Origin of the sequence: Streptomyces sp. NPDC006314, from assembly GCF_040613075.1 — a bacterium.
Classification (GTDB): Bacteria; Actinomycetota; Actinomycetes; order Streptomycetales; family Streptomycetaceae; genus Streptomyces.
Map to the genome: position 1 here is coordinate 284,183 of NZ_JBEXRL010000001.1, position 112,267 is coordinate 396,449.

Annotated in this window: 100 protein-coding genes, 2 tRNA genes and 2 pseudogenes (1 of these 104 only partly in view); 45 read left to right on the forward strand and 59 right to left on the reverse strand. The window is 71.1% G+C overall.

Features of this window, described 5'->3' with window-relative positions; all coding sequences use genetic code 11:
• Nucleotides 1-119: 119 nt before the first annotated feature.
• Both ABZ079_RS01265 and ABZ079_RS01270 read left to right on the forward strand, forming a co-directional pair.
• On the forward strand, nt 120-878 hold the full coding sequence (locus tag ABZ079_RS01265; RefSeq protein ID WP_356937287.1) for an IclR family transcriptional regulator C-terminal domain-containing protein: 759 nt from the start codon (nt 120-122) through the stop codon (nt 876-878).
• An 86-nt stretch (nt 879-964) separates the two neighbouring features.
• A tRNA-Lys gene (locus ABZ079_RS01270) sits at nt 965-1,038 on the forward strand.
• 142 nt (nt 1,039-1,180) lie between these two features.
• Here the strand turns inward: ABZ079_RS01270 and ABZ079_RS01275 are convergent.
• From ABZ079_RS01275 to ABZ079_RS01295, 5 genes are all read right to left on the reverse strand, one after another.
• Nucleotides 1,181-1,645: a DUF3592 domain-containing protein gene (locus ABZ079_RS01275; RefSeq protein ID WP_356937288.1), complete on the reverse strand. Its 465-nt coding sequence runs from the start codon at nt 1,643-1,645 to the stop codon at nt 1,181-1,183.
• A gap of 94 nt (nt 1,646-1,739) precedes the next feature.
• Nucleotides 1,740-2,171 (reverse strand): DUF3592 domain-containing protein, encoded by a 432-nt coding sequence (locus tag ABZ079_RS01280; RefSeq protein WP_356937289.1) that lies wholly within the window; start codon nt 2,169-2,171, stop codon nt 1,740-1,742.
• A 98-nt stretch (nt 2,172-2,269) separates the two neighbouring features.
• Complete coding sequence (locus tag ABZ079_RS01285; protein ID WP_356937290.1) at nt 2,270-2,875, reverse strand: lytic polysaccharide monooxygenase; 606 nt, start codon at nt 2,873-2,875, stop codon at nt 2,270-2,272.
• A gap of 114 nt (nt 2,876-2,989) precedes the next feature.
• Nucleotides 2,990-4,123 carry an SPFH domain-containing protein gene (locus ABZ079_RS01290; protein ID WP_356937291.1) on the reverse strand — a complete coding sequence of 378 codons (1,134 nt, stop codon included), beginning with the start codon at nt 4,121-4,123 and terminating at the stop codon, nt 2,990-2,992.
• A gap of 84 nt (nt 4,124-4,207) precedes the next feature.
• Nucleotides 4,208-5,506: a peptidoglycan-binding protein gene (locus tag ABZ079_RS01295; RefSeq protein ID WP_356937292.1), complete on the reverse strand. Its 1,299-nt coding sequence runs from the start codon at nt 5,504-5,506 to the stop codon at nt 4,208-4,210.
• 185 nt (nt 5,507-5,691) lie between these two features.
• Between ABZ079_RS01295 and ABZ079_RS01300 the strand changes: the two genes are divergently transcribed.
• The 4 genes from ABZ079_RS01300 (at nt 5,692) to ABZ079_RS01315 (ending at nt 10,860) form a co-directional block, all read left to right on the forward strand.
• Nucleotides 5,692-5,765, forward strand: a tRNA-Lys gene (locus tag ABZ079_RS01300).
• 102 nt (nt 5,766-5,867) lie between these two features.
• The gene (locus tag ABZ079_RS01305) at nt 5,868-6,590 is read left to right on the forward strand and encodes a FadR/GntR family transcriptional regulator (protein ID WP_356937293.1); all 723 of its coding nucleotides are present in this window, start codon (nt 5,868-5,870) and stop codon (nt 6,588-6,590) included.
• A gap of 314 nt (nt 6,591-6,904) precedes the next feature.
• Nucleotides 6,905-8,926, forward strand: coding sequence for a glycosyltransferase family 2 protein (locus ABZ079_RS01310; RefSeq protein ID WP_356937294.1), 2,022 nt, complete (start codon nt 6,905-6,907; stop codon nt 8,924-8,926).
• On the forward strand, nt 8,923-10,860 hold the full coding sequence (locus ABZ079_RS01315; RefSeq protein WP_356937295.1) for a galactose oxidase-like domain-containing protein: 1,938 nt from the start codon (nt 8,923-8,925) through the stop codon (nt 10,858-10,860). The genes ABZ079_RS01310 and ABZ079_RS01315 overlap by 4 nt, the downstream gene beginning before the upstream one ends.
• Before the next feature lie 200 nt (nt 10,861-11,060).
• Here the strand turns inward: ABZ079_RS01315 and ABZ079_RS01320 are convergent, their stop codons facing one another.
• From ABZ079_RS01320 to ABZ079_RS01345, 6 genes are all read right to left on the reverse strand, one after another.
• Nucleotides 11,061-12,086: a glycoside hydrolase family 6 protein gene (locus tag ABZ079_RS01320; RefSeq protein ID WP_356937296.1), complete on the reverse strand. Its 1,026-nt coding sequence runs from the start codon at nt 12,084-12,086 to the stop codon at nt 11,061-11,063.
• An 89-nt stretch (nt 12,087-12,175) separates the two neighbouring features.
• A complete protein-coding gene (locus ABZ079_RS01325) occupies nt 12,176-12,850 on the reverse strand; it encodes a class F sortase (RefSeq protein WP_356937297.1) in 675 nt (224 codons plus the stop codon).
• Nucleotides 12,851-12,858: 8 nt separating this feature from the next.
• Nucleotides 12,859-13,407 carry a hypothetical protein gene (locus ABZ079_RS01330; RefSeq protein WP_356937298.1) on the reverse strand — a complete coding sequence of 183 codons (549 nt, stop codon included), beginning with the start codon at nt 13,405-13,407 and terminating at the stop codon, nt 12,859-12,861.
• 120 nt (nt 13,408-13,527) lie between these two features.
• Nucleotides 13,528-14,307 carry an HAD-IIA family hydrolase gene (locus ABZ079_RS01335; RefSeq protein ID WP_356937299.1) on the reverse strand — a complete coding sequence of 260 codons (780 nt, stop codon included), beginning with the start codon at nt 14,305-14,307 and terminating at the stop codon, nt 13,528-13,530.
• A 195-nt stretch (nt 14,308-14,502) separates the two neighbouring features.
• Entirely contained in the window at nt 14,503-15,465 is a 963-nt protein-coding gene (locus ABZ079_RS01340; RefSeq protein WP_356937300.1) for a hypothetical protein, read from the reverse strand.
• Nucleotides 15,466-15,538: 73 nt separating this feature from the next.
• Nucleotides 15,539-16,855, reverse strand: coding sequence for an ROK family transcriptional regulator (locus ABZ079_RS01345; protein WP_356937643.1), 1,317 nt, complete (start codon nt 16,853-16,855; stop codon nt 15,539-15,541).
• 47 nt (nt 16,856-16,902) lie between these two features.
• On the opposite strand from ABZ079_RS01345, the gene ABZ079_RS01350 reads away from it, so the two are divergent.
• The 3 genes from ABZ079_RS01350 (at nt 16,903) to ABZ079_RS01360 (ending at nt 19,450) form a co-directional block, all read left to right on the forward strand.
• Nucleotides 16,903-17,976 (forward strand): Gfo/Idh/MocA family oxidoreductase, encoded by a 1,074-nt coding sequence (locus ABZ079_RS01350; protein WP_356937301.1) that lies wholly within the window; start codon nt 16,903-16,905, stop codon nt 17,974-17,976.
• The gene (locus ABZ079_RS01355; RefSeq protein WP_356937302.1) at nt 17,976-18,476 is read left to right on the forward strand and encodes a heme-degrading domain-containing protein; all 501 of its coding nucleotides are present in this window, start codon (nt 17,976-17,978) and stop codon (nt 18,474-18,476) included. Before ABZ079_RS01350 ends, ABZ079_RS01355 begins: the two co-directional genes overlap by 1 nt.
• 89 nt (nt 18,477-18,565) lie before the next feature.
• Nucleotides 18,566-19,450 carry an LLM class F420-dependent oxidoreductase gene (locus ABZ079_RS01360; RefSeq protein ID WP_356937303.1) on the forward strand — a complete coding sequence of 295 codons (885 nt, stop codon included), beginning with the start codon at nt 18,566-18,568 and terminating at the stop codon, nt 19,448-19,450.
• Nucleotides 19,451-19,525: 75 nt separating this feature from the next.
• Here ABZ079_RS01360 and ABZ079_RS01365 read toward each other — a convergent pair whose 3' ends face one another.
• From ABZ079_RS01365 to ABZ079_RS01375, 3 genes are all read right to left on the reverse strand, one after another.
• The gene (locus tag ABZ079_RS01365) at nt 19,526-20,383 is read right to left on the reverse strand and encodes a fumarylacetoacetate hydrolase family protein (protein WP_356937304.1); all 858 of its coding nucleotides are present in this window, start codon (nt 20,381-20,383) and stop codon (nt 19,526-19,528) included.
• A 128-nt stretch (nt 20,384-20,511) separates the two neighbouring features.
• The gene (yidC, locus tag ABZ079_RS01370; protein WP_356937305.1) at nt 20,512-21,225 is read right to left on the reverse strand and encodes a membrane protein insertase YidC; all 714 of its coding nucleotides are present in this window, start codon (nt 21,223-21,225) and stop codon (nt 20,512-20,514) included.
• Between the two features lie 96 nt (nt 21,226-21,321).
• A complete protein-coding gene (locus ABZ079_RS01375; protein ID WP_356937644.1) occupies nt 21,322-21,618 on the reverse strand; it encodes a DUF6412 domain-containing protein in 297 nt (98 codons plus the stop codon).
• A gap of 139 nt (nt 21,619-21,757) precedes the next feature.
• Here ABZ079_RS01375 and ABZ079_RS01380 point away from each other — a divergent pair, with 139 nt between their 5' ends.
• Nucleotides 21,758-22,591 carry a serine hydrolase domain-containing protein gene (locus tag ABZ079_RS01380; RefSeq protein ID WP_356937306.1) on the forward strand — a complete coding sequence of 278 codons (834 nt, stop codon included), beginning with the start codon at nt 21,758-21,760 and terminating at the stop codon, nt 22,589-22,591.
• A 66-nt stretch (nt 22,592-22,657) separates the two neighbouring features.
• Here ABZ079_RS01380 and ABZ079_RS01385 read toward each other — a convergent pair.
• A pseudogene (locus tag ABZ079_RS01385) lies at nt 22,658-22,868 on the reverse strand (transcriptional regulator); the annotation flags it as partial.
• A gap of 222 nt (nt 22,869-23,090) precedes the next feature.
• Here ABZ079_RS01385 and ABZ079_RS01390 point away from each other — a divergent pair.
• Entirely contained in the window at nt 23,091-24,008 is a 918-nt protein-coding gene (locus ABZ079_RS01390; RefSeq protein ID WP_356937661.1) for a hypothetical protein, read from the forward strand.
• On the opposite strand, the gene ABZ079_RS01395 is transcribed toward ABZ079_RS01390, so the two are convergent.
• Complete coding sequence (locus tag ABZ079_RS01395) at nt 23,986-25,029, reverse strand: NAD(P)-dependent alcohol dehydrogenase (protein WP_356937307.1); 1,044 nt, start codon at nt 25,027-25,029, stop codon at nt 23,986-23,988. The genes ABZ079_RS01390 and ABZ079_RS01395 overlap by 23 nt on opposite strands.
• A gap of 176 nt (nt 25,030-25,205) precedes the next feature.
• On the opposite strand from ABZ079_RS01395, the gene ABZ079_RS01400 reads away from it, so the two are divergent.
• Nucleotides 25,206-26,117, forward strand: a complete 912-nt coding sequence (locus tag ABZ079_RS01400; protein ID WP_356937308.1) for a helix-turn-helix transcriptional regulator — start codon at nt 25,206-25,208, stop codon at nt 26,115-26,117.
• A 7-nt stretch (nt 26,118-26,124) separates the two neighbouring features.
• Here ABZ079_RS01400 and ABZ079_RS01405 read toward each other — a convergent pair whose 3' ends face one another.
• From ABZ079_RS01405 to ABZ079_RS01420, 4 genes are all read right to left on the reverse strand, one after another.
• A complete protein-coding gene (locus ABZ079_RS01405) occupies nt 26,125-26,895 on the reverse strand; it encodes an antibiotic biosynthesis monooxygenase (protein ID WP_356937309.1) in 771 nt (256 codons plus the stop codon).
• 82 nt (nt 26,896-26,977) lie between these two features.
• Nucleotides 26,978-30,277 (reverse strand): S8 family serine peptidase, encoded by a 3,300-nt coding sequence (locus ABZ079_RS01410; RefSeq protein WP_356937310.1) that lies wholly within the window; start codon nt 30,275-30,277, stop codon nt 26,978-26,980.
• Between the two features lie 360 nt (nt 30,278-30,637).
• Nucleotides 30,638-31,885, reverse strand: coding sequence for an Ig-like domain-containing protein (locus ABZ079_RS01415; protein ID WP_356937311.1), 1,248 nt, complete (start codon nt 31,883-31,885; stop codon nt 30,638-30,640).
• A gap of 217 nt (nt 31,886-32,102) precedes the next feature.
• Entirely contained in the window at nt 32,103-32,447 is a 345-nt protein-coding gene (locus tag ABZ079_RS01420; protein WP_356937312.1) for a hypothetical protein, read from the reverse strand.
• 109 nt (nt 32,448-32,556) lie between these two features.
• On the opposite strand from ABZ079_RS01420, the gene ABZ079_RS01425 reads away from it, so the two are divergent.
• Together ABZ079_RS01425 and ABZ079_RS01430 are read left to right on the forward strand one after the other, a co-directional pair.
• On the forward strand, nt 32,557-32,895 hold the full coding sequence (locus ABZ079_RS01425) for a hypothetical protein (protein ID WP_356937313.1): 339 nt from the start codon (nt 32,557-32,559) through the stop codon (nt 32,893-32,895).
• Nucleotides 32,896-32,937: 42 nt separating this feature from the next.
• Complete coding sequence (locus ABZ079_RS01430) at nt 32,938-33,726, forward strand: hypothetical protein (protein ID WP_356937314.1); 789 nt, start codon at nt 32,938-32,940, stop codon at nt 33,724-33,726.
• A gap of 61 nt (nt 33,727-33,787) precedes the next feature.
• On the opposite strand, the gene hutH is transcribed toward ABZ079_RS01430, so the two are convergent.
• The 3 genes from hutH to ABZ079_RS01445 form a co-directional block, all read right to left on the reverse strand.
• Nucleotides 33,788-35,326 carry a histidine ammonia-lyase gene (hutH, locus tag ABZ079_RS01435; protein WP_356937645.1) on the reverse strand — a complete coding sequence of 513 codons (1,539 nt, stop codon included), beginning with the start codon at nt 35,324-35,326 and terminating at the stop codon, nt 33,788-33,790.
• A gap of 88 nt (nt 35,327-35,414) precedes the next feature.
• Nucleotides 35,415-36,557 carry a GGDEF domain-containing protein gene (locus ABZ079_RS01440; RefSeq protein ID WP_356937315.1) on the reverse strand — a complete coding sequence of 381 codons (1,143 nt, stop codon included), beginning with the start codon at nt 36,555-36,557 and terminating at the stop codon, nt 35,415-35,417.
• Between the two features lie 216 nt (nt 36,558-36,773).
• Complete coding sequence (locus ABZ079_RS01445) at nt 36,774-37,568, reverse strand: enoyl-CoA hydratase-related protein (RefSeq protein ID WP_356937316.1); 795 nt, start codon at nt 37,566-37,568, stop codon at nt 36,774-36,776.
• A 190-nt stretch (nt 37,569-37,758) separates the two neighbouring features.
• On the opposite strand from ABZ079_RS01445, the gene ABZ079_RS01450 reads away from it, so the two are divergent.
• On the forward strand, nt 37,759-38,391 hold the full coding sequence (locus ABZ079_RS01450) for a hypothetical protein (RefSeq protein WP_356937317.1): 633 nt from the start codon (nt 37,759-37,761) through the stop codon (nt 38,389-38,391).
• Between the two features lie 43 nt (nt 38,392-38,434).
• Here the strand turns inward: ABZ079_RS01450 and ABZ079_RS01455 are convergent, their stop codons facing one another.
• Together ABZ079_RS01455 and ABZ079_RS01460 are read right to left on the reverse strand one after the other, a co-directional pair.
• Nucleotides 38,435-39,580, reverse strand: coding sequence for an adenylate/guanylate cyclase domain-containing protein (locus tag ABZ079_RS01455; protein ID WP_356937318.1), 1,146 nt, complete (start codon nt 39,578-39,580; stop codon nt 38,435-38,437).
• A gap of 360 nt (nt 39,581-39,940) precedes the next feature.
• Nucleotides 39,941-40,807, reverse strand: coding sequence for a biotin--[acetyl-CoA-carboxylase] ligase (locus ABZ079_RS01460; RefSeq protein ID WP_356937319.1), 867 nt, complete (start codon nt 40,805-40,807; stop codon nt 39,941-39,943).
• Between the two features lie 110 nt (nt 40,808-40,917).
• Between ABZ079_RS01460 and ABZ079_RS01465 the strand changes: the two genes are divergently transcribed.
• The 4 genes from ABZ079_RS01465 (at nt 40,918) to ABZ079_RS01480 (ending at nt 43,681) form a co-directional block, all read left to right on the forward strand.
• Nucleotides 40,918-42,531, forward strand: a complete 1,614-nt coding sequence (locus ABZ079_RS01465) for an acyl-CoA carboxylase subunit beta (RefSeq protein ID WP_356937320.1) — start codon at nt 40,918-40,920, stop codon at nt 42,529-42,531.
• Between the two features lie 26 nt (nt 42,532-42,557).
• A complete protein-coding gene (locus ABZ079_RS01470; protein WP_356937321.1) occupies nt 42,558-42,767 on the forward strand; it encodes an acyl-CoA carboxylase epsilon subunit in 210 nt (69 codons plus the stop codon).
• A gap of 135 nt (nt 42,768-42,902) precedes the next feature.
• Entirely contained in the window at nt 42,903-43,031 is a 129-nt protein-coding gene (locus ABZ079_RS01475; RefSeq protein WP_356937322.1) for a hypothetical protein, read from the forward strand.
• Between the two features lie 32 nt (nt 43,032-43,063).
• The gene (locus tag ABZ079_RS01480) at nt 43,064-43,681 is read left to right on the forward strand and encodes a nucleoside triphosphate pyrophosphatase (protein ID WP_356937323.1); all 618 of its coding nucleotides are present in this window, start codon (nt 43,064-43,066) and stop codon (nt 43,679-43,681) included.
• On the opposite strand, the gene ABZ079_RS01485 is transcribed toward ABZ079_RS01480, so the two are convergent.
• Nucleotides 43,653-44,237 (reverse strand): hypothetical protein, encoded by a 585-nt coding sequence (locus tag ABZ079_RS01485; protein ID WP_356937324.1) that lies wholly within the window; start codon nt 44,235-44,237, stop codon nt 43,653-43,655. The genes ABZ079_RS01480 and ABZ079_RS01485 overlap by 29 nt on opposite strands.
• 364 nt (nt 44,238-44,601) lie before the next feature.
• Here ABZ079_RS01485 and ABZ079_RS01490 point away from each other — a divergent pair, with 364 nt between their 5' ends.
• Nucleotides 44,602-46,377 carry a biotin carboxylase N-terminal domain-containing protein gene (locus tag ABZ079_RS01490; protein ID WP_356937325.1) on the forward strand — a complete coding sequence of 592 codons (1,776 nt, stop codon included), beginning with the start codon at nt 44,602-44,604 and terminating at the stop codon, nt 46,375-46,377.
• A gap of 208 nt (nt 46,378-46,585) precedes the next feature.
• Here ABZ079_RS01490 and ABZ079_RS01495 read toward each other — a convergent pair whose 3' ends face one another.
• Together ABZ079_RS01495 and ABZ079_RS01500 are read right to left on the reverse strand one after the other, a co-directional pair.
• Nucleotides 46,586-47,509, reverse strand: a complete 924-nt coding sequence (locus tag ABZ079_RS01495) for a DeoR/GlpR family DNA-binding transcription regulator (protein WP_356937646.1) — start codon at nt 47,507-47,509, stop codon at nt 46,586-46,588.
• Nucleotides 47,510-47,696: 187 nt separating this feature from the next.
• A complete protein-coding gene (locus tag ABZ079_RS01500) occupies nt 47,697-49,145 on the reverse strand; it encodes an NAD(P)H-quinone dehydrogenase (protein WP_356937326.1) in 1,449 nt (482 codons plus the stop codon).
• A gap of 96 nt (nt 49,146-49,241) precedes the next feature.
• On the opposite strand from ABZ079_RS01500, the gene ABZ079_RS01505 reads away from it, so the two are divergent.
• From ABZ079_RS01505 to ABZ079_RS01515, 3 genes are all read left to right on the forward strand, one after another.
• Nucleotides 49,242-49,679: a gamma-glutamylcyclotransferase gene (locus ABZ079_RS01505; RefSeq protein ID WP_356937327.1), complete on the forward strand. Its 438-nt coding sequence runs from the start codon at nt 49,242-49,244 to the stop codon at nt 49,677-49,679.
• Between the two features lie 136 nt (nt 49,680-49,815).
• Nucleotides 49,816-50,640, forward strand: coding sequence for a purine-nucleoside phosphorylase (locus tag ABZ079_RS01510; protein ID WP_356937328.1), 825 nt, complete (start codon nt 49,816-49,818; stop codon nt 50,638-50,640).
• A gap of 292 nt (nt 50,641-50,932) precedes the next feature.
• Entirely contained in the window at nt 50,933-52,600 is a 1,668-nt protein-coding gene (locus tag ABZ079_RS01515) for a phospho-sugar mutase (RefSeq protein WP_356937329.1), read from the forward strand.
• Nucleotides 52,601-52,656: 56 nt separating this feature from the next.
• Here ABZ079_RS01515 and ABZ079_RS01520 read toward each other — a convergent pair whose 3' ends face one another.
• The 3 genes from ABZ079_RS01520 to ABZ079_RS01530 form a co-directional block, all read right to left on the reverse strand.
• Complete coding sequence (locus ABZ079_RS01520) at nt 52,657-52,860, reverse strand: hypothetical protein (protein WP_356937330.1); 204 nt, start codon at nt 52,858-52,860, stop codon at nt 52,657-52,659.
• A gap of 61 nt (nt 52,861-52,921) precedes the next feature.
• Nucleotides 52,922-53,299 (reverse strand): hypothetical protein, encoded by a 378-nt coding sequence (locus ABZ079_RS01525; protein WP_356937331.1) that lies wholly within the window; start codon nt 53,297-53,299, stop codon nt 52,922-52,924.
• 71 nt (nt 53,300-53,370) lie between these two features.
• On the reverse strand, nt 53,371-54,072 hold the full coding sequence (locus tag ABZ079_RS01530) for a PH domain-containing protein (protein ID WP_356937332.1): 702 nt from the start codon (nt 54,070-54,072) through the stop codon (nt 53,371-53,373).
• Between the two features lie 224 nt (nt 54,073-54,296).
• Between ABZ079_RS01530 and deoC the strand changes: the two genes are divergently transcribed.
• Genes deoC through ABZ079_RS01545 form a run of 3 tightly spaced genes read left to right on the forward strand, consistent with a single transcriptional unit; the run spans nt 54,297 to nt 57,590 of the window.
• On the forward strand, nt 54,297-55,256 hold the full coding sequence (gene deoC / locus ABZ079_RS01535) for a deoxyribose-phosphate aldolase (RefSeq protein ID WP_356937647.1): 960 nt from the start codon (nt 54,297-54,299) through the stop codon (nt 55,254-55,256).
• 5 nt (nt 55,257-55,261) lie between these two features.
• The gene (locus ABZ079_RS01540) at nt 55,262-56,698 is read left to right on the forward strand and encodes an aldehyde dehydrogenase family protein (protein ID WP_356937333.1); all 1,437 of its coding nucleotides are present in this window, start codon (nt 55,262-55,264) and stop codon (nt 56,696-56,698) included.
• Nucleotides 56,691-57,590 (forward strand): aldehyde dehydrogenase family protein, encoded by a 900-nt coding sequence (locus ABZ079_RS01545; protein WP_356937334.1) that lies wholly within the window; start codon nt 56,691-56,693, stop codon nt 57,588-57,590. Before ABZ079_RS01540 ends, ABZ079_RS01545 begins: the two co-directional genes overlap by 8 nt.
• A 116-nt stretch (nt 57,591-57,706) precedes the next feature.
• Here ABZ079_RS01545 and ABZ079_RS01550 read toward each other — a convergent pair whose 3' ends face one another.
• Nucleotides 57,707-58,102 carry a hypothetical protein gene (locus ABZ079_RS01550; RefSeq protein WP_356937335.1) on the reverse strand — a complete coding sequence of 132 codons (396 nt, stop codon included), beginning with the start codon at nt 58,100-58,102 and terminating at the stop codon, nt 57,707-57,709.
• Between the two features lie 125 nt (nt 58,103-58,227).
• Here ABZ079_RS01550 and ABZ079_RS01555 point away from each other — a divergent pair, with 125 nt between their 5' ends.
• A complete protein-coding gene (locus ABZ079_RS01555) occupies nt 58,228-58,863 on the forward strand; it encodes a uridine kinase (protein ID WP_356937336.1) in 636 nt (211 codons plus the stop codon).
• Between the two features lie 146 nt (nt 58,864-59,009).
• On the opposite strand, the gene ABZ079_RS01560 is transcribed toward ABZ079_RS01555, so the two are convergent.
• On the reverse strand, nt 59,010-59,786 hold the full coding sequence (locus tag ABZ079_RS01560; RefSeq protein WP_356937337.1) for a SigE family RNA polymerase sigma factor: 777 nt from the start codon (nt 59,784-59,786) through the stop codon (nt 59,010-59,012).
• Nucleotides 59,787-60,029: 243 nt separating this feature from the next.
• Between ABZ079_RS01560 and afsQ1 the strand changes: the two genes are divergently transcribed.
• The 5 genes from afsQ1 to ABZ079_RS01585 all read left to right on the forward strand — a co-directional run bounded on the left by afsQ1 (nt 60,030) and on the right by ABZ079_RS01585 (nt 64,027).
• Nucleotides 60,030-60,707, forward strand: coding sequence for a two-component system response regulator AfsQ1 (gene afsQ1, locus ABZ079_RS01565; protein WP_356937338.1), 678 nt, complete (start codon nt 60,030-60,032; stop codon nt 60,705-60,707).
• The gene (locus ABZ079_RS01570; RefSeq protein ID WP_356937339.1) at nt 60,704-62,314 is read left to right on the forward strand and encodes a HAMP domain-containing sensor histidine kinase; all 1,611 of its coding nucleotides are present in this window, start codon (nt 60,704-60,706) and stop codon (nt 62,312-62,314) included. The genes afsQ1 and ABZ079_RS01570 overlap by 4 nt, the downstream gene beginning before the upstream one ends.
• Entirely contained in the window at nt 62,311-62,913 is a 603-nt protein-coding gene (locus tag ABZ079_RS01575; RefSeq protein ID WP_356937340.1) for a hypothetical protein, read from the forward strand. The genes ABZ079_RS01570 and ABZ079_RS01575 overlap by 4 nt, the downstream gene beginning before the upstream one ends.
• 240 nt (nt 62,914-63,153) lie before the next feature.
• A complete protein-coding gene (locus tag ABZ079_RS01580; RefSeq protein ID WP_356937341.1) occupies nt 63,154-63,714 on the forward strand; it encodes a VanZ family protein in 561 nt (186 codons plus the stop codon).
• 112 nt (nt 63,715-63,826) lie between these two features.
• Entirely contained in the window at nt 63,827-64,027 is a 201-nt protein-coding gene (locus ABZ079_RS01585; protein WP_356937342.1) for a PspC domain-containing protein, read from the forward strand.
• Nucleotides 64,028-64,081: 54 nt separating this feature from the next.
• On the opposite strand, the gene ABZ079_RS01590 is transcribed toward ABZ079_RS01585, so the two are convergent.
• Nucleotides 64,082-65,269 (reverse strand): adenosine deaminase, encoded by a 1,188-nt coding sequence (locus ABZ079_RS01590; RefSeq protein ID WP_356937343.1) that lies wholly within the window; start codon nt 65,267-65,269, stop codon nt 64,082-64,084.
• A 133-nt stretch (nt 65,270-65,402) separates the two neighbouring features.
• Here ABZ079_RS01590 and ABZ079_RS01595 point away from each other — a divergent pair, with 133 nt between their 5' ends.
• Entirely contained in the window at nt 65,403-66,164 is a 762-nt protein-coding gene (locus ABZ079_RS01595) for a prolyl oligopeptidase family serine peptidase (protein WP_356937344.1), read from the forward strand.
• Between the two features lie 87 nt (nt 66,165-66,251).
• Here the strand turns inward: ABZ079_RS01595 and ABZ079_RS01600 are convergent, their stop codons facing one another.
• Complete coding sequence (locus tag ABZ079_RS01600; RefSeq protein ID WP_356937345.1) at nt 66,252-67,214, reverse strand: LysR substrate-binding domain-containing protein; 963 nt, start codon at nt 67,212-67,214, stop codon at nt 66,252-66,254.
• Between the two features lie 63 nt (nt 67,215-67,277).
• Here ABZ079_RS01600 and ABZ079_RS01605 point away from each other — a divergent pair, with 63 nt between their 5' ends.
• Together ABZ079_RS01605 and ABZ079_RS01610 are read left to right on the forward strand one after the other, a co-directional pair.
• The gene (locus tag ABZ079_RS01605) at nt 67,278-68,567 is read left to right on the forward strand and encodes an MFS transporter (RefSeq protein ID WP_356937346.1); all 1,290 of its coding nucleotides are present in this window, start codon (nt 67,278-67,280) and stop codon (nt 68,565-68,567) included.
• A 169-nt stretch (nt 68,568-68,736) separates the two neighbouring features.
• A complete protein-coding gene (locus ABZ079_RS01610; protein ID WP_356937347.1) occupies nt 68,737-69,750 on the forward strand; it encodes a sigma-70 family RNA polymerase sigma factor in 1,014 nt (337 codons plus the stop codon).
• Here the strand turns inward: ABZ079_RS01610 and ABZ079_RS01615 are convergent.
• Entirely contained in the window at nt 69,634-69,987 is a 354-nt protein-coding gene (locus tag ABZ079_RS01615) for an STAS domain-containing protein (RefSeq protein ID WP_356937348.1), read from the reverse strand. The genes ABZ079_RS01610 and ABZ079_RS01615 overlap by 117 nt on opposite strands.
• 179 nt (nt 69,988-70,166) lie before the next feature.
• On the opposite strand from ABZ079_RS01615, the gene ABZ079_RS01620 reads away from it, so the two are divergent.
• On the forward strand, nt 70,167-71,087 hold the full coding sequence (locus ABZ079_RS01620) for an AEC family transporter (protein WP_356937349.1): 921 nt from the start codon (nt 70,167-70,169) through the stop codon (nt 71,085-71,087).
• A gap of 182 nt (nt 71,088-71,269) precedes the next feature.
• Here ABZ079_RS01620 and ABZ079_RS01625 read toward each other — a convergent pair whose 3' ends face one another.
• The 7 genes from ABZ079_RS01625 to ABZ079_RS01655 all read right to left on the reverse strand — a co-directional run bounded on the left by ABZ079_RS01625 (nt 71,270) and on the right by ABZ079_RS01655 (nt 79,734).
• Complete coding sequence (locus ABZ079_RS01625; protein ID WP_356937350.1) at nt 71,270-72,553, reverse strand: thymidine phosphorylase; 1,284 nt, start codon at nt 72,551-72,553, stop codon at nt 71,270-71,272.
• A 72-nt stretch (nt 72,554-72,625) separates the two neighbouring features.
• Complete coding sequence (locus ABZ079_RS01630; protein ID WP_356937351.1) at nt 72,626-73,030, reverse strand: cytidine deaminase; 405 nt, start codon at nt 73,028-73,030, stop codon at nt 72,626-72,628.
• On the reverse strand, nt 73,027-74,313 hold the full coding sequence (locus ABZ079_RS01635) for an ABC transporter permease (RefSeq protein WP_356937352.1): 1,287 nt from the start codon (nt 74,311-74,313) through the stop codon (nt 73,027-73,029). Before ABZ079_RS01635 ends, ABZ079_RS01630 begins: the two co-directional genes overlap by 4 nt.
• On the reverse strand, nt 74,313-75,440 hold the full coding sequence (locus ABZ079_RS01640; RefSeq protein ID WP_356937353.1) for an ABC transporter permease: 1,128 nt from the start codon (nt 75,438-75,440) through the stop codon (nt 74,313-74,315). Before ABZ079_RS01640 ends, ABZ079_RS01635 begins: the two co-directional genes overlap by 1 nt.
• Nucleotides 75,437-76,963, reverse strand: a complete 1,527-nt coding sequence (locus ABZ079_RS01645; RefSeq protein ID WP_356937648.1) for an ABC transporter ATP-binding protein — start codon at nt 76,961-76,963, stop codon at nt 75,437-75,439. Before ABZ079_RS01645 ends, ABZ079_RS01640 begins: the two co-directional genes overlap by 4 nt.
• A gap of 198 nt (nt 76,964-77,161) precedes the next feature.
• Entirely contained in the window at nt 77,162-78,220 is a 1,059-nt protein-coding gene (locus ABZ079_RS01650; RefSeq protein ID WP_356937354.1) for a BMP family ABC transporter substrate-binding protein, read from the reverse strand.
• A gap of 278 nt (nt 78,221-78,498) precedes the next feature.
• Entirely contained in the window at nt 78,499-79,734 is a 1,236-nt protein-coding gene (locus tag ABZ079_RS01655; RefSeq protein WP_356937355.1) for a M20 family metallopeptidase, read from the reverse strand.
• 234 nt (nt 79,735-79,968) lie between these two features.
• On the opposite strand from ABZ079_RS01655, the gene ABZ079_RS01660 reads away from it, so the two are divergent.
• Nucleotides 79,969-80,622 carry a class I SAM-dependent methyltransferase gene (locus ABZ079_RS01660; RefSeq protein ID WP_356937356.1) on the forward strand — a complete coding sequence of 218 codons (654 nt, stop codon included), beginning with the start codon at nt 79,969-79,971 and terminating at the stop codon, nt 80,620-80,622.
• 91 nt (nt 80,623-80,713) lie between these two features.
• On the opposite strand, the gene ABZ079_RS01665 is transcribed toward ABZ079_RS01660, so the two are convergent.
• From ABZ079_RS01665 to ABZ079_RS01680, 4 genes are read right to left on the reverse strand one after another with little or no spacing between them, the layout of a single operon-like run.
• Nucleotides 80,714-81,862 (reverse strand): hypothetical protein, encoded by a 1,149-nt coding sequence (locus tag ABZ079_RS01665; protein ID WP_356937357.1) that lies wholly within the window; start codon nt 81,860-81,862, stop codon nt 80,714-80,716.
• A 35-nt stretch (nt 81,863-81,897) separates the two neighbouring features.
• Entirely contained in the window at nt 81,898-82,836 is a 939-nt protein-coding gene (locus ABZ079_RS01670; RefSeq protein WP_356937358.1) for an N-acetylneuraminate synthase family protein, read from the reverse strand.
• Nucleotides 82,837-82,848: 12 nt separating this feature from the next.
• Nucleotides 82,849-84,078, reverse strand: coding sequence for an acylneuraminate cytidylyltransferase (locus ABZ079_RS01675; protein WP_356937359.1), 1,230 nt, complete (start codon nt 84,076-84,078; stop codon nt 82,849-82,851).
• 23 nt (nt 84,079-84,101) lie between these two features.
• The gene (locus ABZ079_RS01680) at nt 84,102-85,439 is read right to left on the reverse strand and encodes a DUF6716 putative glycosyltransferase (protein ID WP_356937360.1); all 1,338 of its coding nucleotides are present in this window, start codon (nt 85,437-85,439) and stop codon (nt 84,102-84,104) included.
• 198 nt (nt 85,440-85,637) lie between these two features.
• Here ABZ079_RS01680 and ABZ079_RS01685 point away from each other — a divergent pair, with 198 nt between their 5' ends.
• From ABZ079_RS01685 to ABZ079_RS01695, 3 genes are all read left to right on the forward strand, one after another.
• Nucleotides 85,638-86,615 carry a glycosyltransferase family 2 protein gene (locus ABZ079_RS01685; RefSeq protein ID WP_356937361.1) on the forward strand — a complete coding sequence of 326 codons (978 nt, stop codon included), beginning with the start codon at nt 85,638-85,640 and terminating at the stop codon, nt 86,613-86,615.
• Nucleotides 86,612-87,946 (forward strand): polysialyltransferase family glycosyltransferase, encoded by a 1,335-nt coding sequence (locus ABZ079_RS01690; protein ID WP_356937362.1) that lies wholly within the window; start codon nt 86,612-86,614, stop codon nt 87,944-87,946. Before ABZ079_RS01685 ends, ABZ079_RS01690 begins: the two co-directional genes overlap by 4 nt.
• Before the next feature lie 335 nt (nt 87,947-88,281).
• Nucleotides 88,282-89,454, forward strand: a complete 1,173-nt coding sequence (locus ABZ079_RS01695) for an acyltransferase (protein ID WP_356937363.1) — start codon at nt 88,282-88,284, stop codon at nt 89,452-89,454.
• A 279-nt stretch (nt 89,455-89,733) separates the two neighbouring features.
• Here ABZ079_RS01695 and ABZ079_RS01700 read toward each other — a convergent pair whose 3' ends face one another.
• The gene (locus tag ABZ079_RS01700) at nt 89,734-90,384 is read right to left on the reverse strand and encodes a TetR/AcrR family transcriptional regulator C-terminal domain-containing protein (RefSeq protein WP_356937364.1); all 651 of its coding nucleotides are present in this window, start codon (nt 90,382-90,384) and stop codon (nt 89,734-89,736) included.
• A gap of 67 nt (nt 90,385-90,451) precedes the next feature.
• Between ABZ079_RS01700 and ABZ079_RS01705 the strand changes: the two genes are divergently transcribed.
• Entirely contained in the window at nt 90,452-91,828 is a 1,377-nt protein-coding gene (locus tag ABZ079_RS01705; RefSeq protein WP_356937365.1) for an FAD-dependent monooxygenase, read from the forward strand.
• Between the two features lie 392 nt (nt 91,829-92,220).
• On the opposite strand, the gene ABZ079_RS01710 is transcribed toward ABZ079_RS01705, so the two are convergent.
• Both ABZ079_RS01710 and ABZ079_RS01715 read right to left on the reverse strand, forming a co-directional pair.
• Nucleotides 92,221-92,583 carry a hypothetical protein gene (locus ABZ079_RS01710; protein ID WP_356937367.1) on the reverse strand — a complete coding sequence of 121 codons (363 nt, stop codon included), beginning with the start codon at nt 92,581-92,583 and terminating at the stop codon, nt 92,221-92,223.
• Nucleotides 92,580-93,830: a helix-turn-helix domain-containing protein gene (locus tag ABZ079_RS01715; RefSeq protein WP_356937369.1), complete on the reverse strand. Its 1,251-nt coding sequence runs from the start codon at nt 93,828-93,830 to the stop codon at nt 92,580-92,582. Before ABZ079_RS01715 ends, ABZ079_RS01710 begins: the two co-directional genes overlap by 4 nt.
• Nucleotides 93,831-93,993: 163 nt before the next feature.
• On the opposite strand from ABZ079_RS01715, the gene ABZ079_RS01720 reads away from it, so the two are divergent.
• The 3 genes from ABZ079_RS01720 to ABZ079_RS01730 all read left to right on the forward strand — a co-directional run bounded on the left by ABZ079_RS01720 (nt 93,994) and on the right by ABZ079_RS01730 (nt 95,546).
• Nucleotides 93,994-94,371, forward strand: a complete 378-nt coding sequence (locus ABZ079_RS01720) for a hypothetical protein (protein WP_356937370.1) — start codon at nt 93,994-93,996, stop codon at nt 94,369-94,371.
• Nucleotides 94,372-94,736: 365 nt separating this feature from the next.
• On the forward strand, nt 94,737-94,967 hold the full coding sequence (locus ABZ079_RS01725; RefSeq protein ID WP_356937371.1) for a DUF397 domain-containing protein: 231 nt from the start codon (nt 94,737-94,739) through the stop codon (nt 94,965-94,967).
• A 78-nt stretch (nt 94,968-95,045) separates the two neighbouring features.
• The gene (locus ABZ079_RS01730; RefSeq protein WP_356937372.1) at nt 95,046-95,546 is read left to right on the forward strand and encodes a hypothetical protein; all 501 of its coding nucleotides are present in this window, start codon (nt 95,046-95,048) and stop codon (nt 95,544-95,546) included.
• A 32-nt stretch (nt 95,547-95,578) separates the two neighbouring features.
• Here the strand turns inward: ABZ079_RS01730 and ABZ079_RS01735 are convergent.
• Both ABZ079_RS01735 and ABZ079_RS01740 read right to left on the reverse strand, forming a co-directional pair.
• Nucleotides 95,579-95,770: pseudogene (locus tag ABZ079_RS01735) on the reverse strand (LysE family transporter); the annotation flags it as partial.
• A 48-nt stretch (nt 95,771-95,818) separates the two neighbouring features.
• Entirely contained in the window at nt 95,819-97,399 is a 1,581-nt protein-coding gene (locus tag ABZ079_RS01740; protein ID WP_356937373.1) for a methylmalonyl-CoA mutase family protein, read from the reverse strand.
• 80 nt (nt 97,400-97,479) lie between these two features.
• Between ABZ079_RS01740 and ABZ079_RS01745 the strand changes: the two genes are divergently transcribed.
• The gene (locus ABZ079_RS01745) at nt 97,480-98,298 is read left to right on the forward strand and encodes a L,D-transpeptidase family protein (protein ID WP_356937374.1); all 819 of its coding nucleotides are present in this window, start codon (nt 97,480-97,482) and stop codon (nt 98,296-98,298) included.
• Nucleotides 98,299-98,530: 232 nt separating this feature from the next.
• On the opposite strand, the gene ABZ079_RS01750 is transcribed toward ABZ079_RS01745, so the two are convergent.
• The 7 genes from ABZ079_RS01750 to ABZ079_RS01780 form a co-directional block, all read right to left on the reverse strand.
• Nucleotides 98,531-99,670: a hypothetical protein gene (locus tag ABZ079_RS01750; protein WP_356937375.1), complete on the reverse strand. Its 1,140-nt coding sequence runs from the start codon at nt 99,668-99,670 to the stop codon at nt 98,531-98,533.
• Nucleotides 99,670-100,332, reverse strand: coding sequence for an RNA polymerase sigma factor (locus tag ABZ079_RS01755; protein WP_356937376.1), 663 nt, complete (start codon nt 100,330-100,332; stop codon nt 99,670-99,672). Before ABZ079_RS01755 ends, ABZ079_RS01750 begins: the two co-directional genes overlap by 1 nt.
• Nucleotides 100,333-100,610: 278 nt before the next feature.
• A complete protein-coding gene (locus ABZ079_RS01760; protein WP_356937377.1) occupies nt 100,611-101,462 on the reverse strand; it encodes a hypothetical protein in 852 nt (283 codons plus the stop codon).
• Between the two features lie 121 nt (nt 101,463-101,583).
• Nucleotides 101,584-102,216 (reverse strand): RNA polymerase sigma factor, encoded by a 633-nt coding sequence (locus tag ABZ079_RS01765; RefSeq protein WP_356937379.1) that lies wholly within the window; start codon nt 102,214-102,216, stop codon nt 101,584-101,586.
• Nucleotides 102,217-102,376: 160 nt separating this feature from the next.
• Complete coding sequence (locus ABZ079_RS01770) at nt 102,377-102,808, reverse strand: hypothetical protein (RefSeq protein WP_356937380.1); 432 nt, start codon at nt 102,806-102,808, stop codon at nt 102,377-102,379.
• Between the two features lie 191 nt (nt 102,809-102,999).
• Nucleotides 103,000-103,551, reverse strand: coding sequence for an SMI1/KNR4 family protein (locus ABZ079_RS01775; protein ID WP_356937381.1), 552 nt, complete (start codon nt 103,549-103,551; stop codon nt 103,000-103,002).
• Nucleotides 103,552-103,665: 114 nt separating this feature from the next.
• Nucleotides 103,666-112,267 carry the 3' portion of a DNRLRE domain-containing protein gene (locus ABZ079_RS01780; protein WP_356937649.1) on the reverse strand. It continues 134 nt past the right edge of the window, so the window shows 8,602 of its 8,736 coding nt (coding positions 135-8,736); the start codon falls outside the window, past its right edge; it ends in the stop codon at nt 103,666-103,668.

Consider the following 112,267-nt stretch of genomic DNA (forward strand, 5'->3'; position numbering starts at 1 on the left):
GGGAACACATCTCGCGAACCCCCTCTCCCTCACGGGCCCTTGGCGGCTATCGTGAAGACGATCCGCCGACCGGATTCGCGGCTTCGCGGCCCACAGAGCGAGCGCAGGGGGAAAACACCGTGGCGCTGATGCACGAGCCGACCGCCCCTAACCACTCCGCCCAGGACGCCCTGCGCGTACTGGAGAGCGTGGCGCGCCACTCCGCCGGCGTCACCGACACCGAGCTGGCCCGCAGCACCGGCCTCGGCTCCGAACGGCTCACCGCCCTGCTGCGCATGCTGCGCCGCGAGGGCTACGTCGAGCAGATCACCGACGGGGCGTACGTCACCGGCGACACCCTGCGCCGCCTCACCTCGGCGCACGACCACGAGCGAGCCCTGCGCGACCAGCTCCAGCACACTCTGGACCGGCTGCGGGACTCGGTCGGCGCGGCCGTCTACATGAGCCGGTACGTCGACGGCGAGGTGAAGGTCACCCAGTACGCCGCCGGGCCCACCACCCCGGCGGTCAACGAGTGGGTCGACTTCCGCTACTCCGCCCACGCCACGGCCGTCGGCAAGAGCCTGCTGACCCAGCTGGACCACAACGCCCGCCGCGACCACCTCTCCCGGCACAAGATGGCCCGTCTCACCTCGCGCACCATCACCAGCGACAAGCTGCTGCTGTCCCGCCTGGAGTCCCAGCCGCCGACGGTGCCGGTCCTCGACCTCCAGGAGTACGCCGTCGGCACGGTCTGCGCGGCCGTCCCGATCACGGCGGGCTCGGCCGTCGGCTGCCTCGCACTGTCTCTTCCGGTGGAGCACGCCCACCGGCTGAAGCGGGCGGCGGAGACCCTCAACCGCAATGCGGCACCGGTGCTGCTCTCGCTGACGATCTGAGGCCACCCGGGTGGTCACGAGCACCCCTGAGGACCAGGTAGTATTTTCTTCGTCGCCGACCGCGGAGCGCGGAAGGCGAGGGTCATGCGCCGCTAGCTCAGTTGGTTAGAGCAGCTGACTCTTAATCAGCGGGTCCGGGGTTCGAGTCCCTGGCGGCGCACAATGATGATGGCGAGCCACGTCCGTACGAAACGCGGACCTGGCTCGCCATCTCTGTTGTGGCGCGGCACCGCGTGCGGTGGCGGCCTCGCCCCGTCCCCCGGGGCGGCGCCCTTCGGCGTCCTCGGCCGTCCTCCCCGGGGCTACGGCATCAGGCCGCCCGACTCCGAGAAGATCATGTGAGCCACGGCGATGAAGCCGACGCAGAACGTGACGACCACCCCGAGGAAGGTCAGCCCGAAGCCGGTGGTGAAGGCGAGCCTGCCGCGGGAGGGCGGGAGCGCGGTGGCCCGCTGGGGCTGCTCCGGGAGGTACCGCACGGTGACGAGGTCCCCCTCGAGGACGGTCGTGGGACCGTCCTCCTCCTCGAAGCGGACCGTGCGTCCCTCGCGGGTGGCGAACTCGTAGACGTGGTGCACGGTGGTCCGCACGGACGTGTCCCCGCCGCCCCCGCTGGTCGTGGTGAACATCCGCAGGCACCGCGCCTCGGCCGTCAGGCCGTGCGCCCATGTCCTGCTGAGCCGCCGGGCACGGCGGACCAGCAGATACGCGGCGAACCCACAGCCCGTGATCATCAGGGTGGGTATGGCGTAGAAGAACAGCTCCATGAGGGCCCCCGAGGTCGTATCCCGGCCTCGCTCGGCCGGTGTGCGAGGAACGTACCCGGCCGGCGGGGTGGCGTGTCTCAAGGGAAGCTCAGTATCAGTATCGGGACAGTTCGATCCACTCGTGCACGAGGAAGATCGCGCAGGCCGCGAGAAGCACCAGCCAGACGACCGTGCTCGCCATGTCCTTGCCGGGCTGTGGCTCGGAGGCGGTGGCCTTGTCGGGCTCGTGCCGGGCGTAGTGGACGAGGACCTGCTGGCCCTCGGCGCGGTCGTGCGGACCGCCGCTCTCCTTGAAGCGGACGACACGGCCGTCGTGGGTGGTGAAGTCGTACTCGTGCCACTGCACCCGGCGGGCCACGTTGTTGACCAGCTGGGTGGTGCACCAGGCCCGCACGACCCGCGCCTGCGCGGTCAGCCCGCTCTGCCAGGCCGCGCGCCGCTGCCGCGTCCGGCGCACCAGTGCCACCGCGGACCAGATGGCGAAGCCGAGCAGCCCCAGCATGGACAGGTTGAACAAGGCGTCCACGGTGCGCGTACCCCCGTACGTCGGTTGCCGGACTCACGTGCGCCGGGAACCGGAGACCTCCGGCGCCGGCGCACGCGGGACCCTACCCGAACGGGGGTTCAGAACGTGACGTCGGAGCAGGCGTAGAACGCGTTGCCCGTGTCGGCGATCGTCCACACCGCGAGGATGACGTGGTGCCCGCTCAGGCCGGACGGCAGGGTGCCGCTGTGGCTGAGCGTGGCCGGCGGGCGCTGCCCGTTGTACGGCACCGTCAGGAACGGGGTGAGGTTGAGGTCCGAGCGGGCGAGGGCGTGGTTCTGGTTCCAGCCCGGCCTGGTGACGTAGTACTTGAAGTCCGTCGTGGCGTGCATGGCCGTGAACTGCCACCGGAACGTGTACGACTGACCGCCCGTCACCCTGGTGGTGGGCCAGGCGCCGCCGGACGGCGTCTTCGGCGAGCTGAGCTGGGCGAACTGGCTCAGTCCGCCGTTGCAGAGCTGGCCGTCGGCGGGTCCGGCGGCCGGGAAGCCCTTGGGGCCCTCGACGCTCTGCGGCTCCCACTGGATCGAGCCGCAGTTCGTCACGGTGCCGTTCTGGCAGAGCTTCTGCCTGCTGATGGGGAGGTCGGTGTAGCCGTGCCCGCTGGCGCCGCCGGTGGAGAGCGCGAAGGCTCCGGCGGTCACCGCACCCAGCACGACTGCGGACAACTTGGTCTTGGTGCGCATGCTGCCGCTCCTGGAGAACGTGGGGAGTTCAGTGAGCTGTGCAGAGAGTAGGTCTAGACCAAGTCTCAGATTATGGGCTTGCGTTGAACATGTCCATACCAATCGGGGGGACGGCTACACCGGCTCCCCGCGCCCCGAGCAGAACGCCACCGTCAGATCACGGACCAGCACCTTGCGCTCGTAGTCGTCCAGTTCGACGAGCCCGCGCATGGTCAGCCGGGTCACCGTGTCCTCCACCGAGTCCACCACCGATGTGAGCATGCTGGACCGCTGCCGGGCGTCCAGCGCGGCGATCCGGCGCCGGTGCATCGCGGCGGCGACCTCGGGGGCGTACTCCACCCGGACCGGCTGCACCGAGAACACCTCCACACCGATCCCCGCGGCCTCCGTCGCCACCAGCCGGGTCAGCGCGTCACCGGCCGCCGTCACCCCGCCCCGCGTCCCGCCCGCCGGCTCCACCGGCACCCGGGCCAGTGCCGCCTCCACGCACTCGCGCAGGTACGTCTCGTGGTCATCGACGCCGAGCATGGCCCGCGCGGTGTCCCGCACCCGCCACACCACCAGCACGACCACCCGCAGCGCCATGCCATCGGGGTCCGTCGCGGTCATCACCCCGCTGCGCCAGTGCCGCAGCCGTACGTCCACCCGGCGGCGCAGCGCGAGCGGGTTCACCCACAGCAGCCCGGTGCGCCGGACCGTGCCCCGGTACCGGCCGAACAGGCCGAGCACCCAGGCCCGCCCGGTCCGCCCGCGGGTCAGCCCACCGAAGCCGGCCACGCCGAGCGTCCCGGCCCCGGCGTACGCCGCCCACTGCGCAGGACCGAGGCCGGCACCCGCGTACGCCGGCAGGCGCAACGCCTCCGCCGCGAGCGGCGGGAGCAGCCCCGCCCACCAGGTGGCGGCCAGGCAACCGGTGAGCCCGCAGGCGCCGGCAAGCAGCCCGGCCACCCCCGGAAGCACCCGCGCCGGGCGCTCCACCAGCTCCGGGTCGGCCTGCGGGAGGGGCCGTCTGCGCACGGGTGTCGGGCGCTCGAGGCGGGGCTGCTCACCGGTGCCCTGCCGGCGGCCCACCACGGCCGGCTTGAGCGGCACCTTCATCGGGTCGAGGTCGTCACGGAAGAGAAGATGGACGGGGATCTCGGTGGTCGCCTCGTTCTGGATCAACCGGACCGGACGGGTGCCCGCGGGCGCGGTGCCCTCCGGTTGCCCCTCGGATCCGGGTGGTGTGTGTGACGTGGTCGTACTCATGCGTGCCTCCAGCCTCCGCGCCAGATGCGTCATGAACAGGGGATGGGATGCAGAGGGGCCGCCGGCCCGGGTGATCGGGGCCGGCTAGGCGAACAGCCGCCGCCAGGTCTCCGGTCCCGGGTAGCCGTCCGCAGCGCCGCCCCGCCAGCCCTGGGTGCGCTGAAAGGCCTCCACGGCGCGCCGGTCCGCTTCGCCCCAGTGCGGACCCGGACCGATGGCATAGAACCTGCCGAACCCTTTCCTCGCCAGCTGGACACCCAGCTGGGTGACGTAGTCGTTGGCCGCCCCGGGACGGAAGAAGTTCCGGCCGGGATAGCCGGGCACCCCGTGCGAGGCGGGCCGGCCAGGACCGGACGCGCCCGGGGTGAGGTCCTTGCCCCTGCCCGTGACGAGCAGCTCCCAGGTGCGCGGGCCGGGCAGCCCGTCGGCGTCCGCGCCCGTCCAGCCCTGGGCCAGCTGGAACGCCTGGGTCGCGCGCCGGTCCGGCGCGCCCCAGAGCGGTCCCGGACCCCGGGCGTAGTACGAGCGGGCGCCCCTGGCGATCAGCATCCGGCCGAGCAGGGTGACGTACTTGTTGTCGGCGCCGGGGCCGAAGTAGGCCGCGCCCGGGAAGAGCGCCGGCGCCTCGCCCCGGGCCGCTTGCGCGCCCGCCGTGCCGGCGGTCACGCCCTTGTAGCGGTAGGGGACGTATCTGTCGGTGTGGCTCCAGTAGGGGTAGGGGGTGGTCTGGCGGCGGGTGCGCGGGGGCGTCTGCTCGTAGGCCGTGTAGTAGGTGTGCGTGTGGTCCGTCCAGCCACCGAAGATCACCACGTGTGAGCCGCTCTCGGGGTTGTCCGGATTGTGGTTGAGCAGGATGTCGCCGGGCTGCAGCTCCTCCTTGGTGATCTTCACCCCGAACGCGCCGAGGCTGCCGGTCCACTCGTTGCCCGGCAGACCCCAGGCCATGGAGACATAGCCCGAGCAGTCCTGCCGGTATCCGTCGGACCAGTAGTCGGTCGTGCTGTACGGCACCCGCGCGGCCACCCAGGCCTTGGCCCGGTTGATGATCTTGGCCCGGGTGGTGGCGGGGATCGGTGCCGTGCCGGGCTGGGCGGGCTTGCCCGCCGGGCCGTGCAGCGGGGCCTTGACGCCCTGGGGGGTGGCGGGCTCGCCGTCCCCGGGCACGGCCTCGCGGTGCGGCGAGTGGCCGGCGGTGAGGGCCGCGGCCGGGGGAGCCGCGCCGAGGGCCGCGGACGCGGCGGCCACGACCACGACCCCGCAAGCGGCCGGATGGCCGTCGAGGCGGCGGGGCGACAGGCGGGGGCTCACCCGCCGCCAGTGGACGCAGCCGGGGCAGCCGCAGTCGCTCGCGGGGTCGAATTCCTCGAACACCGGAGCGGTCATGCGATCTGCCTCACATTCGGGGTGGATTTGTCCGCGTGTGTGCACGTTGATCAGTTTCCCAACTGTCATCGGCGCGCGCATGTTGACGGTCCGAATGATGTACGCGGCCCCCCTGGGGGCCGCCGCGCCACCAGCGGGTGGGCAGGAGCACCCTTCCAGGTCAGGTAGAGTTCTCTCGTCAGCAGGCGCCGCTAGCTCAGTTGGTTAGAGCAGCTGACTCTTAATCAGCGGGTCCGGGGTTCGAGTCCCTGGCGGCGCACCGACCGGAAGGCCCCTCGCGGAAGCGGGGGGCCTTCCGCATGCCCGGGATCCCCCCGGCCGGAACCCGCCCCTCCCCCCGTTGGCCGGATACGCTCTCGCCATGGCAGCCCGGGACCTCCAGGAGCGGATCAAGAAGCTGATCGTCGACCGGCGGCTGCCCTCGGGTGCCCCGCTGCCGACCGAGCCCGAGCTGATGGAGCTCCTCGGGGCCAGCCGGAACTCGGTACGGGAGGCGCTGAAGGCGCTGCAGGCGATGGGGATCGTGGAGATCCGGCACGGCTTCGGGACCTACGTCGGCTCCATGTCGTTCGCACCGCTGATCGAGGGCCTGGCCTTCCGCACCGTCGCGGGGCACTACCGCGGCGAGGACTCCCTGCTGCAGCTGCTGGAGCTGCGCGAGGCCGTGGAGACCGGACTGGTGTCACGGCTGGCCGGCCGGCTGCCGGAGGCGGACCTCGTTGAACTGAACGGGCTCGTGGACCGTATGGAACAGGAGGCCGCGCAAGGAGCCGGCCTCGCCGCGACCGACCGCGCCTTTCACGCCACCCTCTACCGGGGGCTGGACAACGTGCTGCTGAGCGAGGTGCTGGAGGCGTTCTGGGACGCCTTCCACCGGGTACAGCGGGACCTGGTGGACTCGCCGCAGGACCCGCGGGTCACCTGCCGCCAGCACCGGGAGATCCTGGATGCGGTCCGGTCCGGTGATTCCCTGCGGGCGGAGGAGGCCATAAGAGACCACTTCGGCGACATCCGCACCCGCCTCTCCCCCACCGGCGCACCCCGGCCTCCCGAGCCCCACACGCGCCACAATGAACGGGTTTGACCGGTAAAGATCGCGTTTCGTGTCTTGCGATCATGCTGGACACCGTAGAACCCTGGTTGTCCTTACCACCGCCGCTTGGCGGCAGTTGGGGGGAAGAAAACGGTTGCTCACCGGCGGGGAGGGGGGTCCCGTTCACGAACCGATGCCGAGGGGGGCATCATGCAACCGGAAGGTCGTCGTCCCGTGTCTATAGGGTGGGCAAGACGTGGTGACTGCGACCCAGCACTTACTCCGCACGTGTGGGCCAAGGGGAGCCGGCCGAGCGGGAAGGACCGACGAAACACGCGGTGACCTGCGTGTGGGGGGAATGACTCATGACGTCGACGCCGCCGGGCGCCGCACCGGGCCACGCTCACGACGACCCGTCACAGACCACACAGCTCAGGGCGGTCAGCCACCGGACGGGCCAGTTCCGCCGGATCAAGAAGAGCCTGCCGAGATACGACTACGAGCACTACAGCCGGCTCGCGGGCCCGCTCACCCAGCCGGACCCGGCCAAGCCGTACAAGGTGCAGTACCGGTCGCTGCTCTCGCAGGAACCGCACCGAATACGCGCCGCGCTCATGCTGGGCGCGGCCCCGGTCCTCTCGCTGGTGCTGCTGTTCTGGCTGCTGCAGCCGGAGCACTGGACCGAACGGGACTACCCGGCCTATGACTTCCTGCCGGCGCTGGACATCGTCATGCTCGTCTCGATCGGCCTGATCGAGTTCTTCCGCTGCATGAACGTGCTGTCCAACGCGCACGCCACGCTCGTCGCCCGCGACCCGGTGCCGGTGGTACCCGAGACCGGCACCCGCGTCGCCTTCCTCACCTCCTTCGTGCCCGGCAAGGAGCCGCTGGAGATGGTGACGAAGACCCTGGAGGCGGCCGTGAAGCTGCGCCACCGGGGCCTGATGCACGTGTGGCTGCTGGACGAGGGTGACGACCCGGCCGTCAAGGAGGTCTGCGCCCGGCTCGGCGTGCACCACTTCTCCCGCAAGGGCGTCGCCAAGTGGAACCAGGTCAAGGGCCCGCACCGCGCCAAGACCAAGCACGGCAACTACAACGCCTGGCTGGAGGCGCACGGCGACGACTACGACTTCTTCGCCTCGGTCGACACCGACCACGTGCCGCTGCCCAACTACCTGGAGCGGATGCTCGGTTACTTCCGTGACCCGGACGTCGGTTTCGTCATCGGCCCGCAGGTCTACGGCAACTACGACACGTTCGTCACCAAGGCCGCCGAGTCCCAGCAGTTCCTCTTCCACGCCCTGATCCAGCGCGCCGGCAACCGTTACGGCGCCCCGATGTTCGTGGGCACCTCGAACGCCGTGCGGATCAGGGCGCTCAAGCAGATCGGTGGCCTGTACGACTCGATCACCGAGGACATGGCCACCGGGTTCGAGATGCACCGGGCGACGAACCCGGCCACCGGCCGCAAGTGGACGTCGGTGTACACCCCGGACGTGCTCGCGGTCGGCGAGGGCCCCGCCGCATGGACGGACTTCTTCACCCAGCAGATGCGCTGGTCGCGGGGTACGTACGAGACGATCCTCAAGCAGTACTGGAAGGGCTTCTTCAGCCTGCCGCCGGGCAAGCTCTTCAACTACACGATGATGATCATCTTCTACCCGATGTCCGCCCTCAACTGGATCCTCGCGGCACTGAGTTGCGCGCTCTTCCTGGGCCTCGGCGCATCGGGTGTGAACATCGACCCGACCGTGTGGCTGATGCTCTACGGCAACGCCTCGGCGCTGCAGATCGGCCTGTACGTCTGGAACCGGCGGCACAACGTCTCCCCGCACGAGCCGGAGGGCTCCGGCGGTGTGGCCGGCATGGTGATGTCGGCCCTGTCCGCGCCCCTCTACGCGAAGGCGCTGATCGACTCCCTGCTGCGCCGCAAGAGCAAGTTCGTGGTCACCCCGAAGGGCGATTCGGCGAGCCCGGACACCTGGTTCGCCACCTTCAGGTACCACTGGTACTTCATCGTGATCTTCGGCGCGTCCGTCACCGCCGGCTTCGTCTTCGGCCACTCCCACCCGGCGATGGTGACCTGGGCCTCGTTCGCCATGCTCATCACGGCGTTCCCGCTCTTCGTCTGGCGCCACGAGATGCGGCAGGCGAAGAAGAAGAAGAAGGCCCGGCACGCGGCGGGTGGGAGTGCGCCCGCGCCGGCCCCGGTGGTGGCCGAACCGCAGGACGCGGCGCCCGCGCAGTACACGGCCCGGGCGCCGCACGTGCCGCAGCAGCGGCCGAGCCGGGCCGCCTCGCACGGTGGGCCGGCCGGCGGCCCGGACGGGGAGAACGAGCAGACCATGCAAATCGCCCTTGGTGGACTTGGGGGACGTAAGGAATGAAGGACCAGGCCGGCCGCCGTCGTGCCCGTCGCCTCGCGATAGGCACGGCGGTGGTCATCGCGCTGGCCGGGATGAACGGGCCGTGGCTCTACCGCTTCGGCACCGAGCACTACCACCAGTACAAGATCAACAAGCCCGAGTACAAGGCCGCGAACGGCCACTGGGACATCATCGAGTTCCCCGAGGAGTACCGCCAGGACACCATCCACGCGGCGCTCCTGCACACCGGCAAGGTGCTGCTGGTCGCGGGTTCGGGCAACAACCAGGACAACTTCGACGCGAAGAGGTTCGACACCCGGATCTGGGATCCGGTCAAGGGCACGATCAAGAAGATCCCCACACCCAGCGACCTGTTCTGCACCGGCCATACCCAGCTGGCCAACGGCAATCTGCTGATCGCGGGCGGCACCAAGCGGTACGAGAAGCTCAAGGGTGACGTCACCAAGGCCGGCGGCCTGATGATCGTCCACAACGAGAACCCGGACAAGCCGATCACGCTGCCCGCGGGCACGAAGTTCACCGGCAAGGGCAACGGCAAGACGTTCGTGTCCAAGGACCCCGTGCTCGTCCCGCGCGCGAAGAAGCTCTTCGACCCGAAGACCGGCGCGTTCCTGCGCAACGACCCGGGCCTGGGCCGGATCTACGTCGAGGCGCAGGCGAGCGGCACCAAGCACGAGACGGGTACGCAGGACAACTACCGCGTCCAGGGCCTGACCGGCGTCGACGCCCGCAACACCTACGGCATCGCGCAGAAGCTCGCCCTCGACAAGAAGGACTTCCAGGGCATCCGGGACGCCTACGAGTTCGATCCGGTCGCCGAGCGGTACATCAAGGTCGACCCGATGAACGAGGCCCGCTGGTACCCGACGCTCACGACCCTGTCGGACGGCAAGATCCTCAGCGTCTCCGGGCTGGACGACATCGGGCAGCTGGTGCCGGGCAAGAACGAGATCTTCGACCCCAAGACCAAGAAGTGGACGTACACGAAGAAGGACCGGCAGTTCCCGACGTACCCGGCGCTGTTCCTGATGCAGAACGGGAAGATCTTCTACTCCGGTTCCAACGCGGGATACGGGCCGGACGACGTGGGCCGGGAGCCGGGTGTCTGGGACGTCGACACCAACAAGTTCACCAAGCTGCCGGGGCTCAGCGACGCCAACATGATGGAAACGTCCGGGACGGTGCTGTTGCCTCCGGCCCAGGACGAGAAGTTCATGGTGATCGGTGGCGGCGGCGTCGGTGAGTCGAAGCTGTCGAGCAAGAAGACGCGGCTGATCGATCTGAAGGCCAAGAACCCCACGTTCGTGGACGGCCCCGAGCTGGAGAAGGGGACGCGGTATCCGCAGTCCTCCATCCTGCCGGATGACACCGTGATGGTCTCGGGCGGCTCGGAGGACTACCGGGGGCGCGGCGCCTCCAACATCCTGCAGGCGCGGTTGTACCACCCGGACAGCAACAGCTTCACGCAGGTCGCCGATCCGCTGGTGGGACGGAACTACCACTCCGGGTCGATCCTGCTCCCGGACGGGCGGGTGATGTTCTTCGGGTCCGACTCGCTGTATGCGGACAAGGCGAACACGAAACCGGGGAAGTTCGAGCAGCGGATCGAGATCTACACGCCGCCGTATCTGTACCGGGACTCCCGTCCGACGCTCAGCGGCGGTCCGCAGACGATCGCCCGGGGTGCCTCGGGGACGTTCACCTCGAAACACGCGGCCAGTATCAAGAAGGTGCGGTTGATCCGGCCGAGTGCCTCGACGCATGTGACGGATGTGGATCAGCGGTCCATCGCCATGGACTTCAAGACGTCCGGCGACAAGATCACGGTGACCGTGCCGAAGAACCGGACTCTGGTGCAGTCCGGCTGGTACATGCTGTTCGTCGATGACGACCAGGGGACGCCGTCGAAGGCGCAGTGGGTGAAGGTGCCCTAGTTCGGGTACGCAGGCGGCCCGGCACCGGGGAGGGCCCTCACCTGGCTGCTCGTAAGCCTGGCCGGCAGGCGCTGCGTCCGCCGGGCCGGGGGTGAGGGCGGCCCCGCCGGGCCGATGCGGACGCCCTCAGCGGGCAGCGGGTTCGTGGACTGTGCCCCCGTCGGGAACGACACCGATCCCGACGGGGGCACCGGCATTGGTCACTTGCTCGCCTCGGCCAGCGCGAGCGCGTAACCCGCCCACCACTGACCGGCCTTCGGCCCGCCCTTGCACTGCCCGTCGGACTCGCCCGGCCTCTTCACCCACAGGTAGGCGTCCACCAGCGGGTCCGCGGTCTTCGTCGTCGGTGTCTCTCCCAGGGCCCGGCCGGGCGGGTTGCACCAGCGCTGGCCCGGGTCGCCGCCCGTGTAGGGGCCGTTGCCGTTACGGCTCGTGTCGATGACGAAGTGCTTGCCGCCCACCTTCGCCGACAGCTGCTTGCCGTAGGCGATGGAGTCCCGGGTGGAGTAGAAGTTGGAGACGTTGACGGAGAAGCCGTCGGCCCGGTCGACGCCGGCCCATCGGAGGGGCTCGAAGATCTGGTCGGGGTGGCCCCAGCCGGCGTTTCCGGCGTCCAGGTAGACCTTGGTGTTCTTCAGGGACTTCAGCTTGGCGATAGCGCCCTTGAGGAGGTCGTAGCGCTCCTCGTGGAACTCGTCCGGCGTGCAGCCGTCCACGAGGTGCAGGACGGCGTCGGGCTCGAGGACGACCATGGCGGAGCGGTCGCCGATGCCCCGGGCGACCCCGTCGATCCAGTCGCGGTAGGCGTTGCCGTCGGCGGCACCGCCCTGCGAGTACTGGCCGCAGTCGCGGCGCGGGATGTTGTAGAGGACGAGCAGGGCCGTGCGGTCGGACTTCTCGGCGGCCTCGGTGAAGCCGCGGGCCTCCTTCTCCGGGTTCTCCGGGCCGATCCACTCCCCCACCGGCTGCTCGGCGATCTTCCGGATCTGCTCGACCTCCGCCTTCTTGCCGGCCTTCGCGTAGGCGGCGACCTGGCGGGCCGCGTTGCCCTCCGGGTTGACCCAGAACGGGTCGACGGACTTGGGCTGCTGGGTGATCCGCGCAGCCGGGTCCGGGTCCTCGTCCCCGCCTCCGGAGGAGCACCCGGCGACCAGGAGCGCCGCCCCCAGCACCACCGCGGCCGCCCGTGTCCGTGCCGAAGACCGGCTCCCCCTGCTGTCGTACATGCGATTCCCCCTGGGCGCGCACTGGTCCGGGTGCCAATCCTGGCATATCCGCGGTGGCCGTCACGAGGCCGCACGGGCGCGGGCGGGGGTCAGCGGCCGGTGCCGGTGAGATACGCGGAGACCACCACGTTCGCCGAGTAGGTGCGGGTGGCGCGGTCGAAGGTGCCGCCGCAGGTGATCAGGCGGAGTTCGGCGCGGCCCGGCACGTGGGGGCCGTAGGCCCGCCCGGCGTCGAAGCCGTCGCGGGGCAGGACGCGGACGTCGTCGATGGTGAACACGGCGATCCTGCCGTCCGAGCGGACCACCCGGACCGTCTGGCCGGGCTCGAGGGTGCTGAGCTTGTAGAAGACGGCGGGCCGGGTCTCGGTGTCGACATGGCCGACCATCAGGGCCGCCCCGGCGGCCCCGGGCGGGGTACCGGAGCCGTACCAGCCGACCACGCCCGGCTGGTCGAAGGGCGGCGGGTCGACGGCGCCCCGGGCGTCCAGGCCGCGGGCCACCACCGGTGCCTGAACACCTAGCCGGGGGATGTCGATGCGCTGGGGCCGCGCCTCGTTCAGCGGTTGCGCCGGGCGCGGCAGCCGGGCGGGATCGGCGGGGCGGCCGATGGCGAACACGTCACCCGTGGTGGGTCCGTCCGGGCTCCGCGGTACGTCGGCGGTCACGCCGCGCCCCCACAGCCACAGCCCGAGCAGCAGGACCGCCCAGGCCAGGCCGGTGATGAGCCGCCCGGTGCCGGTGGTGCGCTCGCGGTCGTCGGTCATGGCGGGCGTCAGCGCCTGCCACGGCTCCGGCGGGCGCGGATCCCGACGGCGACCGCGGCGATGCCCGCGAGCGCCAGGCCGGTCACCGCCTGGAGGGTACCGGGGCCTGACCCGCTGGTGGCCACCGTGGCGAAGTGTGCGGCGCCACCACCGCCCGCGTCGACCGGGGCGACGGGCGAGACGAAGTCGTAGGGCGGCCGAACGGGCTGCTCGGACCGCCCGGCCCCCCGGTCCACGACCGTGACGCTGCCGGTGATCACCCGGTCGGAGCAGGTGATCCGCACGTCGTAGGCGCCCGGATCGAGGGAGGAGCGGACCCGGGTCTCGCCGGCCAGGGTGCCCTGGCCGCCGGTCAGGGGGGCGTCGGCGATGAAGGCGGCCGAGGCGGCGGTGCCCCGCGCGCCGGTGCAGCCGGTGACCCGCAGGGTGACGTCGGTCCCCGGCGCCGGGGAGGCGGGGGTCACGGTGACCGAGCCGCCGTCCGCCGCGTGGGCCGGCGGGGTGAGTGCGGCCACGGCGAGGATCGCGGTGCAGAGAGTGAGGCGTAGTGAGCCCATCGTGAACCTCCAGTACGAGGAGGTTCCCCCCGCCGGAGCGCCCCCGCATCTTCGGGGGCCGCTCTCCTGCTCCGAACGGGTGATGCCGGGTTCTGGGCGGGCGGGCCCGGCCCGATGGGCTCAGACGAGGTCGACCAGGTCCGCGATGGAGTCGACGACCTGCGAGGGCCGGAAGGGGTAGCGGTCGACGTCCTTCGGCTGCGTGACGCCGCTGAGCACCAGGAAGGTGCGCATCCCGGCCTCCAGTCCCGCGAGCACGTCGGTGTCCATGCGGTCGCCGATCATCGCGGAGGTCTCGGAGTGGGCCCCGATCGCGTTCAGCCCGGCCCGCATCATCAGCGGGTTCGGCTTGCCGACGAAGTACGGCTTCTTGCCCGTGGCGGCGGTGATCAGGGCCGCGACGGAGCCGGTGGCGGGCAGGTCGCCCTCGGTGGAGGGGCCGACGTTGTCGGGGTTGGTGGCGATGAACCGGGCGCCGCCGTTGATCAGGCGGACCGCCTTGGTCAGGGCCTCGAAGGAGTAGGTGCGGGTCTCCCCCAGGATCACGAAGTCGGGCTCGTGGTCGGTGAGGATGTAGCCGATGTCGTGCAGCGCGGTGGTCAGGCCCGCCTCGCCGATGACGTACGCACTGCCACCGGGCCGCTGGTCGTCCAGGAACTGGGCGGTGGCCAGGGCGGAGGTCCAGATGTTGTCCACCGGCACGTCCAGACCCATGCGGCGCAGCCGCGCGTGCAGGTCGCGGGCTGTGTAGATGGAATTGTTGGTGAGCACCAGGAAGGGCCGGCCGGACTCGCGCAGCTTCTTCAGGAAGGCGTCGGCGCCCGGGATCGGCACGCCCTCGTGGATCAGGACACCGTCCATGTCGGTGAGCCATGACTCTATGGGCTTGCGGTCTGCCATGTCGTGCGTCTCCTGGCGGGTGTGCGGTCGAGAAGCGGGGGCGCCGGAACCACGGCGTACCGACGCCCCCAGCCTAATCAGAGTGACCTGAACTCGACCCCGGGTGTTCGGAGGTCGGACCGCTCAGCCTCCGGTGGCGGACTTCCCGTCCTCGACGCACAGGGTGGACGCCTTGTCCTACGACGGTCCCGCGCCTCAGCGGCGTCTGCGGACCAGCAGGAACGCGCCGCCGCCCACCGCGAGCAGGGCGGTGACGGCCATGAGCCGGTCGTGAGCCGGTTCGCGGCCGGTACGCGCCAGTTCGCGGGCCTGTTCCCCGGCGTTCTGCGCCCCCTGGGCGACGGCTGGGAAGGAGGCCGAGGGGTCCGGGGTGGCGGTGCCGGGCGTGGCCCGCGGACTGCCGGACGGGGTGCTCTGCGTCCCGTCCGCGTCGGGCGGCGGGGTGCTCTGCGTCCCGTCCACGCCTGGCGTCCCGTCCACGCCTGGCGTCCCACTCACGCCTGGCGTCCCACTCACGCCTGGCGTGCCCTCCACGCCGGGCGTCCCATCCACGCCTGGCGTGCCCTCCACGCCTGGCGTCTCCTCCGGGCCCGGTCCGTCCTCGGCGATCCCGAACCGGTAGGCGTTGGACTCCCCGACCCAGTCGCCGTCCCGGCCCCTGCGCTGGACGACGGCGGCGTTCGCCGTGACCTGGTCGGGTACGGCGTCGGAGGTGAGGGCGAGCCTGACCTTGACGCTGACGGTCCTGCCGGGGGGCACGGTGAACCCGTCGAACCCGGCCCCGTCGAGCACGCCGACCAGTTCCTGCTCGTCGGTGCTCTCGAACGCCACGGGGCGGGTGCGGGGCCCGTCGTAGAACTCCAGCTGCGGCTGGCCCGGCCTCAGCGTGCGCTTGTCGTCGACGAGGATGACGACCGGGTGGATGTCGGTGCAGGTGCGGCGGGTGGTGTTGGTCAGGTCGATGTACCAGGTGCCGAAGCCGCCGCCCGCTTCGTAGGAGCCGGGCCCGCCGTGAATGCGGGTGGCCAGCGGGAAGCCGCGGTCGCCGGATCCTCCCGTGCACGAGGAGGTCGCGTCCGCGTGGGCGGCGGCCGACGACACGGGAACGAGAACGGCGGCTGCGGCCAGGCAGAGGGGCAGGGACGAGCACAGTCGCATGAACACATGACCATGCCGGGCCGGACATGGGAGCAGGCACCGCCACTCCGTGCGCGGCGGGAAGTCCGCTCGATCAGCCGACCGGTCGAGGGCCGCAGACGCGCTGGGCCGGGGAGGCCGTCATGTCGCGCTTCGCCTCGGCGTCCGCGGTGTCCTCGGACTCCGCCCGCCCGAACAACGGCGCCAGCAGCAACTGCGCGGCGCCCTCCGCCACCACCCGCTCACCTCCGGGAGCCACCCGCACCGGAACCCGCCCGCCGGGCACCCCCTCCCGCCGCGCCCGAGCGGCCAGCAGCCCGGCCACCCCGTTCACGTAGATCTCCGGGGCCGCGGCAACCGTCCGCCCCCCGAGCAGCACCAGATCGATGTCCAGCAGCCCCACCAGGTTCCCGGCCGCCACCCCCAGCACCCGCGCGGCCTCCCGCACCTCACCCCGCTCCACGGCCCCCAGGCACAGCACCTCCACGCACCCCCGGTTCCCGCACTCACACGCCGGCCCGTCCAGTTGCAGCACCTGGTGCCCGAACTCCCCGGCCCCGGTCCGGGTCCCGCGGTGCACGCTCCCGCCGATCACCAGCCCGGCTCCCAGGCCCGTACCGAGATGCAGATACGCGAAGGACCCGCCCTCCCCCTCCTCGCCCGCGACCGCCAGCCCGAGAGCGGCGGCGTTCGTGTCCTTGTCCACCACGACCGGCACCCCCAACCGCTCCGCGAGCGCGTTCCGCAGGGGAAACCCGTCCCACTCGGGAAAGCCGGTGACCCGGTGCAGTACCCCCCGCACATGGTCCAGCGGCCCCGGAAGCGCGATCCCCACGCCCAGCAGCGACCGGACACCGGCAAGACCCCTACCATCGCCGGGCCCGCCGGCCGACCCGTCACCCTCGGGCCCATCCGCGGCGGGGTGATCCGTGGCCGATCCCCGGTCGGCGGCCGCTTCCAGGCCGTTCCGCACCAGCCCCTCGACCGTCCTGGTCACCACCCCGAGCACGGCCTCCGCCCCCGCGCCCAGGTCCAGCTCCGCGCGTCGCTCCCCCACCACGGCGCCGTCCAGATCGACGAGGACCGCCCGCAGCTCGTCCCGGTCCAGGTGCACCCCCACCGCGTGCCCCGCCTCCGGCACCAGCCGCAGCACGGTCCGGGGCTTGCCCCCGGTGGACGCCCGCCGCCCGGCCTCCGCCGCGAGGCCCTCCTCCCGCAGCCGCGCGGTGATCTTGCTGACGGCCTGCGGGGTCAGCCCGGTGCGCTCGGCCAGCTCAAGACGGCTGATCCCCTCTGCCCCGGCGGCCCGCAGCAGCCCGAGCACCAACGCGGTGTTGTGACTGCGCAGCGCGCCCAGGTTCGCTCCAGCCTGCCCGCCGCTCCTCGTCCTCGTCCTGTTCACGCCACCCATTGTGCCCACCGCTTGCACTTTGGCAACAGCGTTGCGAAAGTAGGGGCATGACTGCTGCGCCCCTCCGCGTCGGCCTGATCGGCTACGGCCTCGCAGGCTCCGTCTTCCACGCCCCGTTGATCGCCGCCACCGAGGGCCTCACCCTGGACACCGTGGCCACCTCCGACCCGGACCGGCGGCGGCAGGCCCGCGCCGAGTTCCCGGACGTACGGCTCGCCGCCGCCCCCGAGGAGCTGTTCGACCGCGCGGACGAGCTGGACCTGGTGGTGATCGCCTCCCCGAACAAGACACACGTGCCGCTGGCCACGGCCGCCCTCCTGGCCGGCCTGCCGGTGGTCGTGGACAAGCCGGTCGCCGGCACCGCGGCCGAGGCCCGCGACCTCGCCGCCCTCGCCGACGAGCGCGGTCTGCTCCTCTCGGTCTTCCAGAACCGCCGCTGGGACAACGACTTCCTGACCCTCGGCAAGCTACTCGCGGACGGCGCGCTCGGCGACGCCTGGCGCTTCGAGTCCCGCTTCGAACGCTGGCGCCCCCGGCCCAAGGGCGGCTGGCGCGAGTCCGGCGACCCGGCGGAGATCGGAGGTCTGCTCTACGACCTCGGCAGCCATGTCGTCGACCAGGCGCTGGTCCTCTTCGGTCCGGTCACCGAGGTGTACGCCGAGACGGACGTCCGCCGCCCCGGCGCCGAGACCGACGACGACACCTTCATCGCGCTCACCCACGCGAACGGCGTGCGGTCCCACCTCTACGTCTCCGCGACGACCGCCCAGCTCGGCCCGCGTTTCCGGGTGCTGGGCTCGCGCGCGGGCTATGTGAAGTACGGCCTGGACCCCCAGGAGGCGGCCCTGCGCGAGGGCGGCCGCCCCGGCACCACCGGAGACTGGGGCGTGGAGGACGAGGTCCTCTGGGGTCGTGTCGGTTCCGGCGAGTCCCCGGTGAGCGGCGGCGGCACCCCCGTCCCGACCCTGCCGGGCGACTACCCCGCCTACTACGCGGCCGTCGCCCGCGCCCTGACCGGCGCCGGCCCCAACCCGGTGACCGCGCTGGAGGCGGCCGCCGCCCTCGACGTACTGGAAGCGGCCCGTAAGTCGGCCCGAGACAAGGTGACGGTGACCCTCTGATGCCCCACCCGCAGATCACCCCGAAGTTCACCCCGGAGATCACCCCGAGCGTGGAGGAGCTGGAGGCGCAGGAACGCCGCCTGGTCTTCCGGCAGTTCACCCACGACGACGCGTGGGCCCTCGGATCCCTGCTGGTGGAGCTGGCCCGGGAGCGCCAGGCTCCGGTCGCCATCGACATCCACCGTGCCGGCCAGCAGCTCTTCCACGCGGCTCTGCCGGGCTCCACCCCGGACAACGACGCCTGGATCGCCCGCAAGCGCCGGGTGGTTGAGCGCTACGGCACCTCCTCCTACCTGGTCGGCGCCCGCTTCCGCGCCAAGGGCACGACGTTCGAGGACTCCTCCCGCCTCGACCCCGACACCTACGCGGCGCACGGCGGCTCGTTCCCGATCAGCGTCGAGAACGTGGGCGTCATCGGCTCGGTGACGGTTTCGGGCCTGCCGCAGCTCCAGGACCACCGGTTCGTGGTGGAGGCGCTGGAGCGGTTCCTGGGCGAGTAGCCGGCCGACAGGATTACCGCGGGGTTCCCGCCGGTTGGGACTGACGTGCACGACGATCACGGCACTGCACCCACGGAAGAAGGAACGCGATGAGCGCATCGACCGGCAGCCCGGGCCCGGCCAAGGAGACGGTGGGCCGGTACGGCATCTGGAGCGTGGGGCTCCGCTCGGAGGACCCGGCCCGGCGCGGCGAGATCGCGGAGGCCGCCGCGGAACTGGAACAGCTGGGGTACGGCGCCGTCTGGCTGGGCGGCAGTAGCGCCGCCCGGCACGCCGTACCGCTCCTCGAAGCGACGTCACGGCTCACCGTCGGCACCAGCATCCAGAGCATCTGGCAGTACGAGGCCGGGGAGAGCGCGGCGGCCTTCGCCGAGCTGGAGGTGGCCCACCCCGGCCGCTTCCTGCTCGGCCTCGGCGTGAGCCACGCCAAGCTCGCCGAGCAGTACCGCCGCCCGTACTCGGCCCTGGTCGCCTACCTCGACGAGCTGGACAAGGCGGGGGTCCCCGCCGGACGCCGGGTCCTGGCCGCACTCGGGCCCAGGACCCTGGAGCTGTCGCGTGAGCGGGCGGCCGGCGCCATCCCGTACCTGGTCACACCCGAGCACACGGCCCAGGCCCGTGAGATCCTCGGCGAACAGCCCCTGCTGGCACCGGAGTTCGGGGTCGTGCTGGAATCGGATCCGTCCCGCGCCCGCGCGCTGGCCCGGGACCACCTCGCCCTCTACCTTTCGCTTCCCAACTACACCGACAGCTTCCTTCGTCTCGGCTTCACCGAGGAGGACCTGTCCGCCGGCGGCAGCGATCGCCTGGTCGACGCGCTGTACGCGTGGGGCAGGGAGGACAGGATCCGGGACCGCGTCACCGCTTTCCACGAGGCGGGCGCGGACCACGTGGCGATCCAGGTGGTGGACGGCGGCTCGCGGGACGCCCTGCCCCGTGAGGCCTGGGGAAGGCTCGCGTCCCTGCTGGCGTGACACCCCGCCTCGTCTGTCCCTTCCACGCAAGGTGCCGGTCCGTCGGCGTATCCGGCGGACCGCTTGCCGTGGCGGTCAGGCGTCCTTCAGCTCCTGCCGCTGCCGACCGAGCCCCGCGATCTCCAACTCGACCACATCCCCGGCCCGCAGATACGGCTTCGGCTCGGGCCGCCCCATCGCCACCCCCGCTGGGGTACCGGTGTTGATGACGTCCCCGGGATACAGCGTCATGAACTGGCTGACGTACCGCACCACTTCCCCCACCGGGAAGATCTGCTCGGCCGTCGTCCCGTCCTGCTTCAACTCCCCGTTGACCCACAGCTCCAGGGAGAGCCCCTGCGGGTCCGGTACCTCGTCGGCCGTCACCAGCCACGGCCCCAGCGGATTGAACGTCTCGCAGTTCTTGCCCTTGTCCCAGGTCCCGCCCCGCTCGATCTGGAACTCACGCTCGGAGACGTCGTGCGCGACGGCGTACCCGGCGACATGCGCGAGCCCCTCCTCGGCCGACTCCAGACAGCGGGCCGTCCGCCCGATGACGACGGCGAGTTCGACCTCCCAGTCGGTCTTCACCGAGCCGCGGGGCACCAGTACGGTGTCGTTCGGCCCGACGACCGTGTCCGGCGCCTTGAGGAAGACGACCGGCTCGGCAGGCGGTTCGGCGCCCGTCTCGCGGGCGTGGTCGTGGTAGTTGAGCCCGATGCACACGATCTTGCCGATACGGCCGACCGGCGGCCCGATCCGCAGCCCCGCCGCGTCCAGCGCGGGCAGCTCGCCGGCCTCGGCGGCGGTCCGTACCCGCCCGAGCGCGGAGTCGTCGGCGAGGAGCGCGCCGTCGATGTCGTCCACGAGGCCCGACAGGTCGCGCAGGGTCCCGTCGGCGTCGAGCAGCGCGGGCCGCTCCGCCCCTGCCGTGCCGACTCGCAGCAGCTTCATGGTCACCATCTCCCTCGATCACGGGGTGCCCGACCGATGGGTGCAGCCATCGGAGGACTGGCCGATCCTCCAATCCCGTGGTCCAGTCCGCAAGACCGTGTTCATGTAGTGGACCGTAACCGCCGCCCCTACCGGTCCAGGGCGGCACGCTCCAGCACACTCCACGTCGTGCTGGTGACGATGTACAGCGCCGCGGCGAGCGGTACGACGGCGACGGTGACGAGCGTGAGGAAGGAGAGGAACGGCATGACCTGGTTGACCGCGCCGAGCCCGGGCAGCTGCTCTCCCTCGGCCGCGACGGTGACGGGGTTCGTCCGCCCCATCCGCTTCGTGCGCCGGTAGTTGAAGGTGGCGACGGCCGCGGTGAGGGCGAAGAGCCCGAGGTAGACGAGCCCGGCCGGCCCGAACACCCCGCCGTCGGCGAGCGCGTCGGCCCACCGGCCGTCGAGCGGTGCCGCGAAGAGCCGGTGGGTGAGCAGTCCGTTGCCCGCGCCGCCGCCGGAGAACAGGTGGTAGAGGAGGAAGAAGGCGGGCAGCTGGAGCAGGCCGGGCAGACAGCCGGACAGCGGTGACACCTTCTCCTCGGCGTGCAGTTCCAGCACCGCCTCCCGCAGCCGCCCGGGGTCCTTGGCGTGCTTCGCGCTCAGTTCGGCGATCCTCGGCTGGAGCGCCGCACGGGCCCGCTGGCCGCGGACGGCGGCCCGGGACAAAGGGTGGACGAGGAGTCGTACGAGCGCGGTGAACAGGACGATCGCGGCGGCGGCCGCGGAGGCGTGGAAGAACGGTGTCAGCAGGTCGGCGAGTTGCTCGACCAGGTGGGCGAAAACGGAGAAGACGGACATGGGTGAGCCCTCCGGGGGTCTCGTCGTGCCGGAAGCGAAGGAGAGATCGGCATGACGACCCGCGCGGGGTACGTGCGGTGTGCGGGGAGACGTGCCCTACGCGGCGGTCGCCGGAAGGGCGTGTCCGGGAGCCCTGGGCCGTCGCCGGCCGGGGGCGTCGGGATCGCGCTGCGGCAGGAAGGCGGTACGCCGGGCCCGGTCGCGCAGGGCCGTACGCACCCGGGTGGGCGGCACGGCGGGCGCGGTGCGCGCGGCCAGCAGGACGCAGGCGGCGAGCGCGGATCCGGCCGCGGCGGTCGCGGCGAGTGCCACGGTCGTGGTGAGGATGCCGGTGTCGAGCAGGAAGACCGGCAGGAGCAGGAGCAGCAGCGGCGCGAGATGGCGGGAGCACATGAGCCTGCGGATCACCGCTCTCCCTCCCACTGCGTCAACTGCCGATAGCTGTTTGCCTTTTATACCTGATCGGCGAGAACGTACACCTGAGCGGCGCTCCCTTTCCGCCGTCATCCGTCCGTCCCGCCGGAGGTCCCCTGTGCACCGCGTCCCCACCTGTGTCCTGCGCGACGCGGCTCCGCCCCGGATCGGCGACGGCCACGCCGTCGACCGCTTCGTCGAGATCGGTTCCTTCACCAAAGTGCTCACCGGCACCGTGCTCATGCGGCTGGCCGCCGCGGGCGTCCTGGAGGTCGACGACCCCGTGGAGCGCTGGCTGCCCGCGGCTCCCGGCACGGGAATCACCCTGCGGCACCTGGCCGAGCACACCTCCGGCCTCCCGCGGCTGCCTCCCGGGACCACGCGGCGGGATCCGTACGCCGCCTTCGACCGTCCCGCGCTGCACCGGCTGCTCGGCCGGCTGGACGGACTTCCGGTGCGTCCGCCGGGGCACGAGGAGGAGTACTCCAACCTCGGCTACGCCGTGCTCGGCGAGGCGCTGGCGGGCGCGGCCGGCGCGTCGTACGAGGAACTGGTCACCGAGCACGTGCTGCGGCCGCTGGACGTCCATGAGGTGAGCGCACGGCCGGCCGCGGCCCGCCGGCTGCTCGCCCCGGGGCTCTTCCGGCGGCCCCGCAAGCCCTGGACCATGACCGGGGCGATCCTTCCGGCGGGCGGCCTGTGGGCGACCCCGCGCGCGGTCGCCGACCTGCTCGTCCGGCTGGTCGTCGAGCGCCGGCTGGGCGATCCCGCGCCCTCGTGGCGCACGGCCGGGGCGCTGCACTGGCACAACGGTGCGACCCGCCACGCCTCGCTCTTCGCCGGCGCCATGGCGGACGGCAGATGGGTGGTCGTCCACCGGCTCAACGGCGATCCGGAGCAGACGGATCAGAACGGTGTCGACGTCCTCGTCGGCACCGGCTCGCCGTCGTGAGACTCCCCGCGCCCACCGCCGGCGCCGAGGTGATCACGCCACGCCGGCCGGCCGGCCCCGAGGTGATCAGACCGCTTCCGCCTCGAGCGGTTCCAGCAGCCGTTTCGGCTTGAGCAGCGCCCTGCTGACCGGGTCCGCCGCGTCCGGATCGAGCCCGGTCCCCGGCTCCATGAGGACGTCCGCGACGGGTACGACGACTCGGCAGGCGGGGCATTCGATCGTACGGCCCGAGTTCCGTGCCGCAGTCCAGGTGACGGAAGCGGCGCAGCCGGGTCTCGGCGCATCGCCCTGCTGGTGTCGGCGGTCCTGGCGGCGGTGGGAGCGGTGAGCGTGCTGGTGCTGCGTGAGCGCGGCCGGTGAGCCGCTGATCGGCCGGGTCCCCCGGGGGCCGGCTGGCTCCGCCCCAGCCGGGGCCGGTCGCGCGCCGGATGAATTCCGGCGACGGCGCCGCCCGCAGCCCCGTGGACTCGCGCCTCTCGAGGCAAAAGGGGAGCCGGGGATGAGCGGTCACACGTTTCTGATCGGCGGCGGCTGGGACACCGCCGAGGTGTACGAGCCGTTCCTGCGAGCGGCCGGAGCGGACGGACCACCGCGCATCGGATGCCTGGCCGTCGACGAGGGGGACGGGGCCGTGCGGTTCGAGCGCTACGCGGCGGCGCTGCGCACGACGGGGCCGTGCACGCCCGTGCCGCTGCCCGTGCCGCTCGGCGGGCGGTTCGAGGCGGAGGCCGCGTTGGCCGGGGTCGACGGGCTGCTGGTGTGCGATGGGCTGACGCCCGCCTACCAGGAAGCCCTCACCGGATGTCTCGACCGGCTGCCGGGACTGCTGGCCGCGCGCGGTGTGCCGTACGCCGGATTCTCCGCCGGTGCCGCCCTCGCCGCGCGGCGGGCCGTGGTCGGCGGGTGGCTGGTGGACGGGGTGCCGGTGTGCCCGGATGAGACCGGGGAGGATCTGGCGGAGGTCGAGGTGCGGGCGGGGCTCGGGCTCCTGCCGTTCGCGGTGGACGTCCACGCGGCGCAGTGGGGGACGCTGACGCCGGCTGGTGGCCGTGATCGGGCGGGGTGCGGCGCCGTACGGCGTCGCCGTGGACGAGAACACGCTGCTGCACGTGGTGGGCGCCGAGGCCCGGGTGCCGGGGGCCGGGGGCCGGGCGGGCCCATGTCGTACGGCCCGGCGGGGACGGGGGCGTGTCCGTGCGGGCGTACGGCGCCGGGGAGGGCTTCCGCCTCGCACCGGACCGAACGCCCGAGCGTCCCGAGGGGACGCGGGGGCCGTGTCCGATGTGCGGCTGCCGCCGCGTGGGGCGGTCAGCCGCTGACGACCCACACCGGGGGACGGCGCGCAGCTCGCGGTGCTCTCCGCACCCCGCACCGTCCGTTCCCGCCGGCCGGAGTCAGATGGTGGCCGTGTCGATGACGAAGCGGTAGCGGACGTCGCTCGCCTGCACCCGCTCGTACGCCTCGTTGATCTGCTCGGCGCCGATCAGCTCGATCTGCGCGCCCAGGCCGTGCTCGGCGCAGAAGTCCAGCATCTCCTGGGTCTCGGCGATGCCGCCGATGCCTGAGCTGCTGACGCTGCGGCGGTTGCCGAACAGCGACTGGAGCTCGATCTGCACCGGCTCCTCGGGGAGGCCGACGTTCACCATGGTGCCGTCCGTGCGCAGCAGGGACAGGAACGCGGCGAAGTCGAGCGGGGCCGAGACGGTGTTGAGGATCAGGTCGAAGGTGCCCGCCAGGTCCTCGAAGGTCTGCGGGTCGCTGGTGGCGTAGTAGTGATCGGCACCGAGCCTGAGGCCGTCGTCCTTCTTACGCAGGGACTGGGAGAGCACGGTGACCTCGGCGCCCAGCGCGTGCGCGATCTTGACGCCCATGTGGCCGAGACCGCCGAGACCGACCACGGCGACCTTCTTGCCGGGGCCGGCGTTCCAGTGCTTCAGCGGGGAGTACGTGGTGATGCCCGCGCAGAGCAGCGGCGCGGCCACGTCCAGCGACAGGCCGTCGGGGATACGGACGACGTAGTTCTCGTCGACGACGATCTTCTCCGAGTAACCGCCGTAGGTGGGCTCGCCGTCCTTGCCGACGGCGTTGTACGTCCAGATGGTGCCGCCCGTGGAGCAGTACTGCTCCAGGCCGGCCGCGCAGTTGTCACACTCACGACAGGAGTCGACCATGCAGCCGACACCCACCCGGTCACCTGCGGCGAACTTCGTCACACCGGGGCCGACCTCGGAGACGACACCCGCGATCTCGTGGCCGGGGACCATCGGGAAGATGCCGGGGCGCCAGCCGTCCTGGGCCTGGTGGATGTCGGAGTGGCAGATACCGACGAACTTGATGTCGATCAGGACGTCGAAGTCGCCGACCGCGCGCCGCTCGATGGTGGTCCGCTCCAGCGGGGCCTTCGGCGCGGGCGCGGCGTACGCAGCAACAGTGGTCATGCCGGGGTTCTCCTAGCAGGGCAGGGGTCCTCATGCCCGGCTGCCTTCCGGCCGGGCACGTCTTCCAGCCTGCCGCCGATTCGGTGCGCCACCCAGCCCACGCTTGTGCGTACGACCGCTGTGCCTACCACTGGCGGGGTCAGGCTCCGGTGACTACGACCATGAATACTGGACGTATGGAACGCAGGGACGAACAGCCGCAGGTGGCAGCCGCGCCCGGCGGGCCCCTGGACCGGCGGGCCGAGTTGAGCGAGTTCCTGCGCAGCCGGCGGGCCCGGCTGAAGCCGGAGGACGTGGGTCTGCCGGACTTCGGACGGCACCGCCGGGTGCCGGGGCTGCGCCGCGAGGAGCTGGCGCAGCTGGCCGGGGTGTCGGTGGCGTACTACACCCGCCTCGAACAGGGCAACGGACGGAACGTCTCGGCGGAGGTGCTGGACTCGATCGCCCGCGCCCTGCGGCTGACGAACGCCGAGCACGCCCACCTCACCCACCTGGCCAAACCGAAGTCGCACAAGAAGAAGCCGGCGGCGCGGCAGCAGCAGGTCCGCTCCTCCCTGTGCCGGCTGCTGGACACGATGGACGGGGTACCGGCGTACATCGTCGGCCGCCGCGCCGAGATCCTCGCCTGGAACCGCATGGCGGCGGCCGTCTTCGGCGACTGGGCGGAGCTCCCGGCCACCGAGCGCAACTGGGCGCGCCTGGTGTTCCTGCGTCCCGAGTACCGCGATCTGTTCATCGACTGGGAGCAGAAGGCGATCGACATCGTCTGTGCCCTGCGCATGGACGCGGGCTGCTACCCGGACGACCCGCGTCTGTCGGCGCTGGTGGGAGAACTCTCCGTGAAGAGCGAGGAGTTCCGCCGCCTGTGGGCCACCCATGACGTCAGGGAGAAGAGCCATGGCGTCAAGCGGCTGCACCACCCCCTGGTGGGCGACCTCTCCCTGAACTTCGAGTCCTTCCGCCTCGCGGACGACTCGGACGTGTCACTGGTGGCGTACCACGCGGAGCCGGGTTCCACGTCGGCGGAGTCCCTGCGCCTGCTGGCCAGCTGGGGCACGGATGCGACCAGGGCCGTACCGTCGGCCTGACCGCGCGTCATCCCCGGTACGGCGGCATCGCTCCCCACGTCCACTTCGGCACGGGCTGCTCGGCGGGCGGTTCGGCGTCCGGACCGGAGAAGTACACGGCCAGCCGTGTCCCCCACTCCACGTAGGCCAGGAACGCCGAGCGGAACTCCGCGTCCGTCGGCAGGCCCGCCTCGTCGGCGGCGTCCTGGATGAGGTTCACCCACCGGCGGCGCTGGGCCTCGCTGATGTTGCGGCCGGCATGTTTGGCGACCATGTGCCCGTGCCCGCCCTGGGTCTCGGAGTAGCGGGCCGGCCCGCCGAAGACCTCGCCCAGCCAGAGGGCGACGTGCTGGGCGTGCTCGGGAGGCAGTCCGGCGAAGAGCGGGGCGAGGAGGTCGTCCTTGACCACCTTGTCGTAGAAGATCTCCGTCAGCCGGGAGAAGGCCGCGGCGCTGCCCGCCCACTCGTGAAGGGTCGGCACCGCCGCACCCGTGCCCTGCACGGACGTCGGCTGGTAGTGGCGCATCTCCTCGATGTTCTCCACGTACGGCCGTATCTCCGCGAGGAACGGCGCAAACAGTTCCGACCTGCGAAAGCCCTCCAGGTGGTCGGCCGTCGACGTCCAGGTGATCCGCAGGACGAAGAACGCGGGGTCCTCCTCGCAGCGGGCCAGCTCGAAGTCGACGCACTGCGGGGACGCGGCCAGCTGGGCTGCCGCTCGGGTGTAGGCGGCCAGGAACTGAGCCGACTGCTGCTCGGGAATTCGGTAACGGATGTACTCGACCGTGTGAGCCGTCATGGGTGCACACAAGCACGAACGGCCCGCCGGAAGCTTCTGCTCCGGCGGGCCGTTCGCTCACGGCCTACTCAGGTACGGTGGCTCACTTGCCGTAGTACGCGTTGTAGATCTTGATCTCCGACGTGTTGCCCTTCTTGTCGGTGATCTTGGCGCGGAAGGAGATGGACTTGCCCTTCGCGGGGTTCTTCACGGTGATCTTGCCGCCGCGGACGTCGGCCTTCTTCCACGTCTTGCCGTCGTAGGAGACGTAGACGGCGAGGGACTTCAGGTTGCCGCCCGCGGCCGAACCCTCGACGGTGACCGGGAAGGTGACCGTCTTGCCGGCGGCGACACGGCTGTCCAGGCCGGTGGTGGCGCCGAAGTGCAGGGCGGAGGCCGGGAGCTGGGCGAAGTCGCTCGACGGCTTCTTCGACCGGAAGGTCCAGGTCGCGTCGACCCGGGAGGAGGCCTGGGAGACCTTGGCCGACCGCTTGACCGAGGTGGTCAGCCTGTAGGCCGCGTCACCGGCCGGGACCTTGAAGGTCTGCGCGCCGAACAGCGGGTCGTTGTGGGAGCCGACCTTGGTGCCGTTGCGGTACAGGGTCGTGTTCACCGAGGTGAAATCCGAGTACCCGGTGTGCTTGGCCGAGTCGGCGAACAGCGGCAGCGAACCGAAGATCTCGTTGCCGTCCCGGAAGAGGCCGAAGTCCTTGGAGACGTGCGGGCCGAAGACCGCGGTGTTGACCGTCTTCGTGTAGGTCTTGCCGGCCTTGAAGGAGAACTGGCCCAGGGCGTAGGCGGCGTCGGAGACCGGGAAGCCGTCCGGGTCGAATCCGCCGTTCTGCTCGAACTCCAGCTGCCAGCTCACACCGCCCTTGGCGGACAGGTGCAGGGTGCGGGTGCCGGGCAGCTTCTGGTTGATGCCGATGGAGGAGGCACTGGAGCTGCCGGGCAGCCAGCCGACGGCGTTGACCGAGCCGGTCTTGCCGCCGGCGGCGGCACCGAGCCGGGCCTTGACCGTGGCCAGGTCGCTCGCCTTGTAGTGCTTGGTGTAACCGGTGGCGAGCCGCTTGACCGGGCCGCCTGAGGTGACGTCGTACTCCTCGTTCGTGCCCTTGGTCCAGTGGCCGTCCCACTGCTGGTACAGCGTCCCGGCGGGCGGCGCCGCACCCAGGTGGGCGGTACGGAAGTTCTTGTACGAGTCCAGGAACCAGCCGTAGCCGTACTGGCCGTTGCCGAGGGTGACCTCATACTCCGGCGAGGCGAACTGCGAGGTCAGGCCCGAGGCCGGGACGGTGATGTCCACCGGCTTGGCCTTGCGCGCGTCGATCGTGATCGTCTGCTTCTTGGCGACGGTCAGCTTCGGCTGGGCGATCCAGTCGATGCCCTTGGCGGCGTTCTCCGGGTCACCGTAGATGGAGGTGTTGAGGATGTACGTGCCCTTGGGTGCCCGTACCTTCACCGTGCCGGACTTGTCGTACGGGTTCAGCCAGACGCCGTTGGCCAGGCCGGCCACACCGGTGACGTCGGCGCCGTAGTACGGGGCCGGCTTGCCGTCACGGCCGATGAACTTCAGCGTGAGGTCGTACGACTCCACCTCGCGCTGGACCGCGGCGGCCGTACGGATCGTCTGACCGCCGCCCGTCGCCGTCACGTAGGCGGAGTAGGCGCCGTCGACGGTGCCGCCGAGCTTGGTGTTGACGGTGAAGCCGACCGAGGCCTTGCCGTGCGCCGGGACGGTCAGCCTGGTCGCGGCGAGCTTGAAGAAGCCCGACGGGGCCGCCGCGCCCTTGGGGTTGGTGGCGGTGCCGGCCAGGGCGAGCGTGACGTCCTTGTCACCGAGGTTGCGGTACGTCAGCTTCTTGGTGACCGGCTTGTCGTCGGTGTGCGGCCACTGCTGCACCCCGAAGCTCACCGACACCGGCTCCGCGATCACGGACTGCTTGATCGCCTTGTTGACCTGGATCCGGCCCGAACCCTGCTCGAACGGCGTGTACTTGCCGCCCTTGGTGGAGCCGGTCAGGGCACCCTTCAGCTCGGCGTAGCTCCAGTCGGGGTGCTCCTGCTTCAGGATCGCGGCGGCTCCCGCGACATGCGGGGTGGCCATCGAGGTGCCGGAGATGGTCAGGTAGCCCTCGGGCTTCTCGCCGACCTCCTGGTCGATGACGCTGCCCTTGGCCGCGGCGGCGGTGATGTCCACGCCGGGCGCGGTGACGTCCGGCTTGATGGCGCCGTCACCTGCGCGCGGGCCGGTGGAGGAGAAGTCCGCCAGCTTGTCCTTCTTGTCGACGGCGCCGACGGTGAGCGCGGCGTCCGCGCTGCCCGGCGAGCCGATCGACTGGGGGCCCTCGTTGCCCGCGGCGATCGCGAACAGGACGCCCTTCTCGGCGGAGAGCTTGTTGACCTCGGCCTCGAGCGGGTCGACCTCGGGCGTGTCGTAGCCGCCGAGGCTCAGGTTGATGACGGCGGCGCCCTGTGAGGCCGCCCACTCCATGCCGGCGAGGATCCCGGAGTCGTCACCGGATCCGGTGTCGTCCAGGACCTTGCCGTTGAGGATTTTGGCGTCCGGAGCGACACCCTTGTACTTGCCGCCCGACTTGGCGCCGGTGCCCGCCACGATGGAGGCGACGTGCGTGCCGTGACCGAAGTGGTCGGTGGCGTCGGCGGCGGTGGTGAAGTTCCTGGCCTCGATCACCTGGTCCTTGAGGTCCGGGTGGGTGGCGTCCACACCCGTGTCCAGGACGGCGACCTTCACACCCTTGCCGGTGTAGCCGGCGGCCCACGCGGTCGGGGCGCCGATCTGCGGCACGGACTTGTCGAGGGCGGCCTTGCGGACGCCGTCGAGCCAGACGTGGGCGATACCGGAGGCGGTGCTGTCGCCGTTGGTGACCGCGTCCCACAACTCGGCGGTGTCCTCGACCGGGGTCTGCACGGCGTCCGCGTTGAGCGCCTTCAGGCTGCGGCGCAGGGTGCCCGCGTCCCGGACGTCGGCCTTCGCGGACGCGGCGGAGCCGTTGTAGCCGACGATGACCTTCAGGCCGTTCTTCTGGGCCTTGCGGGTGGCGGCCTTGTTCAGCTCGGTGATGTCGAACAGGCGCTGGTCCAGCTTGCCGGAGGCGACCAGGCGGGCCGCGTCGGCGGGGATGACCAGCGTGTGTCCGCCGGCCTTGCGGACCTGGAAGGGTATGTGCTCGCGCCCCTTGCCCCGCTCCAGGCCGACGACCCGGCCCTTGGCGTCGAGGGCGACCCGGTCACCGGTGATGAGGGTGACCTGGTGCTTGGCGGTGAGCGCGGAGGCAGCGGCCGTGGCGTGTGCGGGTTTCGCCGACGCCGGGCTGGTCATTCCCGCTGCGAGGGCGACGGCTGCGGCCGTCGCCACGCCGGCCGCAGCTGCTCTTTTCACTTGTCTGCGCAAGTTCTCCCCCTGGAGATGAGGTACCGGGTGAATTCCCCGTTCACCCGGCCGGGGGCAGCTTCGTACGTGTGCACGTCAACCCCCCGGGTCACGCAGTATGCCGGGGGGCGATCGGGCGGCTCAATAGAGGAGAGGACAGTAAGAAAGCGCGTCCGGGAACTGTTACGCGGTAGCCCGAACACCGTTACAGAACCGCGAAGTCCCCGGTGTCCGGGCGGTGTTATACGCCGTCAGGCACCGGCGTTCGCCTTCACCGTGATCCTGCCCTCGCGGATGGCACGGCTCGCCCTCGTGAACGCCGATGCCGCCCCCTGAGGGCGGCATCGGAAGGCTGTGGAGGGGGCGGCGTCAGATCGCCGAACCGGCCTTCCACTGCGCCCAGTCCATGTTCCAGCCGTTGAGGCCGTTGTCCGGGGAGACGGTCTTGTCACCGGTGTGCTGGACGACCACGACGTCACCGAGGAGGGAGTGGTCGTACACCCACGCGGCCGGTGTGCTCGGGTCCTTCGCACCCTTGGTGTCGGGCAGGCCCACGCAGCCGTGGCTGGTGTTGACGCTGCCGAAGATGGACTTCGCGCCCCAGTAGTTGCCGTGCAGGAAGGTGCCGGAGCCGGTGAGGCGGATGGCGTGCGGCACGTCCTTGATGTCGTACTCGCCCTTGCCGTCGTCGTCGGTGAAGCCCACGGTCGCGCCGTTCATGCGCGTCTGCTTGAACTTCTCGGACATCACCATGATGCCCTCGTACGTCTTGTTCTCCGGCGAACCGGCGGAGATCGGGATGGTCTTGACGACCTTGCCGTCCTGCGTGACCTTCATCTGCTTGGTCTTCGCGTCGACGTAGGAAACCTGGTTGCGGCCGATGCGGAAGGTGATCGTCTTCTGCTGCACGCCGTAGACGCCGTTCGCGCCCTCGACACCGTCGAGCGCCAGCTTCAGTGTGACGCTGGAGTTCTCCTTCCAGTACGTCTCCGGCCGGAAGTCGATGCGGTTGGCGTTGAACCAGTGGCCCACGACCTCCTGGCCACTGCTGGAGGTGACCGTGATGCCCTTCTGGACGGCGGCCTTGTTGGTGATCGCCTTGTCGAAGTTGATCGAGACGGGCATGCCCACGCCGACGGTGGTGCCGTTGTCCGGCGTGAAGTTGCCTATGAAGCTGTTGGCCGGGGAGACCGTGGTGAAGGAGGCGTTCTCGTGGGCGACGCGCCCGTCGGAGTCCTTCGCCTCCGCGGCGAGCTTGTAGGTGGTCGACCGCTCCAGCTGGACGCTGGGCTTCCAGCTGGTCCTGTCGGCGGACAGCGCGCCGGCCACGGCCTTGCCGTCGGCGGTGGTCATGGACACGCTGGTGAGAGTGCCCTTGGCGACCTTGACTGCGGCCGAGTTGTTGATGGAGGCGTTGTTGGAGCCGTCCTTGGGCGTGATAGTGATCTGCGCCTCGGACGACTTCTCGGCCGCGGCCTCGTCGGCCTTGGCCTGCGAGGCGTCGCCACCGTCGGACGCCCGGGCGTCATCGCCGCCGGAACAGCCCGTGAGCACCAGCACACTACCGAGCAGTGCGGACGCGACCGTCAGGCCCCTGCGCCGCTTACTGTCCGTCATCACACGCTTCTCCATCGTTGCCGAATTCGCCGAGCCCGAGAGTCCTCATGAGAACTGTCAACGCTACGGCCGATCCATCCCGTTCCACATTGTTCGCAGGTGTGGGCCACACCACGTCCCGCCGAGGCGGGGTGGCGGCGAAGTCTCCGTACGCCCCCTGAGACGACAAAACCCCGGACGGCGGTTGCCGTCCGGGGTCATGGGTGCCCCGGAACGCTCAGCCGATGCCGCCCTCTTCGTCGTCGCCCTCCTCATCATCCTCGTCCAGGTCCCAGTCGGGCGAGTCAGGGTCATAGGTGATCCGTTCGCTGGACCAGGACGCCTGCTGGAGTTCCACCCCGGGCACCTCGCTGACCAGGTCGAACGGGTCCACGAGGTAGGCGAGGGCCTCCGCGGTGTCTTCCGTCACAGCACCCTCGGCCTGGGTCCGCTCCTCCTGCGGCAGCTCCCGATCGGCGGCGAGCCGGCGCAGCGCCGCCTTGGTCACCTGGTCCTCGTCCTCCACCTCCAGGAGGATCTCCACACGAAGCCGTACATAACGTGATGTCTCTTCAGCGCTCATGGCGGGAGCGTACGACCGAAACCTCCCGTGACTTTCCCGTGACCCGCGTCTTTCACTAACATCGCCCCACACGGCCAATTCGCCAGCGCCACAAGGGGATCGATATTCCGTGTCATCCGCTCGCCGTCCGCTGCTGACCGCCACCGCCGCGGGCACCCTGCTCTGCGCCTTGTGGTTCGTCCCGTCCGCAAACGCGTCGCAGGACTCCCCGGCGAGAGAGTCGACGGCGAAGTCCGTCACGGCGTACTCCACGACACACGTCACCCAGCAGGCCAGGGCGGTGTCGGCGGCGGCCGCCGAGAGCGCGCGGGAGGCGGCGGACGACGCCGAACTCGCCGACACCGGGAGCCCCGACACCACGCCGTACGTCGTGGGCGGGACCCTCTTCCTCGGCCTGGGCGCCGGTTTCGTGGTGTATTCGGTGCGCCGCGAACGCCTGGGCTTTTGAATTTTCTTGACGAATCTTCGGCAGCGCACACATAGTTCGCGCATGAAGAGATCATCGGGCGTGCGGCTGTGCGCCACCGCAGCTGTGAGCGCGCTGTCGCTCGCCCTTGTCACGGGCTGTTCCGACGGGGGGTCGAAGGACTCTGGGGACGGCGGGGGCGCGGACGGGAAGCCGGCCGCGAAGGCGCTCAGCGCCGCCGAGTTGAAGAATCTGATCGTCGCCGAGGGCGAGGTGCCCGGCTACAAGGTCGGGGCCGTGCCGGCCAGCCGAGCCAAGCCGATCACGCCGGACGGGGTGGCGTGCGGGCCGCTGGCCCGCGTCATGTCCGGCCTCCCGCCGGCCGCGGCGGCGGCGCAGACGGACCGTCTGGTCACGGAGAACCAGAAGAAGGACCCCACGGACAAGGCGACGTCCCTGGACGACATGGCCGACGGCAAGTTCGAGGACGCCATCAACAAGTCGATGGACCGGGACGTCACCACGGTCTCCCTGTCCTCCTACGACGGGGACGGCGCCGCGAAGGCCCTCAAGGCGGTCTCCGACGCGGTGAAGGCCTGCGGGGACGGCTTCTCCGGCGAGCAGGCGGGGACCAAGATGAAGTTCACCAAGGTCGCGGAGGAGAAGTCCTCGGGCACGGGGGACGAGTCGGTGGCGTTCGCGGCGACGAGCGACATGGAGGACGGGGACACGGCGCCCGTGTACGCCGAGGTCGTCCGGCACGGGAACACCGTGGCGTCGTACTTCACGATGAACATCGGCGCGATGATGACCAAGAAGACCTACGCGGTGTCGCCGGAGGTCGTCAAGGCGCAGTCGGCCAAGCTGAAGTGACGTAGCGACACACTGCGAGGAGGGGCCCTGTCGGACGACAGGGCCCCTCCTCGCTCGGTCCCTACTGCAGCGGCCCGGTGACCGTCTCCACGGCCGCCACCAGCTCTCCGCCCCGCACGAACGCGTCGGCGGCGGCCAGGTCGGGCGCCAGGAACCGGTCCGGACCGGGACCCTGCACGCCGGCGGCCCGTACGGCCTCGATGACGGCCTGTGAGGCGGGCGCCGGGGTGAGGCCCTCGCGCAGCTCGATGGCGCGGGTGGCCGCGTACAGCTCGACGGCGATGATCCGGGTGAGGTTGTCCACGGCGGTGCGCAGCTTGCGCGCGGCCGACCAGCCCATGGACACGTGGTCCTCCTGCATGGCGGAGGACGGGATGGAGTCCGCGGACGCCGGTACGGCGAGCCGCTTCAGCTCGCTGACCAGCGCGGCCTGCGTGTACTGGGCGATCATCAGGCCGGAGTCGACGCCGGCGTCGTCGGCGAGGAACGGCGGCAGACCGTGGCTGCGGTTCTTGTCCAGCAGCCGGTCGGTGCGGCGCTCGGCGATGGAGCCGAGGTCGGCGGCGGCGATGGCGAGGAAGTCCAGGACGTAGGCGACCGGGGCGCCGTGGAAGTTGCCGTTGGACTCCACACGTCCGTCGGGCAGCACGACGGGGTTGTCGACGGCGGAGGCCAGCTCCCGCTCGGCGACGAGGCGGGCGTGCGCCAGGGTGTCGCGTCCGGCACCGGCGACCTGCGGGGCGCAGCGCACCGAGTAGGCGTCCTGGACGCGGGGCGCGTCGCCCTGGTGGTGCCCGGTGAGGCCGGAGCCCTTGAGCACGGCGAGCATGTTGGCTGCGGAGGCGCCCTGGCCCGGGTGCGGGCGGATGGCGTGCAGCTCGGGCGCGAGTACCTTGTCCGTGCCGAGCAGCGCCTCCAGGCTGAGGGCGGCGGTGACGTCGGCGGACTTGTAGAGGGTGTCGAGGTCGGCGAGAGCCATGATCAGCATGCCGAGCATGCCGTCCGTGCCGTTGAGGAGGGCCAGGCCCTCCTTCTCGCGCAGCTCGACGGGCTGGATCCCGTGCTCGGCGAGCAGCTCACCGGCGGGCCGTACGACCCCGTCGGGCCCCTCCGCGTCGCCCTCGCCCATGAGCGTGAGGGCGCAGTGGGACAGCGGGGCCAGGTCGCCGGAGCAGCCGAGGGAGCCGTACTCGTGCACGACCGGGGTGATCCCGGCGTTCAGCACGTCGGCCATGGTCTGCGCGACCTCGGGCCGGACGCCGGTGTGGCCGGAGCAGACGGTCTTCAGGCGCAGGAACATCAGGGCCCGGACGACCTCGCGCTCCACCCGCGGGCCCATGCCGGCGGCGTGCGAGCGGACGATGTTGCGCTGCAGCTGGGCGCGCAGTTCCTGGCTGATGTGCCGGGTCGCCAGGGCTCCGAAGCCGGTGGAGACGCCGTAGACCGGCTCCGGCTTGGCCGCCAGCGCGTCCACGATCTCCCGGGCCGCCGCGAGGGCCGCCACCGCCTCCGCCGACAGCTCGATGCGGGCACCGCCGCGCGCCACGGCGAGAACGTCGGACGCCGAGACACCGGACGTCCCCACCACCACAGTGTGCATATCCATATTCAGGAGCGTACGCATTGAATGCGGTGATGTCACTAGTGGGATGCGGGGGTGACCCTTACCGTCCGGTGTGGGCTTCGCCTCAGGGGCGGCGCCCCCGGAAACGGCGACGCTCGGCACGCGAGGGCGGCGGTTCGTCGGCCAGCCGCACGACGGGATCGTCCGGCCCCTCCCGGCCCGCCACCACCGGCCGGTCCGCGCGCAGCGCCTTGGCCCGGTACTGCGCCGCATCCGCCAGCCGGAACAGCCGCCGGGCGTCCCGCACCGGCCCGATCGGGTCCTCGGTCGAGGCGATGCCGCACGCGACCCCCTCCCCCAGCTCCAGTACCGCCGCCCTGCGGCACAGTTCGTCCGCGGCCTTCACCACGTCGTCGGCGGGCGGGCCGACCGCGAGCAGACAGAACTCGTCCCCGCCCAGCCGCGCGGCCAGCACCCCCGGCACCATCGCCCCGCACAGCGAGAGCACCGAGCCGAACCGCTCCAGGAGACGGTCGCCGGCGGCGTGCCCGCGGGTGTCGTTGACCCGCTTGAGCCCGTTCAGATCACAGACGACGAGGCTGACGACCACGCCCTCCGTACGGTGCCGCTCGACGGCCTCCTCCAGGCACACGTCCACGGCACGGCGGTTGGCGAGTCCGGTGAGGGCGTCGGTGTACGCGAGCCGGCGGGCCTCCTCCAGGCGTTCGGTCTGCGCTATCCCGGCGGCGACGACAGCGGCCAGCACGGTGGCGAAGTCGGCGTCGGCCCGCCCGAACAGGGGCTCCCCGACCGCACGGGCGACGTACAGCTCGCCCCAGGCCCTGCCGTGCAGCACGACGGGGGCGACGACGCAGCAGCCACGGCCCCTGCGGCGAAGGGCGGCGACACGCTGATGGAAGTAACCGGGGGTGCCCGCGGCCGCCCCCTCGGCGGTCTCCACCCAGGCGTTGGGGCCCCTGCCGCCCGCCCACCGCTCGTGCAGGAACTCGGTGATCTCCGGGAACTGGTGCACCGGGTAGGCCTCGGCGTTCGGGAACTCCTCCTCGTCCGGCGCCCTGTCCCCCACGTTCACGAGGACCCGCAACCGGCCCAGCTCCCGTTCCCACACCGACAGTGCCGCGAAGCTGCCGTCCAGCGCCCGGCAGGCACCGAGCGCGGCGGCCTGCCACGACTCCCGCGGAGTGCGCGCCGCCGCCATCCCCTGCGCCAGCGCCACGACGGCAACGAGCCGCTTGTCCTCGCCCATCACTCCAGGTTAGGGAGGAACGGGATGATTCGGGACATCGGTGCGGCGATCAGGTGGACCGGGGGCCGCACCGTGAAACCTGCGGACCGTCGTCCGGTGCCTGGACCGCGCCGCGAAACCAGTGACCGTCGCCGAGTGCGGGGGCACGGAGGCCGGCCGCGCGGCTCCCCACGCCCCTGCGGAGCCGCAGCACAGGGCAACCGGAAAGCTCCTTTGCTACTCCCCCGGCCACTCCGGCTTGCGCTTCTCGTTGAACGCCGCCACCCCCTCCGCCCGGTCCCCCGAGAACGCCACCGACCGCCACGCCGCGTCCTCCACCTCGAGCCCGGCCCGCAGATCCAACCCGTGCCCCAGCCGCAGCGCCCGCTTGGCGGCACGCAGGCCGACCGGCGAGTTCGCCGCGATCCGGGCACCCAGAGCCAGCGCCTCCTCGCGGTCCCGGCCGTCCTCCACCACCTGGTCCACCAAGCCCAGCCCGGCCGCCTCCGCGGCCTCCACCCGCCGCGCCGAGAAGATCAGCTCGGCCGCCCGTGCCGCCCCGACCCGCCGCGGCAGCAACTGCGTACCGCCACCACCCGGGATCACGCCCACCGACACCTCCGGCAGCCCCACCACGGCCGTGCGGTCGGCCACGATCAGGTCACAGGCCAGCGCCAGCTCGAACCCACCCCCCAGCGCGAAGCCGTGCACCGCCGCGATCGTCGGCATCGGCAGCTCCAGCACCCCGGTGTACGCCCCCCGCGTCACCGGCCGCTGCCGTACGAGGTCCGCGTCCGTGAAGGAGTTCCGCTCCTTCAGGTCGGCCCCGACACAGAACGCCCGCTCGTGGGAGGAGGTCAGTACGACCACCCGCGCGTCCCGGTCGCCGGCCAGCGCCGTGCACGCACCCGCGAGCGAGCGGGCCATCTCCGTCGAGACGGCGTTCATGGCCTTGGGCCGGTCCAGCACCAGCTCCGCCACCTGCCCGTGCCGCCGCACCAGCACGAACTCCCCGAACCGCTCCTCGCTCATGACACCCTCCGGTTAACGCGGGTTAACTCACTGTCGGCCCGATCATCGCAGTCGTACCCCGTCCCGTGAAGCCCAGGGGGCTACGCCCGTTCGAGTGACATCCCGGCCGTCTCACCCCGCCCCGCCCACAGGAGCGCATAGCGTGCGCTCCGCCCCGGCGGGCCCGGGGCGCGCGGCGGGGAGGGAACCCATGACACCGATACGTGCACAGTCCCGTACGGAACAGGAGAGCGAGCCGGACGGACCGGTCGGTGGCGGTGCGTCCGGCGGACGGCACGGGCGCCACCGCAAGCCCCGCCCCCGCATGGTGCTGCTCGCCGCCGGCGGCCTCGCCCTGGCCGCGGGGGTCCTCAGCCTGATCCGCGTCGCCCCGGAATCCGGGGTCGGCGCCCCGGGCACGGCGGAGGCCGAGCCGTGGCCCGACCCCGGCGATGGCGCCACGGACCACTCGGCGAACACCGCCGCCCCCGTCGCCGCCGAGCCCACCAGGCTGCCCTCGGCGACCTCCGCCATGGGTGGCGGAAGCCTCGCACCGGCGAACACCGGGATCCCGGCCCCCGCCGCCCCGGGCACCCCCGCGGCACCGTCCGACGACACCTCCGTCCCGACCACCATCCCGACCGGCGCCCCGTCCACACCGGGCGGCACCACATCGCGGCCCTCGGCGACGCCGTCCGTCCCGCGCCGCGCCCCGGCGACTCCCACGCCCACGCCGACCCCGACCCCGACGCCGAGCCACAGCACGGCGAAGCCCGATCCGGGCGAGGTGTGCCTCCCCGTGATCGTCCTGTGCGTCGACGTATCCGGCGCCCGCGACCGGTAGGACCAGCCGGACGAGCCAGGACCGACCGTCCCGCAGGGGGAAGCTAGAGCCGGCCGTCCCGGCGCGTGAGCAGCCATGGTTCGACCACGCCGAGCCCACGCACCGGGCGCTGCCACATCGGCTGGAGCGCGAAGCGGTACGTCGGTGGTTCTTCGCCCTCCTTCTCGGCGGCCGCCGCGGCCTCGGCCGCCTCCGCCTCGGAGGCGGGCGCCTCCCCGGTGCGGATCAGCTCCTCCGCGAAGGCGCTGTCCACCAGCACGGCGTCACGGGGGGCTATCGAGGTGAGCCGGGACGCCAGGTTCACCGTCGTACCGAACACATCGCCCATACGAGTGGTCACCGTGCCGAACGCCATGCCGACCCGCAGCTCCGGCATCGTCTCGTCGTTCGCCAGCGTCTCGACCAGCCGCAGCGCGATGTCCGCGGCCGTACCGGCGTCGTCCGCCGCGTACAGCACCTCGTCGCCGAGGGTCTTGATGAGCCGGCCGCCGCGCGCGGCCACCAGGTCGGCGGCGGTCGTCTCGAAGGCCTCGACCAGCTCGCCGAGTTCCTCCTCCTCCATGCGGCGGGTCAGCCGGGTGAAGCCGACGAGGTCGGCGAAGCCGACGGCGAGCCGCCGGTCGACCATCTCCTCGTCGTCACCGGTCTGCACGACCCGGCCGGCGGAGGCGGCGAGCTGGCGGCGCCAGACGTAGACGAGGAACTCCTCCAGCTCGGGCAGGAGCAGCTCGACGATCGGGTACGTCACCTCGGTGCGGGTCATCCCCGGCTCGGGGGGCTCGGTCAGGCCCTCCAGGAAGGAGTCGATCTGCCACTCCGCCAACCGGGCGGTGGTCTGCCCGGTGGACCGGGCCACCTGCACCGCCATGGCCTCGCTGAGCAGCCCCGCCTCCACCAGGCCGGCCAGGCGGCGCAGGGCGAGTACGTCGGCCTCGGTGAGGGCCTTGGCCTGGCCTATGTCGGCGAACCCCATGGCCCGCCAGAACCGCGAGGCCAGTTCCATGGAGACACCGGCGCTGCGGGCCGCCTGGAAAGGGGTGTAGCGGCGCTCGGCGCCCAGGATGAGCTGTTCGAGACGCAGGGCCAGCGGGTCCTCGCCGGGGTCGGCGGCGTAGGCGTCCCCCCGTTCGAGGGGAGGGTCCACCCGGCCGTCCGCGCCCGCGCCGGAGCCGGTGTCGTCGACGGTCACGCCTGCTGCCCTTCCGATCTGCCGCGGTCAGGTATCGACCGGCCTCAACTCTACGGCAGGTGTGCGCCAGCTCACTCCGTCGGGTTCGGCCGGGGGGTGCCGGCTCGGCACCGGTCAGGTGACCCGGCGTTTCTCCGGCGGTGCTTGATCGCCGTGCACAGCTGCGAGTCCATCGTCGCTGGTCGCGCGGTTCCCCGCGCCCCCAGGGAGCCGCGGTCGCCGCACCCGCACGGGACGCCGGGGCTGCGGGCGGTCGTGCCGCCGCCCGTCCCCGAGCAGAGGCGGCACCTCGCCGGCGCGGGCGGGCCGGAACCGCCTCCGGCCGGCCGCGGCACAGGGCACCAGGCCGACGTCGTACCCCTACGCCGGCCGCACGTGCACGATGTCCCCCGCCCCCACCGGCTCCCGCACCCCCTCCTCCGTGGCGATGACCAGCCGGCCGTCCCCGTCCAGGGCGACCGCCTCGCCCACGATCGACCGCTCTCCCGGCAGCTCCGCCCGCACCATCCGTCCGAGCGTCGCGCAGCCCGCCGCGTACGTGTCCTGCAAGCCGCTGACGACGGGGTCGCCCCCTGCCGCCCGCCACCGCCCGTACCAGTCCTCCAGCGACCGCAGCACGGCGCGCAGCAGCGGATCCCGGTCCGTGCCCTGCGCCCCGGCCAGCGCCAGCGAGCCCGCCTGCGGGACCGGCAGCTCGTCCGCCCGCAGCGTGACGTTGACACCGACGCCGACGACCACGCCGTCCCGGCCCGCCCGCTCGGCCAGGATGCCCCCGGCCTTGCGCTCCTCCCCGTCCACGGTCACCAGCAGGTCGTTCGGCCATTTGAGTGCCGTGTCGACGCCCGCGGCCCGGGACAGGCCGGTCGCCACCGCCACCCCCGTCAGCAACGGCAGCCATCCCCAGCGGGCGACCGGCACCTCGGCCGGGTTCAGCAGCACGGAGAAGAAGAGGCCGGAGCGCGGCGGTGCCGTCCACCGGCGGTCCAGGCGGCCCCGGCCGGCCGTCTGCTCCTCGGCCACCAGCACCGCGCCCTCCCCCGCCTTGCCGGCCGCGGCCAGCGCGACCAGGTCGTTGTTGGTGGAGCCGGTGCGCTGGGTGACCTCCAGCGCCGACCAGAGCCCGCCCTCGCGCACCAGCGCCCGCCGGAGCGCGGCCGCGTTCAGGGGCGGACGGTCGAGGTCGGACCAGCGGCTGCCGTTGTCGTCTGCTGCATCTCGGGGCGTCATGCAAGCCACCCTAGGTGTGGTAAACGACGCAGTGCTGATCGGTGAGCCCACCACTACTCTACGGATGAGTAACCGTCCCCCCTTTTGAGCAGGCAGGGAGCCGTATCCCGATGTCCGAGCCGGAAGAGCGTCACGAGATCCAAGGGATCGACATTCACACGACCGCGGGGAAGCTCGCGGATCTCCAGCGTCGCATCCATGAGGCGACGCACGCCGGCTCCGAACGTGCCGTCGAAAAGCAGCACGCGAAGGGCAAACTGACGGCCCGTGAGCGGATCGAGCTGCTGCTCGACGAGGGCTCCTTCGTCGAGCTGGACGAGTTCGCCCGGCACCGTTCCACCAACTTCGGTCTGGAGAAGAACCGCCCCTACGGCGACGGGGTCGTCACCGGCTACGGAACCGTCGACGGCCGGCCCGTCGCCGTGTTCTCGCAGGACTTCACCGTCTTCGGCGGCGCGCTCGGCGAGGTCTACGGACAGAAGATCGTCAAGGTCATGGACTTCGCGCTGAAGACCGGCTGCCCGGTCATCGGGATCAACGACTCCGGCGGCGCCCGCATCCAGGAAGGCGTCGCGTCGCTGGGCGCGTACGGGGAGATCTTCCGCCGCAACACGCATGCCTCCGGCGTGATCCCGCAGATCAGCCTGGTCGTCGGCCCCTGCGCGGGCGGTGCGGTCTACTCCCCGGCCATCACCGACTTCACGGTCATGGTCGACCAGACCTCGCACATGTTCATCACCGGTCCGGACGTCATCAAGACCGTCACCGGCGAGGACGTCGGCTTCGAGGAGCTGGGCGGCGCCCGCACCCACAACTCCACCTCGGGCGTGGCCCACCACATGGCCGGGGACGAGAAGGACGCCATCGAGTACGTCAAGCAGCTGCTGTCGTACCTGCCGTCCAACAACCTCTCCGAGCCTCCGGTCTTCCCCGAGGAGGCCGACCTCACCGTCACCGACGAGGACCGCGAGCTGGACACCCTCGTCCCGGACAGCGCGAACCAGCCGTACGACATCCGCACGGTGGTCGAGCACGTCCTGGACGACGCCGAGTTCTTCGAGACGCAGGCGCTGTTCGCGCCGAACATCGTCACCGGCTTCGGCCGGGTCGAGGGCCATCCGGTCGGCGTGGTCGCCAACCAGCCCATGCAGTTCGCCGGCTGCCTCGACATCGACGCGTCCGAGAAGGCGGCCCGCTTCGTACGCACCTGCGACGCCTTCAACGTCCCCGTGCTGACCTTCGTGGACGTACCCGGCTTCCTGCCCGGCGTCGGCCAGGAACACGAGGGCATCATCCGGCGCGGCGCCAAGCTGATCTACGCCTACGCCGAGGCCACCGTCCCGCTGATCACCATCATCACCCGCAAGGCCTTCGGCGGCGCCTACGACGTCATGGGCTCCAAGCACCTGGGCGCCGACCTCAACCTCGCCTGGCCCACCGCCCAGATCGCCGTCATGGGCGCCCAGGGCGCCGTCAACATCCTGCACCGCCGCACCATCGCCGAGGCCGAGGCGAGCGGCGAGGACCTCGAGGCCGTGCGGGCCCGGCTGATCCAGGAGTACGAGGACACCCTCCTCAACCCCTACATCGCGGCCGAGCGCGGCTACATCGACGCGGTGATCATGCCCTCCGACACCCGCGCCCACATCGTCCGCGGGCTGCGTCAGCTGCGCACCAAGCGGGAATCCCTGCCTCCGAAGAAGCACGGCAACATCCCCCTCTAGGCCCGGCCGATCGATAGGAAGCCGTCATGACGATCAAGGTCGTACGAGGCAATCCGACCCCGGAGGAGCTGGCCGCCGCCCTGGCGGTGGTCCGCGCCCGCGCCGCGGCGGCAGCAGTCCAGCCGTCCGGCGCGGAGGGCCCGCGGGATGCGTGGTCCGACCCGTCCCGCATCGCCTCCGCCCGCCTGCCCAAGCCCGGGCCGGCGTCCTGGACCCGCACGTACTGGCCGAGCTAGGGAGAGCCGGCCTCAGGGCGCGGGGCGGTGCCGGCCCGCGGCCCCGCCCCGCGGGCGCACACGAGAACAAACCGGGGCACCGATTTGAGTACGGCTACTCAGGCGCCCGCCCCGGCCCGGCCCCACGCTGGTGGCATGCTGTGGTCAGACCCCGAGAACGAGCCGCCCGAGGAACTGCGTGACATGCAGGAGATGCTGCGGCGGCTCGGCCTCCTCATGGCCCTGGCCATGGTCGTGGCGATGATCGTGATCGGTCTGAGGTGAGTCCGGCGGCACCACGTGACTAACCTGACCGCATGACTGCCAAGCGCCACAGGCGACTCGTGCTCGCCTCCCAGTCCCCCGCCCGGCTCGGCCTGCTCCGGCAGGCCGGCCTCGCGCCCGAGGTGATCGTCAGCGGGGTCGACGAGGACGCCGTCACCGCCCCCACCCCGGCCGAGCTTGCGCTCGCCCTCGCCGAGGCCAAGGCCTCCGTCGTCGCGGCGAAGCCGGAGGTGCAGGGCGCCCTGGTGATCGGCTGCGACTCGGTGCTGGAGCTGGACGGGCGGGCGCTCGGCAAGCCCGCCGACGCCGAGGAGGCCACCGCCCGCTGGAAGGCGATGCGCGGGCGGGCCGGAATCCTCCAGACGGGTCACTGCGTCTGGGACACGGAGGCCAAGCGGTACGTCTCGGCGACCGCCTCCACCGTCGTCCGGTTCGGCGAGCCGAGCGACACGGAGATCGCCGCGTACGTGGCCTCCGGCGAGCCGCTCCACGTCGCGGGGGCGTTCACCCTGGACGGCCGTTCGGCGCCGTTCATCGAGGGCATCGACGGCGACCACGGCAATGTGATCGGCATCAGCCTGCCCCTGGTGCGCAAGCTCCTCGCCGAACTGGGTGTCGGTATCACGGAGTTGTGGGCGCCGGCCGAGTGACCTGGGCGGGGACGGAGTCCTGCGGCTCCTCGTCCCCGTCCTGCGGTGCACCGCGCTGCTCCGGAAGCTCCCGTGGCGCACCGTCCGCGTGCTGCGGCCCGGCCTCCGCCTTCGGATCACCGCCCTCGCCGGCACCACCGCCGGAGGCCGCCTGCTCGGGGCCGTCCGCACGGTCGTAGGTCATCAGGACCAGGACGATCAGCGCGAGCACCACGACCATGAACAGAAACGCGGTCCAGCCGATCAGGCCCCAGGCGAGCGCGCCCAGCAGGCCGTGCACCACGGCCGCGCTGATCAGCAGGATGCGGCCGAAGCCGGCCGGGGCGCGGTCGCGGACCGCGACCAGCACGGCCACCAGGGCGCACAGGGCGAAGTAGAGGCCGAAGACGACGCCGCCGATCTTCGAGGACGTCGACATGACGTCGGGGTCGAGGCCGGCCAGCGACATCTTCTGCCGGTCGACGACCACACCGAGGAACCAGTTCACGGCCGCGATGCCGAACGCCTCGGCGAGGAGGACGATCGCCACGACCCACGCCACCGGTCTGCGCACCACCGGTCCCCACCCACTCTCCAGCCAGCGATCCGTTACCCCAGGTACGTTCGAGCCATCGAGAACGCTACTAACGGGTAAACCCAGGGACAAGGGTTCACGCGGCAGCAAAGAATCATTGGGCCATTCGTAGGGACTCGACAAAGAAACAGAGTGGCCCGCAGCACCCCACCACAGAGACCTTGACCACATGACAGGGCTAGGGTTTTCCGGAAGAGTCCTGCGTATCGAGGTGCGACTAGGGCTTTCGCCGGTCGAGCGAGCCTCGAATCACGCTCCGTGTGGGCAAGCTCACCATGGGGGACGGGTCGAAGTGCCGTGTCGGCAGTCCCTAAACTCGGCTTGTTTCAAGGAGGGAGCCTCAATCGTGCGCAAGGTGCTCATCGCCAACCGTGGCGAAATCGCTGTCCGCGTGGCCCGGGCCTGTCGGGACGCCGGGATCGCGAGCGTGGCCGTCTACGCCGACCCGGACCGGGACGCTCTGCATGTCCGCGCCGCGGATGAGGCGTTCGCTCTGGGCGGTGACACCCCGGCCACCAGCTATCTGGACATCGGCAAGGTGCTGAACGCCGCCCGGGAGTCCGGCGCGGACGCCGTCCACCCCGGATACGGCTTCCTCTCGGAGAACGCCGACTTCGCGCAGGCGGTCCTGGACGCGGGCCTGATCTGGATCGGCCCGCCGCCGCAGGCCATCCGTGACCTGGGTGACAAGGTCGCCGCCCGGCACATCGCCCAGCGTGCCGGCGCGCCCCTGGTGGCCGGCACCCCGGACCCGGTGAGCGGTGCGGAGGAGGTCGTGGCCTTCGCCGAGGAGCACGGCCTGCCCATCGCGATCAAGGCCGCCTTCGGTGGCGGTGGCCGTGGTCTGAAGGTCGCCCGGACCCTGGAAGAGGTTCCGGAGCTGTACGACTCGGCGGTGCGTGAGGCGGTGGCCGCGTTCGGTCGCGGCGAGTGCTTCGTCGAGCGCTACCTGGACCGCCCCCGGCACGTGGAGACCCAGTGCCTGGCCGACAAGCACGGCAACGTGGTCGTCGTCTCCACCCGTGACTGCTCGCTGCAGCGCCGCCACCAGAAGCTGGTGGAGGAGGCCCCGGCGCCGTTCCTGTCCGAGGCGCAGGTCGCCGAGCTGTACCGGGCCTCGAAGGCGATCCTGAGGGAGGCCCGCTACGAGGGTGCCGGCACCTGCGAGTTCCTGGTCGGCCAGGACGGCACGATCTCCTTCCTGGAGGTCAACACCCGTCTGCAGGTCGAGCACCCGGTGACCGAGGAGGTCGCCGGCATCGACCTGGTCCGCGAGATGTTCCGCATCGCCGACGGCGAGGAACTCGGCTACGACGACCCGCAGCTGCGCGGGCACTCCTTCGAGTTCCGCATCAACGGCGAGGACCCGGGCCGCAACTTCCTCCCGGCCCCCGGCACGGTCACCACGTTCGCGGCGCCGTCCGGGCCCGGTGTCCGGCTGGACGCCGGCGTGGAGTCCGGCAGCGTGATCGGCCCGGCCTGGGACTCCCTGCTGGCCAAGCTGATCGTGACCGGCCGTACCCGCAAGGAGGCCCTGCAGCGGGCCGCCCGCGCGCTGGAGGAGTTCCAGGTCGAGGGCATGGCCACCGCGATCCCCTTCCACCGCGCGGTGGTCAGGGACCCGGCGTTCGCGCCGGAACTGACCGGCTCCACGGATCCCTTCACGGTCCACACCCGCTGGATCGAGACCGAGTTCGTCAACGACATCAAGCCGTTCACCGCTCCCGCCGACGCCGAGGCGGAGGAGGAGACCGGTGGCCGTGAGACGGTCGTCGTCGAGGTCGGCGGCAAGCGCCTGGAAGTCTCCCTGCCCGCCTCGCTCGGCATGAGCCTGGCCCGCACCGGCCTCGCCGCCGGCGCCAAGCCCAAGCGCCGCGCCGCGAAGAAGTCCGGCCCGGTCGCCTCGGGCGACACCCTCGCCTCGCCCATGCAGGGCACCATCGTGAAGGTCGCGGTGGAGGAGGGTCAGGAGGTCCAGGAAGGCGACCTGATCGTCGTCCTGGAGGCCATGAAGATGGAACAGCCCCTCAACGCCCACCGGGCGGGCACCATCAAGGGCCTGACCGCAGAGGTCGGCGCCTCCGTCACCTCCGGCGCCGCGATCTGCGAGATCAAGGACTGAAGGCAACGTCTCGGGTGACGCCCGGTGGACCAGCCACTCGGTCTGCCGGGCGTCCGGTGCTTACCGGTGGGGGCATGAGGCACAGCCGGCTCAGGGGCCGCCGGCCGGGGGGCGCGGGGAACAGCGCGACCGGTCCGGACGAGCCGGCAGCCGCACGACGATCTGAAGACCTGCGGCGAAGGGGCGCGAAACCGGCCGAGCCCTTTCGCTAGCGGCGCCGCAGATCCGCTACGCGCCCCCGTTCGGCACCGGCCGCCGACTCCCCCAGCCCCGCTGCGCGCAACGCGGAGGAACCCGGCGCATGCCCCCTGCGGGGGCCCGGCAAGGCCCGCTGCTGACGCGCCGCAGGCCCTTGCTCACCCCCCGGGCTCCCACTCGCCCCGGCCACGGCGATCTGCACCCCCTGATCGGCGAGGGCCTGCAACTCGGTGGCGGCACGGTCGTCGTGGGCGGGCGGCTCGTCGGTGACCAGGCGGGTGATGAGATCCGTCGGCACGGTCTGGAACATCGTGTCCGTGCCGAGCTTGGTGTGGTCGGCGAGGACCACGACCTCCGCGGCGGCCTGCACCAGCGCCCGGTCGACGGACGCCGAGAGCATGTTGGACGTGGACAGCCCGCGCTCGGCGGTGAGGCCGCTCCCGGACAGGAAGGCCCTGGACACGCGCAGCCCCTGCAGGGACTGCTCGGCCCCGGAACCGACGAGGGCGTAGTTGGAGCCGCGCAGGGTGCCGCCGGTCATCACGACCTCCACCCGGTTGGCGTGGGCCAACGCCTGCGCCACGAGCAGGGAGTTGGTGACGACGGTCAGTCCGGGCACCCGCGCGAGCCGGCGGGCCAGCTCCTGCGTGGTGGTACCCGCGCCGACCACGATGGCCTCGCCCTCTTCGACGAGGCCCGCGGCGAGGTCGGCGATGGCCGTCTTCTCGGCGGTCGCGAGATGGGATTTCTGCGGAAAGCCGGACTCCCGCGTGAACCCGCCCGGCAGTACCGCACCGCCGTGCCGGCGGTCGAGGAGTCCTTCTGCCTCCAGTGCGCGCACGTCCCGCCGTACGGTCACTTCGGAGGTCTGGACGACGCGGGCGAGTTCACGGAGCGACACGGCACCGTTCGCTCGCACCATTTCGAGGATCAATTGGCGACGTTCAGCAGCGAACACGAAACTGACAGTAACCCCAGCGACCGTCTGCTTTCAGCAGTTTGCGCCGAATAACAGAAGTTGTTCGCGTGGTGGGGCGGGAGGTGATATAGGGCCTACCCGCCCCGACTATGCCGTACGCACACGCGGCGACTCCCCGTGACCAGCGGGAAGTGAGGGCCGGTCAGGCCTCGGCGCTCGCCTTGCGGGTGTGCAGCTGCCGGGCGACCTCCGCGATCGACCCCGAAAGGGAGGGGTACACCGTGAACGCGTTCGCGATCTGCTCGACCGTCAGATTGTTGTCGACGGCGATCGAGATGGGGTGGATGAGTTCCGAGGCGCGGGGCGCCACGACCACTCCGCCGACGACGATGCCCGTACCGGGCCGGCAGAAGATCTTGACGAAGCCGTCCCGGATGCCCTGCATCTTGGCGCGCGGGTTGCGCAGCAGGGGCAGCTTGACGACCCGCGCGTCGATCTTGCCCCCGTCCACGTCCGCCTGCGTGTAGCCGACGGTGGCGATCTCGGGGTCGGTGAAGACGTTGGAGGAGACCGTCTTCAGGTTCAGCGGGGCGACCGCGTCGCCGAGGAAGTGGTACATGGCGATACGTCCCTGCATGGCGGCGACGGACGCGAGGGCGAAGACGCCGGTCACGTCACCGGCCGCGTAGACGCCGGGGGCGGTCGTCCTGGACACCTTGTCGGTCCAGATGTGACCCGACTCGCGCAGCTTGACGCCGGCCTCCTCCAGGCCGAGGCCCGCGCTGTTCGGGATGGCGCCGACGGCCATGAGGCAGTGCGAGCCGGTGATGACGCGCCCGTCGGCCAGCGTCACCTCCACCCGGTCCCCGACCCGCTTGGCGGACTGCGCGCGGGAGCGGGCCATGACGTTCATGCCGCGGCGGCGGAAGACGTCCTCGAGGACGGCGGCGGCGTCCGGGTCCTCACCGGGCAGCACGCGGTCGCGGGACGACACGAGCGTGACCTTCGACCCCAGGGCCTGGTAGGCGCCGGCGAACTCGGCACCGGTCACACCCGAGCCCACCACGATCAGCTCTTCCGGCAGCTCGGTGAGGTCGTAGACCTGGGTCCAGTTGAGGATGCGCTCGCCGTCGGGCTGGGCGTCGGGCAGTTCACGCGGATGACCGCCGGTGGCGATGAGGACGGCGTCGGCGGTGAGGGTCTCCTCGGTGCCGTCGGCGGCGCTGACGACGACCTTTCGTGAGCCGTCGAGGGCCTGCATGCCGTCCAGCCGGCCGCGGCCGCGCATGACCCGGGCGCCGGCCCGGGTGACGGACGCGGTGATGTCGTGGGACTGGGCGAGCGCGAGCCGCTTCACACGCCGGTTGACCTTGCCCAGGTCCACGCCGACCACCCGGGCCGCCTGCTCCATGGGCGGGGTGTCGTCGGCGACGATGATCCCCAGCTCCTCGTAGGAGGAGTCGAAGGTGGTCATCACCTCGGCCGTAGCGATAAGGGTCTTCGACGGCACGCAGTCGGTCAGCACCGACGCTCCGCCCAGACCGTCGCAGTCGACGACGGTCACCTCCGCGCCGAGCTGGGCGGCCACCAGGGCCGCCTCGTATCCGCCGGGTCCGCCACCGATGATCACGATCCGAGTCACGTACTCCATTGTCCCGCACGCTTCAAGGTGCTACTGCCCCGGGGCGCACCAAAGGTCCTCGTGGGACGTGAGTGACCGGCGTTTCCCCTGCCGTACCCTCTCCCCATGTCGCTCTATGCCGCGTACGCCGGCAACCTCGACGCCCGGCTGATGTCCCGCCGCGCCCCGCACTCGCCGCTGCGCGCCACCGGCTGGCTGAACGGCTGGCGGCTGACCTTCGGCGGGGAGCAGCTGGGCTGGGAGGGCGCGCTGGCGACGCTCGTGGAGGACCCGCTGGCGCAGGTCTTCGTCGGCCTGTACGACCTGGCACCCATGGACGAGGAGTCGCTCGACCGGTGGGAGGGCGTGGGCCTCGGCATCTACCGGCGCGTCCGGGTGCGCGTGCACACCCTGGACGGCGAGGAGCCTGCCTGGGCGTACGTCCTCGACGGGTACGAGGGCGGGCTGCCCTCGGCACGCTACCTGGGTGAGATCGCCGACGCGGCGGAGTCGGCCGGAGCGCCCCACGACTATGTGATGGAACTCCGCAAGCGCCCCTGCTGAGCCGCTCACCCAGCGACCCTCCTGCGGCTTTCCTGTGCTTTCGCCCCCCCGTTGTCGAAAACGACAAGACAACGATCCCAATCCCGTGGGGTCCGTCATCTACGCGCGTAGGCGCGGACCGGCTACCCTCATCGGCGTGAACGCATCTCTTCTTCCGGACGACATCCAGGGCGACCCCTACGCCGCCGCCGACGCCGCCGCCGCGCGCCTGCGCGAACTCACCGGCGCCGAGACCCACGACGTCGCCCTCGTGATGGGCTCCGGCTGGGCTCCGGCCGTCGACGCACTGGGCGCACCCGAGGCCGAGTTCCAGGTCACCGAACTGCCCGGCTTCCCGCCGCCGGCCGTCGAGGGCCACGGTGGCAAGATCCGCTCATACTCCTTCGGTGACAAGCGCGCCCTGGTCTTCCTGGGCCGCACGCACTACTACGAGGGCCGTGGCGTCGCCGCCGTCGCGCACGGCGTGCGCACCGCCGTCGCCGCCGGCTGCAAGACCATCGTGCTCACCAACGGCTGCGGCGGTCTGCGCGCGGGCATGCGCCCCGGCCAGCCGGTGCTGATCAGCGACCACATCAACCTGACGGCGACGTCCCCGATCGTCGGCGCCAACTTCGTCGACCTGACGGACCTGTACTCGCCCCGCCTGCGCGCCCTGTGCAAGGAGATCGACCCCACCCTCGAGGAGGGCGTCTACGCGCAGTTCCCCGGCCCGCACTACGAGACCCCGGCCGAGATCCGCATGGCCCGTGTCATCGGCGCGGACCTGGTCGGCATGTCCACGGTCCTCGAGGCGATCGCCGCGCGCGAGGCCGGCGCCGAGGTGCTGGGCATCTCCCTGGTCACCAACCTGGCCGCGGGCATGACCGGCGAACCCCTCAACCACGAGGAGGTCCTCCAGGCGGGCCGCGACTCGGCGGCCCGTATGGGCCAGCTGCTGACGCAGGTACTGGGCAGGATCTGACCGGGCGGGCGCGGTATCGCACCGCGTCGAGCGGGCGCGGTGCATGCGCCACGTCCAGCGCGGTGCTGCGACGGTGGTGACGGGACGCGGTACTGCGGCCGGCACCGAGCCGGACGCGGTGCCGCGGTCGGCGGGGAACGGGGCTCAGGGCGGGGCATGGATGCTGCCGACGGTGGCGCGACACCGCTCGTCCGCGTGCCAGCCGACCCAGGTGGCGGGTGGGCAAAGACGGGGGTCTCGGGGGTGGAGCCCCCAGCGGGACCAGGCAAACACAGGAGAGGTTGATCCCAAGGTGCACGACGATCTCATCGCCCGGGCCAAGGCATGGCTCGCCGAGGACCCCGACCCGGAGACCCGCGAGGAACTCGCCAAGCTGATCGACGCCGGCGACACGAAGGAACTGTCGGCCCGCTTCTCCGGCACCCTCCAGTTCGGCACCGCCGGCCTGCGAGGTGAGCTCGGCGCCGGCCCCATGCGCATGAACCGCAGCGTCGTCATCCGCGCCGCCGCAGGTCTTGCCGCGTACCTGAAGAAGACCGGCCACACCGACGGAGTCGTCGTCATCGGCTACGACGCCCGCCACAAGTCCGCCGACTTCGCCCGGGACACCGCCGCCGTGATGGCCGGCGCCGGCCTGCGCGCGGCCGTACTCCCGCGCCCCCTGCCCACCCCCGTCCTGGCCTTCGCCATAAGGCATCTCGGCGCGGTCGCGGGCGTGGAGGTCACCGCCAGCCACAACCCGCCCCGGGACAACGGCTACAAGGTGTACCTCGGCGACGGCTCCCAGATCGTCCCGCCCGCCGACGCGGAGATCGCCGCCGAGATCGACGCGATCGCCTCCCTGAACGACGTGCCCCGCCCGGACCTGGGATCCCCCCGCTCGGGCGAAGCCGACAGTGGGGGAGGGTGGGAGACCCTGGACGACGCGGTCCTGGACGCCTATCTGGCCCGTACGGACGCCGTCCTGGCCGCCGGTTCCCCGCGCACCGCCCGCACGGTCTACACGGCGATGCACGGCGTCGGCAGGGACGTCCTGCTCGCCGCGTTCGCCCGTGCCGGCTTCCCCGAGCCGGTGCTGGTCGCCGAGCAGGCCGACCCCGACCCGGACTTCCCGACGGTCGCCTTCCCCAACCCGGAGGAGCCGGGCGCGATGGACCTGGCGTTCGCCCGGGCCCGTGCCACCGACCCGGACCTGGTCATCGCCAACGACCCCGACGCCGACCGCTGCGCCGTGGCCGTGCGGGACGGCGGCGACTGGCGCATGCTGCGCGGCGACGAGGTCGGCGCCCTGCTCGCCGCCCACCTGGTACGACGCGGAGCGCGCGGCACCTTCGCCGAGTCGATCGTCTCCTCCTCCCTGCTCGGCCGGATCGCCGAGAAGGCGGGCCTGCCGTACGAGGAGACCCTGACCGGCTTCAAGTGGATCGCCCGCGTCGAGGGCCTGCGCTACGGCTACGAGGAGGCCCTCGGCTACTGCGTGGACCCCGAGGGCGTGCGCGACAAGGACGGCATCACGGCCGCGCTGCTGATCACCGAGCTGGCGTCCGTACTCAAGGAGGAGGGCCGTACGCTGCTCGACCTCCTCGACGACCTGGCCGTCGAACACGGCCTGCACGCCACCGACCAGCTGTCGGTCCGCGTCCAGGACCTCTCGCTCATCGCCTCCGCGATGCGCCGCCTGCGCGAGCAGCCGCCGACCGAGCTGGCCGGCCTGTCCATCATCCGGGCCGAGGACCTCACGCGGGGCACGGACAGGCTGCCGCCCACCGACGGCCTGCGCTACACCCTCGACGGCGCCCGCGTCATCGTCCGTCCGAGCGGCACCGAGCCCAAGCTCAAGTGCTACCTGGAGGTCGTCGTACCGGTCGCGGCCCACGCCGACCTCCCGGCGGCCCGCGCCCGCGCGACCGAGCTGCTGGACGCCGTGAAGCGCGACCTGTCGGCGGCCGCCGGCATCTGACCCCCACCTCGGGGTGCCCCTGCCCGCGGGCACCCCGAGGGTGCCCCTGGGAGGGCCTACGGCGGCACGAGGGCCGCGGTCCACGCCACGGCCAGGACCACCGCGAGCGGCCACAGCGGGCGTACCCGACGGGTCTCCTGGCCCGGCACCGACGGGCGAGGCGCAGGGTCCTGCCGCGGGGCGGTGAGCTCGGCGGCCGCCCGCCCGCAGGGGTGCAGCCCCGCTCCGGCCAGGGCCGGCGCGCGGCGTGGGCCGGCCACGGGGTGAAGGAGGCCCGTCGGCTGTCCGCCTCCGGCTCGGCACCGTCGCACTCGACCCGCATCAGATCGTTCCAGGTGATGTGCCGATGCCGCACAGCCCGCCGAACCACGGCCGGGCGCTGTCCACGGTGATGCGCCGGGCGAGCCGGTGGGGCAGCGAGAGGACCCCGACCAGGTCGAGGACCGCGCCGAGCCGACAGCGCCACGGGCCGGTCTCGCCCCGGAACAGGTGGCAGCCCCAGAGTCCGAGCACGGTCAGCGCACCGGTGACGGCCGCGGCGGCGACCACGGCGACGCCGGCGCGGGGCCCGTGCGAGGGCCGTGGCGCCCAGCCCGCGGGCAGGGCCTCGATACCGACGCGCCTGCTCCCCAGCCGAGGGGAGGCAGCCGGCGGGTACGCCGGAGCCGGGGCAGGGGGCTGCCCGGGGGTCGTACTCATCGCTTCGCAGACCGTCGGAGCCCTCAGCTTCCGTGCGGCCGGCCTTGGTCACGCCCCGGCAGACGCGGGACTCACCCGGTCGCCAGCAGGATCGCCAGCAGTACGGCTCCGGCCACCGCCGGGGCGACCACCTCGTATGCCCAGCGGACCGTCGTCTCGCCCTGGGCGGTCTCCGCCTCCCCGCGCCGCTCCAGCAAGTCGCGCAGGTCGTCCATGACCTGGTCGGTCTCGGCCCGGGTCGGCCCGGTGTCCGTGCCGCGCAGGCCGAATCCGCCGAGTCCGAGGCCGCTCGGCCCCAGCCCGCCGATCCGGCCGCTCGGCGTCACACCCCGGGCCGCGTCCGCCGCCGCCCGCTGCTGCCGGCGTGCCGCCTTCTTGCGGGCCCTCAGCGAGACGGGGATGGCCCACAGCTGGTACTTGGTCCCCGACTTGGCGACGACCTCGTTGGAGTAGCCGGAGCGCAGGCCGGCGACATCGCCCCAGGGCAGGGTGATCACCCGGAAGGGGTTGCGGACGCGCAGCCGGTCCTCGTTCGCGAGGACGGCGGGGCGGAGCGTGAAGGCGACCACCAGCGGCACGGCCAGGATCATCCCGGCGAGCGCCAGCCACGGGGTGCGGCCGTGGCCCTTGAGCAGCGCGTCGAAGCCCAGCCAGCCGACGACCACGAGCAGCAGCACACCGCCCCCGAGCGCCATGGGCGAGCGGTAGATACGGTCCTTGGCGGCGGGCGCCGGAGGCTGTGGCGCGGGTGACTGGTGGTCCGGGGTGGTCATGGCCCCGATTGTGCCGTACGCCTGCGGCGCTTGGACGACCGCCCGTGGAGACGCGGGGACTCCTCGATGCGGGGCGGGTTGTGGTGGCCGGTCGCGCCCATGTTGCGGCGGCGTGCCTCGATGGAGTCCGCGCCCCCAGGGGGTTTCCGTTTCCCCGCGCCGCCCGGGAAGCGGCCTCTGGGGTGTACAGCAGCTACGCGCGTAGATATGCTCGTCTGGTGACCATGCCCACTACCGCACCCACAGCACACGCTCTCGTCGACGTCGCCGCGTCCGACAGCACGCTGCGCCGCTTCCTGCACGGGCTGCCCGGCGTCGACGCGGTCGGCCTGGAGGCGCGTGCCGCGTCTCTCGGCACCCGTTCCATCAAGACCACCGCGAAGGCGTTCGCCATCGACCTCGCCATCTCGATGGTCGACCTGACGACGCTGGAAGGCGCGGACACCCCGGGCAAGGTCCGGGCGCTCGGCGCCAAGGCGGTCCATCCCGACCCCACGGACCGTACGACCCCGGCCACGGCCGCGGTCTGCGTCTACCCCGACATGGTGGCCGTCGCCAAGGAGGCCGTCGCCGGCTCCGGCGTGAAGGTCGCCTCGGTCGCCACCGCCTTCCCGGCCGGCCGCGCCGCCCTCGACGTCAAGCTGGCCGACGTCCGCGACGCCGTCGCCGCGGGCGCGGACGAGATCGACATGGTCATCGACCGGGGCGCGTTCCTCGCCGGCAAGTACCTGAAGGTGTACGACGAGATCGTCGCCGTGAAGGAGACCTGCGGGACGAGCGCCCGACTGAAGGTCATCTTCGAGACCGGCGAGCTGTCGACGTACGACAACATCCGCCGCGCCTCCTGGCTCGGCATGCTGGCCGGCGCCGACTTCATCAAGACCTCCACCGGCAAGGTCGCCGTCAACGCGACCCCCGCCAACACCCTGCTGATGCTGGAGGCGGTGCGCGATTTCCGTGCCCAGACCGGCATCCAGATCGGGGTGAAGCCCGCCGGCGGCATCCGCACCAGCAAGGACGCCATCAAGTTCCTCGTCCTGGTCAACGAGACCGCCGGCGCGGACTGGCTGGACAACCACTGGTTCCGCTTCGGCGCCTCCTCGCTCCTGAACGATCTGCTGATGCAGCGCCAGAAGCTGGCCACCGGCCGCTACTCCGGCCCCGACTACGTGACGGTGGACTGATCATCATGGCTTCCGTATTCGAGTACGCACCGGCGCCCGAGTCCCGCTCGGTCGTCGACATCGCCCCGTCCTACGGTCTGTTCATCGACGGCGAGTTCGTGGACGCGGCCGAGGGCAAGGTCTTCAAGACGGTCAGCCCGTCGACCGAGGAGGTGCTCTCGGAGGTCGCGCAGGCCGGCCCCGAGGATGTCGACCGCGCGGTCGGGGCCGCCCGCAAGGCGTTCGAGAAGTGGTCGGCGCTGCCCGGTTCCGAGCGCGCCAAGTACCTGTTCCGCATCGCCCGGATCATCCAGGAGCGCAGCCGCGAGCTGGCCGTCCTGGAGACCCTGGACAACGGCAAGCCGATCAAGGAGACCCGTGACGCGGACCTCCCTCTGGTCGCCGCGCACTTCTTCTACTACGCGGGCTGGGCCGACAAGCTCGACCACGCCGGGTTCGGAGCGAACCCGCGTCCGCTCGGCGTCGCCGGCCAGGTCATCCCCTGGAACTTCCCTCTGCTGATGCTGGCGTGGAAGATCGCCCCGGCCCTCGCGACCGGCAACACGGTCGTCCTGAAGCCCGCCGAGACCACCCCGCTCTCCGCGCTGTTCTTCGCGGACATCTGCCGCCAGGCGGGCCTGCCCAAGGGTGTCGTCAACATCCTGCCGGGCTACGGCGACGCGGGCGCGGCCCTGGTCGCCCACCCCGACGTGAACAAGGTCGCCTTCACCGGCTCCACGGCCGTGGGCAAGGAGATCGCGCGTACCGTCGCGGGCACCCGCAAGAAGCTCACCCTCGAACTGGGCGGCAAGGGCGCCAACATCGTCTTCGACGACGCGCCGATCGACCAGGCCGTCGAGGGCATCGTGACCGGCATCTTCTTCAACCAGGGCCAGGTCTGCTGCGCGGGCTCCCGCCTCCTCGTCCAGGAGTCGGTCCAGGACGAGCTGCTGGACTCCCTCAGGCGCCGTCTGTCCACCCTGCGCCTCGGTGACCCGCTGGACAAGAACACCGACATCGGCGCGATCAACTCCGCCGAGCAGCTGGCCCGGATCACCGCGCTGGCCGAGCAGGGCGAGGCGGAGGGCGCCGAGCGCTGGTCACCGGCCTGCGAACTTCCCTCCTCCGGCTACTGGTTCGCCCCGACGCTCTTCACGAACGTCACCCAGGCGCACACCATCGCCCGGGACGAGATCTTCGGCCCGGTGCTGTCGGTCCTCACCTTCCGCACGCCGGACGAGGCGGTCGCCAAGGCGAACAACACGCAGTACGGCCTGTCGGCCGGCATCTGGACCGAGAAGGGCTCGCGGATCCTGGCCGTCGCGAACAAGCTGCGGGCCGGTGTCGTCTGGTCCAACACGTTCAACAAGTTCGACCCGACCTCGCCGTTCGGCGGCTACAAGGAGTCGGGCTTCGGCCGCGAGGGCGGCCGCCACGGCCTGGAGGCGTACCTCGATGTCTGAGAAGACCGCACAGCAGCGACTCACTGTCTTCAAGACCTACAAGCTGTACGTCGGCGGGAAGTTCCCGCGTTCCGAGAGCGGCCGGGTGTACGAGGTGACGGACTCGAAGGGCAACTGGCTGGCCAACGCTCCGCAGTCCTCCCGCAAGGACGCCCGTGACGCGGTCGTGGCCGCACGCAAGGCGTTCGGCGGCTGGTCCGGCGCGACGGCCTACAACCGCGGCCAGGTCCTCTACCGCGTCGCGGAGATGCTGGAAGGCCGCAGGGAGCAGTTCGCGCGCGAAGTGGCCGACGCCGAGGGCCTGTCCAGGTCCAAGGCGGCGGCGGTCGTGGACGCCACGATCGACCGCTGGGTCTGGTACGCGGGCTGGACCGACAAGATCGCCCAGGTGATCGGTGGCGCCAATCCGGTCGCGGGCCCCTTCTTCAACCTGTCCTCCCCCGAGCCGACCGGCGTGGTCGCCGTCGTGGCCCCGCAGGAGTCGTCCTTCCTGGGCCTGGTCTCCGTCGTGGCACCGGTGATCGCCACCGGTAACACCGCGGTCGTGATCGCTTCCGAGCAGGCCCCGTTGCCCGCCCTGTCCCTGGGCGAGGTGCTGGCCACCTCCGATGTGCCGGGCGGTGTGGTCAACGTCCTGTCCGGCCGTACGGCGGAGATCGCGGCGCCGCTGGCCGCGCACCAGGACGTCAACGCGATCGACCTGGCGGGCGCCGACGAGGTGCTGGCGAAGGAGCTGGAGATCGCGGCGGCGGACAATCTGAAGCGCGTCCTGCGTCCACAGCCTGTGGATTACTTCGAGACGCCGGGCATCGACCGCATGACGGCGTTCCTGGAGACCAAGACGGTCTGGCACCCGACGGGGTCGCTGGGCGCGTCGGGGTCGTCCTACTGACGTAGGGAGAGCGGCGGGTGACCGCGGGGCTCGGCCGGCAGCGGGTTGCCCGTGACCGGCCGCGCCCCTCGGCGGAGCCGCATGTCGACGCGGACCCGCTCCCCAGTCGGGGTCTCTCAGTGGCCCAGTGCCCCCAGCGCCTGCCCCACCACCGGCAGACCGCCGATCGACGGTGCCTGGGCCACGGGGCCCGTCAGGGTCCTGGAGTCGATGGACTCGAAGTCCGCGAGCCGGGTGCCCACACCGTTGTCCAGGGGGTCCACACCGGTGCCCGCGAGGGGGTTGGGCTTGAGGCCCGCGACCGTGCCGGTCGCGTGGCCTACCGTGCCGGTCGCGGCCGGCACGCCCGACTGCGGGTCGACGTCGCCGAGGTTCACAGGCCGGTGGCCGGCGCCCGGGACCGAGTCGGCGGACGCCGTCGCCGCCCCCGCGCCCAGGGCCGCTCCGGCCGTCGCGAGGGCGATCAGGGCGCGCTGCGCGGTGGAGTGCCGGGAAGAGGTGTGTCGGGCCATCGGGTGCCACCTTCTGATGCGCGGAGTAATGAAGTCGGCACACAGGGTAGTTGAGGCGGGGCTCACGCTCAAAAGACGACCCGCGGGGTCGGCAGGCGGCCCCCCATGCGTCAAACTGGTGTTCCGTGAGCATCCATCCCCCGTCCCCCGCCCGTGTCGTGCTGCTGTGCGGCCCCTCGGGCTCGGGCAAGTCCCTCGTCGCCGCCCGTTCCGGGCTCCCCGTCCTGCGTCTGGACGACTTCTACAAGGAGGGCGACGACCCGACCCTGCCTCTGGTGGAGGGGAGTTCGGACATCGACTGGGATCACCCGGAGTCATGGGACGCGGACGTCGCGATCGCGGCCATCGCCCGGCTCTGCGCCACGGGGTCGACGCCGGTCCCCGTGTACGACATCGCGCTGAGCGCCCGTACCGGCGAGGAGACGCTGCACATCGGCGGTACCCCGCTGTTCATCGCGGAGGGCATCTTCGCGGCGGAGATCGTGGAGCGCTGCCGGGAACGGGGCCTGCTCGCGGACGCCCTGTGCCTGACCCGCGGGCCGGTCACCACGTTCCGGCGCCGCTTCCTGCGGGACCTGAAGGAGGGCCGTAAGTCGGTGCCGTTCCTGCTGCGCCGCGGCTGGCGGCTGATGCGCGCGGAACGCTCGATCGTCGCCCGCCAGGTGTCCCTGGGCGCGTATCCGTGTGATCGCGACGAGGCGCTGGGCCGGCTGGCGGCGGCGGGGGCGGGCCGGCGGACGCGTCGGCAGACGGTGGCCTGACCGCCGAGGGGAACGCGAAACGGGACTGGTCGGACCCCCCGGCCCGCCAGTCCCGTTCCTCTGTGCTCCCCCGTGTTCCCCATGCCCCCCGTGGGATCCACCCCCCCCCGGTGGTCCCCCGTTTCCCCCGTACTCCCCCCCTGACCTCAGGCGACCAACTCGCCGAAGGCGTTCTCCTCGTCACGGCCGAAGCTGAGGACCTCGTCCTCGCGCAGCCGGCGGAGCGACCGCCAGATGCTGGACTTCACCGTGCCGACACTGATGCCGAGGATCTCCGCGATCTCCGGGTCCGTGCGGCCCTCGTAGTAGCGCAGGACCAGCATGGTGCGCTGGAGTTCGGGCAGCCGGGCCAGCGCCTGCCACAGGACCGCGCGCAGCTCGGTGCCGCGCATCGCGTCCGTCTCGCCGGGCGTCTCCGGCAGTTCCTCGGTCGGGTACTCGTTGAGCTTGCGACGCCGCCAGGCACTGATGTGCAGGTTGGTCATGGTGCGGCGGAGGTATCCGCCGACCGCCGCCTTGTCGCTGATCCGGTCCCACGCCTTGTACGTCGAGAACAGCGCGCTCTGCAGCAGGTCCTCGGCCTCGAAACGGTCGCCGGTCAGGTGGTAGGCGGTGGCGTACAGGGAGGCGCGGCGCTCCTGGACGTAGGCGGTGAACTCCGCCTCGCTCAGCGAGCGGCGCTCCTCCGAGGCCTCCCCGTACGCGGTTCCCCCGTGCGTTTCCCCCGTGCGGACGTCAACCACCGTCATGTACGCGGTGTGCTGACGCCCGGCGCCGCGAGCGCACCCCCGTCCTCCCCCGAGCTCGCGGCTCCGCTCGATCAGGGAGGTGCCCACACCCGCACCGGACTTCTCGGAACCCCGGTGCACGTCGTGCAGACGCGTGACCACTGCGCTGGTGCTGATGCCGTGCAGCGTGTTCATCTCGCGCTCCCCCGTCGTGGACTTCCGGTGCTTCGGTCTCGCTCCGGGCTGGTTCCGGCTCACCGCCGTGCCCGTGCCCAAAAGACTGCCGGGGCCACTTCATCGCCGTGTCCGCCGACTGTCACAGACCTGTCACAGGGGCCTGGCACGCTGCTGTCACCGACAGCACACGGGTAGTGGCGGTACGCCGGGATCGGTCCCACAGGTCGTCCGCCACCCCCTCCATGGGCCAGAATGAGGCCCGTGCCTTCCCTGTTGCTGATCGAGGACGACGACGCCATCCGCACGGCCCTGGAACTCTCCCTGACGCGCCAGGGACACCGGGTGGCCACCGCTGCCAGCGGCGAGGACGGTCTGAAGCTGCTGCGTGAGCAGCGGCCGGACCTGATCGTGCTGGACGTGATGCTGCCCGGCATCGACGGGTTCGAGGTGTGCCGGCGCATCCGGCGCACCGACCAGCTGCCGATCATCCTGCTGACCGCGCGCAACGACGACATCGACGTGGTGGTCGGACTGGAGTCCGGCGCCGACGACTATGTGGTCAAGCCGGTGCAGGGGCGGGTACTGGACGCCCGGATCCGGGCCGTGCTGCGGCGCGGGGAGCGCGAGTCCAGCGACTCGGCGACGTTCGGCAGCCTCGTCATCGACCGTTCGGCGATGACCGTGACGAAGAACGGCATGGATCTGCAGCTGACCCCGACCGAGCTGAGGCTGCTGCTGGAGCTGAGCCGGCGGCCCGGTCAGGCGCTGTCCCGGCAGCAGCTGCTGCGGCTGGTGTGGGAGCACGACTACCTGGGCGACTCCCGCCTGGTGGACGCGTGTGTGCAGCGGCTGCGCGCCAAGGTGGAGGACGTGCCCTCCTCCCCGACCCTGATCCGTACCGTCCGTGGTGTCGGCTACCGCCTGGACGTCCCTCAGTGACCGAAACGCAAGGGAGGCTGCGCGGCTGGGCCGCGGGGCGCGGGGGAAGTCTGTCGCGGTTGCGGTTCACCAGCCTCAGGCTGCGACTGGTCCTGGTCTTCGCTCTGGTGGCGCTCACCGCCGCGGTGTCGGCGTCGGGCATCGCCTACTGGCTGAACCGGGAGGCCGTGCTCACCCGCGCCCAGGACGCGGTGCTGCGCGACTTCCGGCAGGAGATGCAGAACCGGGCGGGGGCGCTGCCGGAGCACCCCACGCAGGACGCGCTGCAGCACGCCGCGGGCCAGATGGCCGACGACAGCCAGCACTTCAGCGTGCTGCTGGTGGGCCAGGACCCGAGCGGCAAGACGGTGTACGGCAACTCGGACGGCATCAACGGCTTCTCGCTGGAGGACGTGCCCAAGTCGCTGCGCGCGGCCGTGAACAAGCGGCAGAAACCGACCGACTCCAACAAGGAGCCGTACCACCTGTACTGGCAGCGGATCACAGACCACGGCACGCCGTATCTGGTGGCCGGTACGAGGGTGATCGGCGGCGGTCCGACGGGCTACATGGCGAAGTCCCTGGAACCGGAGGCCAAGGACCTCAACTCGCTGGCCTGGTCGCTGGGCATCGCCACCGCACTGGCGCTGATCGGCGCCGCGCTGCTCGCGCAGGCCGCCGCCACGACCGTGCTGAAGCCGGTGCACCGGCTCGGGGTGGCCGCCCGGCGCCTGGGTGAGGGCAAGCTGGACACGCGACTGCGGGTGTCCGGCACGGACGAACTCGCCGATCTGTCACGGACGTTCAACAACGCGGCCGAGGCGCTGGAGCAGCGGGTCGCGGAGATGGCCGCCCGGGACGAGGCCTCGCGCCGGTTCGTGGCGGACATGTCGCACGAGCTGCGGACGCCGCTGACCGCCATCACCGCCGTGACGGAGGTCCTGGAGGAGGAGCTGGAGTCGGAGGCGGGGGGCATCGACCCCATGGTCGAGCCCGCCGTACGGCTCGTCGTCAGCGAGACCCGGCGGCTGAACGACCTGGTCGAGAACCTGATGGAGGTCACCCGCTTCGACGCGGGCACCGCCCGGCTGGTCCTGGACGACGTCGACGTCGTCGACCAGATCACCGCCTGCATCGACGCCCGCGCCTGGCTGGACGCGGTCGAGCTGGACGCCGAGCGCGGCATCCACGCCCGCCTGGACCCGCGCCGCCTGGACGTCATCCTCGCCAACCTGGTCGGCAACGCGCTCAAGCACGGTGGATCGCCGGTGCGGGTGGCGGTGCGGGAGGCGGACGAGGAGGTAGTGATCCAGGTCCGCGACCACGGTCCGGGTATCCCCGAGGACGTCCTCCCGCACGTCTTCGACCGCTTCTACAAGGCGAGCGCCTCCCGGCCGCGCTCGGAGGGCAGCGGCCTCGGCCTGTCCATCGCCCTGGAGAACGCGCACATCCACGGCGGGGGGATCACCGCGGCCAACTCACCCGACGGTGGCGCGGTGTTCACCCTGCGACTGCCCCGGGACGCCTCACGGCTGACCGAGGAGGCCGATGAGGCCGAGCACGACGACCGGGCCGGCAAGACCGGTACGGCCGACAGGAACGACGGTATGAGGAAGGAGGGGTCATGACCGTACGACGCCTGCTGGCACTGCCCCTCCTGGGCGCACTGCTCACCGGCTGCGGCATCCGGGCCACGGAGGTGCCGACCGACTTCGGGGCGGCGCCCTCACGGGTGGCGTGCTCGCTGGCCGGGCCCGACGTGTCCGCGCAGTCCTCGCGGGGGGTGCCCGTACAGGTCTTCCTGCTGTGCGGGGCGTCCCTGGTGGCCGTCGACCGGACCGTGCGGGTCCCGGACGGCACCCCGGACGCCCGGCGCCGGGTGATCGTGGCGCAGGGGCTGCTGGACCAGCTCGCCGCGTCCCCGTCGGCCCCGGAGAAGGCGGCGGGCTACACGACGTACGTGCCGGGCGGCCTGAGCGTGTCCGGGCCCGGGGCGAAGGACCCCGAGGACACCCTGCGGCTGAGCGCCGCCCCGAGCCGCCTCGGCGCCTACGCCCTGGCGCAGCTGGTGTGCACCCTGTCCGACTCCGCCGCCACCGAGGGAGACGGCTCGGTCATCCTGGGCGGCCCCGGCGCCGCCGCCCCGCGCCGGTACCACTGCACGGATGACGTCCGTAACCGCCCGGGCACCACCAAGCCACCGTCCAGCAAGGTCGCGGACGCCTAGCGGGTTCAGCCGTCCGCCCCCGGCCACCGCCCGGCGACCGCGCGATCGGCCAGGGCGGACCCGTACTCGTACAGCCGCCCGAGCCTGCGGGCCGTCGTGCCGCTCGGGGCGGCACCCGTCCCGGGGGAAGGCGGCACCCCGCGGGCGACACCCACCCCCGCCCAGCCAAAGCACCCCTCCGAACCGGCCGGAAAGTTCCGGTGCGGAACCGATCTCGCCCCGCCCTGCGTCTAGGGGGGCGTGCAGCGTCAAGGCTCCATCGGCGGCAGCGCCGCGATCCGCATCCGTGTGACGGGGGGTGTCCTCCTCGTCACCCACCTCGCCGTCGTCGCCTGGCTGATGCTGCGGCCCCTGGACGTGCCCTGGGTGATGCCCCCCAACCTGCGCCCGCTGGACGGCATCCGGGCCGACCTGGCGCTGGGCTGGCCGGCGGCCGCGAGACCCCTCGGCGAGGGGCTGGCCCTGCTCGCCCCGCTGGGCGTGCTGCTGCCGATGGCGCACGGCAGGCTGACCGCCTGCCCGCTCGCCTCCCTGATCCGTACGGCGGCCGCGGGCGCCCTGATCTCGCTCGGCATCGCCCTGCTGCAGACCGGTGTTCCGGGCAGGGTGGTGGACGTCGACTCGGTGCTGCTGAACACCTTCGGCGTGATCGTGACGCACCTTGCCGTCGTACCGGCCGGCCGCGCCCGGCTGCGGCGCCGGGAGGCAGTCGAGCACGTCGAGGTGGAGCCGGTCACCGTGCAGGAGGAGCTGTCTCAGGGGCGCACCCCGACGATTCCCAGGGTCGGGATCGCCCCGTAGAGCGACGCTTCGCCCCCTTCGTCTCCCTATCGTGGAAGACAGCTGGGGACGCCACTCGGGCGGCCCCGACCACGGGTCCGGCAGCGCGCCGACGACCACGGAGGAGCCCCCCATGACCGCCCTTGTCCGCCCCACCCACGGCCGCATGATCGGCGGAGTGTGCGCCGCGCTGGCACGGCGCTTCGGCACCTCCGCGACGACGATGCGGGTGATCTTCCTGGTCTCCTGTCTGCTGCCGGGCCCGCAGTTCCTGCTCTACATAGCGTTGTGGATCCTGCTGCCCTCGGAGGACAAGGCCCGTACCGCCTGGTGACTCAGCCGAACAGGACCCAGCGTCCGCATTCCAGGTGGGGGGATCGCCCGGCGGCTAGCCTTGCGAACCACCAGAGCCGCTCGCGGAGGCCGCCTGCTGGAACAGCCATTCGGATTTCAGCTCGGCATATCCGGGTTTGATCACGTCGTTGATCATCGCGAGTCGTTCATCGAAAGGAATGAACGCTGATTTCATCGCGTTGACGGAGAACCACTGAAGGTCGTCGAGCGTGTAACCGAACGCCTCGACAAGATGCTCGAATTCCCGGCTCATGGTGGTGTGCGACATCAGCCGGTTGTCGGTGTTCACGGTGGCCCGGAAGTGCAGCCGGCGCAGCAGCCCGATGGGGTGCTCGGCGTAGGAGGACGCGGCCCCCGTCTGCAGGTTGGAGCTGGGGCACAGCTCCAACGGGATCCTCTTGTCCCGGACGTACGAGGCCAGCCGGCCGAGCTTCACCGAGCCGTCGTCGCGGACCTCGATGTCGTCGATGATCCGCACGCCGTGGCCGAGCCGGTCGGCGCCGCACCACTGCAGCGCCTGCCAGATGGACGGCAGTCCGAAGGCCTCGCCGGCGTGGATGGTGAAGTGGTTGTTCTCGCGCTTGAGGTACTCGAAGGCGTCGAGGTGCCGGGTGGGCGGGTAGCCGGCCTCGGCGCCGGCGATGTCGAAGCCGGCCACGCCGGAGTCCCGGTAGCGGTTGGCGAGTTCCGCGATCTCCAGGGAGCGGGCCGCGTGCCGCATGGCGGTCAGCAGGGCACCGACCCGGATCCGGCGGCCGTTCTCCCGGGCGAGCCGCTCGCCCTGCCGGAACCCCTCGTTGACGGCCTCGACCACCTGTTCCAGGGTCAGTCCCTGTTCGAGGTGCTGCTCGGGCGCGTACCGCACCTCGGCATAGACGACCCCGTCCGCGGCGAGGTCCTCGGCGCACTCCCGGGCGACCCGGATCAGGGCCTCCCGGGTCTGCATCACGCCGACGGTGTGGGTGAAGGTCTCCAGATACCGTTCCAGCGAGCCGGAGTCGGCGGCCTCGCGGAACCAGATGCCCAGCTTGTCCGGGTCGCTCTCGGGAAGTTCCGGATAGCCGGTCTCCCGGGCGAGTTCGACGACGGTGGCCGGGCGGAGCCCGCCGTCGAGATGATCGTGCAGCAGAACTTTGGGCGCCCGGCGGATCTGGGCCGGCGTCGGAACATGCGCCGGCACGGTCGCCGGGGCGGCCCCGGTCGGTGCGGTCTGGCTCGTCATTTCCGCACTCTAACGCCTACGCGCGTAGAGCGCCGGTGTACGCGTCGACTCTTTCCCGGCACTTTTCCGTCGATACGCAACGGTGACCGCACGTACGGGTTTCGTACACCGCGCCTTCTGACACTGTTCTGTCATGGGACAGCAAGCGACGCCGGTCCGAACGGCCAGGCTCGGAAAGGCAGTCGGCCCGGAGCCGACGGCGGTCAGCGGAGCGGTGCTGCTGCTCCCCGGCGGGGAGGAGGTCTCCGCCCGCAGGCCGTTCCCCCTCCGGGCGACGGCCTTCGTTCGCTCCCTGAGCCGCCGCATCGCCCGCGCGGGCCGCGGGGAAGGGCTGGCCGTGCACACCGTGCAGTACCGCTACCGGGGCTGGAACGGCGGTTCGGCCCATCTGGCGGCGGACGCCGAGTGGGCCGCCGATGAGCTCGTACGACGGTACGGGGACGTCCCCGTGTGCCTGGTCGGGGTGGGCATGGGCGGCCGGGCGGCGCTGCGCGCGGGCGGCCATGAAGCGGTGAACTCCGTTGTCGCGCTTGCCCCCTGGCTGCCGGAGGAGGACGTCGCCGCTCCCGCCGAGCCGGTGAAGCAGTTGGTGGGCCGCCGGGTGCTGATCGTGCACGGCACGAACGACGAACGGACCGATCCCGAGCTGTCGTTCCGGTTCGCCGCGCGGGCGAAGAAGGCGAACCGGGAGGTGTGCCGGTTCGAGGTGCACTCGGACGGCCACGGGTTGCACGGTCACCGCAGCGAGGTGATCCACCTCTCCGCGGACTTCGTGATGGGGGCGTTGTTCGGGTGCCCGGTTTCCCGGCCGGTGGAGGACGCGCTGGCCGCGCCGCCGCCGATCGGACTCCGGATGCCGTTGGCCGCGGGATTCGGCAAGTCGTTGCGGCGGTAGGGCTCGGCCGGCCGGCGTCGTGTCCGGGGTGCGGGTGGCTCGTGGTGGAACGCGCCCACGCGACGGAGCCGCACATCGATGCGCCCCTCAGGTGGCCAGCAGGTTGCCCCTCCGCGAGAGCAGGAACTTCTTGAAAGCCGCCACCGGGGGTGTGTCCGGGCGGTCGGCCAGCCACGCCACGCCGATTTCGCGGGCCGCCCGGGGGGCCGTGACCGTCAGTTCCGCCACCCCGGGGCGGGGGACGGTCGGCGGTGGTAGCAGGGCGACCCCCAGACCCGCCGCCACCAGGCCCCTCAGGGTCTCCGCCTCCTCGCCCTCGAAGGCCACCCGCGGGCGGAAACCCGCCTGGCGGCACAGGTCGTCCGTGATGCGCCGGAGGCCGTAGCCCGGCTCCAGGGTGACGAAGGTTTCGTCGGAGGCCTCGGCCAGGCGGATGCGGCGGCGGGCGGCCAGCGGGTGGTCGGCGGGGACCACGAGACGGAGTTTCTGTTCGTCCAGGCGGCGGGCGACCAGGTCGGGGGCGTCGGGGACCGGTGAGGTCAGGCAGAGGTCCAGCTCGCCCGCCCGCAGCCGCTCCAGCATCGCCTCGCCGTAGTTCTGGACCAGGCTGAAGCGGACGCGCGGATGGTCGGCGCGGAAGGCGTGCAGCAGGCCCGGTACGGTCTCCGCGCCCATGGTGTGCAGGAAGCCGAAGGCGACCTTGCCGGTGGCCGGGTCGGCGTCCGCGCGGACCTCCTCGGCGGCGCGTTCGATCTCGGCGAGGGCGCGCTCGACGGAGGCGAGGAAGGTGCGGCCGGCGGTGGTCAGGGAGACCGTGCGGCCGTGGCGGGCGAAGAGGTCGACGCCCAGGTCCTGCTCCAGGCGGGCCATCGCGCGGGAGAGGGTGGACTGGGGGACGTTCATCTCGTGGGCGGCCCGGGTGACGTGCTCGGTGCGGGCCACGCCGGCGAAGTAGGCGAGCCGCGGCGCGAGCAGCCTCGACATCTCTGTCATGTCTTCTGTGTCACCGGACGGTGACAGCCGCTCCTTTGACCTCTGCTGATGCGTCATGGGAACGATTATGGCAATTCCATGCATTGGACGGATGAGAGGGACCGTACCTACGGTCGAAGCATGTCTCCCGCCAGTACCGGGGCGTCCACCAGCGTGGGCGCCGTCATGTCCGTCCCCTCCTCCGACTCCGCGTCCGACTCCCGTATGACGCCGGGCGGTCCCGGCTACCGCCGGATGAGCCTGGCCCTCTTCCTCGCCGGAGTCGCGACCTTCGCCCTCCTCTACTCCACGCAGGCCCTGCTCCCGCTGATCTCCGGCGAGTTCGGGGTCGCGGCGAGCGAGGCGAGCTGGACCGTGGCGGCCGCGACCGGCGGTCTGGCCCTGTTCGTCCTGCCCATGAGCGCCCTGTCGGAGCGCTTCGGGCGCCGTACGGTGATGACGGCCTCGCTGGCCGTCGCGGTCACGGTCGGGATGCTGGTGCCCTTCGCGCCGTCGATCGGTGCGCTGGTGGTGCTGCGAGCGGTGCAGGGCGCGGCGCTCGCCGGTCTGCCGGCCTCGGCGACGGCATACCTCGCCGAGGAGGTCCGGCCGAAGGCGCTGGTCACAGCGATCGGCCTGTTCGTCGCGGGCAACAGCGTCGGCGGCATGAGCGGCCGGGTGATCACCGGCTGGGTGGCCCAGGAGTGGGGCTGGCGGGTCTCGGTCGGCGTGATCGGCGCGATCGCGGTCGCGTGCGCGGTGGCGTTCCGGCTGCTGCTGCCGGCCCCGAAGCACTTCACGCCGGGTTCGCTGCGCCCGCGCGTTCTGCTCGGCACGGTCCGCGACCACCTCTCCGACCCCCTGCTGCGGCGCCTGTACGCGATCGGCGCGCTGTTCATGACGGTGTTCGGGGGCGTGTACACCGTGATCGGCTACCGCCTGACGGCGGAGCCGTTCGGGCTGCCGCAGGGCATCGTGGGTTCGATCTTCCTGGTGTACCTGGTGGGTACGGTGTCGGCGTCCACCGCGGGTCGTCTGGTGGGCCGCCTCGGCCGCCGGGGCGCGCTGTACCTGGCGGCCGGTACGACGGCGGCGGGCCTGCTCCTCTCGCCGGCCGGCTCGCTCCCCCTGGTGCTGCTGGGTCTGGTGCTGATCACGGCGGGATTCTTCGCCGGGCACGCGGTCGCCTCCTCGGCGGTCGGCAAGACGGCCACGCACGGCCGGGCCCAGGCCTCGGCGCTCTACCAGTCCGCGTACTACATCGGCTCCAGCGCCGGAAGCACGGTCGGCGCGATGGCCTTCCACGCGGGCGGCTGGACCGGCACGGTCGGCGTCGGACTCCTCGCGGTCCTCGGCGTCGTGACGATCACGGTCCTCGGTTCGCGGGCGGCCCGGGTGGCGGCCCGCCGGGAGCCGGTCGCGGCGCACTGAGCCCGGTGCGGGTCCGGTCGCGGGCCGGCGGCTTTCGCTCATGACGTGGCAATCGGTCTGAGCCGGGCTTCTTGGCGCTCGGGGGGCCATTGTCAGTGGGCTGCGGTAGCTTCCCAAGTGCTGGGGCGCGAAGGCGCGCGGACAGGACGGCCACAGGGGTGGGTGGACGATGGGCGGCAGCACGGCGACGGCGGACCTCGATGTCGCACTGGAGAAGCACCGGACCGAGCTGACCGGGTACTGCTACCGGATGCTCGGTTCCTCCTTCGAGGCCGAGGACGCGGTGCAGGACACCCTGGTGCGGGCCTGGCGGAGCTACGAGAAGTTCGAGGGCCGTTCCTCCCTGCGGTCGTGGCTGTACCGGATCGCGACGAACGTGTGCCTGGACATGCTGACGGCGGGCAACAAGCGGGCTCGCCCGATGGACCTGACCGAGTCCACGCCGCTCGCCCGGGCGGCGCTCTCCCCCCGCCCGGACCACACCTGGCTGGAGCCGATGCCGGACGCGCGCGTGCTGCCGACGGTGGAGGATCCGGCGGAGGCGGCGGTCGCCAGGGAGTCGGTCCGGCTGGCCTTCATGGCGGCCCTCCAGCAGCTGCCGCCCAAGCAGCGGGCGGTGCTGATCCTGCGCGAGGTGCTGGCCTGGAAGGCGAGCGAGGTCGCCGAGTTGCTGGGCACCACGGTCGCCTCGGTCAACAGCGCGCTCCAGCGGGCCCGGGCCACCCTTGCGGAGCGCGAGGCCGCGGGCGGCGAAGGGTCGGTGTCCGACCCGCTGGACGAGGAGCAGCAAAAGCTCCTGGAGCGATACGTCAAGGCGTTCGAGGGCTATGACATGACGGCGCTGACGGCGTTGCTCCACGAGGACGCGATCATGACGATGCCGCCGTTCGACCTGTGGCTGCGCGGCCGGGCCGACATCACCGGCTTCATGACCACCCTCGGCGCCTCCTGCGCCGGTTCCCGCCTGCTGCCGGTCCAGGCCAACGGCCTGCCCGGCTTCGCCCACTACAAGCCGGACCCGGACAACGGCGGGTTCAGCCCCTGGGCGGTGCAGGTGCTGGAGCTGTCAGGCGGCCGGATCACCGGTTTCCACTGCTTCCTCGACACCAAGCGCTGGTTCCCCCTCTTCGGCCTGCCCCTCCACCTGGAAGCGGAGCCCGACGAGGTCGAGGAGGGCGTGTAGCGCGGGACCGGGGCCCCGCAGCCGTATCCGCCCGCCGGCCCGGCGGGCGGCCAGCTCCAGCCGGGCCAGCAGATCGACGGCCGCGAGCCCCGGGGGCCCGAGCCCGCCCACGTCACAGACGACGACTTCGGCCCCGCCGCCCTCCAGCAGCGCCCGCACTTCGGCACACAGCGCCGGCACCTGGCCACGGCTGACGGGGCCGGGCAGGACGAGCACGGCGGGGGCCTTGGCATCCACGTGCGGATAGACCGGCGGGACGGGCGGAACTCATCGCGGGCCGGTGCGGGCGCCGCACTTCCCGGGTGACGCCGTGCCCGTTGCAGCGCCGCGGCCGACGTGTCCGCCGACGGCCGCCGCACCGGACCCGTCGAAGATCACATTGACCAGCTCCCCTCCTCCCCCGCAGGGTTGGTCCCGTGGCGGGGGTACTGAGCGGGTTCGCGGTGATCGCGGTCGTCATCGGGGTGGGTTATGTACTCGGGCGACGCGGGACGCTGGGCCCGCAGGGCGGTGAGGTGCTGACGAGGCTGGCCTTCACGGTGGCCGGGCCGGCGCTGCTGTTCACCACCCTCGCCGAGGCGGACCTCTCGGTACTCTTCTCCAGCCGCCTGCTGGTGACGGCCCTGAGCACGGCGGCGGTGTGCGGCAGCTTCGTGGCGGTCGGAGGGATACGGCGCTGGGGTGTGGGCCGTACGACGATCGGCGCCCTGTGCTCCGGTTACGTCAACTCGGGCAACCTCGGGATCCCGATCGCCGCGTATGTACTGGGCGACGCGTCTCTGGTCGCACCGGTGCTGCTCTTCCAGGTCGTGCTGGTCACCCCCGTCGCCCTCACCGTCCTGGACCTGTCCGGGACGGGCGGGAAGGGCACGGTGTGGCGGCGCCTGCTGACGCCGCTGCGGAACCCGATAGCCGTCGGCTCCCTGTCGGGGGTCGTGGTGTCGGCGGCGGGCTGGCAGCTCCCGGGGCCGCTCATGAACCCCCTCACCCTGATCGGCAACATGTCCGTCCCTGCGGCCCTGCTGGCCTTCGGCATGTCCCTGCACGGCAGCGCGGCCCCTGGCCGGGGGCGGGACCGTGAACTGGTCCTGCTGTCGGTCGGCCTGAAGTCACTGGGCCAGCCGCTGGTCGCCTGGGCTCTGGCCACGACCGTCTTCGGCCTGCGCGGCGCCCCGCTGCTGGACGTGGTGGTGACCTCGGCCCTCCCGGCCGCGCAGAACCTCTTCACCTACGCCAGCCGCTACCGCGTGGCCCAGTCCCTGGCCCGGGAGTCGATCCTGGTGTCGACGGTGGTGTCCGTGCCGGTGCTGGTGGGGGTGGCGGCGGTACTGGGGTGAGGGCCAGTCGGCGGAGTCGACGGAAAGGGTGAGACCGAAGGGCGCGGGCGGCCGGGCGCCCCGGACTCCCCCGGCCGGTCGGGACTCGGTCGCCCTCGAACGCGTGCATGAGCCCGTCCGACAGCGGAACGGGACCGGTGGGGGCCCACCGATCCCGTTCACCCGGAAGGGGAATGCCCTGATCAGGCGATACGTCCCAGCACCACCGGCGACGGCGTGAAGTCAGTCCCCGGCGCCGCGATGTCGTACGAGCCCTCCACCGCCTGCAGCGCGTACTCGAAGCGCTCGGGGGTGTCGGTGTGCAACGTCAGGAGCGGCTGGCCCTCCGTCACCGTGTCGCCCGGCTTGGCGTGCAGTTCGACGCCCGCCGCCGCCTGCACCGGGTCCTCCTTGCGGGCGCGGCCTGCACCCAAACGCCAGGCCGCGATACCGATGTCATAGGCGTCCAGGCGGGTCAGCACACCGGAGGACGCGGCCTTGATCACGTGCTGCTCGCGAGACGTGGGCAGCTCCGCGTCCGGGTCGCCGCCCTGCGCCGCGATCATCCGGCGCCACACGTCCATCGCGGAGCCGTCGGCCAGCGCCTTCGCGGGGTCCGCGTCCTTGATGCCGGCCGCGTCGAGCATCTCGCGGGCCAGGGCGATCGTCAGCTCGACCACGTCCGCGGGGCCGCCGCCCGCCAGGACCTCGACCGACTCGCGGACCTCCAGGGCGTTGCCCGCCGTCAGACCGAGCGGAGTCGACATGTCCGTCAGGAGGGCCACCGTCTTCACGCCGTGGTCCGTGCCGAGGCCGACCATCGTGGACGCCAGTTCACGGGCGTCCTCGATCGTCTTCATGAAGGCTCCCGTGCCCACCTTCACGTCCAGGACCAGGGAGCCGGTGCCTTCGGCGATCTTCTTCGACATGATCGAGGACGCGATCAGGGGGATCGCCTCGACCGTGCCGGTGACGTCGCGCAGGGCGTACAGCTTCTTGTCGGCGGGTGCCAGGCCGTCGCCCGCCGCGCAGATCACCGCGCCCGTCGTGTCGAGGACGTGCAGCATCTCCTCGTTGGAGAGCAGGGCCCGCCAGCCGGGGATCGACTCCAGCTTGTCCAGGGTGCCGCCGGTGTGGCCGAGGCCCCGGCCCGAGAGCTGGGGGACGGCTGCTCCGCAGGCCGCGACCAGGGGGGCCAGCGGGAGCGTGATCTTGTCGCCGACGCCGCCCGTGGAGTGCTTGTCGGCCGTGGGACGGGACAGCGCCGAGAAGTCCATGCGCTCCCCGGAGGCGATCATGGCCGCCGTCCAGCGGGCGATCTCACGGCGGTTCATGCCGTTGAGCAGGATCGCCATGGCGAGCGCGGACATCTGCTCGTCGGCGACCTCGCCCCGGGTGTACGCGTCGATGACCCAGTCGATCTGCGCGTCGGTCAGCTCACCGCGGTCCCGCTTGGTGCGGATGACGGAGATGGCGTCCATGGCCATGGCTGAGGGCTTCCTTCCGGGAGGTGCGAAGTGCACGGCCCCCCTGAACGGATCAGGGGGGCCGTACGGGACTTACTTGGTGAGATGGTCCGGGCCGAAGGCCTGAGGCAGCATCTCGGAGAGGGGGAGGACGCCCGCGGGGGTGTCCAGCAGCAGGCCGGGCCCGCCGAACTCGTACAGCAGCTGACGGCAGCGGCCGCACGGCACGAGCAGGGCGCCCGTGCCGTCGACGCAGGTGAAGTGCGTCAGACGGCCGCCGCCGGTGCGCTGCAGCTGGGAGACCAGGCCGCACTCGGCGCACAGGCCGAGGCCGTAGGAGGCGTTCTCGACGTTGCAGCCGGTGACCGTGCGGCCGTCGTCGACCAGGGCCGCCACGCCGACCGGGTAGCCGGAGTAGGGGGCGTAGGCGTGGGACATGGCCTCCCGCGCCTCGGCGCGCAGCGCCTCCCAGTCGAACCCGTCGGCCTGGGCCGTCACTTGCCCTGGCCCTTGCGGTACCGCATGCCGTCCGCCTTCGGCATCCGCAGGCGCTGCGCCGAGAGGGACAGCACGAGCAGGGTGACGACGTACGGGGTGGCGCCCACGAAGTCGCTCGGGACCTCGTCGGTGAGCAGGTACCAGACCAGGACCAGCGCTGCCATGACGGCGCTGATCACTCCCTGCAGGAGGGCCTTCCTGTACAGCTTCCAGCCGGCCAGCAGCACCAGCAGGGCGACCAGCAGCAGGAGCAGGGCGTGCACGGTGACACCGCCGTTGCGCAGCTGGAGGGCGTCGGAGTAGCCGAACAGGCCCGCACCCATCGCGAGGCCGCCCGGACGCCAGTTGCCGAAGATCATGGCCGCGAGGCCGATGTAGCCGCGGCCGCCGGTCTGGCCCTCCAGGTAGGTGTGGGAGGTGACCAGCGCGAGGAAGGCGCCGCCGAGGCCGGCGAGGCCGCCGGAGACGGCCACGGCCGCGTACTTGTACCGGTAGACGTTGACACCGAGCGACTCCGCGGCGATCGGGTTCTCGCCGCAGGAGCGCAGCCGCAGCCCGAACGGGGTGCGCCACAGCAGCCACCAGCTGCCGACGAACAGCACTACGGCCAGGATCGTCACCACGGACAGGTTGGTGATCAGACCACCGATGATGCCCGCGAGGTCGGAGACCAGGAACCAGTGGTGCTTCTCGATCGACGCGAGGCCGTCCGAGAGGCCGGGGATCGTCACGTGGGGCAGCGCGTCCGTCGGCGGGGACTGCTTGGGGTTGCCGCCCGCCTCCGCCGCCTTGCCGTCGGCGAAGAAGAGCTTGGCGAGGTACTGGGTGGCGCCGAGCGCGAGCAGGTTGACCGCGACACCGGAGACGATGTGGTCGACACCGAAGGTGACGGTGGCGACGGCGTGCACCAGACCGCCGAGGACACCGAAGCCGACGCCGCACAGCAGGCCGAGCCAGGGGCTGGACTGCCAGCCGATCCAGCCGGCGCCGAAGGTGCCGAGGATCATCATGCCCTCGAGGCCGATGTTGACCACGCCGGCCCGCTCGGACCACAGGCCGGCGAGTCCGGCGAGGCCGATCGGCACGGCGAGGCCGAGCGCGGCACCGACCTGTCCGGCGGAGTCGAGCTGGTTGGCTCCGGTGATGACGCGGACCGCGGCCAGGAGCAGCAGCGCACCCGCGACGATCATGAGGGTCAGGCCGAGGGAGCGGCCGGAGCGCTGGGGCGCGCCCGCCGCCTTGGGGGCCGCCGGCGGCGGCGCGTCGGTCATCGTGGCAGTCATCACGCCACCTCCTGCTTCTTCGTCGGAGCGGCCGCCTGGGCGGCGAGTTCGGCGCCGACCCGCTGCTGCTGGCGCTTCATGCCGTAGCGGCGTACGACCTCGTAGGCAATGACGACGCACAGGACGATGACGCCCTGGATGACGCCGAGGATTTCCTTGTCGTAGCCCTGGAACTCCAGGTGGTTGGTGGTGCGCTCCAGGAAGCCCCACAGCAGGGCGCCGAGCGCGATGCCGATCGGGTGGTTACGGCCGAGCAGCGCGATCGCGATGCCGGTGAAGCCGATGCCCGCCGGGAAGTCGTTGCTGAACTGATGGCTGTCGTTGAGCAGGGTCGGCATGCCGATCAGACCGGCCACCGCACCCGAGATGATCATGCTGGTGGCGATCATCTTCTTCACCCCGACACCGCTCGCCGCGGCGGCGGTCTCGGACTGGCCGACGGTGCGCAGGTCGAAGCCGAACCGGGTGCGGCCCAGTACGAACCAGTAGGCCACGCCGACGAGCACGGCGATGACGATGAAGCCCCACAGCTCACCGGCCGGGCCGGTGTCGATACCGAAGAAGTACGACGACGACGGCAGCGGCTTGGTGGAGACGAGGGTGCCCGCCTGGTCGAGCTGGCCGAGCCTCCCGGGCTGCAGCAGGTAGGCGATGATCGCGGTGGCGATCGAGTTCAGCATGATCGTCGCGATGACCTCGCTGACACCGCGGGTCACCTTGAGGATGCCGGCGATGGCCGCCCACAGGGCACCGGTCGCCATGGCGCTGATGATGATCAGCGGAATGGCGATCCAGCCGGGCACGGTCAGCGCCCCGCCGAGGACGGCGGCGATGAACGCGGCGAGCCGGTACTGGCCGTCGACACCGATGTTGAACAGGTTCATACGGAAGCCGATGGCCACCGCGACGCCCGCGAGGTAGTACGTCGTCGCCTTGTTCAGGATGTAGACCTGGCTGTCGCTGGCGAAGCCGTAGGTCACCATGTCACTGAAGGCGTCGCCTGGGTTCTTGCCGGTCGCGAGGATCACCAGGGTGGTGACGAGGAGCGCGGCGACGACCGCCAGCAGCGGCGCGGCGATCCCGAGGGCCAGCCGCTCCTTGTCGATCCGTGAGGTCAGCTTCTTCATCGCTCGTCGTCCTCTGTGTGCTCCAGGTGGCCGGTGGCCGCACCCGTCATGGCGGAGCCCAGCTCTTCGGGGGTGATCGTGGCGGGGTCGGCGTCGGCGACCAGGCGGCCGCGGTACATCACCCGCAGGGTGTCGGAGAGCCCGATCAGCTCGTCCAGGTCAGCGGAGATCAGCAGCACGGCCAGGCCCTCGCGGCGGGCCTCGCGGATGTAGTCCCAGATGGCGGCCTGGGCGCCGACGTCCACACCGCGGGTGGGGTGGGCGGCGATGAGCAGCTTGGGGTTGTGGCTCATCTCGCGGCCGACGATCAGCTTCTGCTGGTTTCCGCCGGACAGCGATGCGGCGGTGACTTCGATGCCGGGGGTGCGGACGTCGTAGGCCTCGACGATGCGCTGGGTGTCGGCGCGGGCCGCCTTGAGGTCGAGCAGTCCGCCGCGCGAGTTGGGCTTCTCGGTGACGTGGCCGAGGATGCGGTTCTCCCACAGCGGTGCTTCCAGGAGCAGGCCGTGGCGGTGGCGGTCCTCGGGGATGTAGCCGATGCCGGACTCGCGGCGGTCGCGGGTCGGGGTGTGCGAGATGTCGGTGCCGTCGAGGGTGATGACGCCGGCGTCGGGCCGGCGTATGCCCATGATGGCCTCGACCAGCTCGGACTGGCCGTTGCCCTCCACACCGGCGATGCCGAGGACCTCGCCCTTGTGGATGGTGAAGGAGATCTCGTCCAGGATGATCCGCTCGATGCCGTCGAGGTCGGTCTGCGTCAGGTGCAGGCCGTCCAGCATGAGCATCGGCACGTCCGTGACCGTGGACTCCTCGGTCTCCGGGGTGGGCAGTTCGCTGCCGACCATCAGCTCGGCGAGCTGCCTGGGGGTGGTGCCCCGCGGCTCGACGGTGCCGACGGTGGTGCCCCGCCGGATGACGGTGATCTCGTCGGCGACGGAGAGCACCTCGCCCAGCTTGTGGGAGATGAAGATGACGGTGAGGCCCTCGGCCTTCAGCTCGCGCAGGTTGTCGAAGAGGGCGTCGACCTCCTGCGGCACGAGGACGGCGGTGGGCTCGTCCAGGATGAGGGTCTTGGCGCCCCGGTAGAGGACCTTGAGGATCTCCACGCGCTGGCGGTCGGCGACGCCCAGCTCCTCGACGAGGACGTCGGGGCGGATGTTCAGGCCGTACGCGTCGGAGATCTCCTTGATCCTGGCGCGTGCCTTGCCCCCGATGCCGTGCAGCTTCTCCGCGCCGAGGACGACGTTCTCGAGGACGGTGAGGTTGTCGGCGAGCATGAAGTGCTGGTGCACCATGCCGATGCCGCGGGCGATGGCGTCGCCGGGGTTGTGGAAGACGACCCGTTCGCCGTTCACGGTGATGGTGCCCTCGTCCGGCTGCTGCATGCCGTAGAGGATCTTCATCAGGGTGGACTTGCCGGCGCCGTTCTCGCCGCACAGGGCGTGGACGGTGCCCGTGCGGACCGTGATGTCGATGTCGCGGTTGGCGACGACGCCGGGGAAACGCTTGGTGATGCCGCGCAGTTCGACGGCAGCGGGAGGGCTGGACGCGTTGATGGCGCACTCTCCTCGGGGGAAGGGGCTGCGGGGGGAGGGCAGGCGTCGGCGACGCTAGCGCGGCAACTCCGCGCTACACGCGTAGAGTTGACACATTGTTATGGCTCGGCGGGGGGCTCTCGGGAGGCCCCCGCGCCGAGCCTAGGTCCGACGGGACCCGTCAGGTCACGGGGTGGTCTTGACCTTGATCGAGCCGTCGACGATCTTCTTCTTCGCCGCATCCAGCTTGGCCTGGACGTCGTCGATGAAGCCACCGCTGGTGGACAGCGAGACACCGTTCTTGGCGAGCGAGTAGGTGTTGGTGCCGGTCAGCGGCTTGCCGTCGTGCACGGACTTGACGAAGTCGTAGACACCGACGTCGACGTTCTTGACCATCGAGGTCAGGATCGACTTCTTGTACTTGGCCAGACCCGGGATGTTGTACTGGTCCGAGTCCACGCCGATGCCCCAGGCGCCCTTGACGCCGCTGACGGCCTCGATCGCGCCGTTGCCGGAGGAGCCGGCCGCCGTGTAGATGACGTCGGCGCCGTTGTCGAGCATGCCCTGCGCGGCTTCCTTGCCCTTGTCGGGGCTGGCGAAGCCGGAGGTGTCCGAGCCGTGCGACAGGTACTGCGTGTCGACCTTGACCTTCGCCTTGGTGTCCTTGACACCCTGGACGAAGCCCGCCTCGAACTTCTTGATCAGCGGGACGTCGACGCCGCCGATGAAGCCGACGTGGTTCTTCTTGGTCTTCAGCGCCGCGGCGACACCGGCCAGGTAGGAGCCCTGCTCCTCGGTGAAGGTGATGCTGTCGACGTTCTTGGCGTCCACCACCGAGTCGACGATGCCGAAGTTGGTCTTCGGGAACTTCGGGGCGACCTTGGCCATGGAGGCGGCGTAGGCGTAACCGACACCGATGATCGGGTTGTAACCGGCCTGGGCCAGGTCGGACAGGCGCTGCTCGCGGTCGGCCTCGGTGTCCGAGGTCTTCGCGGTCAGCTCCTTGATGTCGCCGCCGAACTCGCCCTTGGCCTTGTCGGCACCGCGCGCGGCGGAGTCGTTGAAGGAACGGTCACCACGGCCACCGACGTCGAAGGCGAGACCGATCTTGACGCCCTTGCCGCCGCCCGCGGAGGAGGACGGGCTGGCCTCGTTGTCGGAGGAGGTGCTGCCACAGGCAGTGGCAGTCAGTGCGAGTGCTGCGGACGCGATACACGCAGCGGAAAGCTTGGCTACCCGGCGCACGGGAAGGCTCCTTCACCTGACCTGAGCGCCATGTCGGCGCTTGATGTGAGCACCATGCCAGTGCTCGAGCCGGGACGCCCCGTCGGCGTCGGCTTCGCGGCATCGTAACGCGCGTAGATGTCGCAAAAAACCCTCTCGCGAAGCCGTTATCGATTCGAGGCAAACAGGGCCTGAACTCGGTCTCGAAGGCTTCTCACACCGCTGTTGCGCACAGTGCGCGAATGGCTTGTATCCGTGTTGCGCCAGTCAGGGGAACGGCCCCCGCAGGGGCCGCTCGCTCAGCCCTGCACCGCGTTCGGCTCCAGGAAGGCCGCCGCCGTGAACATCTCCACCCCGACCTTGATCGCGTACTCGTCCGCGTCGAAGTCGCCCTGGTGCAGGTCGCGCACCGTGCGCTCACCGGGGCGGCGTACGCCGAGCCGGGCCATCGCGCCGGGCACGTGCTCCTGGTACCAGGAGAAGTCCTCGCCGCCGAGGCTCTGCTCGGTGGTCTCGACGGACTTCATGCCGCGCCGGGTGACCATGGCGCGGCGCAGCAGCTCGGTGGACTCCCGGTCGTTGACGACGGGCGGCACCCCGCGCACGTAGTTGATCTCGGACTTGGCCCGGTGCAGGGTCGCGACCTCGTCGATCGCCGCGTGCACGATGTCGGGGGCCTCCCGCCAGGCCTCCAGGTCCAGGCAGCGCACGGTGCCGGACAGCTCGGCGTGCTGCGGGATCACGTTCGGGGCGTGGCCCGCCTCGATCCGGCCCCAGGTGAGGGCGAGTCCGGCCCGGGTGTCGACGCGGCGGGCGATCAGCGCGGGCACGTCGACGGCGACGCGGGCGGCGGCGGTGACCAGGTCGGTGGTCAGATGGGGGCGGGCGGTGTGCCCTCCGGGCCCGTCCAGGGCGATCTCCAGCCGGTCGCACGCACTGGTGATCGCCCCGTGCCGCAGCCCGACCTTCCCGGCGTCGACCCGAGGGTCACAGTGGACGGCGAGGATCCGCCCCACCCCGTCCAGCGCCCCGTCCTGGATGGCGTCCAGGGCGCCGCCGGGCAGCACCTCCTCGGCGGGCTGGAAGATCAGCCGCACCGGGCGGGACAGCAGGTCCTTGGCCTGGAGGTCGGCGAGGACGAGCCCGGCCCCGAGCACGACGGTCGTGTGCACGTCGTGACCGCACGCGTGCGCCCGGTCCGGCACGGTCGACCGGTAGGGGCAGTCGGTCTTGGTGTCCGGGATGGGCAGGGCGTCGATGTCGGCGCGCAGCGCGAGCACCGGTACGGCCGACTGCTCACCCTCCGTGAGCCCGATGTCACAGACGAGTCCGGTTCCGGTGGTGAGGACGCGGGGCTTGAGCCCGGCCTGCTCCAGCCGCTCCTTGATCGCAGCGGTCGTGCGGAACTCCTGATTGCCCAGCTCGGGGTGCATGTGCAGGTCGCGGCGGAAGGCGACGAGTTCGGCGTGCAGGGACTCGCTCAGCACGCCGGGGAGCGCATCCCCCGCGAGGCCGGCCTCGGACTCTAGGGACATCAATTGCTTCACCCTCTGAAGGGTAGAACGCCCGACTGATCAACTACCCCACGATCAACAAAAGTTCAGCCCGTTAGGGGAAGAAAACCTGACCGGCGGACGCATGGCGGCGGACTTTGATGGGTAAAACCACTGTTTCCTCCTTCCACGGATACCACGCATCGCCTGAGTCACGCTCGCCATGTCCACGAACCGGACCCCAGCGCGGTTCGCGTCCCGGTAGGGTCCGCGGTCGTGAGCGACTCGACGTCGGACTTCCTGCAGACCACCCGCACCTCGTACGACGCGATGGCCAAGGACTACACGGCCGCCTTCCCCTCCGGCCTCTCCCACCCTCTGGAACGCTCGATGATCGCCGCCTTCGCCGAGCTGATCAGCGCGAACGGCCCGGCTCCCGTGGCCGACCTGGGCAGCGGCCCCGGCCATGTCACCGCGCTCCTCCACGAGAGAGGCGTCCCGGCCTTCGGCGTCGACCTCTCCCCCGCCATGGTGACCCTGGCCCGCGAGGCCCACCCGCGACTGCGCTTCCACGTGGGCTCCATGACGTCGCTGGACCTACCGGACGGCACCCTGGGCGGCATCCTCGCCCTCTACTCCACGATCCACGTCCCCGACGCCCACCTGCCGAAGGCCTTCGCGGAATTCCACCGCACCCTGGTCCCCGGCGGCCACGTCCTCCTCGCCTTCCAGACCTGCACCCACCCGGGCCACCTCCACCTGACCGAGCGCTTCGGCCACGAGATCGACCTCGACTACTACTGGCGTACACCCGAACAGGTCACGACCGCGCTGACCGAGGCGGGCCTGGACCTGGTGGCGACGGTACGACGAGAGCCGGCCGGCGAGGAAAAGCGCCCCCGGGCGTTCGTACTGGCCCGCAGGCCCTGACCCGAGAAGCACCACCCCCCTCGGCCATCCGATACCGAGCGTCCGTCACCCAACGGCGCCCATGGGCACCCCACCCGCCGCGGCTCCGGCACTAGGCCAGGCGTACCGCCGCCAGCCGGTGCACGTCTCTCGCCGTCCCCGTCACCCCCGACAGGAAGCCCTGCGCCCGCGGGGACGCGTTCTCGGTCAGCCACGACGGATCGATGTCGCACACCGCCACGCGGACACCGGTGCCGGCCAGCGCGAGCGGCAGGGTGTGGACGACCGTGGAGGGGAAGCTGAGGATCGTTCGGCCGATGGGACCGCGGCGGGCGATCAGCTCCAGGGGGAGGTCCGGGCGGACTATCTCCAGGCCGGTCTCGGCGGCCAGCCGGTGCAGCTTTCCCGCGCTCTCGCGGCGGTGGGCGAAGTAGCGGGTGGCCCCATGGGCCTTGGCCAGGCCGCGGACGGCCTCCCGGTAGCGGTCTCCGTCCACCACCCCGGTCTCCACCAGGGAGGTGCCGACCATGTCCGCGCCCTTGGTGATCCGGGGCGGCCCGAAGCGGGTCCGGGTCCAGGAGAAGTCGTTGGCCGTGACGGTGACGCCCTGCGGGATCTCCGTCACCGGCATGGAGGAGAAGACCTCGACCCGGCGGCGCGCACCGGGCGTCAGCCGGCGGCGGGCGGAGGAGGACACCGGCGCGAAGAGCAGGTCACGGGGGCCGGGGCGGCCGCCCCTGCGGTGCCAGCGGACCAGACGCTCGCCCCGGGCCAGCTGGGCGACGAACTCCATCGTGGCCGTGCCGTCGTCGACCACTATCAGATCGCGCGCCCGGGTGATGGTCAGCAGGAGCTGGACATAGCGGGAGAACGGGTCTCCCATGACGATGCGGTCGGCCCGGCGCAACGGGCCCGCCAGGCCGCCGATCGTGTGGAAGGGCGCGGTCGTACCGCCCCGCGCCTCCTCCCAGCGCACCCGGTACCCCTCGTCCCGGGCCAGGTCGGCCATGCGGCGCAGCTGGCCCCGGGTCATGGGGTCGGTCGGGGACAGGACGACGACCGTGAGATCCGCGCCGGCCGCGGGGGTCTCACCGGCCACCGTCCGCCGTACCTGCGCGGGCACGGACGGCAGGGTGTCCGGCTCCGCGCCGTGCAGGCCGTGCAGATGCGCCCACTCCAGTACGTTCAGCAGCTGAACCGGGCTCTCCACGAAGGCGAGCGTGCGGGGAGGGTGGCCGGCGTGACCGGCGCGGGGGCTCATCGGCGTATGACCGTCCCGTCGTAAGCGGCCTGGTCTCACACCGCGACCGGCTCGCCCGCCGCCGCCGCGATCTCCGCCTCGGCGACGGCGCCGGTGACGCGGCGCAGCTTCTTCATCGGGCCCAGCTCGGAGTCGTAGACCTTCTTGACGCCGTCGCCGAGGGAGGCCTCGATGGTGCGGATGTCGCGGACGAGGCGGGTGAGGCCCTGCGGCTCCACCGAAGCCGCCTGGTCGGAGCCCCACATGGCGCGGTCGAGGGTGATGTGCCGCTCGACGAAGGCGGCGCCGAGGGCGACCGCGGCGAGGGTGGTCTGCAGGCCGGTCTCGTGGCCGGAGTAGCCGATCGGGACGTTCGGGTACTCCTTCTCCAGCGTGTTGATCACACGGAGGTTCAGCTCCTCGGCCTTCGCCGGGTAGGTGGAGGTGGCGTGGCACATGAGGATGTTGTCGCTGCCCAGCACCTCGACCGCGTGGCGGATCTGCTTCGGGGTGGACATTCCGGTGGAGAGGATGACCGAGCGGCCGGTGGCGCGCAGGGCGCGCAGCAGCTCGTCGTCGGTGAGGGACGCGGAGGCGACCTTGTGGGCGGGGAGGTCGAACTTCTCCAGGAAGGCGACGGCCTCGGTGTCCCACGGGGAGGCGAACCAGTCGATCCCCTTCTCCTTGCAGTACTCGTCGATCCGGCGGTACTCGTCCTCGCCGAACTCCACGCGGTGGCGGTAGTCGATGTAGGTCATCCGGCCCCAGGGGGTGTCGCGCTCGATGTCCCACTGGTCGCGCGGGGTGCAGATCTCCGGGGTGCGCTTCTGGAACTTCACCGCGTCGCAGCCGGCCTCGGCGGCCACGTCGATCAGCTTGAAGGCGTTCTCCAGCTCACCGTTGTGGTTGATGCCGATCTCGCCGCAGATGTAGACGGGACGGCCGGGGCCGACCTCGCGCGAACCGAACGTACGCAGACGGGAGTTGGTGCTCATCGGGAGATGTCCTTACTTGGGGAGGGAATCGAGAGAGGGGCCGAGGATCCAGCTGGCGATCTCTCGGATCGCGCCGTCACCGCCGGGGACGGTGGTGACCGCGCGTGCGGCGCCGCGTACGACGTCGTGGGCGCTTCCGACCGCCACGGGCCAGCCGACGAGGGCGAAACACGGGAGGTCGTTGACGTCGTTGCCGACGTAGAGCACGCGCTCCGGCGCGATGCCCTGCTCCTCGCACCACTGCTTGAGGGCGAGGTCCTTGCGGTCGATGCCGTGCAGCACCGGGAGCTTGAGCTTCCGGGCGCGGGCGGCGACCACCGGGTTCTGTTCCGTGGACAGGATCAGCATCTTCAGGCCGCTCCTGCGCAGTGCCGCGATGCCGAGTCCGTCCCCGCGGTGCACGGAGACGAACTCCCGTCCGTCGGAGTCGATCAGCACCCGGTCGTCGGTCTGGGTGCCGTCGAAGTCCAGTACGACCGCGTCCACGTCGTCGGCGGTCGGCAGCGCGCCGGGGCGGTCCGCGTCGAAGAGCGGGGCGAGCGCCCGGGCGCGGGCCAGGTCGTGCGGGTCGTCGATCTCCAGCACCCGGGCCGGGTCGGTGCGGACCAGCTCGGTATGGCCGAAGAAGCGGTGGCCCTGCTCGCGGAAGCCGGCCGCGTCCATGGCATAGGCGGCGCCGGTCTCCAGGAAGTCCTGGGGCCGGTCCTGGCGGCGCGGGCGGTAGGACTTGTCGTGGTTGACGCCCGCCCCGCCCTCGCCCCCGACGTCGGCGTCGCGCCAGATGAAACCGTGGAAGGGGGCCACGGTGACGGCGGTGTCGGCGCCGTTCTCGACGACCGCGGCGGCCACCCCGTCGATGTCCTCCCGGACGAGGAAGGGGCTGGTGCACTGCACGAGCAGCACCGCGTCGACCGCCGAGCCGTGCAGGGCCTCGTGGGCGTCCATGGCGTGCAGGACCGCGGCCTCCGAGGTCGCCGTGTCCCCGGCGATGGCGGCCGGCCGCAGCACGACCTCGGCACCGGCCTCCCGCGCGGCGGCCGCGATGGCGTGGTCGTCGGTGGACACGACGACGTCGGTCACCAGACGGGTCGCCCGGCACTCGCGCACCGCACGCGCCACCAGCGGGACGCCGCCCACGGGCGCGAGGTTCTTCGCGGGCACGCCCTTGGAGCCGCCTCGGGCGGGGATCACCGCGAGCACCCGGCGCACCGAAGCGCCTTGGCCCGCTTCCGGGTGGGACATGAGATCTACTCCTTGGACAGAGGTCACAGCTCTCCCATCCGCCGGATCACCGGCGCGACCCGCTGCACGCCGTGCCGGTAGGCACCCCGGGCGGCCCGGCGCACGATCTGGCGGACGGGGCCGGGCGCCCTGTCGGCGGCGGGCGCGCCGGGCAGCGGGGCGCCGTCGGGGCCGAGGTGGTGGCGGGCGAGGATGCCGGGCAGGTAGCCGGGCGCGGTCTCGGGGGTGTAGTAGGGGTTCAGGGGCGGCAGGCCGCCGGGGCGGTCCAGCAGCTTGGCGATGCGCTCGCGGGCGATGTCGAACGCGGTGGCGTAGACGCCTCCCCCGGAGGGAGGACCCCCGGCGGCGACGCCCTGCCGGGCCACCCACTCCTCGTCCGCCTCCGGGCGGTGTCCGGCGTCGAGCTGGTCCCAGGAGGCGAGGCATCCGGAGCCGGTGAAGTGGTGGTTGCCGAGGACCTCGCGCACGCCCAGGTCGGTCAGGACGACCGTGGGGATACGCCGGTGCAGGGCCTCCAGCGCGGCCGTGGAACTGACCGTGACCAGCAGGTCGGTGCGGTCGAGCACCTCGCCCATGTGCCCGTACACGAGGCGGAGGTTGTCCGGCAGGTCCTTGCCCTGGACCAGCTTCTGATAGGGCAACTCCTCGATGTGCGTGGTGTGTTCACCCGGCTTGGAGCGCAGCTTCAGCAGCACCTCGCGCTCGGGGTGCCCGCGGGCGTGCCGGATCAGCCGGTCGAGGAGGTACGTACGGTCCCTGCGGTTGTCCGGCACGGACGGCTGGGCCGCGAACACCACGGTGAACGGCTCGTGTGCGCCGGTGTACGGCGTCCCGTCCAGGAAGGGCAGCGCGACCTCGGTGACCGCGGAGGCGTCGGCGCCCACCCCCTCGTACACGCCCCGGAAACGGTCCGCGTCGTGGCGGGAGTTGGCGAGGACGAGGTCCGCGCCGTGCCGCAGCAGCAGCCCGTCGGTGAGCTTCTCGTAGACGACACCGACATAGCCGGTGACGACGACGGGGCGCCGGCCGGAGCCCCAGGCGGCACGCAGCCCGTGCAGCATCGCCTGGACACTGCCGCCGACCAGGGCGAGGACGAGGATGTCGTACCGGTCTTCGGTGTCTTCGGTCATCGCGCGCAGGAACTCGACGCCGGTGACCTCGCGGAGCGAGTCCGCCTGGACGCCGACTTCCTGGAGCTGGCGGGCTGTCGGGGTGGCGCGCCCCCGCAGGAGGTAGCCGTCGAGGCGGACCTCGGCATCCGCGGGAGTGAGGCGCCTCGCGGTGAGCGCGCCCCACTTCCACCGGGTGTCGGAGTCCGCGAGGACGGCGACCCGCAGGGACTTCGTTGCACTTGCTGGCACGCCGAAGACGCTAGGAAGCCATGAAGAGGTTCCGCCCAACCCGAATGCAACAAACGGTTAACAGCACATCGCCGAATGGCGAATCGGGTCGTGATCGCACGGGAAAAAGGCCTGGTTCACAGCTTCGCCATGTGTCGTTCACCCGGCAGCCAGCAGGCCGTCAAGACGAATGACGGGCCTCGCCCTAACGTCCCTGACGTGGTCAAGCTCTCCGTCATCGTGCCGTTTTACAACGTGCGGCAATACGCGCCCGACACGCTCAGGAGCCTGAAGGCGAACGCGCGTGAGGACTTCGAATTCATTCTCGTCGACGACTGTTCCCGCGACGGGACACCAGAGATTCTCGCCCGCGCGGAGCGCGAGCTGCCGGGCGCGGTCCTGGTCCGGCACGAACGGAACGGGGGGCTGGCGACCGCGCGCAACACCGGTATCGACCGGGCGCGCGGCAGGTACCTGACCTTCCTGGACGGCGACGACTGGCTCGCCCCCGGCTACTTCCCGCGGCTGGTCGCGGCCATCGAGGGCCTGGGTTGCGACTTTCTCCGCACCGATCATGTGCAGTGCGCCGCACGGTCGCGCACTGTGCACCGGGTGCCCGTCGGCCGGCGGAACGTGGTGCTGGACCCGCGTGAGGCGATCCTGCCCGCCGACCGGTCCACCTCGGTGGACTACGCCTACGCGTGGGCGGGCGTCTACCACCGCCGGCTGGTGGACAAGGGGCTGCTGCACTTCACCGACGGGCTGCGCACGGCCGAGGACCGGCCCTGGATCTGGAAACTGCACCGGGAGGCGGAATCCTTCGCCGCGGTGAGTCTGCTCGGGGTGTTCTACCGGCGCGGGGTCGCCTCGTCACTCACTCAGATCGGTGATGTACGGCAGCTCGATTTCATTCGCGCTTTCGATCAGGTCATCGCGGAAACCGCCCAGGACCCGGCGGCCGACGCGCTGCTGCCGAAGGCCGTCCGCACCTACTGCGCGATCATTTCCCATCATCTGGGATCCGTCGAAAGGTTCGAGCCGGCGGTGGCGAAGAAACTGAAATCCCTGAGTGCCGCCGCCCTGCGGCGCATGCCGCAGGACGTGCTGGACGCGGCGCTGGACTCCATGGACCTCCAGCGCGCCACCAGGCTGCGCCGGCTGCGCCGCCGTCCCGCCCCCGCGGGGGCCGCCGCGTGACCACCCAGATCTTCCAGGCGTCGACGCTGTACGGCACGGCCACGCTCGCCGCCGCCCTGGACTCCGGCTGTTTCCGCCCGGCCGACCGGCGGAGCCTGCTGGTCTGCAACAGCGCCGCCACCCCCGAGACCACGCCCGGACTGGACGAGATGTCCGGCTTCGAGCGGCTGCGCGACCGGTTCGACGACGTGGTGTCGTACAACGCGGCGATCTTCCCGTTCCACCCGGGCGGCTGGGCACCCCGCAGGGACGATCTGCCCCTCTGGGAGCGGTATCTGCGCCACGAGTGGCACCTGGGCGACGACGACGTGGAGTTGGCCGTCGAGTCCATCCAGGTCAATCCGTCGCTCGGCCTCGCGCAGATCTTCACCGGCGCCCCGGTCACCGTCTACGCCGACGGTCTGATGAGCTACGGCCCGACCCGCAACAAGATCGACCCGCTGGTCGGCACCCGCGTGGACCGGGTGCTCCACCTGGATCTGGTGCCGGGTCTGGAGCCGCTGCTGCTCACCGAGTTCGGGGTGCCCGGTGAGGTCGTGCCGACGCCCGCCTTCACCAAGGTGCTCGCGGAACTCGTGCCGGCCGGCGATGAGTTGCCCGCGATCGAGGAGCCCGCGCTGCTGCTCGGCCAGTACCTGTCCGCGCTCGGCATCCTCTCCGCCGAGCAGGAGGAGAACCTGCATGTGCGGATGCTCCGGGGCGCGGCCGGACTCGGTCATCGCACGGTGGTGTTCAAGCCGCACCCGTCCGCTCCGGCCCGCTTCACCCGTTCCCTGGAGAAGGAGGCGGAGCAGCTGGAGGTCGAGCTGACCGTGCTCGACACGCCGGTCCTCGCCGAAGTGCTGTACCAGCGGATGCGTCCCGCGCTGGTCGTCGGATGCTTCTCCACCGCCCTGCTCACCGCCTCCGCGCTGTACGGCCTCCCGGTCGCCCGGATAGGCACCGACCTGCTGCTGGAGCGGCTGACGCCGTTCGAGAACAGCAACCGCATCCCGGTCACCATCGTCGACGCCCTGCTGCCCGAGCTGGGCGACGGCGCCGCGGTCACCGAGCAGCGCCAGGGCATGGCCGTGGAAGCACTGGGGGCGCTGGTGAGCGCGGTGGGCTTCGCGATGCAGCCGAAGATCCTGCCCGGGCTGCGCGCACAGACCGAGGCCCACCTCGCGAAGAACCTGAACGAGCGGACCCTGCGCTACTTCAAGCGCAGGCGTCTGGCGTCGCTGGCGCTGCCCGGCGGGGTACCGGCCCAGCTGTCGTTCATTCCGCGCAACGCCACGGTCCGCCGGGTGGCCCGCAAGGCGCGCAGTCTGCGCCGGGGCGTGCGTGGCTGAGTCTCACCTCCTCCTGCCCGGGGCGGCCCCGGTGCCCGTCCGCCCGGGGATGGTGATGCGCAGGCCGGCTGGTTCCCGCCGGGTGGGCGAGGTTCAGCTCGTCGCCGTAGCCGTAGCCGTAGCCGCAGCCGCTCGAGCGGGTCGTGAAGGGCCCCGCCACGCCGTCCGGCGGTGCAGCGGTCGCGCCGCCGGCCGGGGCACAGGGTCTGCACAGCCGGAACCGGGAAGGCAGGACGACGAACCTGTTAACGAACTCGGGCGCCCAGACGAACAGTTCGGGCTGTCGACCGAAGACCCGAGACGGTCCACGCTTCTTCCGGTAAGCACGGAGCACCATGGCTGTTTCCTCCCCCGCCCTTGCCGCCGTTCCCGCTCCCCCCAGCCGCGGAACGGCCCGCGCCCGCCAGGGCCGCCTGCTCGCCCTGGACGGCCTGCGGCTCGTGGCCGCCCTGATGGTCTGCCTCTACCACTACGCGGGCCGCGGCGGCCCGGTCTCCGCGTCCTGGCACCAGACCCCGGCGCATGTCTTCCCGGCCCTGTCCCAGGCGGCCACCTACGGCTGTCTGGGCGTGCAGTTCTTCTTCGTCATCAGCGGCTTCGTCATCTGCATGAGCAGCTGGGGCCGCACCCTCGGCGACTTCTTCCGCTCCCGGGTCGCCCGCCTCTACCCCGCCTACTGGGTCGCCCTGGTACTGGTCACCGCTGCGGCCGTCGCCCTCCCCGTGGTCGTCCACCCGGTCCGGCCGGACGAGTTCCTGGTCAACCTGACGATGCTGCAGCAGCCCATGGGCGCCCCCCGCGTCCTCGGCGTGTGCTGGACGCTCTGGGCCGAGGTGCGCTTCTACGCGCTGTTCGCGCTGTTCGTCGTCCTGCGCGGCGTCACCTACCGCCGGGTCGTGCTCTTCTGCTGTGTGTGGACGCTGGCCGCGGTGGTGTGCCGCACATCCGGCAACGCACTGACGGACCAGCTGGTCATGCCCGAGTACGCCCCGTTCTTCATCGGCGGTCTCGCCCTCTACCTGATCCACCGCTTCGGCGGCGACCTGCTGCTGTGGGGCATCGTCGCCGTGTCCTGGCTGCTCGGGCAGAGCAACGCCACGCGCGGGCTGTGGCACCCGGGCGCCCAGGGCGACTTCCACCGCGACCCGTGGGTCATCCTGACGATCGTCACCCTCGCCTTCGCCGCGGTCGCGGCCGTGGCCCTCGGCTGGACGCGATGGGCCGGCTGGTCCCGGCTGGCCACGGCCGGGGCGCTGACGTACCCGTTCTACCTGGTTCACGAGCACCTCGGCTGGTTCGCCATCCGGGTGCTGCACCGGGGTCTCGGCCTGCCGCCGTGGCCGACGCTCTTCGTGACCGTGGTGGGCATGCTGCTGCTGGCGTGGCTGATCCACCGGATGGTGGAGAAACCCTTCGGTCCGCGACTGAAACGGGCGCTGAAGCGGGTGGCCACACCGGAAACCCGCCCTCAGTTCACTGTGCCGAAAGCCGGGGAGGAGACCGGCTGACCCTGCGGGGAGGACCGAAGCCGGGCAGTGGCGATCCGGATCCGGTCCCGGAGGAGCCGCCGGCCGTGGTGCGCGAGCGGCTCGAGCGTCCAGGAGGCCGCCGGACACCGGATCGTCCGACGGTCCAGGACCCCGGAGCCGACTCGGCGGCCGCTCCGGCGACGCCGCCCGGCCGCCCGCGCCCCGCCGCGGCAGCCGCGTCCGCCGGGTCGCCGCCGCCTGCCGCCGCCCCCGTCACGCGGGCGGTCCGCACCGCGCGCGGTCAGGAGCCGATTCCGCTCAGAGGACCCCGTACCGCGCCTCGATGCCGGCGATCACCAGCGCCAGCCCTTCCTCGAACTGCTGGTCGTAATCGTCGAAGAGCACCTTTCCGGCCTCGGCCGTGAGCGGGAAGTCGGCCATGCGCCGGGCGCGTTCCTCGATGTCGTACCCCTCGCGGCGCTCGCCCGGCAGGGGTACGACGCCCTGTTCCTCGGTGACGAAGCCGATGGTGAACATGGTCGCGGTCCGCGCCGCGCCGACCGCCTGGCCCAGGGTGAGCCCGGCGGCGGTGAGGACACGCAGGTGCTCCTCCATCCCGCGGGCGTGGTCCGTGCCGGTGAAGCGGGAGCCGCTGAAGACCTTGGCGCCGTCGCGGTAGCCGAGCAGCGCGGCCCGCAGTGCGCGGTTGACCTTCAGCAGCCGATCCCGCCAGCTGTCGGCGGGATCGAGCACGGTGCCCGCGACCATCCGCCGGTACATCTCCGTCGCCATCTCGTCCAGCAGCGCCTGCTTGTCCTTGAAATGCCAGTACAGCGCGGGCGCCTTGACGTCCAGTTCCTTCGCGATGGCACGCAGGGTCAGCCCGTCGAGGCCGACCTCGTTCAGCAGCCGCAGCGCGGTGTCCGCGACCCGCTTGCGGTCCAGGGGCACCCGCCGTTCCGTACTCACGCTTGACAGCTTAACAGCGTTAAGGGGAAGCTCGGCGCAACGAAACTTAACAACGTTAAGGGGAAATATGATGGATGTCCTGATCGTGGGCGCGGGTCCGACGGGTCTCACTATCGGCATCGAGCTCGCCCGGCGCGGGGTGGACGCGCTGGTGGTGGACCGGGCCGAGGGGCTGTTCCCCGGCTCGCGCGGCAAGGGGATACAGCCGCGCACCCAGGAGGTCTTCGACGACCTCGGCGTGCTGCAGGCGATCCGCGCGGCGGGCGGGCCTTACCCCACCCGGATGATCTGGCAGGACGGCGAGCGGGTCGGCGAGCAGCCGATGTTCGAGGCCGTGGACGCGGACGAGGGCACGCCCTACACCGAGCCGTGGATGGTCGCGCAGTGGCGGACGCAGGAGGTTCTGCACGCGCGGCTGACGGAACTGGGCGCCACGGTGGCCTTCGGGCGCGAGGTGACCGGCCTGACGCAGGGCGCGGAGGGGGCGAGCGTTGCGTTCGCCGACGGTACGGCCGTCCGCGCGCGGTACGTCGTCGCGGCCGACGGCGGCCGGTCGGCGGTGCGGCGCGCGGTGGGTGTGGGGATGGCCGGGGAGACGGTCGACCCGAGTCCGTTCCTGGTGGCGGACGTGCGGGTGAGGGGGCTGGACCGGGAGTACTGGCACGCCTTCCCGGGGAGCGACGGCAGCTTCGTCGCGCTGTGCCCGCTGGCCGGCACGGCCGACTTCCAGCTGGCGGCGCGCCTCCCGGAGGGCACCGGCCCCGACCTGTCCCTCGACGGCGTCCGCAAGCTGGTCGCCGCGTACACGCACCTCGACGCCGAGGACGTCACCGAGCTGCGCTGGGCCTCGGACTTCCGGCCCAGGGCCGCTCTGGCGGACCGCTTCCGGGCCGGCCGGGTCTTCCTCGCCGGGGACGCGGCCCACGTGCACTCACCGGCGGGCGGGCAGGGGCTGAACACCAGCGTGCAGGACGCCTACAACCTGGGCTGGAAGCTGGGCGCGGTACTGCGGGACGGGGCCCCGGAGGCCCTGCTCGACACCTATGAGGAAGAGCGGCGGCCCAACGCCGCTGCCATGCTGGACCTGTCGACGGGCGTGCACCGGGGCGAGGTGCGGCGGGGGAAGGCGACGGTGCAGCTCGGGCTGGGGTATCCGGAGTCGTCGCTGAGCGTCGAGACGCGCACCGCCCCGGCCGGGGTACGACCGGGCGACCGGGCGCCGGACGGCACGGTGGCCGGGGTACGCCTCTTCGACGCTTTCCGGGGGCCGCACTGGACGCTGCTGGGCGCGACGACGGCCGTTCCCGGGGTACGGACGCTACCGGCCGCCCCGGAGTCTTACGGCCCCGGTGTGTTCCTGGTCCGGCCGGACGGCTATGTGGGCTGGGCAGGTGACTCGGCGGACGGACTGGCGGCGTATCTCACCCGGGCCGGCTGCCGCTAGGCCTACGCGTTGGCGAGCGACAGCTTCACCGCGAACCCGAGGAACAGGGCACCCGCCGCCGAGGTGGCCGTCGCCGACAGCCGCTCGAGCCAGTTCCTCACAGCCCACCTTGCCCGCCCCGCCCCCGTGGACCCATGACCCGCGACTCACGCCCTCCAGACGCCCACGGCACCGATCCGGCCCACGGTGTTCACCGGCCAGCACCAGGCCCGCGACGGCCACGTGTGCTCACCCATGTGCCCCCAGAACAGGCCACACCGCGCAAACCCTCTGTGGCTGGGGCCGACGGCCTGCCAAGAACTGCGCCGCTACCAGGGCGAATGGCAGCCCCGCCGAGGCCTTTTCAACTCCGGCTCACAGCCGGGTTGTTTGTGAGCACGAATCGGTAGGCGTCAATTCAGACTGTTCTCAATGGCCTCGAAGATGTCTGAGTCGGTTTCCTTCTGCCAGTCCGGCAGGTCGGGCCAATCGGCTACGTACCCCGGCTTCGGGTCATTGAAGTGCTTGAACATCTGCGCCGTCCAGCACGTCGCGACGAACCGTCCCTTCTGCTCGCGCGACAGGCGGGAGGCATGCCCGGCGCTCAGTTTGAGGAACTGGCGAACCTGCTCATACACGGCGCCAGCAGCCTCACGCTCCCATTCAGGCGTCTCTTCCCACGGAGTTACGTAGCTCGGCTTGGGCTCACCAGGGAAGTGCTTCCGCACTCCAGCGATCCACGCCTCGCGAAAGACTCGCGCGCCCTCGGTCGTCATGCCTTCCCCTCTCGTGATGCCGTCAGGCTGCCGATCTCGGCCTTCAACTCGGTGATACGCCGGTCGCACCCCAAGGTGCCCAGCTCGGAAGTCAGGGTCTGGAGTCTACGGGCGACGTAGCCGGACCCGGAGGTCCGCGCCAGCCGCAGGGCTTCGAGCCCATACTGCACGACCTGCTCCAAGTCTTTCCGCTTGGCGCCGATCGCGGCCAGGTCGACAAGTACCGCGCCCCGGCGTCGGAAGGAGTGGCCAGCGGCCAGAGGGGCGAGCGTCAGCGCATCCTTCAACGAGGTCTCGGCCAGGCCGAGTCGGTTGAGTTGCAAGTACCGGGCGCCTCGCTCCTCCGCCAGGCGCGAGCCATCGAAGCGCAGCCATCCGCTGTTCGACACCTGGCCGCTCAGGCTGGCCACCTTCTCGGCCTCGTCCAGAGCCCCCTCGCAGGCGTCGAAGTCGCCGAGCCAGGCGAACGCCTCAGCTTGCACGGCTGCGGCCCAGTGCTTGGTCGCAAGGCTGCTGTCTCCACGCAGGGCGACACGGCGCGCGGCCCCAAGGGTATCCGCGGCACGCTTGTAACGGCGCTCGGAGAGGTCTACGTAGGCGCTCCGGATCAGGGCGCACGCCCACAGGTCGTAGGCGCCGGCCTCCTTGCTCGCGCTGGCCGCAAGCGAGTACGAGGCGGCGGCATCGTGGTACCGGTTGGCGTCGAAGGCCAGCTCGCCCGCCAACTGGAACAGGTCACCGGCCGCAAAGCAGAGCGTCCCTGTCTGGGCCCGCCCATCGCGCAGCGCATCGTTCAAGGCAGTGAGCTGAGACTGCACTACCGGGTACACCGAGTGCTTGGCGCGGGCGAGTTGGTAGACCTGCCACAGATGGCCGTTCATGCGCCCGAAGTCGTCGCCGCTGTCCTCCAGGGCCTCCGCCTCGCCCGCAGGTATGGCAGCGACCGCACCGGACACCGCCATGAGGCGCAGAAACTCGCGTCGGATCATCTCGTCTGGGTCCCCTGGGCTGTGGTGGGCACTCGACGCTGACGGTACGGGCTTCGGCTGCACCTTGGCTGAAGTAAGCAACGCATCGAGTTCGTCGAGGTCCATCTGTAACACCTCGGCGACCTTGGAGCGCTGAGGAGGCTGGGGCTTGGATTTGCCCGTCTCCCATCGGCCTACGGTGCGTCGGTCGACGCCTACCGCGAAGGCAAACCCCTCTTGGGTGAAGCCCCGAGCCCTACGCCTGTCGGCGATGCTCATGCAGGCCCCCTTCCCGGGATCTTGCCGTGCCCAACCATGCCGCCTGTCCCATGTCCCAGAGATGTCCCAACACTGGCCCATGAACGCCGTGGTCCGCACGCCTTTCGCGCGGAACGCTGGTCTCCATCCGGTGAAACCGCCGTCAGCCAGCGAGGGACACGCCGTGAAGACCGAGACGAGCAGATTCGAAGTGACAGCGTCGACCGAGGACGGCATACCGATCGACGTCGAGCTGATCCAGGACAGCACCGACGCCGCCCTCTCGGCGAGGCTCGGCACCTCGACCCGCGCCGACATCGACGCCAGGGCACCGGCCTTGATCGGGCACCTGCAACTGCTCCTCGGCGAGGAACTGGGCGCCGGCGACGACGAGCTGGTCATGCAGCAATTCCGCAAGGCGTACTCGCTGCTCGACCTGAAGAACCGCCCCACCGCGGAGACCCCGACCTTCACGGCCTACTTCTTCATGCGCGAGGTCGCCGACCTGACCCGCCGACTGCTGTGGATCTACACCCAGAGGAGCGGGACGGGTGCAGCGTGAGCCCCAAGGCGCAGCAGGTGATTTACGTGATCGCCCTGCTCGGACTCATGGCCGCTCTCGCGGTCGGAATCCTGGCCGGCCCAGAGGGAAGCACAAGCGTCCGCTCGGCTGGCGCCAGTGGCTTCTCCAAGGGCTCCTGATCGCGGCGTCCGTGTTGATCATGGCGGCCTACTGGCAACTCACCACCTGAACATCCGTCCCCGAGGTGACTCCCCCGGTCGTTCCCCCACGGCCAACACCCCTCGGGGGCGGAGCCAAGCGCCCACCCCGGCCAGGAACAGGAAGGCCGGGCCGGGGTGGGTCGGCAAGTGCACTACGGCGCGGAGACCGCATCTCCGCAACGTTGCACCAGGAAGGACTACCCGATGAACGGCAACCTCTACAACCTGCCGGCGGACGGCGTCGAGACGACGAACTTCTGCGGAGGCCCCTGCACCGAGGGCTGCGTCGACTTCGCCGCGATCCCCGGCGCCGCCGACTCGTACGTGGTCCGCGATTCCAAGCCCCAGGGCGCCGGCAAGGAGCTGCGGTTCACCGCGGCCGAGCTCGACGACTTCGCCCTCGGCTGGGTGAAGAACCGCGGCCTCACCGCCTGACCCTGCTACACCTCTCATCCTCGGCGGGTCGTCCTACGCGCATCAGGGCGGCCCGCCCTCCCCTCTTGGAAGGCGCGCATGAGCTGGACAGGACACTTCCACGGCTACGGCCCGTGGATCGGATCGCCCGACAGCTACCACCGGGAAGGCGACCGGCGGCCTCCGCATCCTGACCCCCCTGCTCCTCCCGCCTCGGACGAGGACAAGGTGGCCATCCGCATCCTTCAGCGGTACCGCGAAGTGATGGCCGAGTTCCCGACCTCGAACCTGCCGCCCATGATGTCCGGGCACTGGCTGATGAAGCGGAACCAGGCGGCCCACGAGCGCACCTGGACGGACGCCACAGCGGCTCTCGACTGGATGGTCAAGCACCTTCTTGACAACCCCCCGATGCAGCGCGAGGACGGGCATCAGGCGTACGCGAGCCTGGACACGAGACGCGAATACGTGCTGGATGTCCTGCCGGTCGGCGTGGACGTGAGCTGGGTGTACTACAACCGGCCGGGCAATATCGTCTCGCTCAATCTGGTGTGCTGCCCGAACCGTCACCACCCCGACCTCACGTGCCCGCTCGCGTAACGTGGGACGGCCCCGCACTGCAACTTTCTGCAGGAGGCGACCCCGGCGGCGGACAGCGTCATCAGCACGGCGTCCCCGCACCACACGCCGGCGGCGGCGGTGTAACCGGCCCGCACTCCGCGGCGGGCGGCCACGGAGAGCACGTACAGCGAGTTGGGCCCGGGCAGCAGGACGATCAGGACGAGGCCTGTGAGGTAGGTGGGGAGGTCGATGACGCCGAACACGGGAAGGAGTGTCGCGCAGGGGTACGGCACCGGCTCCGGAGCGGGTGCTCAGAACGCATCGCTCGGGATGTGGCTCCCCCACACCTCCCGCAGCGCGTTGCACACCTCCCCCACCGTCGCCCGAGCCCGCAGCGCCTCCTTCATCGGATACAGGACGTTGTCCTCCCCCTCCGCCGTCTTCTTCAGCGCGTCCAGGGCCGCGTCCACCGCCCCTTGGTCCCGCTCGGCCCGCAGCTCGGCCAGACGCTCCACCTGCCGGGCCTCGATGGCCGGGTCCACCCGCAGCGGCTCGTAGGGCTCCTCCTCGTCCAGCCGGAAGCGGTTGACGCCCACCATCACCCGCTCACCGGAGTCGGTCTCCTGCGCGATGCGGTACGCGTTCCGTTCGATCTCGGCCTTCTGGAAACCCCGCTCGATCGCCGCCTCCGCGCCGCCGAGGTCCTCGACCTTCCGCATCAGGTCGACGGCCGCCGCCTCCACGTCGTCCGTCATCCGCTCCACCGCGTAGGAGCCCGCGAAGGGGTCGACCGTCGCGGTCACGTCCGTCTCGTACGCCAGCACCTGCTGCGTCCGCAGGGCCAACCGCGCGCTCTTGTCGGTCGGCAGGGCGATCGCCTCGTCGAAGGAGTTGGTGTGCAGGGACTGGGTGCCGCCGAGGACCGCGGCCAGCGCCTGCACCGCCACCCGGACCAGGTTCACCTCCGGCTGCTGGGCGGTCAGTTGCACGCCCGCCGTCTGGGTGTGGAAGCGCAGCATCCAGGACTTCGGGTTCTTCGCGCCGAACTCCTCCTTCATCACCCGCGCCCAGATCCTCCGCGCCGCGCGGAACTTGGCGACCTCCTCCAGCAGCGCCGTCCGGGCCACGAAGAAGAAGGACAGACGGGGGGCGAACTCGTCGACGTCCATGCCCGCCGCGATCGCCGTACGGACGTACTCGATGCCGTCGGCGAGGGTGAACGCGATCTCCTGCGCGGGCGAGGCGCCCGCCTCCGCCATGTGGTAGCCGGAGATCGAGATCGTGTTCCACTTCGGGATCTCGGCGGTGCAGTACTCGAAGATGTCGGCGGTCAGGCGCAGGGATGGCCCGGGCGGGAAGATGTACGTGCCCCGGGCGATGTACTCCTTCAGCACGTCGTTCTGGATCGTGCCCGTCAGGCGGTCGGCCGGTACTCCCTGTTCCTCCGCCACCAGCTGGTAGAGCAGGAGCAGCAGGGCCGCCGGGGCGTTGATCGTCATGGACGTCGAGACCTGGTCCAGCGGAATGCCGTCGAACAGCACCCGCATGTCCTCGATCGAGTCGATCGCCACGCCGACCTTGCCGACCTCGCCGTGGGCGAGGGGCGCGTCGGAGTCGTGGCCCATCTGGGTGGGCAGGTCGAAGGCGACGGACAGACCGGTGGTGCCGTGGGCGATCAGCCGGCGGTAGCGGGCGTTGGACTCCGCGGCCGTGCCGAAGCCGGCGTACTGACGCATGGTCCAGGGGCGGCCGGTGTACATGGTCGGGTACACCCCGCGGGTGAACGGGTACGCGCCCGGGTCACCCAGCTTTCCGGCCGGGTCCCAGCCGGTCAGGTCGGCCGGCCCGTAGACCGGCTCGATCGGCAGGCCCGACTCCGACTCACGCGCCATGGATGCCTCCGAGGTCTGTCCTCCTACCCCTCACCATGCCCCCTAGTTCGGCGGCGGTCACGCGGGGAAACATCCCCCGCATGAGGATCACGGGCAGACTCACCGCCTTACTCGCCTCGGGGGCCGCCCTCGCGGCCCTCTGCGGCTGCACCGTGCAGCCCACCGACACCGACGGCAGGCACGGCCTGCCGGTGCACGTCCGACTGCCGTCGAGCCGGAGTGGCGAAGCCACCCGGACGGCCCCGAGCACGCCCGTCCGGTCGGCGCCGCAGGTCCTGTGGGCGCGCGGCGACAGCGGACCGGGGGTACGGGAACTCCAGGCGCGGCTGCGCCAGGTGGACTGGCTGTTCGACGGGCCGACGGGGTCGTACGACGATCTGACCGAGCGGGCCGTCAGGGGCTTCCAGGGCAAGCGCGGGCTGCCGGGGACCGGCGAGACCGACGTCGTGACCTGGCAGCGGCTGCTGGCGATGACCCGTCCGCCGGGGAAGTGGGAGCTGTATCTGATGGGTGGCCAGCCGGCCGCCGCCCCCGATCCGCGCTGCCTGACCGGGCGGGCGCTGTGCATCAGCAAGACCAGCCGGACGCTGCGCTGGATGGTCGACGGGCGGACCGTGTCGACCGTCGCCGTGCGCTTCGGCACCCAGTACACCCCGACCCGCGAGGGTGTGTTCCGCATCTACTGGAAGTCACGGCACCATGTGTCGACCCTCTATCACTCGCCGATGCCGTACGCGATGTTCTTCAGCGGCGGCCAGGCGGTGCACTACTCGTACGACTTCGCGGCGCGCGGTTACGCGGGTGGCTCGCACGGGTGCGTGAACGTCCGGGACGAGACGGCGATCGCCCAGCTCTTCGCACAGGTGCGGATCGGCGACAAGGTCGTCGTCCACTGGTGAGAGTCGTCCGCCGGTGAGGGCGGTGCGTTGCGGGGCGCGGGCGGGACCGGGGGAACGTGTCCCGCCCGCGCCAGGTGCACGAGCCGTGGGTACGGGGGGAACCCCGGCTCAGTGCGACGGCCGATGACCAGTCGGCTCACTCATTACTGCGTCCGGGGCTCCGGAAACGTCACACCTCTCGCGAAGAATTTTTCGCGGATCACAAAATCGCAGGTCAAGGGCGGTGTGAGGATCAGAGGGCGGTGTACGTCGGGCTCGGTGACGGGGTCGTCGGGGCCTGGCCGGGGTGGGCCGGGGCGAGGGTGGAGGGAGCGGGCGCGGCCCCGCGGCGGTGCCGGCCCTTGCCGCCGCTACCGCCCCTGCCGCCGCCCTTACGTGGGTGGCTGTCGTCGTCGCCCTGCCCGTCCCCCTTCTCGCCGCCCTTGTCCTTGCCGTCGTCCGTGCCGCCGCCCTTGTCGTTGCCCGCGTCGTCCCCGGCGCTGCCGCCGTTCGCGTCGCCGCTGCCGCCGTTGCCGCCGCTGCCGCCGTTCGCTGTGCCGGGGACGGGACCTCCGGCGGCCAGGACGACCTTGCAGTACTTGTTCACGCGCGCGGAGCCGCCCGCCAGGGTCTCCAGCGCGCGCCTGCGGCCGGTGTCCAGTTCCTTGCCGTCGCGGATGTCACGGCAGGCGGCGGCGGCACCGTTCCAGCCGGTGCCGGGGGTCGCGGAGGGGGCATCGGAGCCTGGAGCGTGGCCCGGACCCGTGCCGTCGTCCGGTCCGGCGGCCTCGTCGGAGGCGTCACCGCGGGTCGCGCCCGGGCTGCCGCTCGGGGTGCCCGGTGCGGTGCCCGGCGTCGCCTGCCGGGAGGCGGGGGCGAGGGGCTGTCCGGAGGTCCCGGCGGTGGTGGAGACGGCGGGACCGGGGGGTTCGTCGCGGAACGGTGTGGGCAGCACCCCGCTGCCGGCGGCGACGGCCACCCCGCCGAGCGTGCCCGCGGCCACGGCGGCCGCGAGGACGAGCCGCGCCGGGCGGGCCCAGCGGGGGCGGCGGGCGGCGATTCCGGTACCGGCCGGTTTGGCGATGTGGACCAGGCCCGCGTCGGCACGGTGGGAGGGCCCGCCGGAGCGCCGTCCGGGGGCGCCGTCGGCGAAGGCGACGGCGCGGCGCTCGGCCTCGGCCGCCTCACGGGCCTTGCGGAACGCGGCCAGGGCGGCCTGCTCACCGGGGAGTTCAGCGGGGCCGGGGGCCGCCTCCGCGGACAGCGCGCCGAGCGTCCGGGAGAGGCGTTCGGCCTGGTCACTGGCGGAGGGGTCGACGGCTTCCAGCGACTCACCGCTCAGCAGACGTTCCGCCGTTTTCCGGTTCAGCCACTTGTAGTGCTCGTCGGCCATCACATGTCCTTCTGCGTCCGCGCACGCGTATGCGTCACAGCTGCGGACGTCGCCGCGCGGCCACGCGGTTTCCTCTGGGCCGGCAGCGCGTCGAGCACGGCCACCGATTCCGGATCGTCGCCGAGCAGCTCCGCGAGCCGCTTCAGGCCCCGGTGCGCGGCGGTGCGTACCGCGCCCGCGCGTTTGCCGAGCGTCTCGGCGGCGGTCTTGGCGTCCAGTCCCACCACCACGCGCAGGACGACCGCCTCGGCCTGGTCCTGCGGGAGCCGCGCGATGAGGGAGAGGGCGCTGCCGGTGGCCAGGGCCTCGATGGCCTCGCCGGCCGTGTCGGAATCGGCGGGCCGGCCGGTCAGTTCCGTCTCGTCGCCGCCTATGGCGGGGCGGCGGCCGCGCATGCGTATGTGGTCCAGGGCGCGGTTGCGGGCGATCCGGGCGGCCCAGCCGCGGAACCGGTCGGCATCACCGCTGAAGCGGTCGAGGTCCCGGGCGATCTGGAGCCAGGCCTCGGACGCGACGTCCTCGGCGTCCGGTTCGCCCACCAGCGTGCGCACGTATCCGAGCAGCCGTGGGTGCACCGCGCGGTACACAGTACGGAACGCGGTCTCGTCACCGTTCTGTGCTGCACGCACTGCGGCGGTCAGCTCCGCGTCGTCCCCCAGCACCGCACTCCCTTTACGCCTGTCTTCGGTCGGCGCGAAAGGCACGTTACGGCGTCAAACCGCTCCCCGTCCATGTCTGTGAAAGATGCAACTAACTCGTGACCGCCTGCGGATGTGCGCAGGGTGAGGTCCGGCGTGGCCGGGTGTGACAGAAAACGCACCCATGGCGCTGAAGAAAGTACGGGCCGTGCGCGGCCCGTCCGCGCGACGGCCGGGGCCTCTCCTGTGGGGGGTGGCGGCCCCGGCCGTTGCCTTGACGGGGCACGGCCGGGCGGCCGGGCTCACTTCCTCCCGTCGGCCCTGGCGTCCGCCGGGCGCGGTTTGCCGCTCCCGCTCCCCCCGTCGTCGCGATGCGCGCTGCCACCGGCATCGCTCGCCTTGCCGGCGTCCTGCCCCGGAGAGCGCGCCGCTCCCGCGGTTTCGGTGGCTTGTGCCGCTTGGGTGGCTTGAGAGGTCCGGGCGGCGCAGTAGGCCGCGATCCGGTCCGTGCCGCCGGCCGCCGTGACGAGCCGCTGCCAGGCCGTCGCCTCCAGGGCGTGGCCCCGGTGTCCGGCCTTCGCGTAGGCACGGCAGTGGACCAGGGTGTCCTGGGCGGTGTCCGGGTGCCCCGGGTGTGCGGCCGGGGCGGCCGAGCCCGCACCGGCGGACCCGGGGGACGGGTCGGCGGCCGGCCCGTGCGACGCGCTCGCCGACGGGTGCGCCGGCCGCCGGGTGTCCCGGCCGTCCGCCGTGCCCGACCCGGCCGAGCCGATCGCGGCGACGGCGACGCCGCCCAGCGTGAGGCTCGCGAGCGCGACGCAGAGCGTGCCCTTCAGCGAGAGCCGCGCGCGTCGCGGTTCCCTGGGGCGCCAGTCGTCCCGGGCCCGCGTCCGCGCCCGGTGCGCTCCGGCGTCGCGGGCGGCCCGGAAGGCGGCCACGGCCCGGCGCTCGGCCTCGGAGCCGGCCAGGACATCGTCCGCGCGCAGCACAGCGCCGAACCGCGTCTCGAACCCGGGGAACTCGAAGGAGCCGGTGGCCGCTGGATCCTGGTCGCCGCGTTCGGGAGCGTCGGCCTGACCCGGGGCGGAGGCGGTGGCACCAGGGCGCGCGCGCCGGCGGCCGGGCAGCTCGCCGGCGCTGTGCCGTTCACCCATGTTCGTTTCCCGTCTCCGTTCTCGTCCGGTACGCCCGGCCCACCGGATACGCGCCATGCCCCGGCCCGGTGCGGGCTCCGGGACCTTCTCCCGTATCCATACGGCGCGTGGCCGCCGCCGTTCACTCCGACTCCCCCAGCGTGCGGGGGTCCCCTTCCGTCACACCCTCGTCCGCCGCGTCGCGCACGCCCAGATGCCGGGCCAGCCGTCGCAGCCCCCGGTGGGCGGCCGTGCGGACCGCGCCGGGGCGCTTGCCGAGGACGCGCGCGGCGGCCGGGCCGTCGAGGCCGACGACCACCCGCAGCAGCACGGCCTCGGCCTGATCCCGCGGCAGTGCGCGCACCAGCTCCAGCGCCCGCTCGGTGGACAGGGACTCCAGGGCCTGGTCGTGCGTGCTGTGCCGGCCGGGCAGGTCCAGTGCGGACTGGTCGAGCGCGGCCGCCCGGGGCCGTACCCGCTGGCGGCGCAGGTGGTCCAGGGCGCGGTGCCGGGCGATGGTCGCGGTCCAGCCGCGGAATCCGGCGCCGTCGCCCTTGAACCGGCCGAGATCGCGGGCGATCTCCAGCCAGGCTTCGGACGCCACGTCCTCCGCGTCCTCGCCGACCAGGCCCCGCAGATAGCCGAGCAGGGCGGGCTGCACGATCCGGTAGGCCACCGCGAAGGCGGTCTCGTCACCGTCCTGCGCCCGCGCGACGGCGGCGCCCAGCTCCCCGTCCCGCGGCTGCAGGCGGCGGCGTTCCCCTCCCTGGCCCAAGACCGTCCTCGTTCATGCCGAGTTCATGGCCACTGTGTGGCGCGTCCCTCACGGTGCGACACGCTTTGGCCGTGTCTCCGCCCTCCAAGATGATCAGCGCCGGGCCTCACGGAAATGTCACAGCCCGGCCGTCAACTCCCGGCGGAAACCTCCCGGCCGGTCATGCGGCGGTTCTCCGCACCCGCCCGTGCAGCGTCAGGTAGAAGGTCTGGAGGGACTCCTCGGGGCCGCCGACCGCGAAGCGGTTGACGACCTTGCCGAGGGGGTTCCAGACCCGCCCGTCCCGCATGCGTACGCCGACCGGCTGGCCGAAGTAAGCGCGCTGACCGGCATCGAAGTCCACCCACACCGCCCCCGCGCGGCGCACGAGCACCTCACCCACGTAGGCCCCCAGCCCCATGAGCGTGTCGCGCGCCCGCTCCCCGTCGGCGCTGCCCTTGCGCAGGCCGTCGATCAGGAAGTCGATGACCCTCAGGCTGCGCTCGGAGTAGTCCAGCGGCAACCGGTTGCGGGCGGTGGCACGCGAGACGAAGACGGCGGCACAGGCCCGCATCTCCGCAGCACACGGGACGCGTTCGCGTACTTCGGCCATGGGACTGTTCCCCCTTCGCTCGACTCGGGAGAACGCGGATCCCGTCCCCCGCTTCCCCAGCGGAAGCGGCCCCTGGAACATCACGGGGGAGGGGTGTGTCCATCACCACACGGAAAGGTCACAGGCCGGGTACAACCTTTCGACCTCATCGCCGTCCGCATCGGCGCGCACACAGGGTGGAGTCTCCGGCTCTATTCCAGCGAACCGGGTTCTGCATCGGAATAGGACTCGTAATGAGGAACCGGCGAGTAGCTCGCACAACTGAACGGCTTGAACTCCGTGTCCGTGATCATCCGGTACACGAACTCCGAGACGCTCATCTCGTATTGATGCCATTCCTCGGTGTCGTCCGTGCGAGCGACGATCGGCCAGTTCTCCGGAGCCTCTTCGGTCACCAGCCAGTAGTAGGCGTACCCCTCCGCGGCCGCTCCGCCCCAACGCAGCAGTCCGCCCTGGCCCGGTTCGAAAATCCGGTACGGCTCGTAGACCGACTCCGCATCGGGCCAGCTTTCGAGCGCTCGGCGCAGTTTCCTCAAGTTGTCCAGGACTTCGAGATGGGTTCCGCCCTTTGACGTGTAGACGTAAAGGAAACCGTTGAACTCGCCCCGCCCGAATGCCTCGCAGAACTCCTTGAAGTCCGCCGGAAGCGCGGTGCCAAGCTCCGCCTCCACCGCCTGCCACTCCACCTGGACCTGCTCCGACTGACGGCCTACCGTGTCAAGAAGCTGCTGAACCCGTGACATGTCGCATCATCTCCGAATCTTCCGGAAAGACCAGGTCCGCCCCCGAGCCTGGATGAGCACTCGGGGGCGGTACCACGGTCTGACTATACCGTCACGCCTTGACCTCTTTGCAGGTCAGGGCACGTTGCTGATTTTTATGGCCTTCGATTGTCCGGTGACCACACTTGTCCACATGATGGAAATACTGTCCGGGATCGGATTGTTCCCGGTGTAGTTCGCGTCTACCTGGTAGTAGATACTGTCGCCGGCCTTGAGTCGTTTGGCCACCTCGTTCTCGAAGCTGGACATCAGCGGACTGTTGACCTCGTTGTAGAGAGGCACCAGATTTCGCTTGTCGGTACCGCTGCCGCCCAGCTGCTTTCCGATCAGATGGCCCCTCTGGACGTAGTCGAGCCCCTTCCGGTCGGCCGTGCTCCGGCTGTAGTAGCCCTTGGGCACGTTCGACCAGTCGATCGGGAATTCCGTACGCGTCCCGAAGATCTTCGACTGGACTCCAGGGAACGCCTCGGACCCGTCGTCCTTCTCGTAGTTGAAGTCACCGGCCGTCAGACAGGCACGCCCGCCCTGCGCCCGGCCCTGCTCGTCGAGCGGCAGATAGTAGATCGCGCTCTGCCCCTTGCTGCAGTTGTCCTGCCGCAAGGCGTAGTCCGCGTACGGACGCCACTCCACATCCTTGTCGGGGGTGGTGAGCCGACCCAGGTCGTAGTTGGGCTCATCGCCGATCTCCGACTCGCGCGACGCGGTGGACGAGCCATCGAGGTCGAAGCCGAGCGTGTCGAGGAACACGTAGATCGCGGTGCCGATGCCCGATGCCCGGCCAAGGAAACGGGTGAGTCCCGAACCGGCCTCCGACACCGCCGTGGAAGCACCTTCCTCCACGGCTCCGGCCGCGCTCTTCAGCCAGTCGCCCGCCGCGCCGGCGACCTCGCTGCAGACACCGCAGTCGAAGTGGCCGTCCAACTCGACGTTGGAGGTGGGATTGCCACCCCCGAAGGAGTACCGGCTGCCGGTGAACGGGTCGGAGCCGAGGTTCATGTCGGCGAGCGCCCCGTTGTACATGTCCCGGGTGGTGAACTGGTTCAGGCTCGGGCTGTAGTTGCGGAAGCCCATGTCGTAGGTGCCGGACTGGGCGTCCCAGCGCTTGGAGTTGAACCGGTAGGGGTTGTACGCATCCTTCGTGGGGTCGGCGGCGTCGGGCTTGTCGATGCCGGTGAACTCGGATTTCTCGTCGGATCCGTAGGCCGTGTAGCCGTACGTCGCCTTGGTGTCGCCGTCCTTGTTCGTGAGCGTCTCGACGTCGGTGTGGCTGTTGTAGCCGTAGTAGCCGTCCTCGGTCGTGCCGTCGCTGCTGTGCGTGACCTGCGACAGGCGCTCGCCCCAGGGGCTGTACTGGTACGACTTCGTGAGCTTGCCCGCGACCTCCTCTCCGAGGACCTCACCGGAGAGGCCGAGGTAGTCGAAGTCGGTCGTTTTGCCGTCGGCCGTCTTCGAGGCGGTGCGGTCCAGCGGGTCGAACGTGTACGTCGTCGACTTCAGCGTGCCTGTGCCGTCCGCCTTCTGGGCCTCCACCACGTGGTCGAAGCCGTCGTACACGCTCCGTTCGATGACCTTGCCGCCGGCGGTGACCGTCTCCAGCCGGCCGAACGGGTCGTAGGTGTAGTTGGACGCCTGACCACCCGAGGTGGCCCGCAGCAGGCGGTTGCGGTCGTAGTCGTACGTCGTGGTGACGTTCTTGACCGTCTGGCTGATGACGTTGGCGTTGTCGTCGTGGACGTACGTCTCCGTATCGGCACCGGTGCCGGTGCGGACCAGCTTGGTGAGCCGGTCCACGGGGTCGTAGGTGTAGTCCGTGGTCGACGAGAGATAGGCCGTGTGGTCATCGGCGTTCATCTTCTTCGCGACGTCCTGCGCCTTGTTGCCGTTGGCGTCGTAGGCGTAGGTGTGCGAGGCGACGAGTGTGCCGTTCGGCTTGTTCTCCGTGCTGGTCTTGACCACTCCGTCGTGGAAGTACGTGTAGTCGACGGTGTTGCCGTTGGCCTTGGTCTCCCGGAGCTTCTGGCCGCGATCCGTGTACGTGTACGACGAGACCTTGGGGGAGGCGTCCGTGGCCGATGTGCCGACCGAGACGGTCTTGACCAGGTCCCTCAGGTCGTACGTGTACTTGGAGAACTGGTCGGGATGTGTGACCGTCTCCGTCTGGCCGTTGGCGTCGTAGGTGAACGACGTCGCCTTCTTCTCCTGGCCGGCCAGCGCCTCGGTCACCTTCTGGACCTGGTTGAGGCCGGTGTAGGTGATCGTGTAGGCGTCGATCTTCGCGCCGGACGAGGTGTCGTCGATCGACGTCATGTTGCCGTTGACGTCGTAGGCGTAGGCGAAGGACTTCTTCTCGCCGTCCGTGTCGCCGGAGTTGTCCCGCACCAGCTTGACGCCGTCGGCGACCACGATGCCGCCGCTGTTCTGGTCCAGCTTCAGCTTGGTGGCCTCGCCCTGCTTGAGGCTGTAGGACCCGAGGCTGACCCAGGTCCCGGTGCCCGCCGTCTGGTTCTTCGTCACCGAAGGCTCAGTCGTCGTGCCGTGCGTCAGCGTGTACTTGGCCGTCGTCGCGGCGCCGGTGACCTTCGGGAACTTCACGTAAGCGGCGTACGTGCCGTCCTTGGGGATGTTCAGCGTCCACGTGAAGGCGTCGGTGCCGGTGCCCGCCGCGTGCGTCAGGTGGTCGTAGCCCTGCTGACCGGTGATGTCTCCGTTCGTCCAGGTGCCCGTCGAGGAGGTGTTCTGGGTGTCGGAGTTGTCCACGAGGACCACCGACTTGCCGACCGGGACCCCGTCGTCCGACTTCGACTTCAGTGAGCCGTCGGGGTAGTACGACCACGTCATGGTGCGGTCCGAGGAACCGCCCGCCGAGGTGAGCGTTCGCTTCACCTGCTGACCCACGTCGTTGTAGTCGAACGTGGTGGTGATGTCCCACGGGTCGGTGGCGGACTTCGACCAGCCGTTGTCGAAGTAGGTGTAGGTCGTGGCGTTGCGTACCGTTTCACCCTGCGACGGCGGCAGCGACGTCTTCACGACCCGGCCGACCGCGTCGTAGGTGGTCTCCGTGTAGACGTCCGACTTGTTGTGACGGGCGTCGTCGGGGTCGTACGGCTGATACTGCCGCTTGGGGCGGTTGAGTTCGTCGTACGTCGTGCGCAGCGCGAAGTCGTCCGCGTCGGCCGTCGCCGTGCCGCGCGGGGTGATCACGCGAGTGGTGTTGCCGACCTGGTCGTACTCGAACCGGGTCGTGCGGTACGTGGTGTCGTCGTGCGCCACCTTGACCTCGGTCTTCATACCCCGCTCGTCGTACGTGACGGTGCTGGTGTGGTTCTCCTTGTCCGTCGTCGAGACCACCAGTCCGTCCTTGTCGTAGGACGTCTTGGTGGACTTTCCGGCCGCGTCCGTGACCTGAACGACACGGTGATCCAGGTCGTAGCGGGACGTGGACGTGTAGTCGGTCGTGTCGGCCGTGCTGTTCTTCTTCGGATCGACGACCTTGTCGACGTTGCCGACGCTGTCGTAGCCGTAGGAGATCGTGTCGCCCTTGGAGTCCGAGACGGACGTGAGCTGGTAGATCTCGTTGTAGTTGCTCGTGGTGACGTAGTCGGTGGTGTCCGACGTCGTCAGCGCGCCCTTGGGCTCCGTCGACGTCTTCAGGTTGCCGACCTTGTCGTAGGTGTACGTCGACGTGCGCGGGTCGGTGTTGTTGTTGGCCGGCGCGGTCGCCGACGTGATCTGGTCCGCGTTGTCGTACACCGCCGTCGACACGGCCCCGTTGGGCGCGGTCGCCTTGGTGACGTTGTCGTTCTCGTCGTACACCGGCGGGGAAGCCGTGATCAGGACTCCCGCGTTCTGGTCCTTGGGCACGGTGCCGACCAGCGGACGGCCGTAGACGTCGTACGTCTGCGTGGTCTTCTTCCCGAGGGCGTCGGTGACCTGGGTGACCAGGCCCCGCTCGTCGTACACGTACGAAGACGAGTTCTGCAGCGCGTCCGTGATCGTCGCCGGGTAGCCGGTCGGACCGAAACCGCTGTAGGTCGTGGCGTGGCCGTTGGCGTCGGCCGCCCTGGTCAGCTCACCGTAGGAGTCGTACTCGTACGACGTGGTGTAATCCCCCGCCGTGGTCGTCGCGACGCCCTTGGGGTCGGTGACCGTCTTCAGGTTGCCGAAGCCGTCGTACCCGAACTGCCAGGCCCGTCCCTCCGGCGACGTCTTGCGGAACAGGTCCGCCGCATAGCCGTCCGCACGCGTCTGGTACTCGTACTTCGCCGTGTCGGCAGGCCACTTGGAGGTGTCCGGGACGCACGTGGCCGTCTGGTCCGGCACGCCCGCCTTGTTGTTCTCCGCGTCGCGCTGCCAGAGCGGGTAGCCCGTCTTCTGGTCGTAGCAGTACGCGGTCTTCGCCCCGTTGTTCTCCTCCAGGTAGATGACGTTGTTGTCCGCGTCCCAGCTCATCTTCATGTTCTGGGACTTGGCATTGGTCGTCTGGACGCCTCGGCCGAAGTCGTCCGTCACGTACTTGGTGGCGTGTGACTCGGCGTCGGTGACGGTGGTGTCGGTGAACTTGGCGTTGACGGTGTCCGTCGCGTAGGCGAAGCCCGTGTCGTGGCCGAGACGGTCCGTGATCGTCTTCGTCCACCAGTGGTACTTCGGGTCGTCACCCGCCTGCGGCTGGTAGTACGCCAGCTGCGTGCCATGACCCCGCGGGTCCGTGACCTTGACCAGCTTGACGTTCTTGTTGCCCTGGGTGGCGTCGTAGGTGAACCTGAAGACCTTGGGCTGGGACGAACCGTCGCCGTCGGTGAACTGACCGAGCAGGCCCTCGACCGTGTAGTAGAAGGAGATCTTGCGACCCGAGACGTCGCTGATCGACTTCACGTGGTCGTAGATGTCCGGGTCGGTCAGGCTGGTGCCGGAGACCTTGGCGCCGGTGCCGTCGATGTAGCTGTAGCTCGCGTCGCCCTTCTTGTAGTAGTCGACGGCCAGCGACTGACGGCTCGCGGGGTCCGTGATGTACACGAGGAACTTCGTCGGCTTGTTGTGCGACTTGCGTTCTTCGTACGTGTACGTCTGCGTGTTGCCGTTCTTGTCGACGATCGACGTCAGGTAGCCGTCGCAGCCGAAGAGGAAGCGCGTACCGTCCGGGCGCAGGAGCGTCCAGGCGTCCGGGACCGGGTCCTTGTCCGGCGTGCAGTCCAGGTTCGCCTTCATGGTGATCCTGTAGTGGACGCCCGCCGGGGCCTTCCACGTGCCGTCGGGCTGCTTGGTGAAGACGTGCGTGGTGCCGTCGCCGTCCGGCAGCCGGATCTCCGTCGCGTTCGCGTTCGGGTTGGGGTGGAAGTCCAGCGGCGCGCCCAGCCGGACGGGGCCCGCCAGCTGCGCCGACCAGCCCGGGCCCGAGACGGTGTCGGAGGTGTCCAGCGAGTTGTACGCGAACCGGGCGAAGGTCGTCAGTCCCCGGCCCGGGTTGGAGAACGCGTTGTACGACCACACGGTGTTGCCGGAGGCCAGGTTGTTCATCACCGTGGAGCCGGCACCCGTGTTCTTCCCCGTGTACGAGTAGAACTTCTCCATGCCCAGTGAGTCGGAGCTCGGGTCCTCGACCGCCACGTTCTGCTTCAGCGAGGGGATGCCGCCGGTGCCCGCCGACAGCCAGCTGCCGTCGGAGACCTTCCGGACGTCCCAGCCCAGCACGTAGTCCGTGCGCTTGTTGCCGTTGTCGCTGTTGATCGGGGTCTTGACCTGGGCCTGGATCGTCGCCGACTGGCCGGGGCTGAGCGCCGGTACCGCGGTCGACAGCTGGTTGCCGCCGGTCGTCACGTCCGTGCCGTCCGGGAGCTTCCAGGTGTAGGACAGCACCCGCTCACCGCTCGCCCAGGCACTCGAGGTGGTGTTGGTGACCGTGAAGTCGACCGTGTAGGCCGAGTTCGGGGTCATCCTCGCCGGGGTCTGCGGGGCGTAGTACGTGTCCTCCGTCGTGGAGTCGACATAGACGACGCGCAGCAGCGGGCCGATCTGCTGGTCGGCGGTCTCCGAGGCCAGGAACACCGTCTGCTCCTGCGGGCCCGTGGAGGTCTCGTCCTTCAGCTTGATCAGGGCACCGTGGTTGGAGGACGGGGTGCGGGTCCAGCCCTGGGTGAGTGAGGTCGCGTCCCACCAGTGCCGGCCGACGTCCGAGACCGCCGCGACCGTGTCGGAGACGGTGGCCGAGTAGTCACCGCCCGCCGTCGTCCACGCCGTGCCGGTGGAGGCGCTGTTCCAGGTGGCGGAGGTCTCGCCGAAGTCCTTGTTGAGCCCGTGGAGTTCGTAGATCGCACCGGCGGTCTTGGTGGTGGTCTCCGCGCCCCACATGAACAGCCGTGACTCCAGCACCGTGGCGGTGGTGGGGATCGCGGTGGTCGGGAACTTCATGACCGCGCGGGTCTTCTCGGTGGTGTTGGTGGGCGTGTTGTTGCCCACGCTCAGCCACTTCTGGCCCACGCCGTCCCGGCTGAGGGTGTCCAGGTTGGTGGTCGGCGTCGCCGAGGACAGCGTGGTGTCCGTGACGCTCCCGGCGGTGCCCTGGATCAGCCGCATCGTGCGGCCCGCCTTCGGTACGCCCACGATCCGGGTCGGAGAGCCGAGGAGCTGGCCGCCCTTGGTCTTGACCACGAGCTGGTAGTAGTACGACCGGCCGATCTCCGCCGAGGAGGAGTCCGGCGTCGGTGTCGCGGTGGTGTCCGTGTACGTCGTCGCCGACTTGTCGATCGGGGCGACGAGGGTGGCCGCGGACGGCGTGAACGCCTGCTGCGTGGAACGGTGCAGCTGGTACTCGCCGATGTCCAGGCCCGGGTCACCGGTGGTGTTGGAGTAGGCCTTCCAGCTCAGCTCCGGGCCGGTGGAGTGGACGACCGTCGGCGAGTTCAGCGTCGTGCCGACCTTGCCGTACGTCACCGTCAGCCGCGGGATCGTCGAGGTCTCGCCGCCGTAGTCGCCGTCACCCGACTCGTAGCGCGGGCCGCCCAGCGGGCCGGCCGTCGACTCGTCCGCGGCCTTCAGCACGAACCCGTTGTTGACCGAGGAGCCGTCCAGCCACTGCTGCACGGTGTCGGTGACCGGGAACCTGTGCCACTGGCTGTACTCGCCGGCGTTCTTGTAGATCATAGCCGGGTTGGTGAACCGGACCGCGTCCGCGATCACCGCCGTGGTCGAGGAGGCCGGGCCGTCGCCGAGGACGACCTTGCCCGCCGTACCGGCCGCGAAGTCGATCTGCGAGCCGCCGTTCAGGGCGGCCCAGACGCCATTGGTACCGGATTGCTGGTTCACCGTGTAGGTGGCGGATCCGGTCTTGGACGTCACGGTGTACGGGGCGTTGGTGGCGCGGTCGGCGGCGGCCACGTAGTGGACCTCGACCTTGTAGGAGCCCGCGTCCTTGATGTTCGGCTGCCAGGTGTAGGTGTCCCCGGCGACCGTGTCCTTGTTGACGCGGTAGTCGCCGCCGGTCGCGTACTGGGTGAGTGTGGAGGTGGACGCGGGCCAGCTGCCGGTGGCCGCCGTGGTGCCCGCGTCGCCGTCGTCCACCTGGTAGCCGGTGCCGGACAGCTCACCGGAGAGCGCGCTGGTGTTGTTCCAGGTCGCGGTCGTCTCGTCCCAGGCGCCGGTCGCCCGGTGCACCTCCACCGGCACGTTCGTGTTGCCCGTGGTGTGCGCCTGGTCGAAGTACATCTCCAGACGCGCCGAGTCGATCTTCGTGCCCGAGGGGATCTCGCTCAGCGGGAACTTGATCAGTGAACGCGCCGTACCGGTGCCGGTACGGCCGACCGACAGCTTCCAGGTGGTGTCGTAGTTCGTCGTCGGCTGGTCCGACAGGACCATCGTGTCCTGCGAGTCCGACGGGGACGGCGCGATCGTGATCGTCGGGTCGATCACCACCGGGTACTGACGGTCCTTCGACGCCAGCCACTTGGTGTCCGGCGTGACCGTCAGCTTCCAGGTCTTGCCGGTCCTCGTGAGCCTCTGCGTGACCGCGGTGCTGTAGGTCCTGCCGAAGACGGACTTGTCCGCCTTCTTCGCGTCCGTCATGAACGGCGCGGGGATGACCATCACCGGGGTGTTGGGCAGTGCGCCGTACAGCGCGACCGAGCCGTCCTTGCGGGCCCTCGGCACCAGGCCGTCGGTGTCCAGGGTGAAGGTGAACTTCACGGGTCCCTGGGGGCGTTCGGTGAGGGAGATGTTCTCCTTCACCCGGCCGGGCCCGACGCCGTACTCCAGGTCGGCGCCGTGGACAGCGTCCTTGTAGGTGACCGTCGATCCCTTGACGGCCGGCTTCAGCACGCCGTCCGCGCCTTCCAGGCCGAGGGTGACCGTACGGCCGTCGGGCGACCGGAAACGCACCAGGTGGTCCGCGTCCGAGCCGAACCAGCTGCGGCCCTCATTGGTCGTGTTGGCGAAGTCGAAGCCCTTCGCGTCCGCCGCATGGACGGTCGTGTCGATCGGCTTCCAGGTCGCCTTCTTGCCGGGGCCCGAGCGGTACGACGTCGGCACCGCCGACAGCTCCGCCTCGACACGGCCGTCGGACAGCTGCCAGAACCGGGCGGTCGAGGTGCGTCTGCCCGTCAGCTCCTTGACCCGCCTGGCCTTCGGGGCCTTCCTGCCCCTGGGGAGCTTCTGCCGGTCGGCGACCTCCAGCTCGTCGTGCGACGGC

Coding starts and splice junctions, on each gene's coding strand:
- ABZ079_RS01655 (WP_356937355.1), bottom strand. CDS start 79,734: ATGTCCCTAGAGTCCGAGGCCGGCCTCGCGGGGGATGCGCTCCCCGGC.
- ABZ079_RS01715 (WP_356937369.1), bottom strand. CDS start 93,830: ATGAGCATCGCCGACAGGCGTAGGGCTCGGGGCTTCACCCAAGAGGGG.
- ABZ079_RS01575 (WP_356937340.1), top strand. CDS start 62,311: ATGACCGTACGACGCCTGCTGGCACTGCCCCTCCTGGGCGCACTGCTC.
- ABZ079_RS01375 (WP_356937644.1), bottom strand. CDS start 21,618: ATGTGCTCCCGCCATCTCGCGCCGCTGCTGCTCCTGCTCCTGCCGGTC.
- ABZ079_RS01350 (WP_356937301.1), top strand. CDS start 16,903: ATGACTGCTGCGCCCCTCCGCGTCGGCCTGATCGGCTACGGCCTCGCA.
- ABZ079_RS01540 (WP_356937333.1), top strand. CDS start 55,262: ATGGCTTCCGTATTCGAGTACGCACCGGCGCCCGAGTCCCGCTCGGTC.
- ABZ079_RS01440 (WP_356937315.1), bottom strand. CDS start 36,557: ATGGGCGAGGACAAGCGGCTCGTTGCCGTCGTGGCGCTGGCGCAGGGG.
- ABZ079_RS01465 (WP_356937320.1), top strand. CDS start 40,918: ATGTCCGAGCCGGAAGAGCGTCACGAGATCCAAGGGATCGACATTCAC.
- ABZ079_RS01600 (WP_356937345.1), bottom strand. CDS start 67,214: ATGACGCATCAGCAGAGGTCAAAGGAGCGGCTGTCACCGTCCGGTGAC.
- ABZ079_RS01545 (WP_356937334.1), top strand. CDS start 56,691: ATGTCTGAGAAGACCGCACAGCAGCGACTCACTGTCTTCAAGACCTAC.
- ABZ079_RS01325 (WP_356937297.1), bottom strand. CDS start 12,850: ATGACCGACGACCGCGAGCGCACCACCGGCACCGGGCGGCTCATCACC.
- ABZ079_RS01745 (WP_356937374.1), top strand. CDS start 97,480: ATGAGGATCACGGGCAGACTCACCGCCTTACTCGCCTCGGGGGCCGCC.
- ABZ079_RS01505 (WP_356937327.1), top strand. CDS start 49,242: ATGTCGCTCTATGCCGCGTACGCCGGCAACCTCGACGCCCGGCTGATG.
- ABZ079_RS01320 (WP_356937296.1), bottom strand. CDS start 12,086: ATGTACGACAGCAGGGGGAGCCGGTCTTCGGCACGGACACGGGCGGCC.
- ABZ079_RS01360 (WP_356937303.1), top strand. CDS start 18,566: ATGAGCGCATCGACCGGCAGCCCGGGCCCGGCCAAGGAGACGGTGGGC.
- ABZ079_RS01605 (WP_356937346.1), top strand. CDS start 67,278: ATGTCTCCCGCCAGTACCGGGGCGTCCACCAGCGTGGGCGCCGTCATG.
- ABZ079_RS01430 (WP_356937314.1), top strand. CDS start 32,938: ATGAAGAGATCATCGGGCGTGCGGCTGTGCGCCACCGCAGCTGTGAGC.
- ABZ079_RS01640 (WP_356937353.1), bottom strand. CDS start 75,440: ATGAAGAAGCTGACCTCACGGATCGACAAGGAGCGGCTGGCCCTCGGG.
- ABZ079_RS01310 (WP_356937294.1), top strand. CDS start 6,905: ATGACGTCGACGCCGCCGGGCGCCGCACCGGGCCACGCTCACGACGAC.
- ABZ079_RS01590 (WP_356937343.1), bottom strand. CDS start 65,269: ATGACGAGCCAGACCGCACCGACCGGGGCCGCCCCGGCGACCGTGCCG.
- ABZ079_RS01315 (WP_356937295.1), top strand. CDS start 8,923: ATGAAGGACCAGGCCGGCCGCCGTCGTGCCCGTCGCCTCGCGATAGGC.
- ABZ079_RS01525 (WP_356937331.1), bottom strand. CDS start 53,299: ATGAGTACGACCCCCGGGCAGCCCCCTGCCCCGGCTCCGGCGTACCCG.
- ABZ079_RS01305 (WP_356937293.1), top strand. CDS start 5,868: ATGGCAGCCCGGGACCTCCAGGAGCGGATCAAGAAGCTGATCGTCGAC.
- ABZ079_RS01450 (WP_356937317.1), top strand. CDS start 37,759: ATGACACCGATACGTGCACAGTCCCGTACGGAACAGGAGAGCGAGCCG.
- ABZ079_RS01405 (WP_356937309.1), bottom strand. CDS start 26,895: ATGACGGCTCACACGGTCGAGTACATCCGTTACCGAATTCCCGAGCAG.
- ABZ079_RS01500 (WP_356937326.1), bottom strand. CDS start 49,145: ATGGAGTACGTGACTCGGATCGTGATCATCGGTGGCGGACCCGGCGGA.
- ABZ079_RS01585 (WP_356937342.1), top strand. CDS start 63,827: ATGACCGCCCTTGTCCGCCCCACCCACGGCCGCATGATCGGCGGAGTG.
- ABZ079_RS01290 (WP_356937291.1), bottom strand. CDS start 4,123: ATGAGTACGACCACGTCACACACACCACCCGGATCCGAGGGGCAACCG.
- ABZ079_RS01420 (WP_356937312.1), bottom strand. CDS start 32,447: ATGAGCGCTGAAGAGACATCACGTTATGTACGGCTTCGTGTGGAGATC.
- ABZ079_RS01275 (WP_356937288.1), bottom strand. CDS start 1,645: ATGGAGCTGTTCTTCTACGCCATACCCACCCTGATGATCACGGGCTGT.
- ABZ079_RS01670 (WP_356937358.1), bottom strand. CDS start 82,836: ATGAGCACCAACTCCCGTCTGCGTACGTTCGGTTCGCGCGAGGTCGGC.
- ABZ079_RS01530 (WP_356937332.1), bottom strand. CDS start 54,072: ATGACCACCCCGGACCACCAGTCACCCGCGCCACAGCCTCCGGCGCCC.
- ABZ079_RS01760 (WP_356937377.1), bottom strand. CDS start 101,462: ATGGGTGAACGGCACAGCGCCGGCGAGCTGCCCGGCCGCCGGCGCGCG.
- ABZ079_RS01475 (WP_356937322.1), top strand. CDS start 42,903: ATGCTGTGGTCAGACCCCGAGAACGAGCCGCCCGAGGAACTGCGTGAC.
- ABZ079_RS01740 (WP_356937373.1), bottom strand. CDS start 97,399: ATGGCGCGTGAGTCGGAGTCGGGCCTGCCGATCGAGCCGGTCTACGGG.
- ABZ079_RS01470 (WP_356937321.1), top strand. CDS start 42,558: ATGACGATCAAGGTCGTACGAGGCAATCCGACCCCGGAGGAGCTGGCC.
- ABZ079_RS01285 (WP_356937290.1), bottom strand. CDS start 2,875: ATGCGCACCAAGACCAAGTTGTCCGCAGTCGTGCTGGGTGCGGTGACC.
- ABZ079_RS01610 (WP_356937347.1), top strand. CDS start 68,737: ATGGGCGGCAGCACGGCGACGGCGGACCTCGATGTCGCACTGGAGAAG.
- ABZ079_RS01345 (WP_356937643.1), bottom strand. CDS start 16,855: ATGGGTGGCGTGAACAGGACGAGGACGAGGAGCGGCGGGCAGGCTGGA.
- ABZ079_RS01460 (WP_356937319.1), bottom strand. CDS start 40,807: ATGACGCCCCGAGATGCAGCAGACGACAACGGCAGCCGCTGGTCCGAC.
- ABZ079_RS01625 (WP_356937350.1), bottom strand. CDS start 72,553: ATGGCCATGGACGCCATCTCCGTCATCCGCACCAAGCGGGACCGCGGT.
- ABZ079_RS01365 (WP_356937304.1), bottom strand. CDS start 20,383: ATGAAGCTGCTGCGAGTCGGCACGGCAGGGGCGGAGCGGCCCGCGCTG.
- ABZ079_RS01415 (WP_356937311.1), bottom strand. CDS start 31,885: ATGACGGACAGTAAGCGGCGCAGGGGCCTGACGGTCGCGTCCGCACTG.
- ABZ079_RS01710 (WP_356937367.1), bottom strand. CDS start 92,583: ATGACGACCGAGGGCGCGCGAGTCTTTCGCGAGGCGTGGATCGCTGGA.
- ABZ079_RS01355 (WP_356937302.1), top strand. CDS start 17,976: ATGCCCCACCCGCAGATCACCCCGAAGTTCACCCCGGAGATCACCCCG.
- ABZ079_RS01335 (WP_356937299.1), bottom strand. CDS start 14,307: ATGGCAGACCGCAAGCCCATAGAGTCATGGCTCACCGACATGGACGGT.
- ABZ079_RS01770 (WP_356937380.1), bottom strand. CDS start 102,808: ATGGCCGAAGTACGCGAACGCGTCCCGTGTGCTGCGGAGATGCGGGCC.
- ABZ079_RS01725 (WP_356937371.1), top strand. CDS start 94,737: ATGAACGGCAACCTCTACAACCTGCCGGCGGACGGCGTCGAGACGACG.
- ABZ079_RS01390 (WP_356937661.1), top strand. CDS start 23,091: ATGAGCGGTCACACGTTTCTGATCGGCGGCGGCTGGGACACCGCCGAG.
- ABZ079_RS01595 (WP_356937344.1), top strand. CDS start 65,403: ATGGGACAGCAAGCGACGCCGGTCCGAACGGCCAGGCTCGGAAAGGCA.
- hutH (WP_356937645.1), bottom strand. CDS start 35,326: ATGCACACTGTGGTGGTGGGGACGTCCGGTGTCTCGGCGTCCGACGTT.
- ABZ079_RS01730 (WP_356937372.1), top strand. CDS start 95,046: ATGAGCTGGACAGGACACTTCCACGGCTACGGCCCGTGGATCGGATCG.
- ABZ079_RS01480 (WP_356937323.1), top strand. CDS start 43,064: ATGACTGCCAAGCGCCACAGGCGACTCGTGCTCGCCTCCCAGTCCCCC.
- ABZ079_RS01395 (WP_356937307.1), bottom strand. CDS start 25,029: ATGACCACTGTTGCTGCGTACGCCGCGCCCGCGCCGAAGGCCCCGCTG.
- ABZ079_RS01695 (WP_356937363.1), top strand. CDS start 88,282: ATGGCTGTTTCCTCCCCCGCCCTTGCCGCCGTTCCCGCTCCCCCCAGC.
- ABZ079_RS01665 (WP_356937357.1), bottom strand. CDS start 81,862: ATGAGCCCCCGCGCCGGTCACGCCGGCCACCCTCCCCGCACGCTCGCC.
- ABZ079_RS01400 (WP_356937308.1), top strand. CDS start 25,206: ATGGAACGCAGGGACGAACAGCCGCAGGTGGCAGCCGCGCCCGGCGGG.
- ABZ079_RS01750 (WP_356937375.1), bottom strand. CDS start 99,670: ATGGCCGACGAGCACTACAAGTGGCTGAACCGGAAAACGGCGGAACGT.
- deoC (WP_356937647.1), top strand. CDS start 54,297: ATGCCCACTACCGCACCCACAGCACACGCTCTCGTCGACGTCGCCGCG.
- ABZ079_RS01340 (WP_356937300.1), bottom strand. CDS start 15,465: ATGCGACTGTGCTCGTCCCTGCCCCTCTGCCTGGCCGCAGCCGCCGTT.
- ABZ079_RS01445 (WP_356937316.1), bottom strand. CDS start 37,568: ATGAGCGAGGAGCGGTTCGGGGAGTTCGTGCTGGTGCGGCGGCACGGG.
- ABZ079_RS01675 (WP_356937359.1), bottom strand. CDS start 84,078: ATGTCCCACCCGGAAGCGGGCCAAGGCGCTTCGGTGCGCCGGGTGCTC.
- ABZ079_RS01550 (WP_356937335.1), bottom strand. CDS start 58,102: ATGGCCCGACACACCTCTTCCCGGCACTCCACCGCGCAGCGCGCCCTG.
- ABZ079_RS01775 (WP_356937381.1), bottom strand. CDS start 103,551: ATGTCACGGGTTCAGCAGCTTCTTGACACGGTAGGCCGTCAGTCGGAG.
- ABZ079_RS01635 (WP_356937352.1), bottom strand. CDS start 74,313: ATGACTGCCACGATGACCGACGCGCCGCCGCCGGCGGCCCCCAAGGCG.
- ABZ079_RS01560 (WP_356937337.1), bottom strand. CDS start 59,786: ATGAACACGCTGCACGGCATCAGCACCAGCGCAGTGGTCACGCGTCTG.
- ABZ079_RS01330 (WP_356937298.1), bottom strand. CDS start 13,407: ATGGGCTCACTACGCCTCACTCTCTGCACCGCGATCCTCGCCGTGGCC.
- ABZ079_RS01705 (WP_356937365.1), top strand. CDS start 90,452: ATGATGGATGTCCTGATCGTGGGCGCGGGTCCGACGGGTCTCACTATC.
- yidC (WP_356937305.1), bottom strand. CDS start 21,225: ATGTCCGTCTTCTCCGTTTTCGCCCACCTGGTCGAGCAACTCGCCGAC.
- ABZ079_RS01295 (WP_356937292.1), bottom strand. CDS start 5,506: ATGACCGCTCCGGTGTTCGAGGAATTCGACCCCGCGAGCGACTGCGGC.